Here is a 101,565-nt window from a genome sequence, read left to right as displayed (position 1 = left end):
GTGATAAGGAGCCGCTGCACGCCCACGAGCAGGCCGGCAGCTAACCCATCAGTACCTTTAGAAAGGCCAGCGCTGTCTAGCAGCGCTGGCCTTTTTTTGTTTCTCTTCTTTCCGTTTCCCATGACTTTACCGGAAGAAATTGCCCGTGCGGAAGCCGCGTACTACCAGCAGTTGGCGGAGGCGGACCTGACGGCGGCCGAATTTGACGCCTTCCTTTCCCACCTGCCCCCCAAAGCGCAGCTGGCCGTGGCCGCCAGGGGGGTTGAGGCCAACCGCGACCTGCTGCCGTTTCGGCGCTACGTGCTGGAGCAGCGCGGCCAGCCGCTGGCCGCGTACCTGCTGGCGGAGCTTTCGCCCGCCGCCTTTGCTTACTGGCACGCTAGCCGGTAAGCCTCACCCGACGTTGGTCGTTACGTGCACGAGGCGGTAGCCCCCCGCCGCCAGCGTGGCCCGAATAGCTTCCTGGTGGGGGCCGTTGGCCTGGGTGGTGGCTACTTCCGCCTCGCCCACTACTACCCGGTCCACTATCAGCCCCAGGCCGACCAGCTGCGTGCGTACCCAGGCGATGCAATCCGGGGCGCACATGTTGTCGATGGTCAGCACGTAGCGCACCAGGTGCGTCAGGTCGGCGGGTTCAGCAGATTCAGGGGAGGACATGGCGAAGTGATGGGGATGGCTAGCGCGCCCGAAACGTCGGTCGGTAGGCAACGAAAGTTAGCTGCCCCGTGTTGCCGCCGCATGTGTGACCACCATAAGCCCGCCCACAAGCTCCAGCGCTTTGCCTTCTATCTGCTAGCCGGCATGGCCGTTGCGCTGAGCCAGTATAATTGGTAGGCTAGCCTACGCGACCAGCTGCTCAATCAGGCGCAGCAAGACGTGAATCACCTTGACGTGCACCTCCTGAATGCGGTCGGCGTAGCCGGTGTGCGGTACCCGAATCTCGACGTCGCTGAGCCCGGCCAGCGCGCCCCCATCCTTGCCGGTGAGGCTTACGACCAGCATCCCGGCCGCTTTGGCTGCCTCGGCGGCGCGCAGCACGTTGGGGGAGTGGCCGCTGGTGCTGATGGCCAGCAGCACGTCGCCGGGGCGACCCAGCGCCTGCACGTACCGGCTGAAGACGAAGTCGAACCCGTAGTCATTGGCCACGCAGGTCAGGTGCGCGGCGTCGGTGAGGGCAATGGCCGCCAGGGCCGGGCGGTCCCGGCGGTAGCGGCCCGATAGCTCTTCGGCAAAGTGCTGGGCATCGCACAGGCTGCCGCCATTGCCGCAGCTCAGCACCTTGCCGCCCTGCTGCAAACAGGTCGCCAGCAGGCGGGCGGCCCGCTCCAGCACGGGCGCGGTCGAAGGGTCGGCGGTGAACCGGTCCAGCACGGTGCGCGCTTCCAGTAGGTCGGCTTGAATAAGGTCAGTGAGCGTAGTAGCCATCAGAAAGAAGCAGTAAGAGTGTACCCATCCTTGGGAAAGGCAGGCGCTTTTTAAGTTACAGATTGAAAGTAAAGCACCCCCGCTACGCTCATCAGCGCTAGCCTGGGATAGCCCTAAACCATTAGAGCGCCGGCCATTAGAGCGCCGGCCATTGGAATTGGTTTAGCGATATTCGGCAGGACGGCTGCCGAGCTTGTCTAAATCAGCGAATCAGGCTGCGCCGGGCAAGGCTGGCGGGACCCAGCTTCTGAAACTCGGTAGGGGTAAGGCCCATCACCTGCCGGAACTGCCGCGAGAGGTGCGCCGGGCTGCTGTAGCCCAACTGCTCGGCCATTTCGGCGATGCTCAGCTTCCCGTAGCCGATGCGCCCTTTGACCCGCTCCACCTTCTGGCGGATGATGAACTTCTCAATTGAGCTGGTCGCCAAACGAGGTCGGTAGCCGCCCGGCTATCGTAACCAAGAAATGCTCGTCAGGCGAATGCATGGTGAAAGACATGCCAAAAATTGCCAATTATTGGCATATCTTTCAGACGTGTTATCACAAAGATTTGCCTAGCCACCGGATAAGTTGAGCAACGACTTGACTGGCTCGCTGTGAGTGCAACGGCCAGCTAGTAGCTGAAGAACCAAGCTTACCGCACAGTAGCCGCCCGTAACGCTGCCACGTCCAATGTAGCCAGGGGCAGGGGTGTTGTCAGGCCCGCGCCATAAACCAGGTCGCTGGCCCAGGCCGCCAGGTCGTGGGCGTAAATCACATGCCGGCCATCCTCGTCCTGATACGCAGTTTTGCCGCGCAGGAAGGCTTCCAGCTCCGGCCGCAGGGCCGCCGGCACCTCGTCCAGCGCTTGGTCGGGGTGGGTGGGGCTGAGTAGTGAGTTCAGGTAATCCCGCAGGGCCCCATAGGCAGTTCGACTGGCTGAGGTCATAATCAAGGGGTAAATAGAGCGGTTGAAGCAGTACTCAAAAGTAGCAATCCAGTTTTGCTTCCCGTGCCGAAAGGTATTCTGCGAGTGCTTGGGCGATTCCCTGCGGGCCGGGCTGTACGGGGCTGCGGCTGCGCCTCCGGTCCTGCGGACTAAACCCCTTCCAGCCCCTGTATGATTGCAGGGCCTTTCGCAGAAGGGTAGCCAGAAAAGGAAGCGGGGCCACCATCCATCCCTAAAGGGGGGCTTCGGCGCTAACCTTGTGCGTTAGAGACTGGAAACTACTTGTAAAAGACGCCCTTGGGAGTGCGCAGGCATGGAGCACTCTAACTGACCCTGAGTTGTAGTTCGCATTAAAAGATTTTGGCGATAATGACTGCGCGTGCAGCTCTTGAAAGTGTCCGCTGGCGCCGTCTACCCGGCCTGAGTGAAGGGTCGAGGCTAGCCCAGCGTGGATGCGCTACCGACCGCCTCAGTAAGATTGCCCCCGCCCGGCGCGTCACGGTGACCACCTAGATGGTAGTATGGCAAAACATTTGGCGGGCCTTCGTCGTGAAAGCCGTGGAGCTAGCCTGGGCGCGGGCAGCGCGGCCACCATGTGAGAGGCAGTGTTTGCCAACGTGGGCGTGGCCCGGCTGGCTATCCTCAACGCCGTGCGTATCTAACGCGTGGATTTCACCAATAAGCTATAAAGCGCTACTCACTTTCAACAATACAGTTTATGGAACAGTCGAGGCAGCCCACTAACCGTGAGCGCGCCGAAAAAGGGCAGTCGTCCACCCTGCTGGGCATTGGGGCCAACGTGGCCCTGGTGCTAGGCAAAGGCACGGCCGGCGTCGTGGGCCACTCCTATGCCCTGATTGCCGAAGCCATTGAGTCGGGCACCGACATTCTCAGCTCCCTCATCGTGTGGCTGGGCTTGCGCACGGCCGCCCGCGAACCAGACGAAAATCACCCGTATGGTCATGGCAAAGCCGAGCCGCTGGCCGCTATCATGGTGGCCATTGCCTTGGTGGCCGCAGCGGCCTACATCGCCACCGAAGGCATTTTGCACATCCTCACGCCCCACCAGCTGCCGGCGCCGTTCACGCTGGCCGTGCTGGCCGTGGTCATTGCCATCAAGGAAACTCTTTACCGGCGCGTCAATAAGGTGGGCAAGGAAGTAGACAGCAGTGCGGTTAAGGCCGATGCCTGGCACCACCGGGCCGACGTCATCACGTCGTGCACCGCATTCATCGGCATTAGCATTGCCCTTATCGGCGGCAAAGGCTACGAGAGTGCCGATGACTGGGCCGCGCTGGTAGCCTGCTGCTTCATCGTGTTCAACGCCTACCACATTTTCCGGCCCGCCTTCGGCGAAATCATGGACGAAGCGCCGGCCGGCACCTGGGCCGAGGACGTGCGTGCCCTGGCCGAAGCCGTGCCGGGCGTGGTGGCGACCGAGAAATGCTACGTGCGCAAAATGGGCTTTGAGTTCTTCGCCGACCTGCACGTCATCGTGGATGGCACCATCAACGTGCGCGAAGGGCACGACATCGCCCACGCCGTAAAGGCCACCATCATGCAGGCCAAACCCGCTGTCTACAATGTCCTGGTGCACATCGAGCCCGCTTGATAACCCCTTATGACTTGCAGCCATGAAACGATGCCTTCGCTATTGGGCGCTGCTGCTGGCCGCTGGCCTAAGCGCCAGCAGCTGCAGCTCCCGGCACGACACCGATGAGCACGAGCAGGAAGTGCACGCCGGCGCGAGCAGCCGCAAGCCGGCGCCCGTGGCCGCGCCCCCGGCCCTGGGCGACACCCTGCGGCTGCTCGCGCAGCAGCTCGATACGGTGCGCCAGCGCGGGTGCTGGGACGAGGACTTTGCCCGCCTGATGAGCGTGCACCACGGCGGGGCTCAGCGACTGGCGGCGGTAGAACTATCGCACGGCCGGGACTCGACCCTGCGCGCCCAGGCCCAGCACGTGCTCAAGGGCCACGAGCGCGACAACCACATGCTCACGCTGGCCCTCACCCGGCAGCCGCCAGCGGGTCAGGAGTACCGGCCGGGCAACGCACAGGACCCATTTGTGCGGCGCATCACGGCCGCGCTGGCTCCCCTGCGCCAGCCACCGCCCCTACCGGGCACCCCCGATGCCGACTTTGCCACGATTATGAAGGTGCACCACCAAACCGGGGTGGCCCTGGCCCAAACGAAGCTGGCCTACGGCAAGGATGCGGAAGTACGAAATGCCGCGCGGCAGATTATGCGCGACGAGCAGGCCGAAATCAAGCAGTACCAGCGCTGGCTCAACGCCCACGCGGTAACCCCCACCCCCTAACGATTCCATCTTCATTCATGCTCCTAACTATTCCTACCGCCGTCACGCCGCCCTGGACCACCATGCTGGGCTTCTCGCTGCTCCCGGCCATCGTTATGATTGCCGGCGCGGCGTTGGCCGTCTGGCGGGCGCCCGGCCCGAAGCTGCGCAGCGCCATTCTGCACTTCGCGGCCGGCGTCATTTTCTCGGTGGTGGCCGTCGAGCTGCTGCCCGACATTGTAGAGCACCACGCTCCCTACGAAGTGGCCTTGGGGTTCGGCCTGGGCGTGGCCACCATGCTGGGGCTGCGCTACTTCACCCAGCGCCTGGAAAAAAAGGAAGAATCCGGGGAAGCGGGCAATGCCCCGGCGCCAAGTGCTGGCGCGGGGGCATTGCCCGCCACGTCGTCCCTGCCTTGGGGCCTGCTGGTAGCCATCGGCATTGACATTCTTATCGACGGGCTGCTGCTGGGCATCGGCTTTGCGGCGGGCGCGAAGGAGGGCACGCTGCTGGCCATTGCCCTCACCATTGAGCTGCTGTCACTGGGCTTGGCCACGGCCATTGAGCTGCGGCAGGACGGCCACGGCAAGGGCCGGGCCGTCGCGATTGTGGCCGGCACTTCCCTCATGCTGCTGGTCGGGGCGGGCATCGGCACCACGGTACTGCGCGGGGCCACCGGCAATTTGCTGGAAATCGTGCTTTCCTTTGGCCTGGCCGCGCTGCTGTTTTTGGTCACCGAGAAACTGCTGACCGAAGCGCACGAGGAAACCGAAACGCCGCTGCTCACGCTGGCTTTTTTTGTGGGCTTTCTCTTATTTCTGATGCTGGGCATGGTCGCCTAGCCATTAATTCTTTCGAAAACGCTACGCATGCCCACCGCCAAAATTGGCCTGACCCGGGAGCCCACCGGCCGCCATCTGGCTTTCTCGAAGGAGCTGCTGGAAGTCCCATGTCTTTCGTCGCGACGAGGGCGAGGTCTCCCCCTGGCAGCGGGTGGCCGTCAACGCCCGCTCGCCCTTTACTGACACCGACACGTTTGCGCCCGGCACGCTGCTGGAATACTACGTGCAGCATGAACCCAGCAGGGCGAGCCCGAGGCCCACAGCCACGTCGTCAGCACCACCCTGCCCTAATGCCAGTGGTTCAGCACTCCCTTAATTCCACTATGCCGTGCATGTCGGCCTCCCTGCGTCGGGCGTTAGGCCCGTTGCTGCTGGGTGGTAGCTTGCTGCTCAGCAGCTACCGCAGCGACCCCGAGGAAAAGGCTGACGTTTTCGAAGCCGGCACCCCGGCCACCATTTTAACCCGCCGCCGAACAATATCCCATAGTATCCGGCTTGACTGGACTATCTCACCCGAGCAGCGGTAAACTTGCTCATTCATAGGAATCATGTAACTTAAAAGTGGGAATATGATTAACCTTTTGCAGCGCTGGCAGCGTAACGCTTGGGATAACCAGCCGCCGCACCTGTAACCGAATTAAGACCTGCGTGCCCCCAACGTGTCAATAAAACGGGCGGGCGGCCGAAAAAATGCGTCGCACCTCTTACTTGCCTAGGATGACAAACAAGCAGCCGATTTTTGCTTCTGACCTGCCGGCTTCTGCGCATTGGTATACGGATGTGCTTGGGCATCCGGGCACGCCTACCCCAGACGGGCTGCGCTTTGACCTGGTGAACGGCTACTCGCTGCTGCTCTCCGCGCGCGGCCAGCCCGCTAAAGTCGTTTTGCCCGTGCCGGAGGCGGCGGCGTACCAGCAGCGGTTTGAACAGCGTGTCACCGTCAACGGCGAGAATCAGGGACGGATTCTGGAAACCCAGTCGGACAGCGTAACCCTGGTTGACCCCGCCGGCAACCACTTACAATTTATCACAAGCCTATCCGCGGGTCCGCCAGATTGCTAAGGACGCTGCCCGCCACCTCTTTATTCAGCCTTCAAACCCAACCGAATGGCAACAATTTGTCCTATCGTGAGTCGTGGCCTATGAAAAGCATCCCGCACTACCTGCTGCTGCTGGGTATGCTGGTAGTTACCGTGGCGTTTGCGCTCGTGCTGTATCTGCTCAAAGCCTCGCTGGGCAAGCCACTGGCCGAGCCCGGCAAGGACGTGCCTGCTGAGAGCGGCCAGCTTGCGCTGAAACCCGCCTGGGTCCGCTACCACGTGCACTACTATGGCTTTGCCCTGCTTTTTCTGTGCTTCGACATGGAGATGGCGTTCATGTATCCCTGGGCAGTGGTTTACAAAGAATTGGGTATCACGGCCCTGCTGGACATGGGCGTTTTTCTAATGATTCTCTTTCTGGGCCTGGTATACACCTGGAATCAGGGCGGGCTAAAACGCCAATAAGATGCTGTCAGCCTTCGTGTTCGAGGCCCGCGCGGGCCGGCTGAGCTCCTGGAAGCAGTGGCTCATGAAAACCAGGTTTCAGAACTTCAAGGTGTTCGTAGTGCCGGGCAAGGACGTGCTGCGGGCCCTCGGATTAGAGCTGGCCTCAGCCGGACTGACCATTGCCCGAAACCCGCGCGAAGCCGATATACTGCTCCTAACAGGGCCTTTGCTCTCCGGCCTGGCTGAAAACGCGGCCGTGATTTTTGCGCAAATGCCCCGGCCGCGCCTGCTGGCCGTGATGGGGGAGCTAGATATCGCACCCCTGCCGGCTCCCGCCATTCGCCTGCCACTCACTCAAGCGGGCCTGCTGGCGCTGCGCCCCGAAGCCTGCCGCCTGCTAACCGCCCAGGGCTGGGCCCCGGAGGCGCAGCCCTTTGCCCCGGCCTTTATCGAGCAGGTTATCGCGGGGCAGCAGGAAAAAGGCGACCACAAAGGCTCTGGCAGCATGAACCACAGTGCTATGGAGCCCGGCGGCATGGATATGGAGGGCATGATGAAAGACTTGGACCGCTCCGGCATGAAGCCCCCGCCGGATGCGGCCGCATTGCCTGTGCACGGGCCGCATGAGCACCACTCGATGCCGAAGGCGGCCGACAAACCATCGGGGGAGGAGACTACTAATGAGCCCGCGGCGGATGGCCAACACGCGCATCACACGATGCCGCCGACAGACACAAAGGAGCCGCCCGCAGCTGATTCGCCCGACCCCGGGCACCACCAGCCGCACGCGGCCCAGGCTGGCCACGAGCACTCGGCCATACCGGCCGGCCCCATGCCGCACACCGAAGGCATGGACATGCCGGACATGATGGGCGACCAGATGAAACCGGAAGCGGGCGCGGAAATGCCAGGCATGGACATGAGCGGCATGGATATGGGTTTTATGTCGATGGTGGAGATGACCAAAGACCTGCCCCGCAGCGCCGACGGCCTGCCGATGGAAGCCTCGGAAGCCGCCTTCGGTCCCTTCTTCCCCGGCCTGCCCGGCGGCCTGAACCTGCGCCTGCACCTCGACGGTGATAACGTGACCAAGGCCGTGATTACGCCGGGCCAGCCCGACCAAAGCCGGGCGGACCGCCTGCCCCTGCCGGCGCGGGAGTTCGCGCCCTGGCTGGCTGGCCTCGACCCGCTGACGCCGGCGGCCTACCACCTGCTGGCGCACCGGGCCCTGGCGCAGGCCATGCGGCTGCCCGCAACGGCGGCCCTGCCGCAGCTCATCGCGCTGGAACAGGAACGAATAGCCAGTCACCTCAACTGGCTGATTGACTTTGGCGTGACCATCGGCCACGCCTGGTTGCAGCAGGCGGCGGAGCACTTGTACTGGCAGCTACGCCAGGTGCCGGACCAGCCGGCGGCCGTGACGGCATTCGTGCGGCAGGTGCGGCGGCTACCGCTACTCCGCCAGTCGCTGACTGGGGTAGGCCAGATTCCGGCCCCGCTGCTGCACCACGCCCGCGGGCCGGTAGCCAGGGCCGCGGGCATTTCTCACGACGCCCGTCAGCTCGACCCGCTCTACCAGCAAGTTGGCTTTGTGCCCGTTGTGCGGGCGGAAAACAACGTCTGGGGCCGCCTGCAAGTGCGCTTGCAGGAGATGCTGCAAAGCCAGGAATTAGTGCATCGGCTCGCCCGGCTCGGCCCGGCGGCGCCTACCCCTGCCTTCCCCAGCACTGACCAGGCCGCCGCGGGCACGGGCCGGGCCACCGTGGAAACGCCGCGGGGCACGGCCACGCTGGAAGTGGCGCTGCAAAGCGGGCAGGTAACGGCCTACACCCTGCACGCCCCCTCGGCCCGGCACGTGGCCCTGGTCAATGAGTTCGTCCGGGAGCAGGAGTTGGGCGACGCGCTGAAAACAATTGCCTCGCTCGACATCTCACCCTGGACTATCACCGCTTAGCTCCCCCTTATGGAAAATCCGCTTACCCTGCTGGTTGTGCTGCTGCTATTTGGCGGCGGCGTGTACGCGCTGGCGGTGCTCGAATACTGGTCGGTGGCTGGGCAGCTGGCCTGGGGCCGGCCGGCGCGCCTGGTCTTGCACCTGCTGCTGAAGGAAGAAATCCGCCCCCGCCAGTCGGATACCGTCCTCTACGAAACCGCGCCGGTGCTTTTCCTGGCCGCGGCCGCGCTGGCCGCCGCGGTGCTGCCCTGGTCGGCCGATGCGCCCTTGCTGGGCCTGGCCACGGGGGCACTGTTTGTGAATGCCGCCTTCGCCTACGTGATGGTGGCGATGCTGATGGGCGGCTGGGCCGTGAACGGGGTGTACGCCATGCTGGGCGGCTGGCGCTTCCTGGGGCAGCTCATTGCCTACTCCATGCCGCTGGTCATGGCCCTGACCGCCACCGTGATGCGGGCCGAGTCCATGCTGCCGGCCCGCATCGTTACCTCCCAACTGGAACTGTGGAATATCGTCTACCAGCCCATCGGCTTCGGGCTGTTCTACCTGGCGGCGCTGGCGCTGGCCTTTCTGCCACCCTTCGACTTTCCGGTGGCGGCGGGTGAGCTGGCCGGGGGCGTGTGGGCCGAGTTCACCGGGGCCCGGCTGCTGCTGTTCCGCCTGGGCCGGCTGCTGCTGATTATGACGCTGGCGCTGACCGTAACCGTGTTTTTCCTGGGCGGCTGGCAGGGGCCTTGGCTGCCCGGCTTCGCCTGGACGTTCCTCAAAACGCTGCTGGTGGCAGCCTCCTTCTTCGGGGTGGGCCGCTACCTGCCGCGCCTGCGCTACGACCAGATGCTGGAGTGGAGCTGGAAGTACGCCACGCCGGCGGCGCTGGTCAATATTCTGTGGGTTGGTATTCTGCTCCTGCTATGACGCCGCTGCAACTGCTTTTCCTGGGGGTATTCGGCCTGGCCGCCATCTGGTTCGGCTGGCGGGTGTTCCGCACCAAGTCGATGGTGCGCTCGGCCCTGTCGCTGCTGGCCGCGATGGTGGCGCTGGGCGGCATGTTCCTGGCCCTGGACGCCGAGTTTCTGGGCGTGCTGCAAATCATGATGATGGCCGGCGAGATGAGCATCATGGCCTTTTTCATGATGATGTACATGATGGACCCCGGCGGTATGAGCAGCATGAATATGACCCACCAGCAGCGGCCGGCCGCCGCCGTGGGCATCGGCGCCGGGGTGCTGGTGCTGGCCCTGGCCCTGCTCACGCCCTGGCCGCCCGCGCAGGCGCTGGCTCCCTCGGCTACGCAGCAGAACCACGACCTGGGCATCGAGCTGATGACCCGCTCGATGATGATTTTTGAGACGGCCGGCACCAGCATTCTGGTCGCCATGATTGCCGCCGTCGCCACGGCGCTGGCCTACCCCCAACAACCCGATTAATTCACCCTATGGCCCTTACGATTTGCCTGAGTATCGCCGCCGTGCTGTTCGGCATTGGCCTCTACGGCGTCATCAGCCAGACCAATCTGGTGATGATTATGATGGGCGTGGAGCTGATGCTGGCCGCGGCCATGCTCAACCTGGTGGCGTTCTGGCGGCTGCTGCACCCCCACACCTACGCCCTGCAGCTATTCGTGCTGGTAGTAATGACCGTGATGGCCCTGGAGGCGGCCGTAGGCTTTGCCCTGGCCACCCAACGCTTCCGCAGCCGGGGCTCGGTAGAAGTCGAAGAGGCCGCTGATTTAAAGGAAAACGCATGATTGCCCTACTGCTCCTTGCGCCCCTGCTGGCCGCCCTGCTCATTATCGTCCTGCGCCGCTGGCCGGCCGCGCTCGGTCTGGCCGGCAGCCTGGGTGCCCTGGTGGGGGCCGCGGGGCTGCTCTGGCAAGTGCGCCACCACCCGGTGGTGCGCTTCACCTGGCCTGGGCTGCCGGGCTTGCCTTACGGCTTGGGAGCCACGCCTTTCACAGCCCTGCTAGCCGTAATCGTCGCCGTGGTGGCGCTGCTGATTTTCGTTTACGCCCGCGGCTACATGGCGCACGAGCGGGGCAAGGTCTGGTTCTGGGCCAGCATGTCGCTGTTCGTGGCGGCCATGCAGCTGCTGGTGCTCTCGGCCGATTGGCTGCTGTTCGTGACGGGCTGGGAGCTGATGGGCCTGGCCTCCTTCCTGCTGATTGCCACCTGGCACTGGGAGGAAAAGGCCCGGCAGGGGGCCGTCAACGCCTTTCTGCTCACCCGCTTCACCGATTTAGGTCTTTACCTGGGCATTGTCATCATCCTGCTGCAGTCCGGCACCTCACTCATGCAAGCCGAACCGGGCCCGGCCATTCCGCTGGTGGGGGCGCTGGCGCTGCTGCTGGCCGTGATGGGCAAGTCGGCGCAGGTGCCCTTTCAGAGCTGGCTGGCGGGGGCGATGGCCGGGCCCACGCCGGTGTCGGCCCTGCTGCACTCGGCCACGATGGTGGCAGCCGGGGTCGTGCTGCTGCTACGCGCCTACCCGCTGCTGCCCCCGGCCAGCCTGCCTTACATCGGCGCGGTTGGCGGCGCGACTATCGTGCTGACCGGCTTTACCGCCTTGTGCAGCAACGACATCAAGCAGCTGCTGGCGGCCTCCACGTCCAGCCAGCTGGGCTTCATGCTGGTGGCCCTGGCGGCGGGCTTTCCAGGCGCGGCCGTGAGTCATCTGGTCGCGCACGCCTTTATGAAAAGCGGCCTGTTTCTGAGCGCGGGCCTGTTTCAGCATCAGAATGAGAGCACGCTCTTCGCCCGCATCAGCGGCAGCGGGCGCACGGCTCCGGTGGCGCTGGCCGGCTGGGCGCTGGCGGGCCTGGCGCTGGCGGGGGTGCCGCCCCTGGTGGGCTACTGGTCGAAGGATGCCATCCTGGCCGCCGGTCTGGGCGCCGGCAATCCGGCGTGGTACTTCGGCGTGGCCGCAGGGGGGGCGCTGCTCACGGCCCTCTACATCGGCCGGTCGCTAGGGCTGCTGTGGCGCGGCCCGGCCCGCCCGGCGGCCGACGCGGTGGGTCTGGGCCTCATGCGAGCCGGGCTGCTGGGGCTGGTGGGGTTCGTGGTCGGGGGCGGCTTTTTCCTGGCTGACGTGCTGCGCTTCGTCGGCTACGCGCTGCCCGAAGCCCCTGCGGCCCAACTCACCGGCCTGACGGCCGCGGCGCTGGGCCTGGGCCTGGGCTGGTTCCTGCGGGCGGCCGACGTCGGGACGCCGGTGCTCCGCTTCGTGCAGGATAACTACCCCATCGGCGGCGGCTTCCCGGCGCTGGTGGGGCGGCCCACGCTGGCGCTGGCCGCCGCGTGTGGCCGCTTCGACGAGTACCTGCACCGGCAAGTGCTGGGCCTGGGCGGGGCCGTGCTGGCGCTGGCTGGGCGCGGGCGCCGGGCCGATACGCGCCTCCGGCAAGCCGCCGCGGGGGTAGGGCCCGCCACCCTGGCCCTGGCCGCCCGTACCCGCCGCGCCGACGCCGGCCTGGCCGCCGCGGTGCAGGGCTTGGCCGGGGCGTTTCGGCGAGCCGGGCAGCTCAGCCGGCCGGTGCAGTCGGGGCTGGTGCACCGCGAGCTGCTGTGGACGGTGCTGGGCGTGCTGGCGCTGGTAGCCGCCCTGTTTGTTTCGCTTTTTCGCTGGTTTTAACAGCTTTTATTTGACCGCATGAATACTTTTCCACTCCTGTCCCTGACTGTGTTTCTGCCGCTGCTGGGAGCCGCCCTGCTGCTGCTGCTCCGGCCGCGGGGCCGGCGTGCGGCCTTCGCCATCGGCATCGGTACGGCCGCCCTGACACTGCTCGCGGCCGGGCTGGTGTGGGCGCGGGGCGTGCCCGGCGGTTTTGCCCAGTTGGAGGAGCTGCCCTGGATTCCGGCCATCGGCGCGGCCTACCGGCTGGGGGTGGACGGGGTGAGCCTGCCGCTGGTGCTGCTCACGGCCGTGCTGTTTCTGGCGACCCTCATTTACTCGGCCAACACCAGCGAGCAGCCGGCCAGCTTCGTGGCGCTCATGCTGCTGCTGGAAACCGCCTGCCTGGGGGCCTTCCTGGCCCTGGACCTGCTGCTGTTCTACGTCTTTTTTGAGGTAACGCTGGTCGGGATGTACTTCATCATCGCCGGCTGGGGCCACGACAACCCTAAGCAGGCCGCTCTCACGTTCTTTATCTACACGCTGGTGGGGAGCCTGTTTCTGCTGCTGGCCATCCTGGCGCTCTACCTCGGGGCCGCCCCGCACACCTTCGACATGCGGGCGCTGCTGGCCCACCCGCCCCTGGGCGGCACGGCGGCACTTCTTACGTTCGGGGCGCTGGCGCTGGCCTTCGCCATCAAGACGCCGCTGTTCCCGTTTCATACCTGGCTGCCCACGGCCCACACCGCCGCCCCGGCCGCCGGCAGCGCCATTCTGGCCGGGGTGCTGCTGAAGCTGGGCGGCTACGGCTTCATCCGCTTCGGCCTGCAAATGACGCCCGACGCCTTCCGGCAGCTGGCCCCCTACGTGCTGGGGCTGGCCGTATTTTCGGCCATTTATGGGGCCTTCGCGGCCCTGGGCCAGACCGACATCAAGCGCATGGTGGCCTACACCAGCGTCAACCACATGGGCTACGTGGTGTTCGGGGTAGCGGCGGCGGCCCTGCGCCCGGCCGGCGGCCCCTTCGGCCTCGACGGGGCCGTCTTGCAGATGGTCAGCCACGGCATCGTGACCGGCGGCTTGTTCCTGCTGATTGGGGCGCTGCAGGACCGCACCCACACCCGCGACATGGGCCAGCTCGGCGGCCTGGCCCCGGCCTACCCCGTGCTGAGCGGACTGTTCATCCTGGCCAGCTTCGCCTCGCTGGGCCTGCCCGCCCTGGCCCACTTCCCGGCCGAGTTTCAGATTTTCCTGGGCGGCTACCAGGTGGCGCCGGTGGCCACGGCCTTGCTGCTCGTGGGCCTCATCATCACCACGGCGCTCTACCTGCGGGCCATCCAGCGGGTGTTTCTGGGCGAGCAGCCCGCGGTGCTGAGTCCGCTGGGTGATTTGGGCGCGCGCGAACTGTGGGCCATCGGGCCGCTGGTGGCCCTCATCGTGCTCATCGGCCTCTACCCCGAGTTCCTGCTGGGCCTGATTCACGCCACCCAGCGCCTCATCATGGCGGGCCATGAGTAGCGGCGGCATGGACATGAAGCGCGACCTGCTGCTGGTGTTGCCGCAGATTGTGCTGCTGCTGACGGCCGTCGGGGCGCTGGTGGCGGAGATGCTGCGCCGCCGCCGGTTGGGCTTGGCTTGGACGCTGGGCGGGCTGGGCGCGGCCGGGGCCGCCGCGCTCCGGCAGCTGGGCGCGGATACCACGGCTTTCTCCGGCACCTTCCGGGTGGATGCGCTCAGCCACTGGAGCGTGCTTATTCTGGCGCCGGCGGCGGGGCTGTGCTGCCTGCTGGCCCGCCAGGAGCTGCGCGGCACCCCCCGCGAGGGCACTGTCTACAGCCTGCTGTGCTTCGGCACGCTGGGCGCGGCGCTGCTGGCCGGCACCGGCGACCTGATGTTTCTGGTGCTGGGCCTGCTCATCAACAGCCTCAGTGGCTTTGCCCTGGCGGCCTACTCCAAGACCAAGGCCGGCACCGAGGGGGCGCTCAAGTACTTCATCTACGGCACCGTGACGACGGCCATTCTCATCTTCGGCCTCACTTACTGGGTGGGCATCACCGGCGACACGCTGCTGACGTCCCTGGCCCGGCCCGACCTACCCCCGCTGGCGCTGGCCTTCGGCTTCGTGGCCCTGATTACCGGGCTGGGCTACGCGGCCTCCATCTTTCCCTTTCACTTCTGGACGCCCGACACTTTTGAGGGCGCGCCGGTTTCGGTAGCCGCCTACCTGTCGGTAGTACCCAAAATCGGGGTATTCTTTGCCCTGGCGCAGGTGGGCCGCTCGCTGCCGGCCAACGGGCCGGTCGCCTGGCCGCTGGTGCTGGCGGGGCTGGCCGTGGCTTCCATGACCTTCGGCAACCTGCTGGCCCTGCTTCAGCAGAATGTGGTGCGCCTGCTGGCCTATTCCACCATCGCGCAAGCGGGCTACTTCCTGCTAGGCGTGGTGGGCCTGCCGGCCGGCGCCGGGGCGCGGCGGGCCCTCATCGTCTTCGCCGCCGCCTACGCCGCCATGAACCTCGGCGCCTTTGCCGTGGTGCTGAGCACCGGCAAAACTCTGGCCGATTTCCGTGGGCTCGGTACCCGCCGGGTATTTGCCGGCGCGGCGCTGACCGTGTTCTTGTTTTCGCTGGTGGGCATTCCACCCCTGGCTGGCTTCGCGGGCAAGCTGCTGCTGTTCGAGGCAACGATGGCCGCTGGCTATACGTGGCTGGCCGTGGCCGCCGTGCTCAACAGCGTGCTTTCGCTGGCCGTGTACCTGCGCGTTGTCGCCGCCATGTATTTCGGCGGGACGGGGGAGACATCGGATATGGGGCCGGTTTCCTGGGCCGGGCAAGCGGTAGTGGTTACTTGTTTTCTGGTTACCGTCCTGCTGATGTTCGTATTCTAGTTTTTCAGGTCGGCAGCCTTGCCTTAATGGGAGCTAAATGGCCTTGTGAAGCAGCAAGAGGGGAGCTGACGTATGCTGCCTGATTCAGCGGGCCTCGTCCCCACGGGCGTTGGTCTCAACAGTGTTTTACAAACGATTTTTGAAAAGCAATTGGAGAGGCATCTGCTTGATGAGAAATATCCCTGGCGGAGTTTCGATGCCCGAAGCGAGCCGGCAAATCTTATAACTTCCAAGCGGAATTATAACAAACCTACCTGTCAAGGAATGGCTATAAGAGTGGGTGTTGCGAGGCAACCCTACTCTTCACCGACCAGCCCAACTACCCTGAAAAATGCGCGGCCATGCTGGTTTTAACGCCATACCAAGGCATGTGGTATAACAGAACCGGGTCAGCGGCCTTTGCGCAGCTTTCCTCCCAATCCCAATGCGATGATGCGTGGAATGAACATGGACGGCTGTTGCGGCCGCATGGGCATCGGCATGATGCGGGGGATGGTACTGGGCTTTATGCTGCTGCTAGCAGGGATTTTTTGGCTATTTAAACGGCTTCGCAACTAAGAATCAATGCCCCAGGCCGTTTATGTTGCCCGTTCTGTCCCGCCACCTGGGACCATATGAACCACTTTTTCAAACCTCTAATTTTTTGTTATGGAAACTGTCCGCCTCAAGAATCCCGACTCAGTTGTGCGGGAAACCTTTGCTGTTGAAGGTATGACCTGTGGGTCCTGCGCTGGAACGGTCCAGCGCGCCCTGAGCGCCGTGGACGGCGTGAGCAGTGCCACGGTTGAGGCGGGGTCCGCGTCGGCTACCGTTACGTATGACCCGACCGTGGCTCGTCCGGCGGACCTTAAAGAAGCCGTGGCCCAGGCGGGCTACACGCTGCACGACCAGGGTGAGGCCCCGGCCAAAGCACCCCGGAGTAAAGGCGGCGGGTGCTGCTGCTAATCCGGCGGCACCCTCCGGATTTTGAACAGCGCTACGGCCGACAAAACCGGTGGTAGCGCTATTTTTGTTTTGTAACCCGCCAGCCCACTGACTCTTTCAACAGGCGAATTTTTGGCCTTTCCAATAGCGGCCTTGTTACAGTGTCTGGTGCTTGCGCAAGAAAAAGAAATAGGAAAGAAGTTCGGCCGAGGCTGATTTCTTCCGTGACAACCGGCTTTTGCTGCTGGCCACCGGCTTTAAAGGCTACCTGTTTACATAATCCGTTTTTCAACTACTGGCCTATCTACGCTTGTCTTGAGCAGCACCGCTATAAGTACAGTACAAGGTTAGCGCCGTCAATGCTGCGACTTTAAGCTACAGGAGCTACGACAATGAGGGAGGCGGCACAACGACAGATAATCAACGAGTTATTATCCATTCGCTACTCATTTAGAGCAATTCTCAGGCCGGGCAGTAGGCCGAACTACAACGTTCGGCCTACTGCCCGGCCTGTACACTGACACGGGAACCGCTCTAAGTGCATCATAAAGCAAGACGACTACCTCTCTTGACTAAAGTAGATGGGGAACACCAGCCTCCGAGGTAATAATAGCCATGTTACTCGATGGCGAAATGAAGAAGAAAACGGGCCAAGGAGTATATGGCTAAAGCAGTAACAATTTTCGTCGGCACTTGCACCACCGCACTTCCGATGTGGTGGGCACAGGCCTCGCAGGTCATGCCCCCAATGCGGTAAGTATTGGTGTGCCATACTGGGGCGGCACCGTTGGTGGCAATGGCTGGGGCCTGAGTTTAGCTGTGAGTAGGGTAGAGCTTCATTCTCTGGGAGGGACAAGCCAGCAGCAGGGCAGCGATAAAGGTGACAGCAGTCAGCAAGCCAGTGGACATATTAACCAAAGGCAAAGACAAATCTTACAGCCGCGGCGCAGGAATTATACCAACCTCGGCGACTTCCAACGGGTATACGTAAGGGTAATTGTTTCATCCTACCCAAAATCCCATGCACGCACAAAACCAAAGCCTCCTCGACGCCCTCAACGCCTGCATCGCCTCGTGCGAGCACTGCGCCACCGCCTGCCTCAGCGAGCAGGACGTGCAGATGATGGCCCGCTGTATTAAACTCGACCGCGACTGCGCCGACGTCTGCGCCCTAACCGCCCGTCTCGTGGCCCGGGGCTCCGAGCACGCCCAGCACCTGCTGCGCGAATGCGCTGAAATCTGCAAGGCCTGCGGCGACGAATGCGCCAAGCACACCCAGATGCAGGACTGCCAGGAGTGCGCCGAAGCCTGTCGCCGCTGCGAGCAGGCCTGCCGGGCCGGCCTGCAAGGCTAATTTATGCGGAGCCATAACGGAATGCCGTCCGCAGGCGCCGCCCTCGGGTAGGGTGCCTGCGGACGGCATTCCGTTATGGCTCCAACCGGATACCCGGCTAGCAGCCGGCTCTGGACTCGCGGCGGCGCTTAAGCAGCCCGTTCAGCGGGGTCACCTGATTTTTTCACTGGGCTTACCCGATTCTGGAACTTAAATCAAGTCATCGAGGCTGCGGCGGCCGGCGCTGCCGGGTCCGAGGCGCTGAAACTCCGAGGGCGAGAGGCCCGTCACCTGCCGGAACTGGTTGGTCAGGTAAGCGGCGCTGCTGTAACCCAACTGCTGAGCCACGTCGGCCACCGTGGCTTCCTGGTAGCTGAGCAGCTCCTTGGCCCGCTCTACCTTCTGGCGGATGATGTACTTCTCCAGCGTCAAGCCCTCGTGGGAGGAAAAAATCTGGGACAGGTAGTGGTAGTCCCGTTGCAGGCGCTGGCTGAGGTAATACGAAAAGTTGTGCACCCGGTCGGCGGGCGCCGTATAATGCACCAGTTCCAGAACCAGCGTTTTGGTTTGCTCCACCAACTGGCGGGCCAGGTCCTCCACCACTTCAAAGCCTACTTCCTCCAGGCTGGCACGCACGGCGGCAAACGGCAACTCGCTATTGGGAGGGGGAAGCACATCGGCCGCGCCTAAGGCCACGAACTGCACGCTCAGGCCCACTTCCTCCAGCTTGCGGCGCACCACGCGCACGCACTGTGGGCACACCATGTTGCGGATAAATAAGCGGGAAGTACCCGGAGCGGATGGCGGCAAGCCAGCGGGAAGGTTCATAATTACTTGACAACGAGGCTGCCCCGCAGCATGTGCATGCCGCAGGTGAATTCATATTGGCCCGCTTCCTGAGGCAGCAACTCCACGGCCGTCGTCTGGAAGGCGGGCAGGTCGCGGCGGATGCTAAAGTCGGGGAACAATATCTCTTCCGAACAACTATTTTCCTCGTCGCGGTAAAAGTTAAGCTGCACGGGCTTGCCGCGCTCTACTTCAATCACGTCCGGCGAGTAACCGCCTTTTACGGTGATGTCGACCTGCTGTACCCCCGCACTGGTAGACACGGCGGTGGCCACCCGGTGCGGCGCAAAAAAGAAAAACCAGACGACGAAGCCAATCATACCCGTCACGGCAAAAGTAACCACTAGTTGGGTAGTATCCATAAGGCTAGGAGATAAACCCGGGCGCTTAGCGCGCACCGGACGTGAAGCCGCGCAGGCGCAGCGAATTGGTCAGCACCGACACCGAGCTCAGGGCCATGGCCCCAGCGGCGAGCATGGGCGAGAGCAGCCAGCCGGTGAACGGGTACAGCAGCCCGGCCGCGATGGGAATGCCGAGCAGGTTGTAAAAGAAGGCCCAAAATAGGTTCTGCTTAATCGTGCGCATGGTCTGGCGGGACAGGTCAATGGCCGTGACCACACCCTGCAGGTCGGAGCGCATGAGCGTGATGCCAGCCGCTTCCATGGCCACATCGGTGCCGCCGCCCATGGCCAGACCGATGTCGGCCTGGGCCAGGGCGGGTGCGTCGTTAATGCCGTCGCCCACCATCGCCACGGTGCGGCCTTCGGCCTGCAGCTCCTTCACCTTGCTGGCCTTGTCGGCCGGCAGCACTTCGGCAAAGAAGCGCTTGATGCCCATTTGCCCAGCCACCGCCGCCGCGGTCTGCTGGTTGTCGCCGCTCATCATCACTACTTCCAGCCCCTGGGCCTGCAAGGCCTGAATGGCCGCCAGGCTGGACTCGCGCACCGTATCGGCCACCCCAATCAGGGCGGCCACGTGCCCGCCAATAGTGGCATAGAGCACTGTTTTGGCCTCGCTTAGCAGCTGCAATGCCTGCTGCTCGGTGTCGGTGGAAAGCAGAACGTTGTGCTCGCTGAGCAGCCGCCGGTTGCCGAGCATAATCACCTGCCCGTCGACGGTGGCACCGGCCCCCGGCCCTCATAGGCCTGGAAGGCAGTGGCCGTTAGCGTAGTGCTGCCGGAAGCGACTCCTTGGGCGTCGGCGTAGCGCACCACGGCTTCGGCCAGGGGGTGCTCGCTCTGCCGCTCCACGGCGGCCAGCAGAAGCAGCAGGTGGGCGGGCGCGTCGCCATTGGTAGGCACAAAATCGGTAACGGACGGCTCGCCGCGGGTGATGGTACCGGTTTTGTCGAGCAGCACGGTGTTCACCTGGTAAGCCTTTTCCAGGGCCTCGGCGTTGCGAATCAGGACGCCGTATTCCGCGCCCTTGCCGGTGCCGACCATGATGGCCGTGGGCGTGGCCAGCCCCAGCGCGCAGGGGCAGGCAATGATGAGCACGGCCACGAAGTTGACTAGCGCCAGCGGCAGGCGCAGATTGGTCGGCGCTAGGTCGAACCACAGCCCGAAGGTGAGTAGGGCAATGATGATGACCACGGGCACGAAGACGGCGCTGATTTTATCGGCCAGTCGCTGGATGGGGGCGCGGCTGCCCTGGGCGTCAGAAACCAGCTTCACAATTTGGGCTAGCATGGTGTCGGCGCCCAGCTTGCTCACGCGGAAGCGGAAGGAGCCGGTTTTGTTGAGCGTGGCGCCGAATACGTTGTCACCCGCTTTCTTTTCCACCGGCAGGCTCTCACCGGTGAGCATGGCCTCGTCCACGGCCGACTGCCCTTCGAGCACCACGCCGTCGGTGGCCACCTTTTCCCTAGGACGCACCACCACCACGTCGTCGAGCTGCACCTGCTCGATGGGCACATCCACCTCTTGCCCGGCACGCACCACCCGGGCTGTTTTGGCCTGCAGGCCCATCAGGGCCTTGATGGCCGCCGAGGTCTGCGTTTTGGCGCGGGCCTCCATCACCTTGCCCAGCAGAATCAAGGCAATGATGATGGCCGTGGTGTCGTAATACACTTCCGGCATCAGCCCGTGCTGCCGGAACCAGTGCGGCAGCATGGTGGCCGCTAGGCTGTAGAGAAAGGCCGTGCCCGTTCCCACCGCAATCAGGGTGTCCATGGTCGCGGTACGGTGGCGAAAGCTGTTCCAGGCCGACTCAAAAAACTCCCGCCCGCTGTACAGCACTACCGGCAGGGTCAGTAGCAGTAGGCCGTAGTTGAGCAGCGGCGTTGACACCCGCGCCGTCATCGCGGGCCAGAGCATGAGCATGGACAGGGGCATGATGAAGGCGGCGAGCCATGCAGCTACGGCAAAGCGGCGCTTGAGCTGCGCGTAGCCCTGAGCCTTGCGGGCTTCCAACTCGTCATCGCCAGCCAGTGGGCTGGTTGAGGCAGCGGTGTCGAGCACCTCGTAACCAGCTTGCTGCACGGCCGCCTTTAGCCCCGCCCGGTCAATTTGAGCCGGCCGGTACTCGACGGTAGCTTTCTCGCTGGCCAGGTTGACCATTGCGCGCTCCACGCCGGGCGTGCGGACCAGGGCCTTTTCTACGAAGTTGGCGCAGGAGGCGCAGGTCATGCCCTCAATGTTAAGGGTAGCGGATTCGGTGACGACGGAAGTAGGGCTACCCGTCGGGACTGCGGTATCAGGCAAGTGCTTGGGCTGCATAAAACAAGGCGATTGTAGCACCGCCGGCAGCGGCAGGTGCACCCGTTTAAACAGTTCGTAAGGCCAGAAAGATTAGTGGAATTTGCATCGGACCCTGTAAGATTCGGTGATGCTGGCCCCAGTAGACAAAATTTCCACGGCCGGCTTGTAAGATTGGTAGATTTTGAGCAGGCACTGTTGGCCAGCAGTTGGCTATAGAAGCCTGATTTTTACGTTGCAAAAGGCTTTCTGACGGTGATAAAAGCGAAAATATCAAATGAGCAGACCATGAATAGCGCCTGTTTGTGAAATAACGTGTCACCAACTTTGCCGCGGCTGGCTGCGTTTGGGAGAGCGTCACGAAGCTTGCCGCTTCGACTCAATCCCTGCTTGCCTTGCCGGCCGCTCGGTGCTCAGGCATTAAATCTTACCACTAGTCCAGACCCATGAAAAGTATTCTGCTCCACGGCTTTGCCTTAGCCAGCTTGCTGCTAGCCACCGGCTGCTCAGACAAAGGCAGCGCTACGACCGACACAACCACCAGCACCAGCCCAGCCCAGCCCGCTCCGACGGATGCTGACAGTCAGGTCATCGAAGCGAAGGCCGCCCAGTACAGCTGCCCCATGCACCCCAATGAAGTTTCCGACCATCCCGGCAAGTGCCCTAAATGCGGCATGGCCCTGGTGAAAAAGAGTTAGTAATGAAGCCGTGCGTAGCAGGGTTGGGTTAAAGACAGCATTTACCAACCACTGAATTTGGGCCGGGAAATAAACCGTGGGTTTACACGCATTTGCGGCCCTTAACTTCCTAAACCGGCCTTTGTCACCACGCTACTCCGTGCCAGGGGCCGGTTTTGTTGGGAATTAGTGACAACTACCAGCCGCTCTTGTCGACGCGCGGCGGGGACCGGCCGCAGTTGGCTCAGCCTGTTAATCGCTACCTTATAGCTACTCCAGCCACCGCATGATGACCAACCTTACCCCGGCTATGTTCGCGGCGCCGACCATCGCCTTGGCCAGCACGGTGTGGCTGTATACTTATTTCTGGAAAAGAGCGGCGGATAAGCTATTGTTCCAGCGATACATGCGCTGGGTGACTGCACTGGCATTTCTGCTAAACTTTGCTTGGGAAATAATTCACTGCCCGTTGTATCAGGGCGGTGCCTACGCGCTGGCGCATATCCCCGTGCTGGCTCTGGCCTCGCTGGCAGATGCCATCATGGTTGATTTGCTGTATCTAGGCTTTGCACTAATCTATCAGAACGGTTTGTGGGCACATCCCCTAACCCTGTTACGCGCCTTCTGGTTGCTGGCAGTGGGCGGCACGGGGGCAATCTTGTTTGAGGTAGCCCATTTAGCAGCTGGCAACTGGGCGTATACGGACAAGATGCCCCTTGTTCCGGGCACAGGAGCCGGTTTGAGCCCCGTGCTGCAATTTACCCTCCTGCCAGTACTGCTTTATAGCCTGAGCTTCTATCTCGCTGCCCCCAAGGTAGCCTCTAAACTTGTTTAAGAATGCCCGGTGAGACCATCGTCAGCGGCATTTTTAAGCCTGAAATAAGCAGACTCCTACAGAGAAGTACCTAATCTTACAAGTTTGGGGTAGGAATTTTATACTAATTCCTGTGTTTCTGCCTCGTATTTTTGCGCCTACCTATGCTAAGGCCTCGCGGCCCTCTCTGTGAAACGTCTCACCAGCTTATTTCTGCTCTTTGCGTATCTGCTCTCCAGCCCTGGGTTGGTGTATAGTATGCATTTCTGCGGTCAAAGCCTGGAAGGGGTTTCCATTAAGCAGGAAATCCCCCGCAGCTGCTGCTGCCATACTAGGAGGGCCCCAGCCTGTGGCTGCTGTCACGACCAGGTCGTAACCAGCTCCGTCAAGGACGTAAAGCTCACGACCTGTGGCGTTACGATTACCGCCCCGGCCATAGCCCCTGCTCCTGCACTGCTGCCGCTGGTATGGCGCCTCAGCACGTTTACGCTCCCGCTCGATGAGCCGGCATCCGGGCTCGCGGCTCACGCCGCGCCACCACCCGAGTGCCCCGCCTACGTGCGCGGGCATGCCTTTCTTATCTAACTAATAGCTTCCCTGCCAACCCCGGCCTTTATGTAGGCACCGGGGCTTTTGGTCATGGGCTTCGCGCATTTATCCGCGCCCGGACGCCTTATTCGGCGTTCCTCTTTTCGGCTTCCTTGCCAATGTCTTCCGCCCGTGCTGCGCTGACCCTATCAGGGTGAGACAACGCACCTGCCAAGACGCCTTTGCTTGCTGGCAATGCCGTAGCCAATCCGTTGGTCGGCCTTGCTGCAGCCCATCAATTTTCAGGGACTTCCGGCCGCTCGTCATTCCGCATCACACGGTGCTGATTTCGGGGACTGCTCCCGCCTCCCCACACCCTAGGCTTTGTGCCGGCGGCCCTCCCGCCGCGGCAGCCGGGGCATCCCCATTCCTTTTCATGAAAAAGTCATTGTTTCTGCTGGCGCTCCTAGCGGGCCTCCAGCACCTATCCTCGGCGCAATCCACCCAACCTTCTGCTGCCGCGCCCACCTATCAGGCCAGCGGCGAAACCCACACTCATCCTTCCCCTCATGGGGGCGTCGTGCACACGGCGGACACTTATCACATCGAAGCGGTGCAGCAGGGGCAATTGCTGGCCGTGTACTTATTCGACGGAAAAATGCAGCCGCTTTCCAATCAACAGGTTACGGGAACGGCGCTGCTTGACCGGGGTGGCCAGCCCAATTTCCTCACGCTGGCCCCCGCGGGTAGTGACCGGTTGCAGGCCGTGCTGCCCAAGGGGGCGGCCCCGGTAGCCGTAACCGTGCAATTAAAACGCGACGGCCAGTCCCTCAGCGCCCGCTTCGAGTCGCTGCACGTGGCCCCCACGCAAGAGGCCCCCGCCGCTTACGTGTGCCCCATGCACCCCTCCGAGACTAGTGCTACGCCGGGTTCGTGCCCCAAGTGCCACATGGCCCTGAGAAAGCGCAGCTAAAGGCGGCGGAGTAGACTGCCCCCCATTAATCTAGTCTTTTTGAACCCATGGCCGACACCGGTTCCACCGTTTTCTACGTCAAACACATGGTATGCCGGCGCGGCGTACTGGTGATGCGCGAACTCCTGCTCTCGCTGGGCCTGACGCCGCGTCGGGTAGAGCTGGGCGAAGTTGAGGTCGCCGAGCCGGCGCAGGCCATCGACTGGGCACGACTGCGCGGACAGTTGGTGGACCAAGGGTTTGCGCTGCTGGAATTGCAAGCTCCGCACGAGCAGCTGGTGAACGACATCAAGCAGACGGTTGCGGACTTGCTGCGCACGGCTCCCGAAGAGCTGCGCTGCGGCCGCTGCCCCCAAATCCTAAGCCAGCGGCTGGGCCGCAAGTTTTCGTACCTGAGCAACGTTTTTTCGACCTCGCAGGGCCTGAGCCTGGAGCGCTACATCATCGGCCAGCGCATCGCCACGGTGGAACAGCTGCTGCGCAGCTCGGGGATAGAGGTTGGGCGCATTGCGCAGGCACTGGGCTACAGCAGTCTGGGGCATTTGTCGCGGCAGTTCCGGCTGGTCAACGGAGTTTCGCCCACGGACTACCGCCGGCAGCTCGAAGGTGACCCGGCGGCTAATCTTACAGGACTGCCCCGAGAATTATACCAATCCTAACTGCTGGGTAAGTAGTAACCGAACTGGGAATTTTCCCAACACATTTTTTACCATTTCGCTTATCAACCATGAAAAAGTTCGCATATCTCCTCTCCGTGCTGCTCGTTACCGGGCTCACTACCGTCGCTACTGCCCAAACGACCCCTAAAGCCAAGTCGGCGAAAGCGGGCATGGCCATGGGCAAAATGGCCATGGATGGTTGCACGATGAAAGACGGCAAGATGATGGTCATGAAGGGCGGCAAGATGATGCCCATGACCGAGAACATGACCATGAGCGACGGCTCGATGTGCATGACCGACGGCACCTGCATGAAGAAAGACGGCAGCAAGATGACCATGAAGGACGGTCAGTGCATGATGATGGATGGCAAGATGTCCTCCATGAGCGACATGAAGAAGGGCAGCAAAATGAAGTCCGGCAATATGGGCAACATGAAAATGTAAGGATAAAAACGCCAGTGCGTCGGCCCATTAGTCTCCACTTAACCATCCCGGCCGACGCCCTTGGCTTTTTATAGACATTGCTGTTCTGTCTTCTGGAAGCAACCAGGGGCCTGCACAGCCCGAAAACTTTTAAAATCTCAATTTTTTGGCTTCGCTATCATGAAAAAGCTCGCCTATCTTCTTCCCGTTTTGCTGCTGGCCGGCTTCACACTCGCTTCCTGCGAGCACTGCAAAACCGGTGACCCGACCCCGGCTCGTACGCTGACCACAAGCGAAGGGCAAACGGCTACGACGGCCTCCACGACCCCGTCGTCAAGCGCTTGCACGATGAATAATGGCCATATGGCAATGAACGGGTCGATGATGAACGGAAAGTAGCGTCAGCGCATCAGTGCTCCTTATTAGCTACTTGCCATGGTATTTTCTTCCGATTTAACCGACGACCAGGACTTTGACGCCTTTTTGCGCCGCGCGCTCGCGCGTTTCCCCCAGCAGGAAGGAGCCGCGCAGGGCTGGCAACGCTTAGCGCCGCGCTTTGCTACCCTGTCAAGGGTGGAGCCCCTATCCCCCTTGCAGGTAGCTGCCCTGCTGGTTGACCGTCCTGGTCCTCATGTGTTTGACCGCTTTGCCGACGGTATTTTATCCGCCTAATCTTACAGGCCCCTGGCTTAAATCTGTGAGAAAGCCGGGTTTCGGACCCGGTACCTTTGTAATCTAACGTTCTGAATCTGTTCGCCTTGGCGATGATTCAGAAAATACTTTTCATTTGAAACGCCCCCTTAGTTTTTTACTGCTATTCGTGTACCTGCTCTCCAGCCCCGGGCTGGGGTTCAGCATGCACTACTGTGGCCGGGTGCTGACGGGCGTTTCTATGCTGGCGGAAACGCCCAAGTCCTGCTGCCCGCCCAGCCAGGCGCCCTGCGGCAGCTGCCACGACAAGCACGTCAGCAGCCCGGCACACGAATCACCGCTGCTCGCCGCCGCCCCCTTAGCGGCCCTGGTGCCGGCGCTGCTGCCCGCACCCCTGGCGCTGCCCAAACCAGCGGCGCGGCCCTGGCTCATGGCCCGCGAGCGGCAGCGTTCACCGGTAGAGGTGCGGGCAGCCGCTCCGCCGCCTTGGCCGGCGTACGTGCGCGGCCACGCGTTCCGCCTATAGTCCCGAAGTGAAGTGCGCCCCGCTCCCGGCCCCCAAAGCCGAGCTGACGGCCATGGGCGCCTTTGAGGCCCGTCCCGCGTATGCCTACGCAGCGCCGACCGGCCGGGGACGACTGTTCCCTCCTCTCACTTCCACTTCTTACAACCTCAATTGCTAATCACCTATGATTGAGCAACTCATCTCCTTTTCGCTTCGCAACCGCTACCTGGTGCTGATGCTGGCCGCCGGCTTGTTTGCCTGGGGCGCGTTTTCGGTGCGGTCGAGCAAAGTCGACGCCATCCCCGACCTGTCCGAAAACCAGGTCATCGTTTTCACCGAATGGATGGGCCGCGGCCCCCAAATCATGGAAGACCAGGTCACGTATCCGCTCGTGACCAACATGCAGGGCCTGCCCAAAGTCAAGTCGGTGCGCGGGGCTTCCATGTTCGGCATGAGCTTCGTGTTCCTGATTTTCGAGGACGACGCCGACATCTACTGGGCTCGGGAGCGGGTGCTGGAGCGCCTCAACTACGCCCAGCGTCTGCTGCCCACCGGCGTCACCCCCACCCTGGGGCCCGACGGCACGGGCGTGGGCCACGTCCTGTGGTACACCCTCAAAGCGCCTGGCCTCGACCTGGGCGAGCAGCGCGCCCTGCAGGACTGGTACGTCAAGTTCGGCCTGCAGAACGTGCCCGGCGTGAGCGAGGTGGCCAGCTTCGGCGGCTTCCAGAAAGAGTACCAGGTGACGGTGGACCCCACCAAAATGACCTACTACAACGTGACCCTGCCGCAGGTGCTCGCGGCCGTACGCAGCAACAACAACGAGGCCGGCGGGCGCAAGTTTGAGCAGTCGGACATCGGCTACATCATCAAAACCAGCGGCTACATCAAGGATATGGCCACCCTGGAAAACGTGCCGGTGCTCACCCGCCCCGGCGGGGTGCCCCTGCGTCTCAAGGACCTGGGCACGGTGCAGATGACCGGCGAAAGCCGCCTGGGCATCATGGACCTGAACGGCGAGGGCGAGGCCGTGGGCGGCATCGTGGTGATGCGCTACGGCGAGAATGCCGACGCCATGATTAAGCGGGTGAAGGCCAAGATGGAGCAACTCCGCGCCGGCCTGCCCAAGGGCGTTTCCTTTCAGCTGGTGTACGACCGCAGCGGCCTGATTGAGGACGCCGTAGGCTCCATCAAGCACACGCTGCTGGAGGAGATGCTTACCGTGTCGCTGGTGGTGGTGCTATTCCTGTTTCACTGGCGCAGCGCCCTGAGCATCCTGCTGCAAATCCCCATCACCATCGCCACGAGCTTTATTCTGCTCAACGCCTTCGGCATCTCCTCCAACATCATGTCGCTTACCGGCATTGCCCTGGCCATCGGCGTCATCGTCGACAACGGCATCGTGATGACCGAAAACGCCTACCGCAACCTCGCCCTGCATCAGGCCGGGGAAGAAGCGGGCGGCCCTCCGGGCGCGGGCCCGCCCCCACCCGCTGCCAACGCGGCCACGACGCCCGCGGCCAGTGCCCCATCCTCTTTAAAGCCCGCCTACCATGGATAACACGAAACGGCTCGAAATCATCGAGTCCTCCAGCAAGCAGGTGTCGCGGGGCATTTTCTTCTCGACCATCATCATCGTCACTTCCTTCTTTCCGGTGTTTCTGCTCACCGGGCAAGAAGGCAAGCTCTTCCACCCGCTGGCTTATACCAAGAGCTTCATTCTCATCATCGACGCCATCCTGGCCGTCACGCTGGCGCCGGTGCTGATTTCCTTTTTCATGAAGGGAAAGTTCAAAACTGAAGAGCAAAACCCGCTGAACCGCTTTTTGGAACGGGTGTATTCCCCGATGCTGCATTGGGTGATGCGCTGGCGCAAAACCACCATCGCCATCAACCTGGGCTTGCTGCTCATTAGCATCCCGCTGGTCATGAGCCTAGGCACCGAGTTCATGCCGCCGCTCAACGAAGGCTCCATTCTGTTCATGCCCGTGGCCCGGCCCGACGTGTCGAACACCGAGATGAAGCGCATCCTGCAGGTGCAGGACAAAATCATCAAGCAGGTGCCCGAGGTGCTGAGCGTGCTCGGCAAGGCCGGCCGGGCCAGCACGGCCACCGACAACTCGCCCATCAATATGATTGAGACCATCATCCTGCTCAAGCCCCGCGACCAGTGGCGCGACGGCATGACCAAGGCCAAGCTGATTGAGGAGATGAACGGCAAGCTGCAGATTCCGGGCGTGGTGAACGGCTGGACCCAGCCCATCATCAACCGCATCAACATGCTGAGCACCGGCATCCGCACCGACGTGGGCGTGAAGGTGTACGGCCAGAACCTGAACGTCATCAACGACATCGGCAACCAGGTGAACGCGGCCCTGAAGGGCGTGCCCGGCGTGGCCGACCTCTACGTGGAGCCTGTGACCGGCGGCAAGTACCTGGAGATTGACGTGAACCGCCCCGAGCTGGCCCGCTACGGCCTGACGGTCGACCAAATCAACCAGGTCGTGGAGTCGGCCATTGGCGGCGCACCCGTGGCCAACACGGTGGAAGGGCGCCGCCGCTTCGCCATCAACGTGCGCCTGGCGCAGGACTACCGCAATAGCCTGGCCGATATCAAGCGCATTCCCATTCAAACGGCCAGCTACGGCCCGGTGCCGCTGTCGGCCGTGACGAACATTCGCTACACGGAAGGGCCGCCGATGATTAACTCGGAAAACGCGCAGCTGCGGGGCGCCGTGCTGTTCAATGTGCGGGGCCGCGACTTGGGCAGCACCGTGGACGCGGCCATGCAGAAGCTGCAGAGCCTGGAAAAGAAGCTCCCGCAGGGCTATTACCTGGAGTGGAGCGGCCAGTACGAGAACCTGATTAGCTCGCAGCGCACGCTCAAGCTAATTTTGCCCCTGGTGCTGCTCGTCATTTTCGGGGCCCTGTACTTCGCTTTTCATTCCATCCGGGAGGCGTTTATGAGCCTCATCACCATTCCCTTCGCCCTGATTGGCGGGGCCTACATGATTTACTTCTACGGCGTGAACCTGTCGGTGGCGGTGGCCGTGGGCTTCATCGCCCTGTTCGGGCTGGCCGTGGAAACGGGCGTCATCATGGTTATCTACCTCAACGACGCCATGCAGAAGCTGGTGGCCGAAAAGGGCAACTCCCGGGAGGCCATCACCCGGGAGGACCTGCAGGAGGCCGTGTTTCACGGCGCGGCCAAGCGCCTGCGCCCCAAGCTGATGACCGTCTCGGTGTCGCTCTTCGGCCTGGTACCGGTGCTCTGGGCCACGGGCACGGGCTCCGACGTGATGCTGCCCATCGTGCTGCCCATGATTGGCGGGGTGTTCACCTCGGCCACCCACATTCTGCTCGTCACGCCGCTCATCTTCTTGTACACCAAGGAGTACGAGCTGCGCAAATTTGGAAAAATCGATGTTCTCGCCGTCAAACACTAATCGCCGCCCCATGAAATACTGGCTGAACTTCTGCGTGCTTTTGCTGCTGGCCGGCCGGCCGGCGGCCTACGGGCAGGCCATGGACAAAAACATGCGCATGGCGGCCCCTAGTGACCCCGTGCTGCCGCTCGACTCGGTGCTACAACTCGTGGAACGCCGCAATCCGGCCGTGCAGCGATATAATTACCAGGCCCAAGCCAAGCAAGCCGCGGTGGCGGGCGCCGACAGCTGGGAAGCCCCCAAAGTCAGCGCCGGCTACTGGATGACGCCCTATAACCAGCGGCCCATTCGGGAAGCGAACGGCGGCCAGGGCGAAGGTATGCAGATGGTATCGGTGGAGCAGATGCTGCCCAACCCGGCCAAGCAGCGGGCGAAGCGGGAGTACCTAAGCAGCCAGGCGGCCGTGGTACAGGCCGACCAGCAAAACACCGTGGTGCAGCTGCGGGCGCAAGCCAAAACCCTGTATTTCGAACAGGCCGTGCTCACCAAAAAGCTGGCCGTGCTGGATGAGGACGAGGAACTGCTGCGCTTTCTCATCAAGCTGGCCGAGGCGCGCTATCCTTACAACCAGGCCACGCTGCCCAGCATCTACGACGCCAAGGCCCGGCTGGAAATGCACCTCAACGACCACCGGCAGGCCCTGGCGCTGACTGACCAGAACCTCATTGCGCTCAATACGCTCATGAACCGGCCGCGTCGCGCCGCCTTTGCCGTGGACACGGCCGTGCTCACGGCCCCCATCCCCCTCTCGGCGCCATCGGATACGGCCGCGCTGGCCAGCCGGCGCAGCGACGTGCGCCGGCTGGACCGGACCCTGACCACCGTGCGCCTGAGCCAGAACCTGGAAGCGAGCCGCCGCCGGCCCGACTTCGGGGTGCGCTACGACCACATGCGCGGGCTGGGAAGAACCCCCAACCAGTTTACCGTGATGGGCATGGTCACCATTCCGCTAGCCCCCTGGGCCGCCCGCGAATACAAGGCCAACACGGCGGCGCTGGGCTTTGAGGCCCAGGCTCTGCGCAAGCAGCGCGAAGACGTGTTGAACGAAGCTGCCGGCCGCCTCGCGGGATTGCGCCGGGACCTGGACCTGCGTCAGGAACAATTGCAGGCCTACACCCGCAGCCTGCTGCCGGCCTTGCGCCGCAGCTACCAGGCTACGCTGCTGGCCTACGAGCAGAATACCGGGCAGCTGTTTCAGGTGCTCGAAGCCTGGACCACCCTCAAAAAGACCCGTCTGGAATACCTGGACACCTTGCAACAGCAACTCACCCAGCAAATCGCATATGAAAAAGAGCTGGAACAATAGCCGCTGGTCCCTGCTGCTGGTCCTGCCCCTGGCCCTGCTGCTGGGCGCCTGCCAAAAGGGGGGCAAGAACCCCGAGGCTACCGCTACGACTACCCCTGCCACGGAAGCCACCGCGGGGGACCTGTACACCTGCCCCATGCACCCGCAGATTATCCGCGATGCCCCCGGCTCATGCCCCATCTGCGGCATGGACCTGGTGAAAAAGCCCAAAGCCGATGGAGCAGCGCAGGCCTCGGCGGGCGAGCCGCTGCAGAACCTGCTGCAGTCGCCCGATGCCACGGTGGTGTCTTCCCAGGCCACGGTACAGCCGGAGACCACCGCTCCACAAGTAACCCTGACCCTGCCGGGCCGGGTTGAGTACGACGTGCGCCGCAACGAATCCATCGCCGCCCGCTTCGGCGGCCGGGTGGAAAAGCTCTACATCCGCTACAACTACCAGCCCGTGACCAAGGGCCAGAAGCTGCTGGAAGTCTACAGCCCCGAGCTGGTCACGGCGCAGCAAGAGCTGCTCTTCATCCTGACCAACGACGCCGAAAACCGCACCCTGCTGCAGGGGGCCCGCCAGAAGCTGCGCCTGCTGGGGTTGACCGACGGCCAAATCAGCCAGGTTATCCGCACCCATAAGCCGCAGTACCAGGTGGCCATTTACAGCCCCTACACGGGCTACGTGGTGGAGCAGCCGGCCCAGGCCGCGCCCGGCATGGGGGCCCTGGCACCACCCCCGGCGCCCGCCGCTGGCAGCGGCATGGGTGGAGGCAGCGGCATGGGTGGAGGCAGTGAGATGGGGCAAGGGGCCGCGGACGCTGGTTCCGTCCCGGGTTCGACGATGCCCCAATCCGCGTTGGAGCTAAAAGAAGGCAGCTACGTGGCGGCGGGCCAAACCCTGTTCCGGGTGGTGAACACTGAGCAGGTGTGGGGCGTGTTCGAGCCCCGGCCCGACGAGCTGGCCGGGCTGCGCGTGGGCCAGGCCATCCGCGTACTGCCCGAAGGCAGCGCGAGCAAGCCCATTCCCGCCCGCATCGATTTGGTGGAGCCTTTCTTTCGCGAAGGGCAAACCACCGGGGCCGTGCGGGTGCACCTGCCCAACCCCGGCGGCCGGCTGCGCAGCGGCATTTTGTTGACCGGCTCCGTGCAGGTAGCGCCGGCCGGGGGCCTGTGGCTGCCCCGCGCCGCCGTGGTGGACCTGGGCAACCGGCAGGTGGCTTTCGTGCGTGCGGAAGGCGCTTTTCGCGCCGTATCCGTGCAAACCGGCCTGCGCAGCGCCGACCGGGTCCAGGTGCTGCGGGGCGTAACCGCCCAGGACCAGGTGGCGGCTAACGCCCAATTCTTAGTGGACAGCGAAGGCTTCGTCCAAACGTCAAAAACCGACTATCATGATTAACTTCCTTTCTCTGCGCGGGGCGCCGGGGCGCCGGTACCGGCTGCTGTTGCTGCTCGTGGCCCTGCTCGGCTTCGCGGCGACGGCTTGCCAGAAAGCCAAGCCGGTTGCAAAAGCCGAAACCGACGCCGCCGACAGTAGCTACTACACCTGCCCCATGCACCCGCAGGTGCACGAAGAGGGACCCGGCAAGTGCCCCATCTGCAGCATGGACCTGGTTAAAGCTACCAAGCACGCCGCCCCCGTGGTCCCGGCCAGCCAGCGCACCGGCGGAGGGGCTCCCCCCGCGCCCGAAGTCATGCTCACCAACCAGCAGATTCAGCTGGCCAACATTCGGGTAGAAGCCTTAGGAACGGGGACGGAACGGGCGCGCACCTTACTCACGGGCACTCTGGCCGCCGACGCCACCCAGACCAGTACGGTCAGCAGCCGCGTGAGCGGGCGCGTCGAGCACCTGTTCGTGCGGCAAACGGGCGAGCCTATTCGCCGGGGCGCGCCCCTCGTGTCTATTTACAGCGAGCAGCTGCAGGCCCTGCAGCAGGAGTATCTGCTCAGCCTGGCTCAGCAGCGGGCGGTGGGCGAAAACGTAAACCAGTACGAGCGCTTGGTGGAAGCGGCCCGCCAGAAGCTGCGCCTGCTGGGAATGTCGTCTGGGCAACTGCGCACGCTGGCGGCTACCGGCCGGCCCACTCCGGCGCTCACCTTTTACAGTCCGCAGGCCGGACTGGTGCAGGAAGTGGGTGTCACGGAGGGGCAGTACGTGGGCGAGGGCACGCTACTCGTCTCGCTCACCAACCTCTCTTCGCTGTGGGTGGAAGCCCAGCTCTACCCCGGGGAGGTGGCCGGCATCCGGCTGGGGCAGTCTGTGCAGGTGCAGGTGGCGGGTTTCGCTGACGCCTACACCGGCAAGGTGGTCTTCCTGAGCCCCGAGCTGCAAGGCAACAGCAAGGTGACGCTGCTGCGGGTGCAGCTGGCCAACCCTGATGGGCAGCTACAGCCCGGCATGCAGGCCAACGTGAACCTGGCCAGCCCCAGCAGCACGGCCCTGGCTCTGCCCCAGGACGCGGTCCTACGCGACAGCCAGGGCAGCTACGTGTGGCAGCAGTTGAATGCCAACAATTTTCGCCGCCTCAAAGTCACCACTGGCTCTGAAACTGACCAGACCGTGGCCATCACCGGGGGCCTGGACGCCGGGACCAAAGTGGTCGTGAGCGGCGCCTACCTGCTTGAAAGCGAATACGCCCTTTACCAGGGCGCCGACCCCATGGGCGGCATGGACCCCAATATGCCCGGCATGGACATGAAAAAACCAGGTGCGGAGGGAAAGAAAGCACCCGCCATGGACCCTAACATGAAGATGTAGCAGGCCCGCTCCGTATTCTCTCACGCTCTTTTCTATCGCTTCAACTACAGTCCCGACTGCCCCACACTTTTGATACTCTCCTGATGGCGCTGACCCTGCCGAAAGGAAAAATTCGGGAATCGTACGGCACGTTCGACCCCTACATCTTTTAAGGCCGCGGGCTGATACCATTCCCAGCATGAAACACCAACCTTTCGAAACCCGCGCGCACGACCTGACCGGCTACGCGGCCCTGAATTTTCTCGATGGCCGGTTTGCCTCCTTTGCTCAGGTGTTTGCCCGCTTTGACCCGGCGCGCCATGAGCCGGTAACCCTGAAAATCTCGCTCGAAGCCGGCCGGTTTACGCTCACGCTCTACGCCCGGGACCGGTTGCAAGCGCCGCCTCCCAACCCATCCGGGAAAAAGCTCCTCGTGCAAAAGTTTAAGCTGGTGTTAACGGCCGATGCTTTTTCGCGGCACATCAGCCGGTTTGCCGTCGCTCTGTCCAACGAGAAGTTCAACATTGAAGAAATGGAAGTCATCCCGTCTTAAAAAATGATTGCTGCTCCAACTGATTGGCGCCATTTCGCCGGCCTTACTTTTTCCACGGGGGTGTTCAACCTGATGCCCTTCGCTCCCACCCTCGCGGGCCAATACACCATTAAAGACATTGTCCTCGTCAGCGCGGGCCTGGTGCTGGGCGGCGCCGTGCGCGGCGAAAAGCAGATTGCCGACCCCGTCGTGGCCGAAAAAGCCCAGGACGTAGAAGAGCATACACTAGCCCGCGAAGACGGGCAGCCCCTGCGCTGGTAGGTAGCATAAGCTGCTTCCCTGGACCACCCCTTACGCCACTACTAGCTTCACCGAATATGAAACCCTCAAAATCAACCGCTTGGTCCGCCCTCTTACTAACGGTCACCCTTGTGGTTCAAGGCTGTAATCAGGAGAAAGGCAAAGTGCCGACGTCTGACACCTACAAGAACCCTGATAACGTAGCGGGCCGGGTGCCCGGTACGGACCCCAAAACCACGGAGATGGGGGTAGATGACATGCTGCAGGGCACGAATATGGTTTTCCGGGACAACCTACCTTCTGCGTTTAAGACCCGGTTTGTTCCGGTGGTAACAACTTACCTAGCCATGAAGGATGCCTTTGTCGCCGACAATGCCCAAGAAGTGGACAAACAGGCCAACCAGATGACGCAGCTGCTGCAACAAACGCCCGATACCCTACTCGGGGGCGAGGCAGCCGCCTTCTGGAAAGAGAAGAAAGGGTTTTTGATGACCCACCTGAAGTTGTATAAAGCCGCTGAAAAAGACCAGGCCAAGCGACTGAGTTTTGTTTTTCTCTCGACGGTCATGGTGAAAACTGTCAAAGCATTTGGCTACGGGCCGCAGAAACTCTACGTGGACTATTGCCCCATGGCTAACGAAAAGAAAGGCGCTTATTGGCTTAGCCAGACCATGGAAATCCGCAATCCCTACCTGGGCCGCAAAATGCCGACATGTGGGGAAGTAAAACAGGAAATTTAGTTTACTGAACTACTAAATGCGGCTGCCGGGCGGCTGGCTCCTCCCGCTTTGAGTCCCCGCGACCCTTTAAATGCCCGCCCGTTACGCCCCGGCCGCATCAACTGTTGCGCTCTTTCGACAATCCCACTTAAAATAGATAGCCCTCATGAGATTTGGAGAGCCTCAAAAAGCGTAGGGTAACCCTGCTACTTGGTTGGCCTAAGTAAAGGGAGAGGAAACATCGCTTCAACTACAGTCCCGACTGCCCCACCCTTTTCGAGGCTCTCCTTTTTGGCGGCCCTGGCTCCCGAGTGTATTTTTAGGGCTAGCTGGTGACAACGAGGCATAAAAAAACGCCCGGCCTAGCCGGGCGTTTACTAGTAGACGCAACCACTACCTGCACTTCCCCACCAATAAGCCGGGGCCAGCGTCGCGGGAGCTTCCGCTTTAGGTGTTAGAAACGCACCGTTAGGCCGCCGCCGCCGCCAAAGCGGTTGTCGTAGCTACCCATGAGGGAGAAGTTGCGGGAAAGCATGTACTCCAGGCCGGTGTTCCAGACTACTTCCTTGGAGAAGCTGCGGTTGTTTTCCAGCTTGTTTACCCAGCCAAAATCAGCCTGGTACTCGTAGTAGCCGAATGCCAGCAGCCGGGAAAAAATCATGATTTCGCGGCCCAAACTCAGGCGCGGGCGCAGCTGGTTGTCGATGCGGGCGTCGAGGCTGAACAGGTAGGGCGTCAGGAAACGCAGGCCGACTACGGCCGTGGTGGTAGTTTTAATCACCACCTTGCCGTTCACCTGTTCTGTGGCGGGCGACATCATTCGTTTTCGGAAGTTCTCCACGTTCACGCCCCCGAACACGCGCAGGTAGTCGTAGAGGTAGCGCTCGTAGGTAACCTCCGTTTCCATGTTGCGATTCCAACCATATTCCACGCTCAGGTTGAACTGGTTGCGGACATTGGACGAGACTAAGTTCAGCGTGCTCTGGTGCGTGGCAGCATCAAGGCGGCCCCAGGTGTAGTACTGGTTGGTTTCACGCAGCAGCTTGCTCACCGGGAAGCCTTTCAGACGCGGGTCACGAGGCGTGTCGTAGCTCACAATGCGGGCCATGCCGCCCACCAGATGGTAGAGAATGTGGCAGTGGAGAAACCAGTCACCGTACTCGTTGCCCAGCACCTCAATGGTCACCTGTTTCATGGGAGGCACGTTCACCGTATGCTTGAGGGGCGAATACTCGCCGTTTTCGTTGATGACCCGAAAAAAGTGCCCGTGCAGGTGCATGGGATGGTGCATCATCGTCAGGTTGTTGTAGGTAATGCGGGTAATCTGGTTGCCCCGAATGGGAATTTTATCCGCCGACGACAGCGGCACGCCATTCATGCTCCAGATGTAGCGCTGCATGTTGCCGGTCAGGTTGAGTAGAATCTCACGCACGGGTATGGTGTCGGCATAAATTGTTTTCTGGGGCGCGCGCAGGTAATCATAGCCATACTCCGAGAACATATCCATGCCGGCCATCTTGCCATCACCGCCCGCACCGTTCATGTTCTTGCCAGCCATTTTCACGTCGTCCGGCTGCATATTGCCCGTCTGCGCGTCGTCCATCTTCATGCCGGCCATACCCGCGTCAGTGCCAGTTTTCACGCCGGCCTGCTGGGCGTCGGCGCCGGGCATTTTCATGCCGGCCATGTCAGTGCCGTCGGCCATTTTCATCGGTTTTGCGGCCGGGGCGGCCGGGCGCCGGTCGTGGCGCATCGGCATCCCGGCCATTGGCATCTGTTGGCCGGCGGGCATGGTGTCGGTGGGTGTAGCCATAGGGGCCGGGCCGGCAGCGGGCCCGAGCTTCGGGCCTTTCGACATGCCGCCCGGGCCGTCCATCTTCATGCCCTTCATTCCGCTCATCCCGCCGTCTTTCCCTTTCTTACCCATCTGCATCCCCCAGTTAGCCTTCATCTGCTGCGGGTCGACGTGGTTGGGCCGAAACTTGAGAGCGGGCGCGCCCATCCGCATGTCCATTTTGGCCATCTGCTGCATCAACCCGATTTTGTCCGGCTTGGGCAGCACGGGAGCGGCCACCACCGGTCCCGTACCCAGGTAGGCCGAGGTGGTGCCAGAGCCGTCCTGCGCCATAGCCCGGAATTCCAGCTGGCCGTTGGCCGGTACGGTCACCAGGAAATCGTAGGTTTCGGCTACCGCAATAAAGGTTTTGTTGTGCTTCACCGGTACCACGTCCTGACCGTCAGCGGCCACCAGCAGCGGGTCTTCTCCCCCAAACGTCATCCAGAACTGGGTTGAGGACGAGCCGTTGATAATGCGCAGGCGTACTTTTTCGCCGGGCTTAAACTCGGGGTACTGCTGCACCGGCTGCCCATTCACCAGAAAGGCATTATAGTACACGTCGGCAATGTCGAAGCCTTCCATGCGCTGCTTCCAGAAGTTGAGCTGGGCCCCGAAGGCTCCGCGGGCAATGACGCGGTTGAGGGGGGTAGCCGTACCCTTGCGAATGTTGTACCACTCGGAGCCCCGCTTGAGGAAACGCAACACGTTTTTGGGCTGCTGGTTGGTCCAGTCCGAGAGTACCAGCACCAGGTCCTTGTCGTAGGTCAGGCGCTCGTGCTTAGGTGCAATCACGATGGAGCCGTACACGCCGCTTTGTTCCTGCAGCATGGTGTGGGAGTGGTACCAATAGGTGCCGGCCTGCTTGAGCGGAAATTCGTACTTCAACTCCTGCCCCGGCTTAATGGGTGGGGTAGTCAGGTAGGGCACGCCGTCGTAGAAATTGGGCACCAGCAGCCCGTGCCAGTGCACCGACGTTTCCACGGCCATCTCGTTTTTGACGTAGATAACGGCGTAGCCCCCCTCCTTAAAGCGAATGGTCGGACCGGGAATACCGCCGTTGATGGTCATGGCCGGCACGGGTTTACCGGCTTTGCTTACCTGCTCCTGGCGGATGGTGAGGTGGTAGACAGCCGTATCAGACTGTGCCCGTGCCGGCAGTCCGGCCAGCCCGAGCAGCACCAGCAGCCAGCAACGGACAGCCAGAGGAGTAGCGAAGAACGTATTCATACAAGTTGGAATAGCGGAGAATGGTGATAAAACAGTCGTCGGGGCTTTAGCAACCCCTTACAACCGACCGAAATGGCCCGGAGTACGAGCCCTGATAAAGTGGAAAGCCGCCAGTTGGTATACCCCGGCTTTAGTAGTCCGTTTTGCCGGGTTGAGTCAATAAATCGCATGTTTTGGACAAGTGGCCGGAGCTAGCCGGGTAGCTTGCCCAAAACATGCAAACACAAGGATAAGTCAGGAGTTACGGGATGATAGCCGGGCAAAAGCACCTGGCGCCCGGCTTACTTCTGGACTAGGTTCATACCACACTTGGGGCACTCACCCGGCTGGCTGCTTACTACTTCTGGGTGCATGGGGCAGGTGTGGGTAACGACCGTGCCATCGGTGGTGCTGTCGGCGGGCATGGTGGCTTAGGTAGCGGCGGCTTCCAATTGCGCCTGGCTGGGGTGGTCGTGCTCGGTGCAGCCGGTAATCAGGAGGCGGTTACCCGTAGCTAGGCAGGAGGTTAGAAGCTTGTATAGGGGATGAGTAAAAAGGCTGAGTCGTAGCCCGAAGCGGTAGTGCATCCGATAGGGGGCTGCTACATGGCTATGCCGCTCATGTGGTCGTCGGTAGCTCCTTGGCGCAGGCTATGCTCACTTTTCAGTAACTACGCGCCGGCCACTACCACCTAGTCGCCGGGCTGCAGGCAGGCCAGCACGGGCACGGTGGCCGCCGTGCCTTCCCCGGTACGCACCCGCACCCGGCGAAACTGCCGCTCGCCGGTTTGCTTCCATAGGTAGCTGGCAGCCCCGGCGGGCTTAGGCACCTGAATACGGGCCAGCGTAACCTGAATATTCCCGCTTAGCTCAAGGCTGAAAAATACTGCCCGGCCGCGCAGCGGCTAGGGTGGGTAGACCAATCCGGGACTGACCAGCAAATAACTGAGGAGTAGAAACAAGCTAACCAAGCGCTTCAAGAGGAAACCCAACTAAGAAAAGCAGCAACAGTACAAAGTACGCCAGTAAAAAACGCCGGGTTAGTACAGAATCCGCTTGATTTCTTGCAGAATTTGTGGCTTGCCAGGCAAAACCAATCCTTAGCCGTCGAACGATAGCCGACGCGGTATGGTACCCTAGCCCCTACCCGCCGAAAGGATTAACGAGGTGCTTGCTCCAGCCGCTTCAGCATGCGCTTCATCTGGCCAATCTCGCGCTGCTGGGCGCTGATGATGCTGTCGGCCAGTGCCCGCACTTCGGGGTCTTTGATGGTGGCGCGCTTACTGACCAGAATGGCAATGGAGTGGTGCGGAATCATGGCCTTCATCCATAGCGTGTCATCAACAAACACCTGGGTGCGGACCATAAACGTCACTACTCCGAACATCACTAAGCTGCCGGCCATAATCAGGGCGTTGCGGCGCTTGTCGGGGTACATGCTCCACATAAAGCCCATCATAATCAGGGTCATGGGCACCAACATCAACAAGGCCATGTACACGCGAGTGAGGCTGAAGTACACGTGGTCCCACTCGTAGACGTTCAGGTACATCACGGGATACATGGCCATCAGCGAGACGGCCAGCATCAGGAAAAAGCGGGGATAGGGATTTTTATGTTCCATAAAGGCAAGGTAAATTGGTTGAAGGAGCCTAATCATGCTCAGCTTACTGGTAAGGAAAGGCAGCCAGGAAGCTCACTGCCGGCAGGTTCGAAGAGCGTGAATTGATTGTTGGCCGGGTCAGCCAGGATGAGACGACCCGGTCCGGCCGCTACCATGCGCCCCCGGTTTTCGCCCGGCACCAGTGGGCGGTGCTCAAACCGACGCCGGGCGGCGTCCACGGAATCCACCGGGAACACGTGCGCGCCGGGCGGAGCCTGGGTGAAAAGCACCAGGGTAGCGGCGCTGGGCAGGCGAAACGTTGAAGCCTTCGTCTACGCGGCATCTACTGGCAGATTGAGTATGGCGGTATACCAGCGCCGGGAGGCGGGTAGGTCCGGAGCAACTGGTAATCGGATGGCCCTAAGTGAAAATAAGTACATCTACCGGGAATACTGGCCCCGCCGGCTAATGGTTTACCGGAACCTCGTGCTGCCGGCGCAACGGCAGGTCCAGCAGCATGGGCACGCCCTGAATCAGGGCCAGCACGAGGTACTGGTAGCCCTTCAGAAAGTTCGGGTTGAGCCCTGCCATGATGGCCCCTAGTAGGTTGAGAAGGGCCGCGCCGGCGTAGAGTTGTTTTCGGGCAGTGCCCTTTACCGCCATGGCCGTATAGGCGAAGCCCGCCGCCCCAAAAAGGAACCACAGTGCGTGAAAGCTAAACTGCATCAGCAGTTTGACTTCGGCGGCGTGGGCCCCGAAGTTTTCGAGCAGAACCAGCGCCGTGGCCCCGGCCCATACCCACCCCAACGCATTGGCTTGGCGGCCGAGCGCCAGCGTGAGCCCCACCGGAAGCAGCATGGCCCCAGCCCAGGTCCAGAGAATGGCGCTGTGGGGCTCCTCCAGTGCGTGACCGAGATATTCGGTGAGCAGGTAGGCCCCGGTGACGGTAAGCCCCCACCCCAGCAGGAGGGTTTGGCGGGTGACGTTCATGGGCGAAAACGGGAGCAGCCAGCAGCGTGGCCCGTGGTTAAAAGGCGTGCTGCAGGCCCAGAGTGGCCGTGAACTTGTCGGCATCGGTGCCCAGACCAGCGGAGGCCCCTAGGCTCATCACCAGCCGGGGATTCATCTGGCGGCGAAGGCCGGCTTCGAGGGAGGAGCCCAGCTCGCCTACCAAGCGGCGCTGCTCGCGCACGAAATCAAGCACCAGTACCGACTGCGGCGCGATGCGCGTGGAGTAGCCCACCAGCAGGGCGAAGCGGTCCAGGCGCTCGGCCTTCAGCTCGCGGCCCTCGGCCACTACGCCGGGCTGGCTGTTGTGGAAATACACGACGTTGAGGTGCAAGCGGTTGAGTGAGCTGAAAAGGCTTTTGGTGAGGATGAAGCGGCCGTTGTAGTCGGTGCCCGCGCTGCCCCGGCCGGTGGGCACGGTCAGGCTGCCGGCCAGGGCCACGGCGGGCAAGTACCGGCCCTCGGTGTTGAAGTTGTAGAGGGCCGACAGCTGCACGTCGCCGCTGCCCGAGCGGTCGCCGTTGCCCGAGTAGATGGGCACGGCCACGGCCACCTGGGTATTGCGGAAGGGCCCAAATTCCAGGGTAGGCGTGTACTGCACCAGGTTGGCGTCCGTCCGGCTGCGCTGGTAGCGCACCGGCAGTTGGAATTCGCGGTTGCGCCAAGCCGTGGGGTAGGCGTCTTCGAGGCGGGTGGGCAGGTTGGCATCGAGGTTAAGCTGGTCGGTCTGGGCGTGGGCCAGCGGGGCCAGGCCCAGCAGGCAAAGCGCGGCCAGCAGCAAACGGCGCAGGAAAAGAAGTTTTTTCATGAAGCGGTAAATCAAGCAGTTGAAAAGAGGGGAGCACTGCCGACGTTAGTGGGCCAGCGGGGGCAGGGTGGGCTCCTGGGTCATGGACCAGGCGGGGGCATCGGGCATGGTGCCGTGCTTGTCCTGCCAGCCCTTGAGCATTACGTCCACCATCATCTGCGGCGTTTGACCAGGCTGCATACTTTCGGGCATCATCTTCATGTCGGGCATGAGCTTCATCAGCGCTTCGCTCAGCGAGCCGGGCAATTCGCCGGCCTCCATGCCGGGGCGCATCTTCATCTTGAACTGGGCCATCATCTGCTCCTTCATCTCGGGGCTCATGCCTTGGGGCATCATCAGCGGCATCATTTCCTCCTGCATCTCCATCATGATGCGCGACATTTCCCCCTCCGAGCTTTTTATCCAGTCGTAGTACACGCGCGGGTCCAGGTCGGGGTGCGGCAGGGGAAACTTGCGGACGTACTTTTCGTCACCCGGCTGGTAGCTCATGGCCTTGATGACGCGGTACAGCTCGTCACGCTTCTGCGTTTCGGTCCACTTCTCGTAGCTGAGAATGTCGTAGGCAATGCCGTGCAGCATGTGCAGGTTGTCGAAGATGTTGGCCGACTCCGGTGACATCTGCGAGTAGCGCGGCATCACCTCGCGGCTCAGCACCATGCGCTGGGGCCGGTCCTTAAACGCCTGGTCGAACATAACCCGGTTCATCTCCTTGAGGGCGGCTTCCTGGCCGCCGGGGGCGTTGCCGCTTATCATCAGGCACTCGTAGGCGGCCGGGTGCCACCAGTGGGCCACGTAAGCCTCGTTGTTCGACTTGGGGTAGTAGTTGCGGTAGTAGGTGAAGTAGGGCTTCATCATCACGGCGGCCCGGCGCATGGTGATGTCGAGCGGGGCGATACTGCGGGCCACGTCCGGGTTTTTCTCCAGGTAATACTTCACGGCCCGGTCGGTGTACGCCTTCTTCTTGTCCTAGGCTACGCGCGGGCTAGCCATAATGTCGTAGGTCTGCTCGTGGTGCATGTGGGTCCAGTCGATGACGCGGTAAAGCTTCCAGGCCACGCGGGCCACGTAGGGGCCGTACAGCTCCATTGTGGGGCCCACTTTCGACTTTTTGTTCTTGACGAAGCTGTACACCTGTTGGTCAAACTCGTCGTCCATGCGGGCGCGGTCAGCCGGTGGGGTCAGCAGGGTCACGTCGTGCTCCTTGCCGTGGTGAAAGTGAAAGCCCGCCGAGTAGGCTTCCGATTCGCCGTGGCGGCGAAAAAACGCGGCATTATAAGGCCCCCGCAGGTAACTGATTTCCTTGCGCGGCTCGGTGGTAGTATTACTAGCCGAGCAGGCGCTCAACAGCAGCGCCAGGCTTGCCGCTATCGTAACAATACGTAACATGTATGTAGACAATTAATTAACGGATTATACTGCGCACTAGTAGGGCGGCTCGTGATGTACGGCCCACTTCTTCGCTGGTTTGTCACAATTGCGCAGTTGCATTACATAATTCTCGGCTCCCTACAATTGCTGTTGCGGATAGTGCAAAGTTTTTGGAAACGTAGAATTATACAGTCGATGCGCACTGATAGTGTAAAACACCCCTAGCCCCATGGAGTAAACCGCAACAGTATCGGCGGCCTGAATGGGCCACTGAGTTTTCATCAAGTTCTCTCTTAATTATGAAAAGGAAATTTTATATACCCAAGCTTAGCTTGTTTGCCCTGCTGTTGCTGCTGGTTAGTGCCTGCAAAAAGGACGATGCTGTGACGCCCAATTCCGGTCCGCCGGTACAGACGCGGGTGTATTATATCGCCGCCGAGGAAGTGGACTGGAACTACCTGCCGGAAGGCCGCAATGTGTTTTCCGGGATGCCTTTCAGTAAGTTGGATTCGGTGTTTGCCGTGCGCACCCCCACCGGCCCCCACCCCCGCATCGGCAGCACCTACCGCAAGGCCCGCTACGTGGAATACACCGACGCCACCTTCACCACCCCGAAGCCCATTGCTCCGGAGTGGGCACACCTGGGCCTGCTCGGACCCGTTATCCGGGCGGTCGTGGGCGACTCGGTAAAGGTGTATTTCAAGAATAAAACGACGATTCGAGCCAGTATTCACGTGCACGGCTTGCTTTACGGCAAAGAATCGGAGGGCTCAGGCAACGCGGCGGGCACGCAGGCCAGCCTAATTGCGCCCAATGCCTCCTACGTCTACCGATTTTTTGCACGCGAAGGCTCAGGACCCGCCCCGGAGGAGGGTAGCTCTACGATGTGGGTGTACCATTCGGCCGTCAATACCAATCAGAGTGATTTATACGCGGGCATGGTTGGGGCCATTGTTGTGACCAAGCGGTCTATGGCTAACGCCGATGCCACCCCTACGGACGTGGACCGCGAACTGGTGACGCTCTACAACATCTTCGACGAGAACATGAGTCCCTATTTGGCCCGCAACATCGCCACCTACCTGCCCGGCTTTATCAATCCCAATCCGGATGATTTTAAGATGAGTAACATGATGCACAGCATCAACGGCTACATTATGGCCAATAACAATGCTCCCCTTAACATGACCAAGGGCCAGCACGTGCGCTGGTACGTGATGGGCTTTGGCGACGTGACGGGAGTGCATACGGCCCACTGGCACGGCAACGCTACCGTCATCAATCACCGGGATACCGACGTGATTGAGATACTGCCGGCATCCTCCTTCGTGGCCGACATGACCCCCGACGACCCCGGCAAATGGGCCTACCATTGCCACGTAAGTAACCACGCAGCAGCCGGTATGGATACGTTCTACACCGTCAACCCCTAGGGGCTGGCCCTGTCCCATATATTTCGAAGTAAGCCGCTTCGGGGATTCAAGCGCTAGCGCTAATGCTGCTCCACCTACTGCACTTATACTCGTCACGAAGTGGGGTGCGAGTCGATAATTTCATGTTATCGACTCGCACCCCACTTCGTGATTAGTGTATAAAACCTTAGTTCCCCTTTACTCGACCTTAACACGGCCCAGTAGCTGCCGCACCCGGTTGCGTAAAGCATAAATCCGGGAGCTAAGGTAGCACTCGCGGCAGTGGCTGAAGTTCCACAAGCAATCTACCGTATCGGTGAGCAGGTGAAAAAGCAGGCCCACGGCGACCATTTGCGTCGCCGGCAGCAGGAGCAGCAACCCATACACCGGGATGGCATAAAAAGAATGCAACGGATGATAGCCCACACTGCAGCGCAGTGGGTCGAAGATGGGTTTGGCCAGCAGATGGTCCAGGTCCATGAGCATTGTGGCCAGCATAATCAGGTAGGCAGTTTGCCACAGCAGGGGGAAAAATACCAGCGCCAGCACTACCGGGAACACAAAGTGCAGGCCGTAGTGAACCAGCGTTTGGGCGCTGAATAATTTGGGCGAAACAGACTGGCGTGTCCCGCGCAGGGCTATAGGCTGGGTTGTGCTACGCGCAGTGTCAGCGGCCGTTGCTTTTGTATCCCGGCTACCCGCAGGCTCCTTTTCCCGCCTGGGTGCCCGGACCTGCGGGCCCATAACCCCGGGCCGCGCTTCCGCATTCACCCGCCTCCGCTGGGTGGGGCGGCGCCCCGGGGCAGTTAGCGCCGTTGCCGTATCGACGTGCTGTACCGGTCGCGGGGGCCCATACCCACCAGCAACTGAAAACCTAGGCACTACAGCGGACGACCGGCAACCGCCCAATACCAGAACCAAGCCGGCAGCTATATATAGAAGGAGGCGGAAAACAGGCATGGGAACATGGGCGAGGCTACGGGAAGCAGGATTTGAGGCTAAACGCGTAGGGTTGAGCCTAGTGCGATGAACTTGGATACCAGGGGTACCCCCACCCTGGCCGGCGCCTGCTCGCGGGCGACATTCATAACCCGTATAAAACTCAATTCCTCACCTGGATAGCCATTATCTGGCACTTATAGCCGGACGCGAACAACGACAGCTACTCCACCAACGCGACAGTTAAGCTGGGTGTCACGGCCCTGGTACAATTGATTTGTTCAGCATGGCCTAGACTGCGGGCGCACGGATAGCCTCCTTCGATAAAGCGCCGTGCGGGCCCGGCCGGTCGATGCAGTGTCGGGCCAAGTCGCTGCCACTCTGACCGGGCAATTGTAGCTGGTCGAAGCGGATGGTCAGCTGTTGCCAGCTGGCCTCAATATCGGCCGTTGCTGGCTTCGCCGCGCGCGTAGTCAGCCGGCGAAGCAAGTGCTGCAACTGCTTGATGGTCATAGAACAAGGTGGAGTTCACGTGGAAAAGTACCCTGAAATGAGAACCCGAGGAATTAGCAACTGGCAAGCCGGATAACTGGCTACTCGAATAGCAATAGCTAACTAGTTGCTTTGCAATAAACTATGTAATAATTGCCGGAAATTGTGTACCTAGTCAGGTCCGTATCGCTGCTGCTAGTGGGTGCCGCACGCGGTTCTGCCTACACGTCGTCTCCTCCTATCCCTAGCACGCGAAGGAGCTTGGCCTGAAAACCGGCTTCCCGAAACACGTTTTCTATCTGCTGCGGGTCCAGCTCATGCCCTGAGATGCTTAACACATGGGGCTCGGTTTCGGAAGCTATATCCCACTTCACCACTGCTGGCAGTCTGTTTAAAGCAGGGGCGACCTTGGCCACCGCTTCCGCTGTCGTGACAGTAGTTTTGAATTTTAGTAGTTCCATGGTTTTTGTGTAGGAATGGACGTGTGGAGTTTGTTATTAGGCTTGCTTTTGCGTCAGCGGCGGTCCGTCAGCCTGAGCGGAACCGAGGCGTGCTCGGTAATTTAGTAGCGAATAGTACGCATTTAGTTCTTACTTCTGGGCCTAGGCCCCAGTATGACTAGCATTTCGAGCTGCTAATACAACACGCCCTGCTCGGCTTGTAGTGGAGTGGGTACCTTGGTTTTGCCTGGCTTCTGGCGCAGGTCTATTTCCAGCGCGCAGTACCAGGCTGACATGGGCACGTCGTTCATGCGGTGTTTGAAGAGGGCTGCACGTCTTTTCAGGGCTTGTTTTTCCACTGCCACATCCTCTGCCACCTGGTGGCCGGAGTGGGCTGCTCCTGGCTGGGCCAAGCGGTTAGCAAACCCGATGTCGAAGCACGGAGCGAAGCGGGCGGCCCGACTAGTAGTGAAACGTCAGGCCCGCTCCCCACTTGTAGTCGCTGTCGTAGTTGGTGCTGGCGGAGAAATAGCGGCTGAACTGGTAGCGGAAGCCGATGGTGTATTCCAGGTCGGTGTTCACCACCAGGTCGGCAAAGAAATTATTGCTCAGCGCCAAATCGCGCCGCTCTAGTTGGAGCCGGAACCGGCCGTTGTCGTCAACCCGAAACTCGGAGCGCACCAGCATGGGCAGCAGGTAGTAAAAGCCCGCGTCGAACACCCGCCGGTCGTACTTGCCGTTGAGGTTGCGCACCCCTTCCTGGAGCAGCAGTTTGTCGTTGCGGTAGTCGAACCCCACGAACGCGGCCAAGTACTGCCGCTTGTCGAGGTAGCGCAGCAGGTGGTTTTCTACTTCCACGTCGCCCCGGCGCGACGCGCGGGCGTCGATTTCCAGGGCGTTTTTGTTGTTGGACAGGTTGAACTGCCCAAAGGCTCCCTGGCTATGCACGGCCACGTCGGCCCAGGGATACAGCACGTTGTCTTCCCGTGTCAGGCCCCGGTAGCCGGTTTTGGCAAACTCGTTTTTGGGGCCGTCCTCGTAACTCACGATGCGGGCCATGCCGCTCATCATGTGGTAGAGGTTGTGGCAGTGAAAAAACCAAGCCTTGTCCTCATCGGCCAGAAACTCGATGGTGACGGTTTCCATCGGCTTGATGTCGAAGGTGTGCAGCATGGGCGAGTACCGGCCCTGGGCGGTGACGAACCGGAAGAAGTGCCCGTGCAAGTGCATGGGGTGGCGCATCATGGTGGTATTGGTGAGCACGAAGCGTACGTTCTCGCCCCGCCTGATGGGAATCACGTCGGCCTCGGACAGCGTTTTGTTGTCGAACGACCAGACGTAGCGCAGCATATTGCCCGTCAGGGTCAGCTTCACCTCCCGTACTTTATTGGTCGAATCGAGCGTGGTGGGGTGAATGGCTTTCAGCATATCGTAGCTGAGTTGGGTGCCGCTGCCACCCATGCCGGGCATATTCATAGACATGAACATTCCCGGCATGGTGCCCTGGTCGTTGGCCATATCCATGCCCGGCATCGGGGCGCTTTTCGGTTTGGGAGCCGCCGCAGGCTTGCTATTCATATCCATGCCCTTCAAGGGGGCCCCGGCGGGCTTGCTATTCATGTCCATGCCGGGCATCGGGGGGGCGGTGGGCGGGCCGCCCGTGCTCATTCCCTTCATGTTTTGCATGGTGCCCATGTTCATACCGCCGCCGCTCATGTTCATGCTGCTCATCATGCCGTTCATGGCCCGCAGCATGGCGAAATAATCCAGCTTGGGCAGCGTAGGCGCCGGCATCTCGGGGCCGTTGCCCAGAAATACCGAGCCGTGGCCCACGATGTCCCAGGAGGTGGCCCGCAGCTCGTACGCCCCGTTGGCCGGCACCGTGACGATGACGTCGTAGGTTTCGGCGGTCGCCATTTCAATCTTGTCCACCGTCACCGGCACGATGTTGATGCCGTCAGCCGCCACTACTTGCATGGGGCCGCCAGCAAACTGCACGGTAAAGTAGGTAGACGAGCCGCCGTTGATGAGCCGCAGCTTTACGCGCTCGCCGGGCTTCACGCCTTGGAAGTAGCTCTTTTCCTGACCGTTGATGAGGAAACGGTCGTAGTACACGTCGGCCACGTCCATGGGCGTCATGCGCTTCCACTCCTGCTGCACCTTGTCTTTGAAGTAGCCGGCGGCAATGGCTTCGCCGTAGCTCTGCAACGCGCCCTTGCGGATGGAGTACCACTCCGCGCTTTTTTTCAGGTAGCGCAGCACTTGGTGCGGGTTTTCGTCCGTCCAGTCGGAGAGCAGCAGCACCTTTTCCGTCAGCGGGGCCTCGTCGGGTCGCTTCACCACGATGGAGCCATAGAGGCCGGCCTGCTCCTGCAAGGCCGTGTGGGAGTGGTACCAGTAGGTGCCGCTCTGCCGCAACGGGAAGGTGAACGTGTGCGTGGTGCCCGGCTTGATGGGAGTAGTGGTCAGGTAGGGCACTCCGTCCTGGGCGTTGGGCACCAGCAGGCCGTGCCAATGCACTATCGTCTCCATTTTCATCCGGTTATGCACCCGGATTACGGCCGTGTCGCTGTCGGTAAACGTGAGCGTAGGGGCCGGAATGTGGCCGTTGACGGCAATGGCCCAGCGCTTTTTGCCCGTGAAATTGGCCAGGGTGTCGTGCACGTACAGGTCGTACACCACGCGCTTGCCCCGGTACGTGGTGGGCGTGGGATGGGCTTTTTCCCAGGCCGGGTTGTTGTCGTAGAGAAAGGCCGGCGCGGGCGTTGCGGGCATACTCATACCGGGCATGGCCCCCATGCTCCTCCCCTGCCCGGCTTGGTTGTCGGCAGCGGACCGTTTTTCTGAGCCGTTCATATCCATGCCGGGCATGGCCTCCATTTCGGTGGCCGGTGTGCCGCCCATGCCCGGCATGGCCTTACTTTTCGCAGCCGGCCGGGCCGGGGCCTGTTTCCTGGTCATTCCCGGCATGGACTTCATGGGCGGTTGGGACGGGCTCTTTGCGCCGGTGCCTTTCCCAGTCATTCCTTTCATATCCATGCCTTTCATGCGAGCGGACACAGGCTTGGCTTTGGGCCTGACTCCCTGATTGGGGGCACTTTTTGCTTTAGAACCACTCCCCATATCCATGCCCTTCCTACCAGGCATGGGCTGGGTGGCGGGCATACTCATGCCCTTCATGCCGGGCTGCTGCATTCCGCCCCCGCTCCAGTGGGCAGAGCTGCTCATATAGTAAGTAGTGCCGGGAACGCGGGGTTGGCGAGCGGCTGGCTTAGGAGCTTTGCTTGGAGCCACCTGCATACTATCGCCCGCTTTCATGTTCATGCCAGGCATGGCTTGCTGCTGCCCTTCGTGCTTTTCGTCATGCTCACCCTTCATCACCAGGTGGCCTTGCGGCCCTACACCTTCGATGTACACCAGTCGCGCTCCGTGGTGGCCGGTCACGGTTACGGCCCCGGCGGCAGCCAGCGCCACGACTAGCACCAGTAGTTCGTAGGCACGGTGTTGGGTCTTGAAAAATAAGGCCCCAACACCCAGCAGCAGGGTTATGCCGGCTAGCCATAGCGTATAGCTGGCGTATTGCTCGTGCGTGTTGAATACGGCCGCGGCTTTGGGGGGCAGGCCCATTGGCATGGCGTGGAAGTAGGTACTGGCCGCGATGGCCCCGGCAAAACCGCCGCTCATGGTAGCCAGTGCAACCCAGCGCACCTGTGGCCAGTCCCTAATCACGAGCAGCGCCTGCAGGCCAGCTGAGAGCAGGATGAGGACGATGGGCAAATGCACCACCAAGGGATGCAGGTTGGGAAAATCTTCAAACATAGAAAACTGGGTAAAAAATTGACCGCGACGCCGTTGGGCAACCTTGTCCGGCCCTGGCCCGACGAGCGGGTGCGAGGCCTCCGGCCGGCTACGCATATTGCATGAGCCAGCATGCGGCCGGATGCCCCCGGATGGAATTCAACGAGCTTGCGACCGCAAGAGGCTTTGTCAGAAGCCTTACGCTTACCCTTCCCCCTTGTTTGCTGCTATTCTGGGCAGAGATTACATAATTCCCAGCATCGACGCTCACCTCCGCACTTCTTGAGACTTAGACGCCCCAGTAGTCCAGCCTTAATGCCATTACCGGGCGCTATCTGAGACCATGCCCTACGACGCTGCCCGCACAAACGCGTTGCGTACCGGAGTGTCCTAATGCTCGCTGCCGCCGGCCGACTGCTTTCATCCCGGGTGGTAGCTACGTTTCACGGTTACCATTTATAACAGAAGCCCCGGCTATGTGAATAGCCGGGGCTTCTGTTATAGAGGTTCTGCTTCGCCCGCACGGGCAGCGACGGCACCGCCGAACGCAGGAACTACGCCGCCTGGATTTTAAAGCCGGCCTGCTCTACCGCGGCCACAACTTGTTCCGCGCTGAGCTTATCGGACGTCACCGTTAGAATTTTGTCGGGGTTGGCCGTGTCTACCTGCCAGTTGCCGGCGCCGGCTTCCTGGTTAAGGGTGGGGGTCACGGCTTTGATGCAGCCGCCGCAGTTGATGTTGGTTTTAAATTGAAGCGTTTTCATGGGAAATTAAATTAAAAAGCGCTGAATGAAGGCTCGGTAGTAAGAACATGCAAAGCTGGCGCCAAGTGCGGGCCGGAGGGGTATAAAATTGTGCCGCTGAATTGCAAGATTTGCTTCTTCCCCTCCATCTTCCGGAAGTTTCGAGCATGCAAAAGCCGGCCCAGACATTTCCGGGCCGGCTTTTCAGCCTATCACTTGGATTAAGCGGCCACCCCCAGCCCGGCCCGGCAGGCCTCTTCGCAGCGGCGGCAGGCCTCGGCGCACTCGCGGCAGTGCTCCATGTGGGCACCGTGCTTCTCGCATTCGTCGCCGCAGGCCTTGCAGATTTCGGCGCACTCGCGCAGCAGGTGCTGAGCGTGCTCGGAGCCGCGGGCCACGAAGCGGGCGGTCAGGGCGCAGATGTCGGCGCAATCGCGGTCGAGCTGAATACAGCGGGCCATCATTTTAACGTCCTGCTCGCTCAAGCAGGCGCTGGCGCAGTGCTCGCAGGAGTTGACGCAGGCGTAGAGCGCGGCGAGGAGGCTTTGGTTTTGAGAATGCATGGGTTGAAAAGTTAGGTGGAGAATGGTATGGAAGGTTTTACTCGCCACAAGCCTGGTAGTTGTGCACAATTTGCCAGCATCTGCTGCATAATTAGTAGCTGGTTTTCTTTTTCTCTCTCCGCACCCTTTCCCTAAAGGACAGATACGAGTGTCTCCGACGGACACGGCAACCCATTGTACGGCTGCAGCTGCCGGGGCCCACGGGGGAGGTTAGCTGCTAGGACTCCGCCTTCACCAAACACTGGCGCCGGTAGTCGCTGGGCGAAACGCCCGTCCCCCGCTGAAACTGGCGTGAGAGGTGGCTCAGGTTGCTGAAACCCAAAAAGTTGGCAATCCGCCCCACGGGCAAGGCCGTCGTGCGCAGCAGTCTTTGGGCTTCTTGAACCCGCTCGCGGACCACGTATTGCTCTAAATTGACGCCCTCTGTGCTAGAGAAAACACTGCTTAAGTAAGCAAACCGCTGGCCCAGCCGCTGGCTGAGGTGATGCGAGAAGTGCCCGCTGCGCAGCGCTGCCGGCTCGCGCTGCAGCAGTTCCGCAACCGCGGCCTTGATGGCACCCACCAGCCGTTGTTGGGCGCCCTGCTGGTCCAGGATTTCAAACCCCTCTGCTGCCAGGCACTGCCGTAGCCGGGCCCAGTCGATGGTTTCGGCCGGGCCCAGCACTTCCACTTCTCCAAGCTCTACGCGCAGGGGCTGCAGCCCGAGCTCCACGAGGCATTCGCGGACCACGAGGATGCACTTTACGCACACCATGTGGCGGATATAGATGAGGGTGGAAATCATGGTCGGAGTACCAATCAATTACAAGGCAGGCGCCAGCGAGGCATCTTCGTCCCCGGCTGGCGTGAAGGGCGGGGCATCCACGGAATCGTCCAGCTTGCTCAGGCGCGGGCCGTGGTGGTTGGCGCGGTACTGCGCCAGTGCCCGGCGCCCCAGCAGGCGGAACACCACCGGTGTCACCACGATGTCGAGCAGCGTGCTGGAGAGCAGGCCGCCAAGGATGACCACGGCCACCGGGTAGAGAATCTCCTTGCCGGCCGCCGACTTGTCGAGCGTGAGCGGCACCAGGGCCAGGGCGGCCACCAGGGCCGTCATCAGCACCGGCACGAGGCGTTCGAGCGAGCCGCGCACTATCATGTGGTCGGAGAACTCCTCCCCTTCCTTCTCCACTAGGTGCAGGTAGTGGGAAATCATCATGATGCCGTTGCGCGAGGCAATGCCGGTGAGGGTAATAAAGCCCACCAGCGAGGCAATGCTGAGCGTGCCGCCGGTGAGCAGCACCGCCGCCACCGAGCCGATGAGGGCCAGCGGGATGTTGAGCATGATTTGCGCCACCATCAGCCCCGATTTGAAGTGCGAGTACAAGACCAGGAAAATGCCGATGAAGGAGAAAATGCTCAGCCAGAGAATCTTGCTGCTGGCCTCCTGCTGGCTCTGGAACTGCCCCCCGTAAGTCAGGTAGTAGCCGGTGGGCAGCTTCACCTGCTGCTGAATTTTCTGCTGTACTTCCTTCACCGTGGAGCCCAGGTCGCGGCCGGCCACGTTCATCGAGATGGTAATGCGGCGCTGCGTATTCTCATGGTTTACCGTGTTGGGGCCCGGCTCGTAGCTCACGTCGGCCACCGCCGACACGGGCACGAAGCCCCCGCCGGGCGTTTCGATGCGGGTATTGCCGATGCTGGCTAAGTCCTGGCGCTGGCTTTCGGGCAGCTTCACAATCAGGTCGAAGCTCTGCTGTCCCTGCAGAATACGCGACACCACCGAGCCCTGGAACAGGGTTTCCAGGTCCTGCACCACCTGGCCCCGCTCCAGGCCGTAGGCGCGCAAGGCCTCCTCGCGGGGCCTAATCAGGAGCTGGGGCACCTGCACCTGCTTTTCCACCTGCAAGTCCACGACGCCGGGCACCGCGCCGGCGGCGGCCCGCACCTCGCCTGCGTAGCGGCGCAGCTCCAGCAAGTCATTGCCAAAGAGCTTGATGGCCACCTGCGCGCGCACCCCACTCAGCAGGTGGTCGAGGCGGTGCGAGATGGGCTGGCCGATGTTCACGTTCACCCCGCGCAGGATGCTCAGCCGCTGGCGGATGTCGGCCAGCACCGCGTCCTTGCGCCGGATAGGCAGCCCGGCTTTTTCCAGCTCCTCTTTGGTTTTGAAAGCCACCTCGATTTCCGAGTTGTTCACCGACTCGGCGTGCTCGTCCAGCTCGGCCCGGCCGGTGCGGCGGGCCGTAAAGGCCACTTCGGGCACGGCCAGCATCTGCTGCTCGCCAATGGTGCCCAGGCGGTTCGACTCGGTGAGCGAGGTGCCGGCGGGCGTGGAGAAGTTCACCGTGAGCGAGCCCTCGTTGAAGGGCGGCAGAAACTCGGTGCCGAAAAATGGTACCGTGGCTGCCGCCAGTACGAACAGTAGGCCCGTAATGCCGAGAATCATTTTGGGGTGCCGAAAGCCGAAGGTGAGCAGGCGCGTGTCTTTGGCTTTAAGCCAGCGCACCAGGCCGCTGTCCTTTTCGGCGTGCATCTTCATTTTCGGCAGCAGGTAGTAGCACATCACCGGCGTCACCGTCAGCGATACCACCAGCGAGGCGATGATGCTGGTGATGTAGGCCACGCCCAAGGGGGCGAAGATGCGTCCTTCAATGCCGGAGAGGGCAAACAGCGGCAGAAACACCAGCACCACGATGATGGTGGCGTACACAATGGAGTTGCGCACCTCGGAGCTGGCCTCGTAAATTACCTGCAAGGCTGGGCGCGGCGCGGGAGAATCCTTGTTCTCCCGCAACCGGCGAAACACGTTTTCCACGTCCACGATGGCGTCGTCGACCAGCTCGCCGATGGCAATGGCCAAGCCGCCCAGCGTGAGCGTGTTGATGGTGATGCCGGCGGCCTTGAAGACCAGGGCCGTGACCAGCAGTGAGAGCGGAATGGCCGTGAGCGAGATGACCGTGGTGCGCACGTTCAGCAAAAAGGCGAACAGCACGATGACCACTAGAATGGCGCCGTCGCGCAGGGCGTCCTCGACGTTGGTCAGGGAGTTGCTGATGAACTCGGACTGCCGGAACAACCGGGTGTTAAACTGCACGTCTTTGGGCAGCGAGGGCTGCAAATCGGCCAGGGCTGCTTCCACCGCCGTGGTTAAGTCCAGTGTGCTGGCCCCCGGCTGCTTTTCCACGCTCAGAATCACGGCGGGCCGACCGTTCACGCTGCCGTCGCCGCGCTTGAAGCGCGCGCCGAACGTGACGTTGGCCACTTGCTTGACGCTGATGGGCGAGCCCTCGCGGTAGCCGATGATGATGTTCTCAATGTCGCGCACGGAGTTGAGGCGGCCGAGATTGCGGATGAGCACCTCCGAGCCGTTGCGGTCGAAGAAGTTGCCGGTGGTATTCAGGTTGGACCGGCGCAGGGCCTCTTCCAGCTGGTTGATGGTGAGGCCCGTGGCGTTGAGGCGGGGCAGGTCTACCAACACCTGGTACTGGCGGGAGTCCCCGCCGATGGGGATTACCTGAGCCACGCCGGGAATGCTGAGCAGGCGCTGACGCACCGTGTAATCGGCCAGCGTGCGCAGGTCGGCCGGGGTCGTCGGGCCTTGGCCGGTGTTGCTCATGCCGATGAGCATAATCTGGCCCATCACTGAGGAAATGGGCCCCAGCACGGGCGTTACGCCCACGGGCAACTGCCCACCCACGGTCTGCAGCTTTTCGGCCACAATCTGGCGGGCGGTGAAGATGTCGGTGCCATAGTTAAACTCCACGAACACCAGCCCTAGACCAATGGCCGAGTTGGAGCGCACGGCTTCCACGGCAGTGGCCCCGTTCAGGGCGGTTTCCACGGGGCGGGTCACCAGGGCTTCCACCTCTTCGGGGGCCATGCCCTGGGCTTCGAGGAACACGGTCACGCGGGGCCGGTCGAGGTCGGGTAGCACGTCCACGGGCAGGCCGCGCAACGTGGTGAAGCCGCCAATGAGCAGCGCCACGGCAAAGGCCAGGGTGAGGAGCCGATTTTCTAGCGCAAAGCGAATGATGCGGTCAAGCATGGGTTATTGGGGAAGTGCGGGTAAGAGAAGGCGCAGCCCGGAGCCGGGCCGCAGGCTGTCGACGTGCGCGACGAAGGGCTGCCGGCTGGGGCGCGCGTGCAGGTGCAGGCCGGGCGGCCGCCGCCGCTTGGTGGGCAGCAGGAATCCCACCAGGTCCAGGGACTGCTGCGCGAAGCGGCCATGAGCCCCCAGGCCGGCGCTCGGGGCATCGGTGGGCTGCCCGGTGGGAAAGGCCGCCACGGTCCACCACGTTACCGTGGGCTCGCCCTGCAGCCGAAAGGGCAGCCAATTCCTTTGACTGTGCCCGGCCTGTGCCGCGGCTTGCTGGACGAAGCGCGCCAGCTGCGCCGGACTGGTTACCGTGGCTGGCACCATTACGGGTTCCCGCCAGCGGGCCACGCGCCGTTGCAGCAGCCACACCGCCCGGCCCTGGAAGCCCACGGTCGTCTCCGTGGCGCCGTCGGGCCGGTGGCGGGTGGTCAGCGCATCCCCACCGGCCACCAAAATTTCGCCCCCCCCTTCGGCCACCCCTACCGCGTAGAGGCTAGGCCGGGCCGTGAGCGTGTCCAGGACCACGGCGTTCCGGGTACTACCCGGTCGAAGGGCAGGAAGGCGCACGCCGGCTCGCTGCTGCTGGGCGGCCAGTGGCTGGCCCAGCCCAAGCAGCAGGAGCCCCAGGCCGGTTCCGCCGCGTTGCAGCGCGGGGAGAAACCCAGGAAGGCGACGAAATAAGGGAGTGTGCATGCGCAGCCGGAGTTATTTGCGGGCCGAGTTGTGGCTGCTGATAATCTGCCAGGTGCCGGCCGGCGTCTTGCGCAGCACCGAAGTGGCGACGCCGCGCCGCTTGATAGGCGTCTTAGGGTCCTTTTTGAGGCCGATGGTGTAAGTGTAGGTTTCCAGGGCGAAGGCGTAGGGGCCGTCCACGGTTACTTCCACTTCGTAGTCGCCGTACTTGAAGGAGCTGAACTCCTTGAGCTCGGGGGCCAGGTGGTGCGCGGCGTAGTGGCGGTAGGTGCCTTCCTTGCTGCCGGTTTCGAGCACCACGGAGTTGGGCGCGAATAGCCGGTCGGTACCGGTGGTGTCGAGCTTTTCCACGGCCTGCTGGTAGTGGCCCAGCACCTGGCGCACCGCGATTTCATCGGCGGCAGCCGGTTTGGCCGGCGCGGAAGCAGTTTGGGCCGACGCGGCTAAGGCACCCGGCGTACAGGGCACCAGCAGCAAGGAGTGTTTCAGGGAAAATTTCATGAGGCAGCCGGGTACGCCCGTCGTAAGGTTATTGGTTGAGGTACACCGACTTGAGCTGGTAGGTGTTCTGCGTCACGATGCGCTCGCCGGCCGCCAAGCCGCCGAGGATGACGGTGCGCTGGTCGTCGGCCGGGCCGGGCTGCACGAAGCGCAGCTTGAAGACTTCGGGGCTGGTGTGCACGAACACGGCGGGCTTGCCGGCCACGTCGGTCACGGCAGTGGTCGGCACGGCCAGCTGGGGCTTGCCGGCGCGGTCCTGCACCCGCACGTTCACGCTTTGGCCTGGCCGCAGGCCCGAGGTGCCCGAGACGTCGAGCACCAGCTGCCGGGCCTGGTTTACCGGGTTGACCACGTTGCTGAAGGACACCAGCCGCGCCGGGGCGCGGGTTTCGCCCTGCAACCCTTCCACCAGAAAGCGGCTGCTGCTGGTTACCTGGTCGAGGTCGGCGGCAAAAACCTGGGCCGTGACCGAGAGCTTGCCGGGGTTGATGACGGTGAGCAGCGGCTGGCCGGCCGTGACTTGCTGACCCACGGCGAGCGTAAACACGTCCACCGTGCCGCTGATGGGTGCCGTGAGCGAGACCCGCCGCTGGCGGGCCTGTCCGTTGAGGATGCCGGCGTTCTGGCGGGCCTGCCGCAGGCGCAGCTCGGCGGCCACCACGTCCTTGCGGGCGGCGATGTCGGCGATGCTTTGCAGGCGCTGGTAGTCCTGCTCGGCGGCGCGCAATTCGGCCTGGGCGTTGGCCGTGCCGGTGCTCAGCCCAATTTGGGCGGGCGCGTCCAGCGTCTGGTCGAGCACGGCCAGCACCTGCCCGGCACGGACCGATTGGCCCACGCGCACCTTCAGGCTAACCAGGCGGCCCGGCTGCGGAGCCACGAGTTCGCCTTGGCCGCCCGGGGCCGCGGAAACGATGCCCAGCAGCGTGCGCCGGGTGTTGAGCGAGTCGAGGCGGGTGAGTTCGGTGCGGATGCCGAACAAAAACTGGCTTTCCTTGGGCAGGCTCACTTCATCGGTGGCGCCGGTAGTGGCCGTGGCGGGTTTGGTGTCGCCGTGGTCTTCGCCGCCATGCGCGGCGGCGGGACGAGGAGCAGGCAGCAACGTCGCCAGCACGAGGCTGGCCGTGGCCGTGCCAACGATAAGCTTATGGGAAGTTTTCATCTGGTTAGGACTTAAGGAAACGGGGAGCGGCGGCTGGCCGACAGTACTTGCTCCGACGTCAAGAGCACCTCGGGGCGACGCCGGCGCAGGAACACGGCCGTCAGGGCAATACCGAGCACGAAGGCGCCGACCAGCGCGAGAATGGTCTTCCAAGAGGAAAAAAGACCGGGGCCTGCGGCAGCCGGCGCGGCGGCCACGGGTAGCTCCTTGCCCACGGCAATGCCTTCGAGCAGCAGCAGGTCGGCCCGGTCGCCAACGGCTATCTGCACGGTCATGCTGTAGGCTTTTTTGGCGGGGAAGGTGGTTTCCACCAGGTATTCGCCGGGCCCCTTTTCCGTGGTGGTAAACTTCAGCTTCGGGTCCTCGGGCGAGGTGAAGATGAACTTGGCGCCCTTGATGGGCGCGTTGGTGGCGAAGTCGGACAGGAACACGCGCAGGTCGGCGTCGCCGCCTGGCTTGAGGGGGAAGTAGCGCAGCAGCACCTCGAATTGCTCGGAAGCCGCGGCGGCCGAGAAATAGGTGGCGCCGGCCGGGGTTGCGGCTTTGGCGTCGCCGTGGTCTTCGCCACCGTGGGCCCAGGCGGGCACCGCGGCCAGCCAGGTGAGCAGCAATAGCAGGAACAGGTTCTTTCTCATTGTCCGCGGAGGTAGTTAAGTTCGATAAGGGCCTGACTGTAGTCCCGGATGGTGGTCAGGTAGGCATTCTGAATAGTAAAAGCCTGGTTCAGGCTCTGGATGAGCACGAGGTAGCTGATTTCGCCGGCCCGAAACAGGCGCTGCGACTGGCTGATGATGGCCGTGGACTGGGGCAGACCGGTTTGTTCGTAGTAGGCCAAGGAGGCCGAGAACTTGCGCGTGTCGGACAGTCGCTGCTGGTACTGGGTGCCCAGCTCCAGCCGCTGCACTTGCACCTGGGCGCGCGCAGCTCCCGAGCGTGCCGTGGCCGCCTGCAGCTGCGAGCGGTACGTCCAGAAATACAGTGGCACGGATACGCCAAACTGCAGCCGGTACTTATAGGGAGATTCGGCAAACCCTTGATTCTGGTAGCCTACGGTGAGGGCCGGCGTGCGCCGCGCCCGAACCAGGCTGATGCCGGATTGGCTTAGTTCTACGTTTTGGGCAGAGTAGGCCAGCGTCGGGCTCAGGGCCACGGCGGCGCTGTCCTCCACGGGCAGGCCAGCCAGCAGGGCACCACCGGTGCGGGCCAGGTCCGGCCCGGTCTGGCGCAGGTCGGTACCCGCACTCAAGTCCGCCGTGGGCTGGCCCAGCAGCAAGCCCAGCCGCCGTTTGGCCGACTGCAGGTCCACGGCGGCCTGCTCCAATTGGTTGCGCACCTGCCGGGCCTCGGCCTCGGTGCTTACCTGTTGCAGTGCGGTTACTTCACCGGCCTTGAACAGGCGCTCGGTCGCCGTTTGCAGGGCCTGGAACAGGCTGTCCTGGTAAGTGAGCTGCCGGATTTGGGCTTCGGCGAATTGTAGATTCAGGTAGGCCGCGCGCACCTCGCGCCGCACGGTGGCCCGGTTTACATCGCGGCCCCGTTCGGCCAGGGAGATACCGGCTTCGGCCGCCTGGGCCTGTCGCCGGTACACGGAGGGAAAGTCAATGGTTTGCACCACGCCCGGCGCCCACCGTTCGCCGGTGGGCGCGGAGAAGAGAAAGTCGGGGTTGCGCAGCGAAAAGCTGCCGCGCCGCAGGGCCCGCTGCTCCTCAATTTCCTGGGCCGACTGGCGCAGGCGCGGGTGCAGGCGCAGGGCCTGCTGCTCGGCACTGTCCAGGCGCACCACCACGCGCTGGGCCCAGGCCGGCCCGCCGGCAGCGCCCAGCAGCAGGAGCAGCAGCCAGCTTAGCAGGCGGGGGTTTATTCGGTTAGTATACATTGCAAGTAAATTGATTCGTAGTGCAGCGGAGCGTAAACCCTCGCCGCTGCGTTCACCCGCGACCGGAAGTGCCCGGCCCGTCCTGGTAGCGCCCGGGATGGGCCGGGCGGGTCATCAGGACTTTTTCACCAGGGCCATGCCGCACTTGGGGCACTTGCCGGGCTTATCGCTGGCCACTTCCGGGTGCATGGGGCAGGTGTAGGCCGCGCCCACGGCCTTGCCCGCTGCCGCTTCGTCGAGCTTGTCGAAGCGGATATTGATGGTTTTTCCGTCGGCGTTGAGCGTGACGATGGCCGTGCGCACCTTGGCCCCGGCGGGCAGCTTGGCGAGGAAGTGGTCGTCGCCGGCGGGTGCCAGCGCTACCGTCGAGGTCTTGTTATCGGTGGTCTGCACCATGACGGTGCCCGTGGTGCCCGTATTGGGCACGGCGCTCATTTTGGCCCCGAGCAGGTAGATGTGCAGCTCAGTAGGATGCTGCACCAGCTCCATATGGTAGGGACTGGCCGAGCGAACCACGCCCCCGTGGGGGGCAACGTGGGCGTGGGTTTCACCGGGCGCCATTTCGGCGTGCTGCTCGCCAGCGGCGTGGGTGTGCTGGGCGTAGGAAGCCAACGGCGACAGGGCCAAAAGCGTGGCCGCAGCCAGGGAAATGCGAAGAATGTTCATGAACTGGAGTTGTGGAAATACGAGTTGTGGGAATAAGAAAAATGGACAAGAGAAAGGCGGGCCGGGTTACATCTTCATGCCGTTCTTGGCCATCCAGTCATTGAACTGCTGGATTTCCTTGGTCTGCTTGTCGATGCCCATCTGGGCCATTTTCTTGACCTCGGGGTCCTGGCCGCTAGCGACTTCGGTCTTGCTCATGGCCACGGCCGCCTTGTGGTGGGTCACCATCATCATGGCGTAATCCATGTCCGTGTTGCCGGAAGGCGTCATGGGCTGCATCTGCACCTTCATGCCTTCGTCCATGCCGGCCTGGAACTTGTCGTTGGAGTCTTTGGGCGTGTAGTTCTTGGCGGCGCCGTCGAGGCGGTCGGCGGCCTTGTCAAAATCTTTCTGCTCTTTTTTCTGGTCGTCGATGGTTTTCTGCGCCATGGCTTTGAGCGTGGCGTCTTTGCCGTCGCGCAGTTCCACTTCCGACATGTCAATGGCGCCTTGGTGGTGGGCAATCATCATGTGGGAGAAGTCGTGGTCGGTGTTGCCAATGGGCTTGCCGGCATTCATTTGCTGCATCATCTTGGCCATGGCGCCGGTCAGCGAGCCCGTCGCGGCCGAGCTTGTTGCCTCAGAGCTGCTCATGCCGTCCATCTGGCCACTCATTTTTGCCGAATCGGTCGCGGCCGGGGACGAAGATTCGGTGGTAGCCGTCGTGGACTCCGTGGCCGTTTTGTTGTCGCCGCAGGCGCTGAGCAACGCGGCCGTCAGGGTAGCCGAAAGAAACAGGGTGCTTTTCATGGAACTGGGATTGGGTGAAGTGAAAAAATGGGTTGGGAAAGGCTGGGAAAATCTTGAAATGAGCAGGTTATTGAGCAGGATGACGCTTTCTGAGCACGCTTTGCAGCAGCTGGGTCTCGGCGGGGCGCGGGGCGAGCACCTGCCGGGCCAGCGCCTGGCCCGCTGCGGGCAGCCGGCCCGTAGCTAGGGCCGCACGGGCGATGGCGGCGACGCTTTGCCGCTGGCCCGCCAGCAGGGCCGCAAAGTCGTGGTCGGGCAGTGCCGCCGCCGCGTGCGCCCGCATCGACACCTTCAGCGATTCGCGCACGCCGCGCGTGAACGGGTCGCTGAAGTCATCAGGCGCATAGTTGCGGGCCCGGCCGTGCAGGTCCTGCGCCAAGCGCTCGGCGGCGGCACCCAGTGCCAGCGCCCGGCCACGCACGGCGGCAGCCAGCTGGAGCAGGCCCGGATGCTGGCCAGTGCGCAACTCCCGCTCGGCGCCAGCCTGGATGCTGCGCTCGTAAATCGCGACTAGGTGAGCAAAGTCATGGCCCACGTTGCCCACCAGCGGGTCCCGGTTGAGCTGGCTAAGCACTTGCCGCTGCACGTCTTCCAGCGAGGCCGAGTCGCTCTCGTGCGCGGCCAGATTGGGGGCGGCGGGGGGCGGCAGGGCGGCCAGGCGACGGGCCGGTACCCGTTGCGCGGGGGGCGTGTCTGCCCCGCAGCCTGGTAGAAGCAGGGTGCCGCCAGCGGCAAGCAGCAGGACAAGCGTGTTCATTATCGCAAAGACCTTTAAAAACTAGGCGGCAGGGCCCGCCACGTTGATGGTGAAGTCGCCGGTGTGAATCTGCCCGTCGTGGTTGAACTGCAGGAAGACGCGGTACAGGCCGGGCTTCTCGAAGTTGGTGTTGAAGCCGATGGCCGGGCCCTTGTCGGCCTGCTCGTTGGGGTGCACGTGCAGGTAGCGCTCAGTGTCCTCGCTGATGACCACCACGTGGCCCAGGGCGCCGAGGTAGTTGTCGAGGTCGGTCACGGGCTTCCCATCCTTGTTGATGGTGATTTTCATGCCCAGCAGCTGGCCGGTGTTCAGGGGCTTGTCAAACGCCAGGGTGGCCGAGTAACCATCCTGCGTCCACTGCATGTCGTCGTTCTTGAACTTCACCGGCGAGTAGGTCGGGCCCTTTACTGAGATGGGCTGACGGCCCAGCTGGTGGCCCGAGCCGGTGGGCGTGTAGTCCTGAAACAGCACGTAGTCGCCGCCCTTGGGAAAAGTGTAGTTTACTTTGTAATTGCCTTGGGCGGTAAATTCGGGGTGCTCGTGGTAGAACTGGCCCAGGTCCTTGCTCACGATGATGAGGTGAATCTTCTTCTCGTGCACCACCGCCAGCGGCACGGGGGCGGCCTCGTTGCCCACCTCCTGCGGCGTAAAGACCAGCTGCGCGGGCTGGCCGGCGGTCAGCTGCATGGGCGTGGGCTCAAACTTCATGGCGTAAAACTTGCCGTTGGCCACGTGGTCGTTGTGCACCAGCGTCATGCCGCACTTAGGGCACTTTTCTCCTTCCTTGGTACTCGTGACCTCGGGGTGCATGGGGCAGGCGTAGGTATGGCCACTGGCGTGGTCCGCCGTGCCGGCCGCAGGCCCATCGGTGGGCGTGGTCACGGTATTGGTGGCGCTGCTCGACGTGGAGTCGGACGAGCAGCTAGCCATGGTTAATAAGCTGGCGATAGCCAGCAGGGAAACAGGTAAGCGAAACATAAAATGGGGTAAGGGTGAGAAAATGGGCCGCCAGCATCGGCGACCCCGGCGGCGGCTCAGGCCTGGATTTGTTGCCAGAGCACGAAGCTTAGGGCGACGGCCAGTACGGCGTAGAGCAGGCCCGTGAGTAGGCGGCGCAACGGTCCACGGGGTGGCGGGCCGGCGGCCGGTTCGCAACAATCTTTCACTGCGGAGCAGGGGTAAACCCGGAAGATGGAGGGGGAGGAATAGCCGACTTAGGCGGCGCGACGGGCAAACGAAAAGGCTCGCCCCGGACACAGCATAGCTGTGCCGGCGCGAGCCTTAGCGCGTCGGAGCAATCAGACAGTCAGTGACTGAATGAAGATGCGGATGTCGGGTATTTTTGGTTTTAGCTGCCGGCGAGCCACCAGCAGCACGGGCCGCGTACGGTCCCATTGTTGAAAGCGGACCACCAGGGCCAGCGGGGCCGGGGGCAAAGCCACCGGCATAAACGTCATTTTTTCGATGCCGGCTTTTGGCGGGTGGGCCAGCGAAGCCCACACGGCGGCGGCATCGTCCTGGCAGCAGGCCCCTTTGGAACCGTGTTGGTGCGAACCCGGGGTTTTGCTATCATGGTGCTGGTGCTCAGCAAGAGCACCGAGGTTTTTCCCGTGGGAATGAGGTGTCCCGTGGTCGTGCGGGGCCTTGTGCTCGTGCGCCGGCGTACCGGCCGGGTGCTCGTGCTGATGTCCGACGGCTGGCGTCGCTGGCATGGCCAGCGCGCAGACGACCTGCCCAAAGAACACGTTGAGAAAGACCACCAGCAAGGAGGCCGCCATCACGCGTCGGGAATGGGTTTTGAGTCGGAACATTGGTACGAGGCAACGACAAAAGTATTCGAAAGGTTTAAAAGGTAAGCACCGGGTTGGTCTGGGTAGGGAAAGTCAGCTTTCTACCTTACAGACATTATTCCTTGGTAAAAAGCCAGGTTTTAAGCGAAATGAGGCCCTTAGCTTTTCATCACCCTCCCCCTGCAATTCGAGACTTTGCGTTTAAAGACTGGAAATATTACAAGTCCTGAAAGGTAATCGTGTACACTTGATGAGCGACGCTGGCCGGATGCTCAAATGTTGCAAGCGCTAAGCTCAATTCTACACATCTATTGCCTGCCATTAGGAGTTTATAAGATGTTGTTTTGCCAGCCGCCCGCTTTTGCGCGGCTTTCTCTGAATCATTCTTCCAATGGAAACCACCCATCATCACCAGTCGGCGCCACTAGTGCCCATGGGGCCGCCCCCGGCGCCCACTGCCGGCACCGAAACGGCCACTCTCAACATCGAGGGCATGACCTGTGCCTCCTGTTCCAACTTCGTGGAAAAGGCCCTGAGCCGCACGCCCGGCGTCAAAAGCGCCACCGTGAACCTGGCTAGCGAAAAGGCGACCATTGAATACCTGCCGGGCCAGGTGGACCGGGCCGGCCTCAAAGCTGCCGTGGAGCAGGCCGGCTACGGCGTGCACGAGTCCAGCCCGGCCGTGGCCGCCAACGTGCTGGCTTCCGACGAGGAGCTGGATGCCCGCAAGGCCGCCGCTTATCAGACCCTGAAGCGCCGCTTTCAGGTGGCCGTGGCGCTAGCCGTAGTCATTATGCCCCTGAGCATGCTTATGCTCTGGCCCGCCATGATGAGCCGCATCTCCACGCCGGTTTTAAACTATGTGCTATTGGCCCTTACCCTGCCCGTGCTGCTCTACAGCGGCCGCGAGTTCTACGTGTCGGCCTGGAACGGCCTGACGCACCGCACCGCCAGCATGGACACCCTGATTGCGGTGGGCACCGGCGCCGCCTTCCTCTACAGCCTGGCCGCGACGCTGATTCCGCATTGGTTCATGCAGCACGGCCTGATGCCAGAGGTCTACTACGACACCACGGCCACTATCATCGCCCTGATTCTGCTGGGCAAGGTGCTCGAAAGCCGGGCCAAGTCGAAAACCTCGGCCGCCATCAAAGCCCTGATGGGCCTGCAGGCCCGAATGGCCCGCGTGGTACGCAACGGTCAGGAAGTAGACCTGCCCATCGAGCAGGTAGTGGTGGGAGATGAAGTGGTGGTGCGCCCCGGCGAAAAAGTGGCCACTGACGGCACGATTCTTACCGGCAATTCCGCCGTGGACGAAAGCATGCTGACCGGCGAAAGTCTGCCGGTGGAAAAGAAAGCGGGCGACAACGTATTCGGGGCCACGCTCAACAAAACGGGTTCTTTCCGCTTTCGCGTGAGCAAGGTGGGCGCCGAAACTATGCTGTCCCAGATTGTGAAGCTGGTGGAGGAAGCCCAGGGCAGCCGTGCCCCCATTCAGCAGCTGGCCGACAAGGTCAGCGCCGTCTTCGTGCCCGTAGTCATCATGATTGCCATTGCTACGTTTGTGGTGTGGTTTGACTTGGCTCCCGAGGCCAGCCGCGTGCCGTTGGCGCTGGTGGGCTTCGTGGCCGTGCTCATTATTGCTTGTCCCTGCGCGCTCGGGCTGGCCACGCCCACGGCTATCATGGTGGGCACCGGCAAAGGGGCCGAACATGGCGTACTGATTCGCAACGCCGAGGCGCTGGAAAAAGCCGAAAAGGTAACTACCGTTTTGCTGGACAAAACCGGGACCATTACCCGCGGGGAGCCCAGCGTGACCGACTTCCTGACCACTAACGGCGACACCCCGGCGCACCTGCTGCCCCTGCTGGCAGCCGTGGAGCGGCAGAGCGAGCACCCGCTGGCCGAGGCCGTGGTTCGCTACGCCGATACCCAGGGTGGTTCGCGGCTGACCGCTACCGCTTTTCAGGCCTACGAAGGCCGCGGAGCCGGCGCTACGGTGGACGGGCAGGTGATTCTGCTCGGCAACCGGCGCCTGCTCAGCGAGCACAACGTGGTGCTTTCCACCGACACGGAGCAGCAGGCCATGCAGCTGCTGAGCCAGGCCAAAACGGTGCTCTACGCCGCCATCGGGGGGCACGTGGCCGCCCTGATTGGGGTAGCCGATACGGTGCGTGAGTCCAGCCGGGCAGCCATTCAGGCGATGCAGGCGGACGGCATTGAAGTGGTGATGATGACCGGCGACAACCAGCAGACGGCTGCCAAGGTCGCCGAGCAGGTGGGCATTAAGCGCTACTTTGCCGAGGTGCTACCGGCCGACAAAGCCGTCAAGGTGAAGGAACTGCAGGCCGAGGGCCGCGTGGTGGCCATGGTCGGTGACGGCATCAACGACGCGCCGGCCTTGGCCCAAGCCGACATCGGCTTGGCCATGGGCGGCGGCACCGACGTGGCCATGGAAGCAGCCGGCATCACGCTCATGCGCTCCGACCTGCAGGGCGTGGTGACGGCCATTGACCTCTCGCGCCAAACCATGCGCACCATCAAGCAGAACCTGTTCTTCGCTTTCGTTTACAACACGCTGGGCATTCCCATCGCGGCCGGGCTGCTCTACCCGTTTACGGGCTGGCTGCTCTCGCCCATGCTCGCAGCGGCGGCCATGGCCCTGAGCTCGGTGTCGGTGCTCACCAACTCGCTGCGCCTGCGCGGCTACAAGCATTCGGCGTAACTCCGGAGCACCAATTTTCCCTCTTATACTCATTCTAATGGATACTACTCAAATAATCGTAACGGTAGTGGGCGTGGGTCTGCTGGCGTTTGTCGGCTGGTTTTTCTTTTTGGCGCCCCACCGGGTGGCCGCGGCCGTGTCTTCGTCGGCGGGCGTGCAACAGGTCGACATCGTGGTGAAAGGTGGCTACTCGCCCAACGTCATTGAGGTGGAGCACGGCAAGCCCGTGCAGCTGAATTTCTACCGCGACGAGGAAAACAGCTGCTCCGAGGAGCTGCTGCTACCCGACTTCAACATCCGGCGGGACCTGGCCCCGTTTAAAACCACGGCCATTGAGTTTTTGCCCCAGCAAGCCGGTACCTTTGAGTTCACCTGCGGCATGCATATGCTGCGGGGAAGCCTGGTCGTAAAATGATGACGATGCCGCAGTCCGCCTCTTCCATCCTGCCGGCCCCCGCAGCCGGGAGCGTGCGCCTTTCCATCCGCAACATGGTGTGCCCCCGCTGCCTGCGCGTGGTGCAGCGCGAGCTGGAGAGGGCCGGCCTGGTAGTGGACAACGTCGCCTTAGGAGCCGCCAACGTACGCATGCCCGACGGCGGACCCGTGGACGAAGAAGAGGTGCAAAGTGCCCTGCAAGCCTATGGCTTTGCGCTGGTCGAGGACCCGCGCGACCAGCTGGTGGAAGAGGTAAAGGCCGTGGTGGTGGAGCTCATTCACTACACGCCGGCCGAGCTGCAGCCGTTTCACACGTACTCCCATTTCATCAGCGAGCGGGTGGGCCGGTCCTACGCGTACCTGTCCCATCAGTTTTCGGTGCGCGAGGGGCTGACGCTGGAAAAGTACATCATTCGCCAGAAGGTGGAGCGGGCCAAGGAGCTACTCAGCTACCAGGACGCGAAAGTAACCGAGGTGGCCCGGCAGCTGGGCTACAGCAGCGCGGCCCACCTGACCAACCAGTTCCGGCAGATAACGGGCCTGACACCGTCCGAATTTCAAGCCATGGGGCCCGGCAGCGCGGGGCGCCGTAGCCTGCACGACCTGACGTAAAGCTGGAAACTTTACAACAAATGGGAGGAATGGTGTGCAAACCTGGCCGAAGCATTCATCGTTTGTACAGGTGACCGCGAAGGGTCATTGGTCAAAATTAACTACTGCTAACTACATGCTACGTTCCATTCGTTTTCCGCTATTTGCTGCCCTGCTGGCCTTTGGCGCACTTACTTCCTGTAAAAAGGATAACACCTCCCCCACCGGCCTGCAAGTGCAGGCCCACGACCAAAGCGCGCTGATGACCATCATGCACAACATGATGAAAGACATGAGCATGATGACGGCCACTAACGACCCCGACAACGATTTTGCCATGATGATGGTGATGCACCACCAGGGAGCTATTAACATGGCCAACGAAGAGTTGAAAAACGGCAAGGACACCGAGATGCGGGCCTTGGCCACGAGCATCATTGCCAAGCAGCAATCCGAAATCACGCAGTTCAACGCCTTTAAAGCGTCACACGCGCCCCACGCGCCGTTCATCCCGGAGTTTTTCATGAAGCAGGACGAGAACATGATGCGTATGGACGAGTCCAATGACCTGCGCCCGCTAACCGGCAACACGGACTACGACTACGCTCAACTCATGGTGGACCACCACATGAGCGCCATTGAAAATTCAGACCTCGAACTTAAATACGGGCGGGAGAATACAACCAAGACGCTAGCGCAAAATATCATTGATGACCAAAAAATGGAAATCAAGCAATTCCAGGCCTGGCTGCTGAAAAACAAGAAGTTCTAAGTAGGCATTTGTCCCATAAGAAAGAAGAGCGGCTCTATTGGGCCGCTCTTCTGCTTTCAACTCCTTTCATTTCATTGTTCCAGCGGATGGTGCACGCTTTTCTGCACTTGCTGGTGCCCGGTGTGGTGGCCCTGCTTTTTTACCGTCCCCGCTGGCAGCGGACCTGGCTGATTTTGGCCGCCGCCTTGCTGCTCGACGTGGACGACGTACTGGCCACGCCGATGTTTGACCCCAACCGGTGCAGCATCAATTTTCATCCGCTGTACACCTACTGGGCCATGGACAACTACGCCTTCATGCTGCTGCCGCCCGTGACGCGGGTATGGGCCGTGGGCTTTCTGCTCCTCATGGCGCTGGATAATGCCGAATGCCTGCAGTTGGGCGTAGTGCTGCCGCGCTAAGCAAGCCGGACCAGCGCTCACACTACCTTAAAAACACTTGCAATGCACCCGATAAATACCCCGCTGTTTCCCGAGTACCTGTTGTGGATTTAGTTTGCCTTCACGGCCCTATCCGTGGCCTACGTGGCCTGGGACCTATTTGCCCGCACCCCGGAAATGAAGGTGATGAAGTGGGGCTGAGTGCTGGTGGCACTCTACACCGGGCCGGTAGGGCTGCTGATTTATTGGATTTCCTGCCGGGAGCCCGCGCCGGGTACCCATGAGCAGTTCGTGGCGCCCCTCTGGAAGCAGACCGTCGGCTCCACGATTCACTGTTTGGCCGGCGACGCCACGGGCATCATCGCGGCAGCCATCGTGACGAGCTTTTTTCGGTTGCCCATGGGCCTGGATATCTGGGTGGAGTACCTTGCTGGCTTCCTGTCTGGCCTCCTGGTGTTTCAGGCCCTGTTTATGAAAGGCATGCTGGGCGTAAGCTACCTGCAAGCGGTTAAGCAGTCCTTCTTGCCGGAATGGCTGAGCATGAATGCCGTTATGGCCGACATGATTCCGACCATGGTGCTGCTTATGACCCACGACATGGGGGCGATGGAGCCCGATACCCCTCTCTTTTGGGGCGTTATGTTCCTGGCTACTATAGTGTGGGCCATTGTGGCCTACCTGGTGAATTACTGGCTCGTCAAAAACAAGCACAAGCACGGCATGGACACCGAGCGGGCGCTGGGTAAAAGTGGAGCGCCGACCGAAGAAACTCCGGGGTCAGCGCTATCAGCCTCTCCCCCGCTGGCCATGGCTGGCATGAGCCATGGCCTGGCCGCCGAACCTAGTCCAATCCCGGCGCAAGATACCATGTCAGGAATGTCAATGGCTGGCATGGAGCACGCGGGCATGGACCATCAGGCCATGAGCAAGAAAGCAGCGCCAGCCGCGGGCGGCGCCATGGCCGGCATGGATATGAGCCACGGCCCCAATTCGGGGGCACGCAAGGCGGCTGTTACCGTGCTCACGCTGCTCCTGCTGGCCGCTGGCTATTACGTGGCCAACCGCTACGGCGACCTGTCTATGCGTCCGGGGGCACCGATGGCACCCATGCCCGGGATGAACATGGCCAACGGCCAGATGTAACCGCTGGCGGGCGATGCCTCCAGGTAGCGCGACCTTAGCGGAAATTTATTCTTATTTGCGCCGGGGGAATACTAATCCAAGGGTTCCTTTTTTCACGTAGTTGGGTTAGCCACGTATTTCTTTGCCGCACCTTTGCCCTCATGGCCCGTTCCTATCTCGTTCTGCTGTTGCTGCTCAACTACCTGCTGGTAGTTGGGGCGGGGCTGGTGGAACGGTCGGCTCGGGTGATTGACCGGCCCTATAACTACGTGCACAGCCCGGACTGCCAGTTAAAGCACCAGTTGCGGCTGGCGTGCTTCGATGACTGCAACGGGGTGCAGTACACGGTGAAAAAGTACGGGCAGCGCCTGCCGCTCACGCAGCTGCTGACTACTTTCAAGGGGCTGGATTCGCACTGCCTGCCCCAAAGCGTGGCCGTTGTGGCGACGGCGGCCTTTCCCCGGGTGTTGACCCATTCCACTGCCTTCACGGCCGGTGCGCCGGTGGGCTACGGAGGCCAAATTGAGTTGCCGCCCCGTCGGGGATAAGTCGAGTCGGGCCCAAGCGGCCCGGGTGGTGCCGAACCCATAGTGGTCGGGCCTTTTCGTTTTATCCGCTACCTGACGTTGCCCGCTGAGCCGATGCGCCCGGGCCCGCGTCGCTATTCCGACGGTTTATGCATTTTCTGGCTTACCCTTTTATTCCCGCAGCGGGTGCTGCGGGCGGTGCTTCCCGCGTACAGCTGCCGGCCGTGGGCCGCTCGGCTTTTGGCTCCATCGCCCTGGGCGATGTCAAAGGACTTCCCGTGACTGCAGTCGCCACCAGCCCCCGCTGGCCGCACGCCGGCCCGGCCCGAGACCGGGCGCACCACCGCGCTCAATGCTGGGCGGCTTGCCGGAGCAAGGCCAATTTTTAACCGGGCTGCGCTTCCCTACTACTCCCCTCATTTCGTGCCCTTAATACCGCGGCTGGTCGAGCTATGGCCCGCTGGGTAGGCACTCACCTTCTCTTGCCTTACCCGATGAATCTTTTTTTCTCTTCGTTTCCACATTTGCGCTTCGTTGGTGCCGCGCTTTTCCTGTTGCTTTTTAACCTGGGCGGCGCGCGGGCGCAGGGCACGGCCACGCTGCGCGGCACCGTGACCGACTCGCTTTCCAACCAGCCGATGGAAGGCGCGAGCGTGGGCCTGCAAGGCCAGCCCGGGGGCACCACCACGGATGCCCAAGGCAACTTCAAGCTCGGCGGCATCGAAACGGGCACCTACACGCTGCGTGTCGGCGCGCTGGGCTACCGCGCCCAGGCCCTGCCCGTGACCCTGGCCGCCGGTGAAACCAAGCGCCTCACGGTGGCGATGCCGACGGCTGTGCTTAGCCTTTCGGAGGTAACCGTGAGCCAGCCTTGTGACCCCAACCAGAGCCTGGCCGCCATTTCGCACATCGACCAGGTGTTGCGGCCCCTGAACTCGGCCCAGGACCTGCTGCGCCTGGTGCCGGGCCTCTTCATCGCCCAGCACGCGGGCGGCGGCAAGGCCGAGCAGATTTTTCTGCGGGGCTTCGACTCAGACCACGGCACCGACTTCGCCGTGAGCATCGACGGGCTGCCGGTGAACATGGTGAGCCACGCCCACGGCCAGGGCTACGCCGACTTCCACTTCGTCATTCCCGAAACGGTGGAGCAATTGAAAGTGTACAAAGGGCCCTATACGGCGCGCTTCGGCGACTTTGCGACTTCCGGGGCCGGCGAGTTTCTCACCAAAACGCGCCTCGACCACAGCCAGGTGAAGGTGGAAGTGGGCCAGTTCGACACCCGCCGGGCCCTGGTGATGCTGGACTTGATTCCGCAGGGCAAGCACCTGCTGAGCAAAAAAGCCGAGAGTGCTTACGCGGCGGCCGAGTACTATTTCACTAATTCCTACTTCGATGCCCCGCAGCGCTTCAAGCGATTCAATGGCATGCTCAAGTACACCGGGCAGCTGTCGGACAACACGTCGCTGACCCTGCTTGGCTCGCACTTCAACTCGAATTGGGACGCCAGTGGCCAGGTGCCCGAGCGCGGCGTGGAGCGCGGCCTGATTTCCCGCTTCGGCAGCATCGACAACAGCGAAGGCGGCCGTACCGACCGTACCAACGCCTACGCCATCCTGACCACGGCCCTCAAGCACGACGCTGTGCTGCGCCAGCAGGTGTACTACACCAACTACCACTTCAGCCTGTTCTCCAACTTTACCTTCTTCCTCAAACACCCGGACCCGCTGGTGGGCGACGAAATCAACCACACTGACTCCGGGCGCAACATCTACGGCTACACCGGCACCTACGACCGCGACGCCCAACTCGGGGCCAAGACCCTGCATACCACCTTTGGGGCGGGCACCCGCATTGATGATGCGGGCTTGAGCTTGCGCAACGCCGTGAAGCGCCGGATTACGGACACCACCACCGTGGGCCGACTCTACGAGCAGAATCTGAACGCTTACCTGGACGAAACCTTGACCCTTACCGAACGCCTGACCGTGAACGCAGCCGTGCGGGCCGATGTGTTCGTGTTCGACTTTCGCGGCGAGCGCAAGGATTCGGCGAGCGGCCCCTTTATTCCCCTCAACGGCCGGCGGACCCGGGCGCGCATCTCGCCGAAGCTGAACCTGTACTACCAGCTCACGCCCACCGTGCAGCTGTTCGCCCGCTCGGGCTTCGGGTTCCACTCCAACGACGCCCGGGCCGTGATTCGCGGCGCTGCCGATGCCAACGTGCTGCCCCGCGCCCTGGGCTACGAGGTAGGAAGCACGTTCAAGCCTGTGCCCAGCCTGGTGGTGAACGCCGCGCTGTGGGGGCTAACCCTGCAGGACGAGCTGGTGTACGCCGGTGACGAAGGCGTAACCGAAAGCGCCGGCCCCACCCAGCGCTACGGCCTGGACCTGGCCGTGCGCTACCAGCTCAGCCCGCGTCTGTTTCTGGACACCGACGTGAACTACAGCCACGGCCGCCAGACCGACGCGCCCGAAGGCCAGAACTACATCCCCCTGGCCCCCACCTTCACCACCATCGGCGGGCTCACATACAAGGAGCCGCGCGGGCTCAGCGGCAGCCTGCGCTACCGCCACATTGACTCCCGGCCCGCCAACGACGACGGCAGCATCACGGCCCGCGGCTACTTCCTGTTTGATGCCGTGCTGGCCTACACCCGGCCGCGCTACCAGTTGGGGGCGACCGTGGAAAATCTGCTTAACGTGGAATGGAACCAGGCCCAGTTCGCCACCCTGACCCGGCTGCCGGGCGAGCCGGCCGAGGGCAAGGACGAGTTGCACTTCACCCCCGGCACCCCCTTCTACCTGAAGCTCAACGCCAGCATCTTCTTCTAGGGGATGGTCCACTCAATGCATACCAGCGGCCTTCAGTGGAGAGTAGCTAGGGAATTTATTTCAGAGTGAGAAGGGTCTTGGGGAAAGTACAGTGAGACTTTTGGCCATTTCATGCAAACCAACCTGTAGGGAGATAACTCATAAGTCTCTGAGTATTCAAGCGTGGCCATAAGTAAGTAAGTAATAAGGTTTGGTTTCGCTTCTGAATAGCTCTGGCTGCTCAGAAGCGCTACGAAATGGCAAGCCGCCAGGGACTAGCCTACTACTTCAGAAGCAGAATACCAGGGTAGGAAGGGGCAGTTAGAAGTGCTTTTCTAACTGCCCCTTCCTACCCTGGTATTCTGCCTGGAAGCGGTTCGATTAGGAACAGTTAATGAACCCAGCGCGCTTACAATGTACTAGCGCGGATACCCATGCTTGTTGATGAACTGGGATAACTCAATTACTTCCTGGCCCTGGTCGCGAATTATCATTTTGCCCTCGTCAGTTACCGGGTCATCGTCACCGAATTCTACTTCAATGCTCGACATTTTCACGATACCCTGGTGGTGACGCTTGAACACCTCGGCGAAGTCGTAATCCACGTCGAGAGTATTGGGAGATGAGCGCATATGCTCAATCATGTCGGCAATGGCGGCATCCATCTCTTTCCGGAAGGCGGCAAACTCCTCCGTAAACGCGGGCTCGGGCGTTCCGTGGCTAGCTAAAAAGTCCGTCAGGCGCTGCTTGCTGGATTTCTGCGACCTGATGGAGCTTTCCGCCAGCTTTTTAGCTTCGTCGTGATGGCCATACGTCAATTCCGTCTGCGCCATGGCAATTCCCGCATCGTGATGCACGATAGTTAAATGGGCAAAGTCCACATCTGGGTCCTTCGTGTAGCTATTCTGGACCTTTTTCATATCCTGTTCCATTTGGGAGATGATGCGACTAATCTCCTTATCGAAGGCAGCGTTCTTTTGCTTGTCTTCAGCCGAGAGATTACTGGTAGAGGTCCCGTTAGTAGTGACTTGGGGAGTAGGGTCTTCCGTTTTGGTCTTGTCACAACTGGTGAGAAGTAGTGGACTGGCAATTAGCGCCACCGCTAGGGCTTTGGGAATGAGCAAAAGGTTTTTCATGGGTAAAAGAGTTAAATAGTTTTGCCTGTTGGCGAAGGGTACACTAGCTCATAACCCTAACTAATCAACTCGTTTTACACCATAATTATATTAATATTACAAGATTTATTGTTGATTTTTAAAGAACTATTTAGAAAAATCTATTGACAGATGCTATATCAGCTCACTTACCTATAGCCAATTGGCAGACACTGGTTAGGCAGGTACTTTTGCTTATCAACTAACCTCTTAAGACTGATTCGTGGAGGACATCCGAGCGCAGGTAATTTTGCCATACTGATTGCGTGCTCTTCGCTACTGGCAAACTTCTGACAGTCTTGGCGCTTATAGCTTTTTTCCCCACTGTATGTCCGAACATTTGCTGCCCCTCATCCAGTCCTACAAAGCTGATTCCGAGTCCGTTTACAACACCTGGTTCATCAACAACGAGGAGCGCCTGAAGGCGTTTCGCTCCATCCGGCGCGGGGTGCAGCAGGTGGTGAAAGACATCAAGGCGGGCAGCTTCGGCAATGATTTCAAGGGCACTTCGCTCGAATTCGTGCTCAGCGTCATCAGCGAGCAGAAGCAGGTGTTTCAGGGCGCGGCGCATCCCTTCTACTGGAAGCCCAAGCTGCGCATCCCCGACATCTACGAGCACGAGGATAACAAGCGGGCCTTCGGCCAATTCCTGGAAAGCTGCCTGGCCGCCACCACGGAGCAGCAGCTGCTGCGCGAAATTGATATTCTGGACCGCCGCAAAATCAAGGGGCTCGGCCCGGCCGTGGCCAGCATCCTCTACTTCCTGCATCCGACCCTGATGCCGCCCTGCAATACGGCCATCGTTAACGGCTTCAACGCCTTGTTCGGCGAGAAAATCAAGCTGGGTTCCTGGTCCGAGTACCTGCGGATGCGCGACCGGCTGCGTGACCTCAACCAGGAGCACCGCCAGCACCTGAGCCTGGACTACGGCGCGCTGAGCGGCTTGCTGTTCGACGTAGGCGTGAAAAAGATGATTGCCGGGGACCAGCAGTTTGCCACCGACGAGGACCGCGATAAGTATCAGCAGCAGGCCCAGAAGCGGCATAAAGAGGTGCAGACTGAGGCCCAGGAGGAAAATCAGCACACCGAGATGCAGCACCACCTGTTGCGGATTGGCAAGGCGCTGGGCTGCGACGTCACGACGGCCATTAACGACCGCAACCGGCTCTGCGGGGGGCAGAAGCTCTCGTTTCTCTGCCTCGACCAACACCCCGAGCTACCGGTGCCCGCCGAGGTAGCCAGCACCATCCGCCTGATTGATATCGTGTGGTTCGCGCCCGGTACTAACCGGGTGGTGGCCGCCTTCGAGGTCGAGAAAAGTACCAGCATCTACAGCGGTATTCTGCGGCTGACGGACCTAGCGTTCTCCATGCCTGAGCACGAGACGGCGCTGTACCTAGTGGTGCCCGACGCCCGTGAGAAGGAAGTGCAGGCCCAGCTTTCGCGGCCAGCCATCCGAGCGGCCGGCGCGACTATTCACTACATCCTGTTCTCGGAGCTGCGCCAGCACTGCGAGGCGCTGTGCAAGTTTGGCGACTCGCCGGCTGCCATGCTGAAGATTGCGCGCAGCGTAGCGTAATGGGAGCAATTCCAGTTGTAATGTTGTTGTTGAAGTCTCGGTAATACCATTCAATGCAAGACCTTCAAAATTACCTTAGCTACATCGATACCGCCAGCGAGGATGTGCGCGACAACCACGCCATTACGTCGCGATTGGGGGAGTTAGCGGTGCAGTTGGATACCGGCGGCGACCCGGTAAATGCCCGGTTGGCGCGCATTGAGCAGGAAGTGCTGGCGGCCAGCAAGCAACTTGACAAAGGAGTCGGCTTTCATATTAGTGGTACCCAGAAAGATGAGCAAGGAGTAGAGCACGAGTTTGGCTGGCCGGATACTTCTGGGTATGGTGATGCCGAATACGACTATGTGCGCTTCCGCTATCAGGCTACTCCCAATGGCTATCTCAAGAGCGAATACGGCCTGTTTTTGTATTTGCGGAAGCGCTTGCGGACCAATGAGGAGGTCCGGGAATTAGCGGCTACCCTATTCAGACTAGGGGCTTCCTACATGGAAAAGCACAGGGTAGGTAGTGAGAGGGCTCATTATGCCCTGCACGGCATTGAAGCGTTGCGCAAAGCCTTTCAACTAGCCAATACGCGTAAAAATGACAGCAGCGTCGCCCAGTTGTTAGGCGAAATTGTCACTTACCTGGTCGGTGTTCACACTACTTGGTCACTGGCCGACCGTTCCACCCTTTTGGTGCTTTCGTCCATCACACAGCTATTCACGGAGCATTTTAGGGTGCTAACCGGTCCGGAGCAGGCCGATGCGGTGCTGGAGCAGGATTGGCGGGGTGTTCACCAGTTGGCGCAGACCTATCGGCACGGCGCAATTGAGTTGGCAGCGGAGGCATCCGAGCTGGCGGGCAAGGCGCAGCGCGACCGGGGGCGGTGGTCGTTGTTCCAGGCCCAGCAACTGGAAGCACTGGCCCGGGAGGCCGAGGCCCAGCACAACATGACGGCCGTCACGTTTACCGAGCGGGCGCTGCGCATTTACCGTCAATTGAAAGACCAAGCAAACAGCCATCGCATGGAGCAGGAGTACCAGCGCCTGCGTACGCGCTTTGCCCTGACCCAGACGCGCACGCAAATGCCCGACGAGGCCACGCGGGCCTTGATGGAGTACATCGATGAAATTGTGCGCAACCGGAATGCCCAAGGCATTATCGCCGAACTGTGTCTGACTCCCATGTTCCAGACCCTGGATGCCGTGACGGAAGCCGCCCAGAGCCAGCGCAGCGCCTTTATGGACATGTTGCCGAAAAGTTTAGAGGATAAGCACGGCAACACGGTGCAGACCTTTTACTCGGAAGAGGAGAAAGAGCAGTTTCAGTTTTTAAATACGTACAGCCTGCTCGCGCAGCTTTCTACCCAAACCCTGGTAAAGCTGATGCTCGAAGCCTTCAAGGCACAGAAGCTGACCGCCGCGGCCATTGAAGAATTCCTGCAGCGCAGCTGGCTGGGAGCTCCCCGGATGGTCGAATCGAGTGGGCAGCAATCCCAAACGCAGCCGTTGCGCTTGGTCATGTCGGGCGTGCGCCTACTTTTCCAGGAGCTGGACCGCTGGTGGGCCGACCACGACTATGAGCCCGATTTTATTGCCAGTACGGATTCGCTGACCTTGAAAGTGGAGTACATCCTGCGCTACATCTGCGTGCAGCTAAAATTGCCGACCTTTAAGTTGCGCGAGGGCACGGAGGTCATCATGGAAAAGCTTCTGGATGAGCTGCTCGCTGACTTGAAGGGCAAACTAGAAGAGGAAGACCGGTTCTTTATTAAGTTTTTTCTTAGCGAGAAAGCGGGCTATAATTTGCGTAACCGCGTGGCCCACGGCTTGATGGACGACGACGAATACGGCGTGGAAAATGCCTTTCTCGTATTGACAATGATTCTAAAATTAGGCTCGTACGAGTTTCGGGCAGCTTAAGCAGCGATACGATATGGAACCACACGTGATGACGATGCGCAAGGCCATTCCCCGGGGTGAGAAGGGGGCGGTACAAGGGATTAAGATGTGGCTGATGGACGCAGATGAATTCGTGCGCAACGAACGAACCAGCCGAAAAAATGCCCGGGGTATCAACAACAAGTTCGCGCTCTTCGAAAGTCTGGAAACATTGGCCACTAAAAGCGTTCGGAAGCCCGCTATGGGTTTGGGACTAGTCGTTCCGAAGCTGCTGACACAGGTGAATTCCTTTAAAGACTTGGCTTACGATTGGGATACGTATGGGGCCCTACCGATTGCGGAGGGCGCTATTGCACAGGCCCGTCAGCTGCTCAATGCTCTTTCGCTGCAACTGGTTTACGCGCCAGCGGTGAGCGTACACGTTTTTCCTATGCGGGATGGCGGCGTGCAGGTGGAACTGGACCGCGACAGTGCCTCGATGGAAATTGAAGTCCATCCCAATGGGTCGCAGGATTATTTGCTGTTCAATCCCGATGGGTCAATAATCGGCACTTACCCCTCCCTATTCGTTGCTTTACGGCATTTCATAGACCCTCCGCAACAAGTTGCTCTTTAATGCCTTTGCATCAAATTACCCCAGAAGATGAATTGCTGCGAAGAATCATCTTACAACCTCAGTTTTTTAAGATAACCCCCGACGGGGTTCGTCGCCCTACCAGCGCGGCGTTCAAGATGCGCAGTGGGGAAGACGGGCTTTCGGTTGATATTCTGGGCTTGACTACTTTGGAGCAAGCCATCGCCAACCGCAGCACACACACGGGGGCCATTCTCTCGGCGAAAGTGCCGTTGGATAACAGGTGCCCGTGCGTTCACGACCCCGTTGCAGGCAATCCGGCGCATGCCCTGATTAAAAACGTAACGCCTGCGCTGGCTAAGCTATTCGCTATAAATGCCCGACTGCTTTAACTAGTTCAGGGCAGGTGAGAAAGGTAGCGGCGTTTGGTCTGCCCGTGGATGCGTAGCAGGATTATCTACCAGTGGCCGCTCTGATTGAGCAAGTGAAGGCCTTTTCGTAGCAGCGGGGAGATAAAATGAACTGTGTTTAAAAGCAAGTTCTCAGGCAGAAATTCTTGTAAAATCGGGTTGATAGGGGATGCCGGATTTGACGATGGCACAGGCCTGCTTGAGGAGTTTGTTACACACAGTAATCAAGGCCAGCTTCCCGTTCTTGCCTTTCGCTACGAGACGGTCATATAGGGCTTTGCAGGACGCATTCGCCTTTTTAGCGGAAAAGCTGCACATAAATAGCTTGCTGCGAATCAAGCCGCCACCCATGCGCGTGATGGGGTTGCGTTAGTAAATGGACAAAGAATTACAATAAGGCGGTAAACAGGCGAAATCAGCCTTCGACTTTAAGCGTGGGAAGCACCACTTGAAGAAGTACTCTGCCCAACGTGGCTGGTCGCTTTACCGGTTGCTCGGGTCGGTATACGTGGTTCAGGGTACCAGAAAGCCGTAAAAGAGGCCTAACGGGTACTTTGATTGCCGCTATGGGTTTCGGATACCTCATTTTGCCGGGCTAAAAGCCCAGAAGAGGGAGGAAGTAGCTAGTACCCGAAAAAGCTCGTTTTCGTGCTCCCTGTCCGGTGTGCAACGCGAGGCTGGGCAAACCTATTAACCAAGGCAAACCGCAGAATCAGCAAGCCGAGAAGTGCTAAAAAGTACTGTTAATCAAAATTATAGCTGCTTGCCGTAATTCTTTGTCCAATTACTAACGCAACCCCAATTTGACCGCCCTCAAGGACTCGCTCCGCTTCGATGTAGAGGCCCTGTTGGCTTTCAACTGGGAGCACACAGCTACCCATCCCGATTAACTCGTATGATTGTCATGCCTTTCAGCGAAAGGTAGCCGGAGCAGGAAGCAGGGGCACCACGTTTAACTAAACGCGAAGCTGCGGCCTCGACGTTGCTCAAAAGAAAGCGTGCCCTGCTTCCGTTTTGCCCGAAGACTGCACAGTATGGAGGGAGCTAGGCCGTGGGCAAGCATCCCGTATTTGTACGAGAATAGTTGTGGCAAAACCCTGTCTGGCTGATGGTTTCACCTACTATACGCTTGCCCCATGCCTTTCGTAAAGCCCGTGAGCCCGCCGCTAAAGTATGTGGTGGGGATTGACATTGCTAAAAGCTCGTTTGTCGCCTGTTTGGGTCGGCTAGACCTCCAGCAGCAGCTGAGCTTCGGCAAAGAAACCACCTTTGAAAATACGGCTGCGGGCTTTGCTGCCCTGCTCAGCTGGGTTGCTCGCCAGCAGCAGGCCGCGGTTCCGCTCTGGTTTGTGGTGGAAGCCACGGGCGTCTACTACGAGGAATTGGCTTACTTTCTAGCTGACAAGCAGCAGTTGCTCAGTGTATTGCTGCCTAACAAAGTAAAGCATTTTGCGCGTAGCACCGAGTTGAAGAATAAAACGGACCAGTTGGACGCTCGCCTACTCGCTCGGCTGGGCTTGGAACGCAGCCTGCCGGCCTGGCAGCCACCGACCGCCGCATTGCGCCAGTTGCGGGCGCTGGCCCGGGAGCGGCAGGTGCTGACCAAGCAAGGAGCCCAGCTCAAAGCCCGTGCCCACGCCTACCAGCATAGCTATCAGCCGGATAAGCGGACGCTAGCCCGCCTGGCGGCGCAGCACCAACTCCTTGTCCAGCACTTAACTGCGCTCGACCAGGACCTGGCTGAGCTCCTGGCCGCCGAACCGGAGCTAGCCCGCAAGCTGGCCCAGCTAACCAGTATTTCGGGTATCGGCCTGACGACCGCCATTATCGTGGTCGCCGAAACCAGCGGCTTCGTGCTAGTGGAAAACGAGCGCCAACTCGCTTCCTATGCCGGCCTGGACGTAGTGCAACGGCAAAGTGGCCTTGCGGCCCATGCCACCCGCATTTCCAAGCGTGGTAATGTGCGTCTACGCACGGCCCTCTACCTACCGGCCCTAAGCAGCTTGCGGTATAATCCCCAGCAGATAGCTTTTTACACCCGCTTACGGGCGCGGCACCCCAGTGGAAAGCCGGGTGTCATTGCCGTCATGCGTAAATTACTGGTGCTCTGCTACTCCCTCTGGAAAAATGACCGGCCCTACGACCCTTGCTATCAGCTCGCTCACCAAGTCAGTCAAAAAATAGCCCCGGCCACCTAAATGGACCGAGGCTATGCAGGATGAACCCGAAGGCTCTCCTTAGGAGACGCAAAAGTAAAAAAAGTGGCCCGATAGGCAACCCTTTTATCACAGTATCTTTTGTACTAAACTTTTAACCAATGCCAACCACGTGCACAGTTCCGCCAGCGTGGCATCCGGCTCTTGGCCCAAGCAGGCCACTACCTGTGCCTGGGCGGCCGAGTTTAGGCACGTGCCGGCCCGCTACGGTGCGGCAATGAGGCTAGCGAACCGCTGGTGCGCTGGCGCCGCAATTTGCGCACAAACGAATCTGATACGCTTAATTGCGCCGCGACCTCGCTAATGGTGCGCCTGCCCTACTGCTGCGGCCACGCGTTCGCGCAGGTCTGTCGAATAGGCTTTCATTGACCTAAGGTAGGATAGCCTGTACACTAACTTGAAATTCGTTCTAGTGCTTTATTTGGATGTGCTCAGAATAAATGTTTTTACCCGTGCCTATCCTTAAGTTATATAGACCTTCGGGTAAGTCTTGTATCTCAAGGACTGCTTTCCCATGGTCACTATGCCGTGTTTTTACTTTCTTACCGTAGGTATCGTATAGGTCAGCGTCGTAGGGCTCAGTATTTGAGCCATCAGTGACGGTGGGGCTATCCGGGTCTACTGCTATGACAGTGAGTTCGGAATTAGCTGGATTAGGGGTAGCGGTGTAACTATAGGTAGTTCTCCTGATTGCAAAAGTAAAGTTGCTAGCTAACCCGCAATCTGGCTGCGATGAGGTAGCCCGAATAGTTACTCCCCCCTGAGCCGTTGTCAAAGAAAAAGAGGCGCTGCTACCTACGTTATTACGCAGGGGTACTGATGAAGAACTAGAAGTAAGCGTGAAACTATATGGCCCATTAAGAAATATACTGAATTCACCTGGTGAGACGAATTGCACGGTTTGCAGGATTGTATTTCCCTGGCCACCACCATAAAAATAGCCAGAGACTTCGCCGGGCCCAACTCGTATTGATTTGACAGTTGTTCCTCCGCAGTAGGTTAGCGTAATAGTGGCCGCACCTTGCGCGCCCGACACGGCCGACGTAGAGAACTGGCTACCTGAACCCGAAGGATTGGTAAAAAAGCTAGCCGGTTCAGCCCGCCAGGTTACGTTAGCGTTTCCACTGGCCGTGAACGTAGCAGTAGTGCCAGTGCAGACCTGATTAGGACCCGACAGGATATACTGCTTCGGAAATTCGGAGCCAATGCCCACCGCATACCAAGCATCAGTTACCGCAGTTACTTCGGGCGAGCAACTGCCAAATAAATCCTGGGCTGCCCTTATGGTAAATGTGCGAGCATCAGCATAAGGGCTACCTGGAACTAGATACGCAGATTCTGCTAGATACGCAATGCGCGCTGCTGAAGCAATGCCAATGCCTGATACTGAGTAGCGATTACCTCCTTCATTAGTAGCAGTTTCTCCTTGGCTCACAATGTAAAACCAATGGTTTAGGACTCCACTGTTGGCGTGTACGCCACCATAGTCATTATTTGCGTCGTAAGAGCCAGGGTCACTTACCCAATTTTGACCCCCATAATAAGCTGGCTGACCTTTTGATTTTGGGTCGCTCATGGAGCGCAGTGCTGAGCCATTTGTAAAATCTTCTCCAATCAGCCAGGTTGATTTTGTCAAGCCTAAAGCAGCAGTAGTGTATTGCTCGACGCAAGCACCCCAGATGTCGGAAAATCCTTCATTCAAAGCTCCTGACTCGCTATTATATACTAAGCCGGCCGTAGCCTGACATACTGCGTGGCCTATTTCGTGGGCGGTTATATCGAGTGAGGTCCAAGGCCCAGTATTTGCGTTACCGTCACCATAAAGCAATTGATTACCGTCCCAAAATGAATTACTTACTCCGCTGCCATAATGAACGTAGCTGCGGAGTTGGCCACCATTATTGTCCCAACTGTTACGGTTGTGAACATTTCGCCAATAGTCAAAAGAGGATTCCGCGCCTAAATGCGCGTCACCAGCGGCGTTATCCAAGTTTGCATTATTATACTCTGCGGCTGTCCAACTATTATCATTATCAACAAAATCAACTGCCCCCGATAGAAAGGCTACGCGTTGAGTATTCAGCGTAACAATCCCAGCGCCTCGCGTCATGTCCCGTAACCGATAGCCTCCGCTAGGGTTCACATCGGTTTCTACGGTACGGGCACCACTATATCTGGTAGCAAAAGGTGCTGCGATAGCCTTCATAATGGCATCTAGCAGCACTACAGCACCGGTCTGAGCATCAACGTACAGATAAGCGTGGCTAAGTGGCTCGTGCGCATAGATATCAAACTTCCAAGCAAGAACTATTTTTGGTTTTTTTGATTCTCGGCTGCCCGCGTCTGCCACAAATACCAACTCGCCCTGAGGTTTATACGTGGCAGTGGGATTATTTTGTAGTTGCTTCAACGCCGCTTCCTCCCCTGGAAGCTGCCACATATATTCTTTCGCGCCGACAAAAGTTAGGGCTCGTTCCAGAGCAACAGCAGCCGAGATTTTTGGTGCAGTAGCTACTTGGCCAAGATGGCGAACTTTGCCCGACAAACTTTCAATCTCACCGGCTTTAGTATGTACTGAATAAACGGCGTGCTCTACCTTGATTCCACGATAGTACTGCTGGTACTTTTCGTGCATGAAACCCAGCGCATCGGTTTCAACTTTTGTGCGCACCATTTGCTCGTCCTGGGAAAGCGCAAGCTGTTCCCGTAGTGCTTTGGGTGCCTCTGTAGCCTCATAATGTTTTCCTAGTCCACTAAAAGTGATGAGTGCCGGTGAGCCATCAGCGGACATTACTTTTTCTGCTTGAATTTCTGAAGTCGGGCTTTGGGCAAAGCTGTCTAGAGTTATCCCCAACAGCAAACCAATTAGTAAGTAATGCTTGTTCATGGCAAAGCTGCTGTTTAGGTGGAAGGAAAAACAAAAAACTCAAAAACAAACCCGTGCTTATTTTATAAATTATTTACATCAAGCTATTTTCGAGTATATACTTCCTCGAATCCATCAGCAACTTCCTGATTAATACGCAATTTATTAGATATTTCATTTATACTATATCTACTTCGTATAGTAACGGAACCGGTATCGGGGCGAGCCAAGTAGATTCGGCGGTGGAGCGTTAAAATCAAGGTAGGCTTGCCCGTAAAAAAGCTACGTTCTGTTCGGGAAGTGAATCTGGCAGGCGCGCTACACTGCCCGTTATCACACTGCACGAACATACTGTCACGGGTGAAAGTCAAGGTCCGCGACAGGTTAGAATTTGCGGGAGTGTAGACCTCTTTGCCCGTAAACCCCCCTGTATTGGATACCCATTGCCAGTCGCCGAAAAGCTCGGAAGGACCGCTTTCCTTCTTGCAACTACTACTTGCTGCTAACAGCAGCAGGCCTAGCGTCAGATGAAGTAAGCCTTTCATGTGGTAGTAAATAGTAAAGTGTGAATGCAAAATCTTGGTAGAAATACCCTAAGCACTGCCGCGTTGCATTCCTAGTTCAGCAAGCAGACTGGGCTTTCCTGCTACTAGGAGCTGCGCTGCCTCTCAAAAACTAAGTAAGTATACCCGGTGAAAAGCTGAATATAAAGGACGAAGTGGGTTAAAATGTGACTTTAATGAATTTAATATGAAATGAGATTAAAAACGTAGCAAGTCGCTCCAAATGCTTGAATACAAGTTTAACAATACTATAATGCTCAAATTTCTACTTACAAATAGACGATTTGTGATATTTAACCGTACTGAAACATAGGGTGTTGTTAAACAAATAGGGGAAAACCTCCTACTCAGCCCTGCCCGGGTTTAGCCGGCGGCTGCCAGGCGGTAATCAGGCCCATGTCAAACGGGGCTTCGGCCGGCAGAGGCTGGTCGGAGAAGTCGTACTCGCCGTGCAGATTCACGTGGCGGTAGGAGAGCACGGCGAAGGGCGAGAGCGTGGCCAGCGTGGCGGCCTGCTATTCGGGCGGCAGCCGGGCCAGGTGCTGGGAGAGGTGCAGGTAGTTCCAGCAGACGATGGCGTTCATCAGCAGGCGCTTGCAGGTCTCGGCCACCAACTGCTCGGAGCGGGTGGCGGCGTGAAATTCGGCCTCGGTTAAAAGTTTGGTCCAAAGGTTAAACGGGTTGATTCCAAGCGCAGCATTCCCACTTCAAAATAGTGCTTCCAGAGGCTAATAGGGCAAGTTGTACAGTCAAACCTCCGTTTTACTGAACAACTAAGCCGACCACCTGCCTACCGGGTAACTGGCTCAAAAAGCAGCCAATTTGGTACAGAAAACTTGTTCAGCAATCAAAGTACATAAAAGGGTGCCTTCGTAACGAGTTAACTGTACTTTGACTCCTCAAATAGCCATCTGAATGCGTTGAATGCAGGTTTTCTGCTTTGAGAATACACTGCCACTACCCATTCTCATAATACAGGGCTTACGCATCAAAGTCTAGGCTGACCGATACGCCCTTCTGGCGACTGCGCATCAGTACCTGCGCCATATAGTCGTTATTCCAACCAGCCTGTTGGCGACGTGCCCGTAGACTGCCGGCGCACGGTCGTCCTTGCTGCAATAGGTTGAAGGCCAGCTTGCGCAGAACGGCGAAGCTGCGCGTGGCTACCCGGTCGCGACTGCGGGCCTCATCTTCGCGAAAGACCACGTCCAATACCCAGTGCAGGCTGTTTTCAATGGCCCAGTGGCGGCGGATGGCCTGGATGAGCACCGCGGGGGCATCGGGGCAACTGGTTAGGTAGTAGCGCCACTCCACGTGCGTGCCCGGCAGGTGCTGCACCTGCCGGATTGTCTCGACCGCGATAATGGCCCGCAAGCCCGGCCAGGTTTGCAACGCCGCTAACTCGTCGCCCAGCGGCAGCACCCAGGCCCGGCGGCGCACCCAGCGGCCATGGCGGCGGTCAAAGGCATCATAATCGGCTGGATACTCGGCCCAGCGCTCGACGCAGCTTGTTTGGCAGTAGGCCTTGACGGCCCGGTAATAGCGGCCTTGGTTGCCTTTGAGGGTAAAAATATAATCGGCCTGCTGGGCTAATAACTGCCGGGCAATGGCTTGCTGGCAGCCGAGCGCATCCAACGTGACAATGGTGTCAGCGAGGTGTAGGCCGCTGATTAATACAGGAATAGCCGCCAATTCCTGCCCTTTGCCTATCACCGCCACTTGCCCCAGGCTCAGCCTTTGCTCGGTCGCAAACGCGCTGACGACATGCAGCGGGCCCTGGGCCCGCCCCCGGTCAAAGGAGCGGCGCACGGTTTTGCCATCGATGGCCACGACCTCGCGGGGCAAAGGGGGGGCGGTGGTGGCCATCCACTGGCGGAAGCACTGTTCCAACCCCTGCGGGTTGAGCAGGGAGAACACGCGCCGAAACGTATCGTGCGAGGGAATGCCGCTGGGCAAGTCCAGAAACGTGGCCAGCCACTCCTGCTTCAACTGGCCGTAGCGGGCGATGTCCACCCACGTTTCGGCGCCAGCTACCACCGCACAGACGGCAATAACGAGCATATCGAGCAGGCGGTGCCGGGTGCGGCCAGTGCAGCGCGGGTCCGGAAGAGTGGCGAAAGAGACCAGGAGTTGGCTAAGCATAAAGAACTTGACAATGTCTAAAAAGACAAAGGTCTGCCCTTAAGGCATGGCCGTAGTTTTGATGCGTAAGCCCTGTTCTCATATAAAGAGTGGCGGTTGCCAAGTTCACCGATTAACATTTGGACCAAACTTTTAACCAAGGCCAGTATCCTTTAGGAACAAGAACCCCTCCGGCCGATAGGTCCAGAACCAGGTCGGTACGTCGCCCTCTCGAATATCCTCGCCGGCCAGCAAGCGGTCAAGTGATTCATAGCGCCAACTGAACTGGTCGAGCGTGCGCTGGTCGTAGCCACCAGGGCCGCCGACTTCCTCGGGTGGGCAGGCGCGGCGACCACTCACGCAAACCGGAATGGCCGACACCACCGCTAAGGGGAACACTTTCTCGACCCGTACCTAGTGCTGCCAGTAGTCGCCAAAATCGTAGGTGTAGGTGAACTTGTCGTTTGCCTGCCACGCAAAATCGCCCAGGTGGACCCGCCGGGCATCATCGGCATACCACGTGCCGCTGGCGTAGCTCAGGCCGTAGTCCTTGCCCCAGAGTTTGAAGCTGTGTAGATGCCAGTTCTCCCAGCCCATCACCACTTGGAAGATGTGGTGCAACTCGGCCAGGGTGGTGTCGCCCCGTACCAGCACGCGCCGGCTGATTTGTGGACTGATACCCAGCAGATGAATCTTGAGTTGGTAGCCCACCGCCAGGCGGTCAGGAGTTGAAGCAGCAGGTGGTTGGGTCATGGCCTTTACCGATAAGTACGGCTTCCCAAGGTAGCCGAAGAAGCAGCTGACTCCGACTGCCCCACACTTTTTGATGCTCTCGTCGTATTCCTTGCGGGTGAGCGTCAGGAATTCGCCGCGCACGAGCACCTCGTTCTGCTCAGGCCAGAAGCAGGTCGCGAAACGCGATGTGGTGCTGCCCCTGAAACTGCCGCCGGATGATGGCGCGCAACCGGGCATTTAGCTCCGAGAGGTGAAAGGGCTTCACCAAGTAGTCGTCGGCCCCCAGGTCGAGTCCCTTGATGCGGTCGTCCAGCCCGTCGCGGGCGGTGAGCACCAGCACCCCGGCCGGGGAGTTATCCAGCTTCAGTTCGCGCAGCAAATTCAGGCCATCCCCGTCGGGCAGCGTCAAATCCAGCAGCACGCAGTCGTAGCGGTAAAGGGCGATTTTCTCCTAGGCCTGCCCAAAGTTGGCCGCTACTTCTACTACGTACCCCGTTTGGCGCAAAGACTCGGTCACGGCCTAGCGTAGTGCCGCCTCATCTTCAACTAAAAGCACTTTCATAATAGCAATCGCAAATTGGCTGGCAGCAAAGAAGCTGTGCGATTCTGGAGAAGGTTAGCGTTTGTTCGGAATTGTGCGCTGCTACTATTGTAATGGGTAGCTCTGTAGCATCAGGTATACTAAATGGAAGTCTTTGTAGTGGTAGCGGTTAAAGACCTAATACCCCTGAAAATCAAGTATTAAAAAGCACAAAAACCATTATCGCGCTTGTGCTTTTTAATACTTACAACTCATCCGGATTTGTACTCTAATACTACGCCCATCTCCTATACTAGGCTTCTTTTAATGCCTTAGCAGCTCGTACAAATACTGCATTGCAGTATTTTTCGCGGTCAGTAATATGAAGCATAGATTTTTCCTTCAACTCCCATTCTGATAGGAGTTTGGCAATCCGTACCCGTCCCAGTACTGGTGCATAGCGCGCGATGCTTGCTTCCTTGACTTTCCACTTACCACGCAGCTTTTCAACTAAGTCTTTAGTTTCTGGGTGCGACAGCCAAGCCTCAGGTATGCGCTTCGCAGGCTGTGGCTGCAGCAACTCAAACCGCAGGGTCACGATGCGGCGGCGCCCCTGCGTCCCGCAGTCAGCTTTTAGGCCAATTACCCGAAAAGCCATCTCGGTAGAGGCCAAATCAAGCAGCGGCACCGCTGTCGTGCGCTTAATCAAATCTGCCACGTTGGCGTATTTCAGCTTGGGCTGACCGTCCTTATCTTTCAAAACCCGGTCCCGCTTATCGGTTTGGTGATGGCAGTCCATTAGCTTGCGATATTCTTCAACCGACACCTCCCAGACCCCAGTATCGCGAAAAGCCGCCAACAGCTCATACAGCCGCATCGAGTACCAATTGCTGAGCTTGAGATACTCCTCAAGCCGAAACGTTGAATAGTGCGGGGGATTCACCAGATAAGTTGTCAGCTGGGGATTTAGCACAACTGTAATAACGCCGTTGTCATAGCCTACGGCCTCCTCTTTTGTCGTATCGAGCAGGTGCCGTGCCTGGCGCTGGCCGCTGGGTAGGCACTCTAGCTTCCACACTACCTGGGCCAGTTGGCGCACAGCAGCTTTCACTTCAGCATAGGCATTCTCACGCGTCAGCTGACCGGGCGAAATAATACTTTCGAGGGAAAGCTGGAAAAACGGACGCAGTTCCGTACCGTCGTGGTCTATCTGGTCGAGCACGCGGGCCAGGATACGCTTGGCCACTACCCCGGTCCGGGGTTGGTGGGCAAACGTAATATTCCAGTGCTGCCTGATAAAGTTACGGTGAACCGGGGTATAAGTACGAGCGGACGGAAAACCAGACACGACAAGGAACTGAATAGATATAGCAATTAATTTTCCAGTGACGGTAGGCGAACGAACAACTGACCAAAGCAGTGATAAAAACCCTACATCGGTCGTAATATAAGGGCAGGAGAAGCTGCGCTACAAACTTTAGAAAAAAGATTTGTGAATAAGTCACCCGCTTTTTCTATGGGTATTTGTCGTAAATTGATTCCCGAATCCGGGGGTATTTGTCGTAGAACAGTGGGGGTATCTGTCGTAGAAGGTTTGCCGGCAGTAGGGGCATTTGTCGTAATTCTGCCTCCACTCCTTATTATAACTACTTTGTTAGAAAAAACTATACTGTTAAAAAAACACTAGCTTAGTGCGCCCGAGTAAAGGGCTTTTAGAGGCCGAATAATTTTTCTCAAATCTTCCCACCGGCAAACAAAACCAACGGGGTACTGACGAAACCAGACGACTTTGATGAATTGCATATTTTAAAGAATAAGTAGGCACCAGGGCAGCTACGACACGTGTCGTAAGCTTGCCCCCCTTGCGTTAGCGGTCGAACCAACACCTACTGCCCGGCAGCTAGCGACCCAGCGCGTATTACCACCCCTGCTCACCACTACAGCCAGCGTCTGATACATTCCCTTCTATCCAATCTCCAACCACTGGGCACCGTCTAGGCCAGGCCGCTGAACGTAGCCGCCGCTACCTACGCCATCCGACCTATGGTCCCGAATCAAATCCAGGTCGACACTTTACCCACCTGACACTGGTTACCTAGCTGGCACCAGTCATGGCCCATCACACCCACACTGAAACTACTACCGCGCGGTATCCACCTTACCAACTTGCGAGAGACGCACCATGCCCTGGCCAACCACCTCTTTACTGCTTATCACCGCTGAATAAACCTAGCTGCAGGTCCTGCTTAACTTGCAGCGCTTCGGCCTTCTGTTCCTCCAGGATAGCTTTGGCAGCGCGCACAAAGGCCGCGTTGCAATATTTCTCGCGGCTATCGATGCGCCGGGCCGAGTTCTCTTTCAACTCCCACTCGCGAATAAGCTTGGCAATCCCGGCGCGCTGCAGCGTGGTCGCGTAAAGCGCGATATTCTTATCCGATACTCTCCACCCCCGCAGCTTCTCGATAATCGGCCCGGTCACCGAGTTCTTCAGCCACGCAGTGGGAATAGTCGTGGCCTGCGGGTGCAGCAGCTCAAAGCGCAGCCCCTCAATTTTTCGCCGCCCGCGGCCGGTGCGGGCCGTCTCGTAGCGCGGGAGTACCCGAAAAGCAAGCTCGGTATCGGCCAGCTCCGCGAGCGGCTCAGTAGTGGTGTAGCTGATGAGGTCGTTGACACTGGGGTATTTCAGTCGGGGCTGCCCGTCCTTGTCCTTCAGCACCCGCCCGCGCTTGTCCGTCTGGTGCCAGCAGTCCAAAAGCTGCCGGTACTCATCGAGTCCCACTTCCCAGACCCCGGTATCGCGAAACGCCGCCAGAATCTCATACAGCCGCATCGAGTACCAGCTACGCAGCTTCAGGTAGCTGTCGAGCCGGTAAGTAGTGTAGTGCGCAATCTGAATGAAATACGGGGCCAGCTGCGGATTCAGCAGTACGGTGATAACGCCATTCTGGTAGCCCACCGGCTGTTCCTTCGTGGTATCGAGCAGGTGCCGAATCTGCCACTTCTCGTTTTCCACATCTTTAAACTCCCAGCTAGTCGCAACCAACTCCCGCAGGGCTACTTCCACCTCCCGGTACGCATTTTCCCGGCTTATGCCCACGCTATCGGTAATGTCCCCCAAGGCCAGCTGATAGTATTCCCGCAGCTGAAAATCATCGTCCCGAATCTGGTCCAGCACCCGCGCCATAATGCGCTTGGCCGCCACACTCATCTTGATTTGACGTGCAAACGTGACGTTCCAGTGCTGCTTGACTAATTCTTTATGCTGCGGCTCATACACGAGCGTCAGGGGCAGCGCCGAAGTGGCGGTGGGGCGGCGTTTGTAGGCCATGGCAGGGAGTAGACAAAGATTGCCCCTAATGTATCACAAAAAAAGCGGGTTGTTGATAACCTACTCGCTTTTTGCCGGGGCATAACTCGCTTTATTCATTCGGTAACCAGGGGTAAAACTCGCTTTATTCAAGTCGAATTCGGGGGTAAAACTCGCTTTATTCAAGTCGAATTCGGGGGTAAAACTCGCTTTATTCCGTTTACTCCTTATAGAGTAACTAGGTAGTGTAGAGTAAGTACTAGCTGGTAATTATTCCTACTATTTAGTGGGCCGCCAAATTTAGCTTTCAAAAGCTGTGGAAAACCTATGACGTCTGCAAGGAACAAACACCCATTCCGCTGACCTTAACGCAAAAAAAAGGGATTGTACTTTACGAAGATTCAGTATAATATTAACGATTAAATGGTAGTTGTCACCCGATAACGGGCCTTTTGGGGACAATAACCAGTTAGGTATCTTGCTGCCCCAACCTTTAAAAAAACGAGTTTTACCCCCGAATCTAGATTCCCTCCTGGACCTACCTTAATCATTTGGTTATGAAGTCACAACCAGTACAATAAAGCAGGGAGCGCAGAAACTACCCAAACATTGAAAGCACTCTCGCTGACCCAAGCTATCCAAACAGAAAAGCGTGGCTTATCTGTCCTATTCCCTGACCAACGGAGATGAGAAGCGGCTACGCCAATTCATTAATGGCCCTATTGTCCCAATTTGAAGCCTAGCCGGTGGACCAACGATACTACAAGGCACGCGGCAATAGCCACGCAGCACCTGAGCACACTAATAATCGACGCTAAAGGCCAGAATAGCGGGCAAGGTGACCACGAAACGCTATGAGCTAGGTGTGGGGACCTTAGACATCAATCTACGCCGTTATACGCAAGAAAAAGACTACACACTTAGAAAGCATTCCAGCACAATGGATGGAAAGCAGCCTAACGCGTTGTCAACGGCATTGAAGCGCAGGTCATCGAAGCACAGCTTCCACCACCGGCCACGCCGGTAGCGACGGACTAGCCCGCTACTGCCGGGTGAGTTGCCGGATGCGCCGATTGTTGGAGTCGGCTACGTATAGCAGCGCGCCCGACGGCAGCACCGCGATACCTGCACTGCGACTGAAGACCGAAGTGGCGGCTGGCCCGTCGAGGTAGCCCAGCGTACGGGGGTTACCCGCCAGCAGACTTACCTGGCCGGTGGTTTCGATGCGACGCAGGCAGCCGTTGCCCCAGTCGGCCACGTAGAGCACGCCACCAGCGTCTACGGCCAAGCTGGTGGGCAGATAAAGCTTGGCCTGACTGCCAAGGCCGTCGGCGTAACCACCAGTACTGCCGGCCACAGTGCTTACCGTACCTGCCGCGATTTTACGAATTCGGTGGTTGTTGTAATCAGCCACGTACACGGTGCCCTGCCCGTCCACGGCTACACCACTGGGGTAGTAGAAAAGAGCGGTCGCGGCGGGGCCGTCAGCAAAGTTGTCGGGCACGAACTTCACGTCGGTAGAGCCGCTGCCAGCCAGCGTACTCACCACACCCTGGGCGCTAATCTGGCGGATACGCTCGTTGCGCGCGTCGGCCACATACAGCCGGCCCTGCTGGTCGCAGGCCAGACCCATGGGCTCCCAGAAGCGGGCCGTGGCGGCCGGACCATCCTGAAGGCCGGGGGCCGTAGTACCAGCCCAGGTGCTTACCACCCCGGCCGGACTAATAGCGCGGATGCAGTTGTTGTTGTTGTCGGCCACGTACACGGTACCTTGCCCGTCCACGGCCACGCCGATGGGATAATTGAAAGCGGCGGTAGCGGCGGGGCCATCAAGATAGCCGGCAGTGCCGCGACCGGCCAGCGTACTCACTACCCCGGCCGGCGTCACCTTACGAATACAATGGTTGTCGCTATCAGTTACGTAGAGGTTGCCCTGCGCATCGAGAGCAGTCTGATTTGGCCCGGCAAAAGTGGCCGTACCGCCCGTCCCGTCGGCGCGGCCGCTGGTGCCAGTGCCAGTGCCAGCCAGTGTACTGACGACATAGGTTGACACGGAGGCCCCGTTGGTGGTGGGGTCGTCGTTCTTCTTGCAGCCCAGTAGGGTAGCAGTCAGTAGCAGAGCAATGGCGACGTGACGCATGGAAAGGGAGATAAGGATGAAAAGATACGTGCTAGCGACAGCCAAAGCGAGCGCGCAGGTCTACGCCGGGCTCGTAGAGCGAGTGGTGCACAGCTGCATAAAGCCGCGTAGTCGAGGCCACGGCGTTCGTGCACGTGACGGCGAAAGGCACAGTTGCCCACCCACCAGTGCTGAAAAGCGGCTTCCGAGAGGCAGCCATCCGCCGATTAGTGGTAGCAGATAGCCGCATTTCCCATGCATAGCCGCATTTCCCATGCACTGTAGCAATGCCTGCATAGCACATAACAGCGCTGCCAGCGTGGCGCTACTTTACTAACTACTATTGGGTACCATCCACTGAAGCACTTGTCATAACGGCCATGGGAAACCTGCCCCCTACCCTACTGGCTAACCCTTTTACAGCGTGCGCCTCGGGTGCTCGTCAGTTTCCTTGTTTCCACTTCTACTACGCGGTGCCGCCTACTACCTTACATACCGTGGCGCTCCCTACCTCTAAGCTGGCTGACTACTCGCGTATATTGACTTAGCGGGGTCGCTTAGCCGAACAGTGCCATAGGCAGTGGGGAAAGAACTAAATAGGCTAAGACTTTGCCCTAAATGCGAAGTAGCCGTGCGCTGAGTAGTCGCTGGCAGATGTTATCCCTTTACCGCCTTTATGTAAGTATGGCTAAGTGGCGACCGTGTGGCCAGACCATTGTTAAGCCGTCGTCTGGTACTATATTTTGGGGCATGGTGTACATATTAACCCCCAGTATGCAGGCCCATAACCTGGCGTTAGTGCAGCTTAGGTAAAAGAGGGTATTGGGTAAAATGTTTTACACAGTTAATATGTTTTAATTGTCTAAAACATATTAAAACAGTTGGTGCATTCTGTTCGCATAGTTAATCTAAAAACATAATCTAGTTGTAAGCCAAAGCTGACAATACTCGTCTCCACGAGTGGGGTAGCTAAGTGCGAATAGCGCAACGGGCAGTCATAAGGCCATCTTACATATCGGACCCAGGTGCTACCCTTGGCTTCCACTTATCACCTTTTCATGCGTGCTGCATAGCAATTTTACTACGTAACTACTGGCCCACAAAGCGACCAGACTGGCGGATTATTCAACTAAGCATGGGACTGGGTGCCCAGGCCACTTCAGCCCTCTTTAATAGCTTTTGGCAAATTCAACGCCTCGGTACTCACGGCGTAAGCTTACATCTAGGAGTCCGTCAGGAATGGCACGCGGTTTAGTTGCTAGTTGGGTAGGAAGACAGAATAGAAATACAGATTTACTTGTATGGCATTGCCAACAGCTTAGCGACCCTAGTAGGCTGGCTGTTCCTGTTTTAACTGGTTTATATGGCTAATACAGCCTAAAAAGCTAATCAGCAGTTAATCTTTAGATTGTTTATCCATTTTATCCATTTAAAATGTTTTACTCGTTTTTACTGCAAATAACTGATTATCAAAAATATAATACCTCAACAAAAAGAAGGCAAATGGTTAAACCATACAAAATGTTTTAACCATTTTGTATGGTTTGTATTGTAGAAACATTTTAGCCAGTTACATTTGCTCGCCTCCCTAACAGGCCAAAGAATCGCCTTTCTGCATCTCATGAAAAAGAAGAACCCACCCGTGAAAGAAAAACAGCCCCCCGTCATTATTGCGGTAGTTGGCCGCAAGGGGGGAGTTGGCAAGACAACCACTAGCTTGAATCTTAGCGGCGAGCTGGCTAACCGTGGCTACCAAGTGCTTCTCGTCGACCTGGATGTGCAGGGGGATGCCACCTCTGCGCTGACCCGTGAAGAGTACACCGCTAGCACAGGCCAGGTACTGCTGGCGGGAGGCGGGCTGCTGGATGCGCTGGTACAAACGAAGCTGCCAACACTCTGGCTGCTGCCGACGGACGATGACTTGAAACCGCGCTCGAAGGAGCTAATCGCGCACCGGCCCGATGACTTTCGCTTCGCCCTCCGGGACGTGCTGGCAGCCGAGGCCGGCGGCTTTGATTTCGTCGTCATTGACTGCCCCCCGTCTTTGGAAGACATTACGCTCATTGGGCTGTGCGCCGCTACGCATTACTTAGCCCCAGCCCTGCCCAGCTACTTTTCACTTAAATCGCTCAACAAGCTGGCCGAGCTAACGACCTTGATTCAGCAGGAGCCAGGCATGAATCCGAACCTGCGTTTTATCGGTCTCTTCTTTACCGATTTCAATCCCAGGGTACGTAATACCCTGCACGCCGATATTGTGGCGGCGGCTAATCATTTGTTTCCGGGTAAGGTGATGGCCAATGTGCGCACTGACAAGCGCCTGGGGGATGCCCAGCGCGACGCCATTCCGGCGCAGCTCCGCACGCCGGAGTCCAACGCGGTCGCTGATTTCCAAAGTTTGACCGACGAGGTGCTCACGCGCCTATAGTTGTTTTCCTCACGCTTCTCCTTTTACTTTACCTATGGCTACTTCCTCCGGCCCCCGCGATATTAATGACCTGCTAACCGGGGCCAGCCGCGCGCAGCCCCCCCGGCCTCCGCAGGCATCCCCGATAGCTACCCCGCCACCCGCCGCCCCACCGCTGGCCGCGCAGCCAGCAGTCGCCGCCCCCGCCACCCGAAAGGGTACTTTCATCCTGACTGAGGCCAATGATGATGCCCTGCACCGCCTTAGCTTTTATACCCCGGGCCCGAAAGGAGAAAAGTCATACCTGATTAATAAGGCACTCGAAGCCTACCTGGCCCAGTTTCCCGACAGCCAGCGGCCTATTCCCGAGGGCGAAGACGTGCGGCGTCGTGGGCGCCGCCACCACTAGGCAATCGTATCGCAATACGTGCTGTAAGGACAGCCCGAGCGGAGTCGATGCTACGGCGCTGCTACTACCAAATAGCAAGTCTATGTTGGACTATAGGATTGTTATTGAGTAGCGTAGCGGGTAACAAGCTAGCTGGTTTTCAAGATTTACCAGGTGAGTTATCCGCTTGTTTTCGGGAAAGGATTCTTAGCATACTTAGCTGGCCAAACTGAGCAGTTCAGAATTAATCAGCTTAACCAGTTTGGCCGGTTTAACCAGACTAAATGAATTGGCTGGCTAAAAAAATTGAGACTTTAGGCATAAGACTTACGCGAAGCTGCGCGAGACAAGCAGTTGTAGGCAGTGCGTAAGTCCTATCTGCGTATCACCAAGGTGAGCGCCAGCCTTTTGCCTAAAGGCAGATGCTCATAGGAGCATTACGCCATTTTGGCGTCGTAGTCAGAATACTTGTAACTGATAGGGTAGGATAAGGTGGGGTAACTCCCCCGACTATTGGGCATCACTGATAAGCGGCGTAGCTGAGGCTGGCAAGTCATAGCCAGTAGCATCCACGTAGCTGATTTTGGCGGGGTCAAACGCGGCCAGGGCCTGGGCTACCCAGTGCTCATCAATCGTATCCTGGTACATGAGCAGGTGCACCGTGGCCGTCTGGTCGGGATTGAGGCGCAGCAACCGACCAATGCGCTGGGCGGCCTTGCGCTCATTGCCGAAGGCGTGCCAGATGATGCCTATTCGTAGGTTCGGAATATTGACGCCTTCCGAGAGTTGGGCGACGCAGGCCAGGCGCTGGATGTCACCGGTGTTGAACTTGGCTAGGTTCGCCTGACTCTCTTTGTTCTTGGAATGGTAGGTATGGTCGGCCTGCTCTTCGGCCTGCTGCTGGTTGCAGGTGAAGAGCAGCACCTTCTCCGAGAACTCGCTGGCAAGGTGGGCCATGTAGCGCCCCTTGCTGGGATAGTTCATCAGCGCCTGCATCCGCAGGATGCGCAGCGTCTCGACGGGAAGCTGGTCCTGGGCTGCATTGGCCAGCCGGGTCGTCCAGTAGAGATAGTTTTCGCGCTCGCTGGTCGTGAACTGGCTGCCCGATTTGAAGGTAATCTGGTAGTCGCGCACCGCGCTCAGGGGCAGGCGGTGCACCACCAGCCGGTAATCGTTAAGCAGGCCCGCGAGCACGGCCTCGTCGGTGGTATAGTCAATCAGGATGGGGCAGTACGTGGCCACCAGCCGGCCCTTCTCCGAATTCGCTTGCGCCGGCGGGGTGCCCGTCAAACCCAGGATGCTTTTCTTGCGGGCGGCGTGGGCCTTCAGTCCCGGCTCGTGCGAATCTTTGAGCGCGTGGCACTCATCGAGGTAGAGCTTGTGATAGTGGCCACTAGCCAGCAGTTTGCTCAGGGAGCGATACGTCGTGAAGGCGATGTGGTCGAGCAAATGGGTTAGGCCGAACTTCTGCGCTTCTTGGGGCCAGGAGTCCAGAATGGCCTGAGTCGGGGCCGCTACCAGAAAGGGCTTGGTGACGGGTCCGCTGAGTTGGCTACTTGCCAGCAGGCGGTCCATGTCGCGCAGCCCGATGAGGGTCTTGCCAACTCCCATGGCAACGGCCGCCCCGGCTAGCCGGGGTTTGCTTATTACTGCCAGCACCTGGTCTTGGAGCACTTGTTTTCGCGCCAATGCCGAGCTAGTGGCCGTGGGTACCGGAGAGGAAGTCATAGGGGAGCAGAAAGAAAGAAGCCGGGCCGCCGGGTAGTAGCCCGGTCGGGAAAGGGCTTGATAGGGAAGTGAAGTTAGCGAGCCGTCAGGGATGCCGCAACCAAGCAAACAAGCCGACTTCGCGCAGCCAGTGCGGGTCCTGGAAAGTGGGCTACCCCGGCGAGCGACTACTTCATGCAGCGCTACCCTGCTTATTTGCGGGCGGCAGCGGCCCTTTTACTTCTCTCATCCCAATGCAGCATGGTTTAAGGCAGTGGGGTAAAAATAGGTGCAGGGCGCTATCCAAGCGCTCGCGCTCCTGGGTGCCCAGCAGCTACCTGCGCACGTCAGTCGTCGCGTCTAATTCTATCAGCGTTTGTCAGCCGTAGCCACTGGCAAGCCAGGCAATGGCTTTGCCAACGCTAGGCAGCAGAAACCCGTTTTGGTTTAACCTAGCCAAAGCGGGTACTGGACAAGGGGTAGCCTGCTTGCGCGGCTGGGGTGCCCGTACCATCTTTGCTAGTCGTCCGCGCTGCTGGTCTCCGTGCTACGGCTAGTTTTTCCAGCCCGGCTATAGGCGCTAGGCTTTTGGGTATTACCCTCCAGCACCACCAGTACCTGCCGGCAAGGATAGGCGGGTTCCGTTCCCTCAAAGCCGTGGAGGGTAGGCGTACAGAGCTGGACGCTGTTTTGCGGCGGCGCAGGGGGGCGGGTCTTCTTCGTCAGGTCCAGCACGCAGAGAATGGATAGCTGCTTGGTATTGGTCGAAGCATAGGTATTCGCCTGCGGGCCGTACTTGGCCAGCAATTTGCCCCGGTCGGAAATGGTTTTTTCTACTTTTAGCTCCGCCACCATTCCCCGAAAGCTGATTTCTACCCGTCCGCCGGCTACCTCAGCTTCCTTGACGATGTGTTCGCCCAGGTAGTCCAACCCACTCAGGTGCTGGATGAGCTGGTCGCGAAAAGCATTCTCGCTGACGTTGTCCTGGGCCTTGTAGATACCCTGCTGCAAGCACACCCCTTGGTAGTTCAGAACCCCCCGCAGCAGCTTGGTGAAATCAGCTAATTCCTGCTTGGCCAGCCGGGGCAGAGAATGCAGGGCGGTTACTATGTCCAAGGCTACCCGGTTGAGGGCGCTGAATCCAGTTGGAATATAGGCCGCGTCCGGACTGAGCACCCGGGCCAGGAGCTGGTGGTAGCCGATAAGGGGCACGGGCAGACGCTCCCCCGCCGGGCTCTCGTAGTACGCCAGTAGCTTGATGGCATAGGCATCCTCGGGGCGGTGCTGCGGAAATGGGAAGACCACCCGCCCGCTGACCGCGTAGGTTGTGGTGGCTGGTAAGGGGCGCACTTCGGCCAGTTCCAGGCTGTATAAGCTGCTGTCCGTCGTTGACACCGGCCCCAGCAGTAGGCGGTCGTAGCCCGCCGGCCAGTAGTTGGGCGTCAGCAGCCCCCGCACGGCGTACATAGCGGCGGGCTCCAGCACCTGCGGATTGGCCCAGGGCTCGTCGTCAATAAAAAACTCGGCCGACAGCAGCAGCGGTGGGGCAGTCTCCGCCGCGGGAGTAGTAGAAGCAGCCGCCTGACGCAATTCTGCCAGGGGGTCTTCCTCGAAGGCATACCTGGTCGGGAAAGGCAGTGCCAGCAGACTTTGCACCACGGCGCCGACAGCTGGTACCTGTGGGGCCGTGCCAACCAGCGCCAGGCACTGCGCCAGCTGGGCTTTAAACGGGTCGGGATAACCCGCCTCTTCCAGGCGAAGGAGCCGGATATTGGCCCGGGCCGCCCGCAGATGAGCCTCGGCCCCGGTGCCTGCTTGCAGCTCCTCGTGTGACCAGCGAAGTAGCTGATAAACAGCACTCCCCAGCAAGCGGTAATTCGTAAAAAAAACGGCCTCCGCCGTAGCGCGGGTGACCGTTTCCAACTGCCGCAAGGGCTCCATGACCAACGCCTCGCCTGCCAGCAAAGGTGCCAGATTGGCTTCGTCAAAGAGTAAAAGCTGCCGCAGCAGCTCCCGGCGCACCAGGAACTGGGTGGCAACTAGGTCGGCGTGGTAGTGATGGCGCTTGAACATAGCTTAGAGGGAGGCAAGCCGGGTAGCATCAAGCTGGCCCGTGGCCACCAGATGCTCCAAGCGGGAAAATTGCGCAAATGCCTGGTTGGTGCGGGTGGCGTACTCGATGGACTTCGTCGCGGGCACAGTGCGGGCGAAGTGCTGGGTCAATTCATGAAGCTCGGCGTGCAAGCCCTGTGCCCCCAGTATCGCGTACACCGTAAAGACGTCGGGGTAGGAGCCGGCCGCAAGCTGCGTGCGGACAAAGCTCGTCAGCAGCGCCAGCTGGCTGAGCAGCTCCGCGTAGGGCAGCTGGTGCAGCTGTTCGAGCAGCTCAGTTCGCAAGTCCCCGAAGGAGGCGTAGTCGGGGGCCGTCCGCTCCAGGTAGCGGAGCGCCTGCGTCAGCCAGTACCCGCGCAGCTCCGGATAGGCCGGCAGCAGGTGCGTTAGGCGCTGAACGAATTCCTGCTCCAGATACTCTTCGCCGCAGGTGCCGTACTTGGTGAAGTAGTAAGGTACCAGCCGCAGGTATAACTCGCGGGTATCGCGAGTGAGCGTGAGGATAGCCTGGACCAGCTCTTTCCCGTATTCCAGCTCCTGCGTCTCATAATACGCCTTTTCCAGCGCCTGCATGTTTACTAGCGCTACCAGCCGCTGCGCGCCCGTCAGGAAGGGAAGCAAGCCGGGGAGCACTGCCACCGCCGCCTGGTGCAACACCTTGCGGGGGTCGGTGAGCGCCGTGACTATGCCGGGTAGGTCGACGGGCGCTACTTCCTCTGCAAAATTCTCCGGCAGGGTGCCGTAGGCCCGGATGGCCTGCCTCCGAATAGCTGCCTCCGGGTCATCGAGCAGGGTTTTCACTGCCTCCAGCAGGGTAGTGGTGGCACAGGCCGGCTGTTCCGTAAGCAGGTATTGGCCTTGGTTAAAAGTTTGGTACCGATGTTACATCACCATTAGGTCAGCCGAGAGTTCGACTCGAGGCTCAGTCGGCATGCATAAACATAAAGTGGTGAATTTTTTGTTTTAGCTTTTGCTTAATTAAGCGAATGCTACCTTTGCAAAAATCGTTTTCATGAAAGCTACCGCGTGTATCCGGGTGTTTGCCGACACCGACCACATTCAGCAATGCCAAACGCGCTTGGCCCACGTCGAGCCGGTCCTTCAGTCGCTGGCTTCCGTCCTGGCCCTGGCCGGCAACGAGGTGCGCCTGAAAATCCTGTTCCTGCTGGCCGATGAGCAGCAGCTGTGCGTGTGCGACATCGCCGACGTGCTGCAAATGACCGTTTCCGCCGTTTCGCAGCACCTGCGCAAGCTCAAAGACGGCGGCGTGCTGCACGCCCACAAGGTCGGCCAGACGGTGTTCTACGCCCTCAGCCAGCCCCATTTGCCCCTCCTGCAACCGCTGCTGGCCGGTTTATCGGCCGCGCCCACTTCCCAACCCGCCTAATGAACCAGCCCCCTTCCTCCGCCGACAAGCCCCTGGTGAGCGCGGGCCTACTGGCCGCGCTGGCCGCTTCGCTGTGCTGCATCACCCCCTTGCTGGCCGTCGTGGGCGGGCTGGGCGGCGTGGCCTCGTCCTTCTCCTGGCTCGAACCCTTCCGGCCCTACTTCATTGCGCTCACCGTGGGCGTACTGGGCTTCGC

At 60.1% G+C, this 101,565-nt stretch carries 97 protein-coding genes and 1 pseudogene (1 of these 98 cut by a window edge); 50 read left to right on the top strand and 48 right to left on the bottom strand.

All coding sequences use genetic code 11. The annotated features are described in order from the left end of the window. Nucleotides 1–120 precede the first annotated feature (120 nt). On the top strand, nucleotides 121–390 hold the full coding sequence (locus E4631_RS20350) for a hypothetical protein (protein ID WP_133656671.1): 270 nt from the start codon (nucleotides 121–123) through the stop codon (nucleotides 388–390). Between the two features lie 3 nt (nucleotides 391–393). Here E4631_RS20350 and E4631_RS20345 read toward each other — a convergent pair whose 3' ends face one another. The 4 genes from E4631_RS20345 to E4631_RS20330 all read right to left on the bottom strand — a co-directional run bounded on the left by E4631_RS20345 (nucleotide 394) and on the right by E4631_RS20330 (nucleotide 2,352). Further along, nucleotides 394–657, bottom strand: a complete 264-nt coding sequence (locus tag E4631_RS20345) for a hypothetical protein (RefSeq protein ID WP_133656670.1) — start codon at nucleotides 655–657, stop codon at nucleotides 394–396. Between the two features lie 183 nt (nucleotides 658–840). Then, complete coding sequence (lpcA, locus tag E4631_RS20340) at nucleotides 841–1,425, bottom strand: D-sedoheptulose 7-phosphate isomerase (protein ID WP_135318631.1); 585 nt, start codon at nucleotides 1,423–1,425, stop codon at nucleotides 841–843. Nucleotides 1,426–1,627: 202 nt separating this feature from the next. Next, nucleotides 1,628–1,852: an AraC family transcriptional regulator gene (locus E4631_RS20335; RefSeq protein ID WP_133658809.1), complete on the bottom strand. Its 225-nt coding sequence runs from the start codon at nucleotides 1,850–1,852 to the stop codon at nucleotides 1,628–1,630. 206 nt (nucleotides 1,853–2,058) lie between these two features. Next, nucleotides 2,059–2,352 (bottom strand): hypothetical protein, encoded by a 294-nt coding sequence (locus E4631_RS20330; RefSeq protein WP_133658810.1) that lies wholly within the window; start codon nucleotides 2,350–2,352, stop codon nucleotides 2,059–2,061. A gap of 718 nt (nucleotides 2,353–3,070) precedes the next feature. Between E4631_RS20330 and E4631_RS20325 the strand changes: the two genes are divergently transcribed. From E4631_RS20325 to E4631_RS20255, 15 genes are all read left to right on the top strand, one after another. After that, a complete protein-coding gene (locus E4631_RS20325) occupies nucleotides 3,071–3,964 on the top strand; it encodes a cation diffusion facilitator family transporter (RefSeq protein ID WP_133658811.1) in 894 nt (297 codons plus the stop codon). 22 nt (nucleotides 3,965–3,986) lie between these two features. After that, the gene (locus E4631_RS20320) at nucleotides 3,987–4,670 is read left to right on the top strand and encodes a DUF305 domain-containing protein (protein WP_133658812.1); all 684 of its coding nucleotides are present in this window, start codon (nucleotides 3,987–3,989) and stop codon (nucleotides 4,668–4,670) included. 17 nt (nucleotides 4,671–4,687) lie between these two features. Then, nucleotides 4,688–5,491 (top strand): transporter, encoded by an 804-nt coding sequence (locus tag E4631_RS20315; RefSeq protein WP_240735100.1) that lies wholly within the window; start codon nucleotides 4,688–4,690, stop codon nucleotides 5,489–5,491. A 332-nt stretch (nucleotides 5,492–5,823) separates the two neighbouring features. Next, nucleotides 5,824–6,018: a hypothetical protein gene (locus E4631_RS26295; protein ID WP_133658813.1), complete on the top strand. Its 195-nt coding sequence runs from the start codon at nucleotides 5,824–5,826 to the stop codon at nucleotides 6,016–6,018. A 190-nt stretch (nucleotides 6,019–6,208) separates the two neighbouring features. Further along, entirely contained in the window at nucleotides 6,209–6,553 is a 345-nt protein-coding gene (locus E4631_RS20305; protein ID WP_133658814.1) for a VOC family protein, read from the top strand. An 80-nt stretch (nucleotides 6,554–6,633) separates the two neighbouring features. Beyond that, the gene (locus E4631_RS20300; RefSeq protein ID WP_166648181.1) at nucleotides 6,634–6,996 is read left to right on the top strand and encodes an NADH-quinone oxidoreductase subunit A; all 363 of its coding nucleotides are present in this window, start codon (nucleotides 6,634–6,636) and stop codon (nucleotides 6,994–6,996) included. A gap of 1 nt (nucleotide 6,997) precedes the next feature. Further along, nucleotides 6,998–8,932, top strand: coding sequence for a hypothetical protein (locus E4631_RS20295; RefSeq protein WP_133658815.1), 1,935 nt, complete (start codon nucleotides 6,998–7,000; stop codon nucleotides 8,930–8,932). A 9-nt stretch (nucleotides 8,933–8,941) separates the two neighbouring features. Beyond that, nucleotides 8,942–9,844, top strand: a complete 903-nt coding sequence (locus E4631_RS20290; protein ID WP_133658816.1) for a complex I subunit 1 family protein — start codon at nucleotides 8,942–8,944, stop codon at nucleotides 9,842–9,844. Next, a complete protein-coding gene (locus E4631_RS20285) occupies nucleotides 9,841–10,356 on the top strand; it encodes an NADH-quinone oxidoreductase subunit J (protein WP_133658817.1) in 516 nt (171 codons plus the stop codon). Before E4631_RS20290 ends, E4631_RS20285 begins: the two co-directional genes overlap by 4 nt. Before the next feature lie 8 nt (nucleotides 10,357–10,364). After that, entirely contained in the window at nucleotides 10,365–10,676 is a 312-nt protein-coding gene (nuoK, locus tag E4631_RS20280) for an NADH-quinone oxidoreductase subunit NuoK (RefSeq protein WP_133658818.1), read from the top strand. Then, nucleotides 10,673–12,556 (top strand): NADH-quinone oxidoreductase subunit L, encoded by a 1,884-nt coding sequence (locus E4631_RS20275; RefSeq protein WP_133658819.1) that lies wholly within the window; start codon nucleotides 10,673–10,675, stop codon nucleotides 12,554–12,556. Before nuoK ends, E4631_RS20275 begins: the two co-directional genes overlap by 4 nt. An 18-nt stretch (nucleotides 12,557–12,574) precedes the next feature. Then, entirely contained in the window at nucleotides 12,575–14,053 is a 1,479-nt protein-coding gene (locus E4631_RS20270) for a NuoM family protein (RefSeq protein WP_133658820.1), read from the top strand. Continuing rightward, on the top strand, nucleotides 14,046–15,419 hold the full coding sequence (locus tag E4631_RS20265; protein ID WP_240735098.1) for an NADH-quinone oxidoreductase subunit N: 1,374 nt from the start codon (nucleotides 14,046–14,048) through the stop codon (nucleotides 15,417–15,419). Before E4631_RS20270 ends, E4631_RS20265 begins: the two co-directional genes overlap by 8 nt. Before the next feature lie 648 nt (nucleotides 15,420–16,067). Beyond that, nucleotides 16,068–16,364 (top strand): heavy-metal-associated domain-containing protein, encoded by a 297-nt coding sequence (locus E4631_RS20260; protein WP_133658821.1) that lies wholly within the window; start codon nucleotides 16,068–16,070, stop codon nucleotides 16,362–16,364. A 1,000-nt stretch (nucleotides 16,365–17,364) separates the two neighbouring features. Further along, the gene (locus E4631_RS20255; RefSeq protein WP_133658822.1) at nucleotides 17,365–17,697 is read left to right on the top strand and encodes a four-helix bundle copper-binding protein; all 333 of its coding nucleotides are present in this window, start codon (nucleotides 17,365–17,367) and stop codon (nucleotides 17,695–17,697) included. Between the two features lie 189 nt (nucleotides 17,698–17,886). Here E4631_RS20255 and E4631_RS20250 read toward each other — a convergent pair whose 3' ends face one another. From E4631_RS20250 to E4631_RS20240, 4 genes are read right to left on the bottom strand one after another with little or no spacing between them, the layout of a single operon-like run. Further along, nucleotides 17,887–18,504, bottom strand: a complete 618-nt coding sequence (locus tag E4631_RS20250; protein WP_133658823.1) for a helix-turn-helix transcriptional regulator — start codon at nucleotides 18,502–18,504, stop codon at nucleotides 17,887–17,889. Nucleotides 18,505–18,506: 2 nt separating this feature from the next. Beyond that, nucleotides 18,507–18,884 carry a cupredoxin domain-containing protein gene (locus E4631_RS20245; RefSeq protein ID WP_133658824.1) on the bottom strand — a complete coding sequence of 126 codons (378 nt, stop codon included), beginning with the start codon at nucleotides 18,882–18,884 and terminating at the stop codon, nucleotides 18,507–18,509. 25 nt (nucleotides 18,885–18,909) lie between these two features. Then, complete coding sequence (locus E4631_RS26975) at nucleotides 18,910–19,620, bottom strand: HAD-IC family P-type ATPase (protein WP_317129138.1); 711 nt, start codon at nucleotides 19,618–19,620, stop codon at nucleotides 18,910–18,912. 2 nt (nucleotides 19,621–19,622) lie between these two features. Further along, nucleotides 19,623–21,239, bottom strand: a complete 1,617-nt coding sequence (locus tag E4631_RS20240) for a heavy metal translocating P-type ATPase (RefSeq protein ID WP_317129137.1) — start codon at nucleotides 21,237–21,239, stop codon at nucleotides 19,623–19,625. Nucleotides 21,240–21,664: 425 nt separating this feature from the next. Between E4631_RS20240 and E4631_RS20235 the strand changes: the two genes are divergently transcribed. From E4631_RS20235 to E4631_RS20160, 16 genes are all read left to right on the top strand, one after another. After that, nucleotides 21,665–21,916 (top strand): heavy metal-binding domain-containing protein, encoded by a 252-nt coding sequence (locus tag E4631_RS20235; RefSeq protein WP_133658825.1) that lies wholly within the window; start codon nucleotides 21,665–21,667, stop codon nucleotides 21,914–21,916. 265 nt (nucleotides 21,917–22,181) lie between these two features. Continuing rightward, nucleotides 22,182–22,730, top strand: a complete 549-nt coding sequence (locus E4631_RS20230; RefSeq protein ID WP_240735096.1) for a hypothetical protein — start codon at nucleotides 22,182–22,184, stop codon at nucleotides 22,728–22,730. A gap of 943 nt (nucleotides 22,731–23,673) precedes the next feature. Beyond that, complete coding sequence (locus E4631_RS20225) at nucleotides 23,674–24,210, top strand: heavy metal-binding domain-containing protein (protein ID WP_133658826.1); 537 nt, start codon at nucleotides 23,674–23,676, stop codon at nucleotides 24,208–24,210. Between the two features lie 47 nt (nucleotides 24,211–24,257). Next, a complete protein-coding gene (locus E4631_RS20220; protein ID WP_133658827.1) occupies nucleotides 24,258–24,869 on the top strand; it encodes an AraC family transcriptional regulator in 612 nt (203 codons plus the stop codon). Between the two features lie 68 nt (nucleotides 24,870–24,937). Beyond that, nucleotides 24,938–25,315: a DUF6799 domain-containing protein gene (locus tag E4631_RS20215; protein ID WP_133658828.1), complete on the top strand. Its 378-nt coding sequence runs from the start codon at nucleotides 24,938–24,940 to the stop codon at nucleotides 25,313–25,315. 159 nt (nucleotides 25,316–25,474) lie between these two features. After that, complete coding sequence (locus tag E4631_RS20210; RefSeq protein WP_133658829.1) at nucleotides 25,475–25,693, top strand: hypothetical protein; 219 nt, start codon at nucleotides 25,475–25,477, stop codon at nucleotides 25,691–25,693. 36 nt (nucleotides 25,694–25,729) lie between these two features. After that, nucleotides 25,730–25,966, top strand: coding sequence for a hypothetical protein (locus tag E4631_RS20205; protein ID WP_133658830.1), 237 nt, complete (start codon nucleotides 25,730–25,732; stop codon nucleotides 25,964–25,966). Nucleotides 25,967–26,081: 115 nt separating this feature from the next. Continuing rightward, complete coding sequence (locus E4631_RS20200; protein ID WP_133658831.1) at nucleotides 26,082–26,471, top strand: hypothetical protein; 390 nt, start codon at nucleotides 26,082–26,084, stop codon at nucleotides 26,469–26,471. A gap of 163 nt (nucleotides 26,472–26,634) precedes the next feature. Continuing rightward, nucleotides 26,635–28,011 carry an efflux RND transporter permease subunit gene (locus E4631_RS20195; RefSeq protein WP_133658832.1) on the top strand — a complete coding sequence of 459 codons (1,377 nt, stop codon included), beginning with the start codon at nucleotides 26,635–26,637 and terminating at the stop codon, nucleotides 28,009–28,011. Continuing rightward, the gene (locus tag E4631_RS20190) at nucleotides 28,004–29,896 is read left to right on the top strand and encodes an efflux RND transporter permease subunit (RefSeq protein ID WP_133658833.1); all 1,893 of its coding nucleotides are present in this window, start codon (nucleotides 28,004–28,006) and stop codon (nucleotides 29,894–29,896) included. The genes E4631_RS20195 and E4631_RS20190 overlap by 8 nt, the downstream gene beginning before the upstream one ends. A 10-nt stretch (nucleotides 29,897–29,906) precedes the next feature. Next, nucleotides 29,907–31,202: a TolC family protein gene (locus E4631_RS20185; RefSeq protein WP_166648182.1), complete on the top strand. Its 1,296-nt coding sequence runs from the start codon at nucleotides 29,907–29,909 to the stop codon at nucleotides 31,200–31,202. Beyond that, a complete protein-coding gene (locus tag E4631_RS20180; protein ID WP_133658835.1) occupies nucleotides 31,180–32,583 on the top strand; it encodes an efflux RND transporter periplasmic adaptor subunit in 1,404 nt (467 codons plus the stop codon). The genes E4631_RS20185 and E4631_RS20180 overlap by 23 nt, the downstream gene beginning before the upstream one ends. After that, a complete protein-coding gene (locus E4631_RS20175; RefSeq protein WP_133658836.1) occupies nucleotides 32,576–33,943 on the top strand; it encodes an efflux RND transporter periplasmic adaptor subunit in 1,368 nt (455 codons plus the stop codon). The genes E4631_RS20180 and E4631_RS20175 overlap by 8 nt, the downstream gene beginning before the upstream one ends. A 178-nt stretch (nucleotides 33,944–34,121) precedes the next feature. Further along, nucleotides 34,122–34,475, top strand: a complete 354-nt coding sequence (locus tag E4631_RS20170) for a hypothetical protein (RefSeq protein ID WP_133658837.1) — start codon at nucleotides 34,122–34,124, stop codon at nucleotides 34,473–34,475. Between the two features lie 3 nt (nucleotides 34,476–34,478). After that, on the top strand, nucleotides 34,479–34,736 hold the full coding sequence (locus tag E4631_RS20165; RefSeq protein WP_133658838.1) for a hypothetical protein: 258 nt from the start codon (nucleotides 34,479–34,481) through the stop codon (nucleotides 34,734–34,736). A gap of 56 nt (nucleotides 34,737–34,792) precedes the next feature. After that, nucleotides 34,793–35,455, top strand: coding sequence for a DUF3347 domain-containing protein (locus E4631_RS20160; protein WP_133658839.1), 663 nt, complete (start codon nucleotides 34,793–34,795; stop codon nucleotides 35,453–35,455). 433 nt (nucleotides 35,456–35,888) lie between these two features. Here E4631_RS20160 and E4631_RS20155 read toward each other — a convergent pair whose 3' ends face one another. The 9 genes from E4631_RS20155 to E4631_RS20125 form a co-directional block, all read right to left on the bottom strand. Continuing rightward, entirely contained in the window at nucleotides 35,889–38,498 is a 2,610-nt protein-coding gene (locus E4631_RS20155) for a multicopper oxidase domain-containing protein (RefSeq protein WP_133658840.1), read from the bottom strand. Nucleotides 38,499–38,779: 281 nt separating this feature from the next. Then, nucleotides 38,780–38,902, bottom strand: coding sequence for a heavy metal-binding domain-containing protein (locus E4631_RS26625; RefSeq protein WP_240735094.1), 123 nt, complete (start codon nucleotides 38,900–38,902; stop codon nucleotides 38,780–38,782). 266 nt (nucleotides 38,903–39,168) lie between these two features. Continuing rightward, the gene (locus E4631_RS26025; RefSeq protein ID WP_166648183.1) at nucleotides 39,169–39,306 is read right to left on the bottom strand and encodes a hypothetical protein; all 138 of its coding nucleotides are present in this window, start codon (nucleotides 39,304–39,306) and stop codon (nucleotides 39,169–39,171) included. Nucleotides 39,307–39,635: 329 nt separating this feature from the next. Beyond that, nucleotides 39,636–40,100, bottom strand: coding sequence for a DUF305 domain-containing protein (locus E4631_RS20150; RefSeq protein WP_133658841.1), 465 nt, complete (start codon nucleotides 40,098–40,100; stop codon nucleotides 39,636–39,638). Between the two features lie 38 nt (nucleotides 40,101–40,138). After that, a complete protein-coding gene (locus E4631_RS20145) occupies nucleotides 40,139–40,369 on the bottom strand; it encodes a hypothetical protein (protein WP_133658842.1) in 231 nt (76 codons plus the stop codon). A 175-nt stretch (nucleotides 40,370–40,544) separates the two neighbouring features. Next, nucleotides 40,545–41,069 (bottom strand): hypothetical protein, encoded by a 525-nt coding sequence (locus E4631_RS20140; RefSeq protein ID WP_133658843.1) that lies wholly within the window; start codon nucleotides 41,067–41,069, stop codon nucleotides 40,545–40,547. Nucleotides 41,070–41,106: 37 nt separating this feature from the next. Next, nucleotides 41,107–41,895 (bottom strand): transporter, encoded by a 789-nt coding sequence (locus E4631_RS20135; protein WP_133658844.1) that lies wholly within the window; start codon nucleotides 41,893–41,895, stop codon nucleotides 41,107–41,109. A gap of 45 nt (nucleotides 41,896–41,940) precedes the next feature. After that, nucleotides 41,941–42,831 carry a hypothetical protein gene (locus E4631_RS20130; protein WP_133658845.1) on the bottom strand — a complete coding sequence of 297 codons (891 nt, stop codon included), beginning with the start codon at nucleotides 42,829–42,831 and terminating at the stop codon, nucleotides 41,941–41,943. Nucleotides 42,832–42,861: 30 nt separating this feature from the next. Then, nucleotides 42,862–43,281 carry a hypothetical protein gene (locus tag E4631_RS20125; protein WP_133658846.1) on the bottom strand — a complete coding sequence of 140 codons (420 nt, stop codon included), beginning with the start codon at nucleotides 43,279–43,281 and terminating at the stop codon, nucleotides 42,862–42,864. 281 nt (nucleotides 43,282–43,562) lie between these two features. On the opposite strand from E4631_RS20125, the gene E4631_RS20120 reads away from it, so the two are divergent. Then, nucleotides 43,563–44,696: a multicopper oxidase domain-containing protein gene (locus tag E4631_RS20120; protein WP_133658847.1), complete on the top strand. Its 1,134-nt coding sequence runs from the start codon at nucleotides 43,563–43,565 to the stop codon at nucleotides 44,694–44,696. A gap of 177 nt (nucleotides 44,697–44,873) precedes the next feature. On the opposite strand, the gene E4631_RS20115 is transcribed toward E4631_RS20120, so the two are convergent. The 18 genes from E4631_RS20115 to E4631_RS20030 all read right to left on the bottom strand — a co-directional run bounded on the left by E4631_RS20115 (nucleotide 44,874) and on the right by E4631_RS20030 (nucleotide 63,980). Continuing rightward, nucleotides 44,874–45,419 carry a DUF6122 family protein gene (locus E4631_RS20115; protein WP_262709805.1) on the bottom strand — a complete coding sequence of 182 codons (546 nt, stop codon included), beginning with the start codon at nucleotides 45,417–45,419 and terminating at the stop codon, nucleotides 44,874–44,876. Nucleotides 45,420–45,905: 486 nt separating this feature from the next. Then, on the bottom strand, nucleotides 45,906–46,127 hold the full coding sequence (locus E4631_RS20110) for a hypothetical protein (RefSeq protein WP_133658848.1): 222 nt from the start codon (nucleotides 46,125–46,127) through the stop codon (nucleotides 45,906–45,908). 200 nt (nucleotides 46,128–46,327) lie between these two features. Next, the gene (locus E4631_RS20105) at nucleotides 46,328–46,567 is read right to left on the bottom strand and encodes a copper chaperone (RefSeq protein WP_133658849.1); all 240 of its coding nucleotides are present in this window, start codon (nucleotides 46,565–46,567) and stop codon (nucleotides 46,328–46,330) included. Between the two features lie 441 nt (nucleotides 46,568–47,008). Continuing rightward, a complete protein-coding gene (locus tag E4631_RS20100) occupies nucleotides 47,009–50,365 on the bottom strand; it encodes a multicopper oxidase domain-containing protein (RefSeq protein WP_166648184.1) in 3,357 nt (1,118 codons plus the stop codon). Nucleotides 50,366–50,898: 533 nt separating this feature from the next. Then, entirely contained in the window at nucleotides 50,899–51,108 is a 210-nt protein-coding gene (locus E4631_RS20095; protein WP_133658851.1) for a heavy-metal-associated domain-containing protein, read from the bottom strand. A gap of 200 nt (nucleotides 51,109–51,308) precedes the next feature. After that, nucleotides 51,309–51,650: a four-helix bundle copper-binding protein gene (locus E4631_RS20090; RefSeq protein WP_133658852.1), complete on the bottom strand. Its 342-nt coding sequence runs from the start codon at nucleotides 51,648–51,650 to the stop codon at nucleotides 51,309–51,311. A 217-nt stretch (nucleotides 51,651–51,867) separates the two neighbouring features. Further along, nucleotides 51,868–52,434 (bottom strand): helix-turn-helix transcriptional regulator, encoded by a 567-nt coding sequence (locus E4631_RS20085; protein WP_133658853.1) that lies wholly within the window; start codon nucleotides 52,432–52,434, stop codon nucleotides 51,868–51,870. An 18-nt stretch (nucleotides 52,435–52,452) separates the two neighbouring features. Further along, the gene (locus E4631_RS20080) at nucleotides 52,453–55,677 is read right to left on the bottom strand and encodes an efflux RND transporter permease subunit (protein ID WP_133658854.1); all 3,225 of its coding nucleotides are present in this window, start codon (nucleotides 55,675–55,677) and stop codon (nucleotides 52,453–52,455) included. Between the two features lie 3 nt (nucleotides 55,678–55,680). Next, entirely contained in the window at nucleotides 55,681–56,421 is a 741-nt protein-coding gene (locus tag E4631_RS20075; protein ID WP_133658855.1) for a hypothetical protein, read from the bottom strand. A gap of 12 nt (nucleotides 56,422–56,433) precedes the next feature. Then, nucleotides 56,434–56,922 (bottom strand): nuclear transport factor 2 family protein, encoded by a 489-nt coding sequence (locus E4631_RS20070; protein ID WP_133658856.1) that lies wholly within the window; start codon nucleotides 56,920–56,922, stop codon nucleotides 56,434–56,436. Nucleotides 56,923–56,950: 28 nt separating this feature from the next. Then, a complete protein-coding gene (locus tag E4631_RS20065; RefSeq protein WP_133658857.1) occupies nucleotides 56,951–58,081 on the bottom strand; it encodes an efflux RND transporter periplasmic adaptor subunit in 1,131 nt (376 codons plus the stop codon). An 11-nt stretch (nucleotides 58,082–58,092) separates the two neighbouring features. Beyond that, nucleotides 58,093–58,716 carry a hypothetical protein gene (locus tag E4631_RS20060; protein ID WP_133658858.1) on the bottom strand — a complete coding sequence of 208 codons (624 nt, stop codon included), beginning with the start codon at nucleotides 58,714–58,716 and terminating at the stop codon, nucleotides 58,093–58,095. Continuing rightward, on the bottom strand, nucleotides 58,713–59,957 hold the full coding sequence (locus E4631_RS20055; protein WP_133658859.1) for a TolC family protein: 1,245 nt from the start codon (nucleotides 59,955–59,957) through the stop codon (nucleotides 58,713–58,715). The genes E4631_RS20060 and E4631_RS20055 overlap by 4 nt, the downstream gene beginning before the upstream one ends. Before the next feature lie 114 nt (nucleotides 59,958–60,071). After that, nucleotides 60,072–60,623 (bottom strand): heavy metal-binding domain-containing protein, encoded by a 552-nt coding sequence (locus E4631_RS20050; protein WP_133658860.1) that lies wholly within the window; start codon nucleotides 60,621–60,623, stop codon nucleotides 60,072–60,074. Nucleotides 60,624–60,689: 66 nt separating this feature from the next. Then, complete coding sequence (locus E4631_RS20045; RefSeq protein ID WP_133658861.1) at nucleotides 60,690–61,412, bottom strand: DUF305 domain-containing protein; 723 nt, start codon at nucleotides 61,410–61,412, stop codon at nucleotides 60,690–60,692. 67 nt (nucleotides 61,413–61,479) lie between these two features. After that, nucleotides 61,480–62,169 (bottom strand): hypothetical protein, encoded by a 690-nt coding sequence (locus E4631_RS20040; RefSeq protein WP_133658862.1) that lies wholly within the window; start codon nucleotides 62,167–62,169, stop codon nucleotides 61,480–61,482. 21 nt (nucleotides 62,170–62,190) lie between these two features. Continuing rightward, the gene (locus E4631_RS20035; protein WP_133658863.1) at nucleotides 62,191–63,147 is read right to left on the bottom strand and encodes a heavy metal-binding domain-containing protein; all 957 of its coding nucleotides are present in this window, start codon (nucleotides 63,145–63,147) and stop codon (nucleotides 62,191–62,193) included. A gap of 320 nt (nucleotides 63,148–63,467) precedes the next feature. Continuing rightward, nucleotides 63,468–63,980, bottom strand: a complete 513-nt coding sequence (locus E4631_RS20030) for a hypothetical protein (protein ID WP_133658864.1) — start codon at nucleotides 63,978–63,980, stop codon at nucleotides 63,468–63,470. 370 nt (nucleotides 63,981–64,350) lie between these two features. Between E4631_RS20030 and E4631_RS20025 the strand changes: the two genes are divergently transcribed. From E4631_RS20025 to E4631_RS19990, 8 genes are all read left to right on the top strand, one after another. Continuing rightward, the gene (locus E4631_RS20025; RefSeq protein ID WP_166648185.1) at nucleotides 64,351–66,684 is read left to right on the top strand and encodes a cation-translocating P-type ATPase; all 2,334 of its coding nucleotides are present in this window, start codon (nucleotides 64,351–64,353) and stop codon (nucleotides 66,682–66,684) included. A gap of 37 nt (nucleotides 66,685–66,721) precedes the next feature. Continuing rightward, nucleotides 66,722–67,099: a cupredoxin domain-containing protein gene (locus E4631_RS20020; RefSeq protein WP_133658865.1), complete on the top strand. Its 378-nt coding sequence runs from the start codon at nucleotides 66,722–66,724 to the stop codon at nucleotides 67,097–67,099. 5 nt (nucleotides 67,100–67,104) lie between these two features. After that, the gene (locus tag E4631_RS20015; protein WP_133658866.1) at nucleotides 67,105–67,731 is read left to right on the top strand and encodes an AraC family transcriptional regulator; all 627 of its coding nucleotides are present in this window, start codon (nucleotides 67,105–67,107) and stop codon (nucleotides 67,729–67,731) included. Between the two features lie 115 nt (nucleotides 67,732–67,846). Beyond that, the gene (locus E4631_RS20010; protein ID WP_133658867.1) at nucleotides 67,847–68,482 is read left to right on the top strand and encodes a DUF305 domain-containing protein; all 636 of its coding nucleotides are present in this window, start codon (nucleotides 67,847–67,849) and stop codon (nucleotides 68,480–68,482) included. 86 nt (nucleotides 68,483–68,568) lie between these two features. Then, nucleotides 68,569–68,883, top strand: a complete 315-nt coding sequence (locus E4631_RS20005; protein WP_133658868.1) for a DUF6122 family protein — start codon at nucleotides 68,569–68,571, stop codon at nucleotides 68,881–68,883. 186 nt (nucleotides 68,884–69,069) lie between these two features. Beyond that, nucleotides 69,070–70,005: a DUF4396 domain-containing protein gene (locus tag E4631_RS20000; protein ID WP_205704278.1), complete on the top strand. Its 936-nt coding sequence runs from the start codon at nucleotides 69,070–69,072 to the stop codon at nucleotides 70,003–70,005. Between the two features lie 140 nt (nucleotides 70,006–70,145). Further along, on the top strand, nucleotides 70,146–70,532 hold the full coding sequence (locus tag E4631_RS19995) for a hypothetical protein (RefSeq protein ID WP_133658869.1): 387 nt from the start codon (nucleotides 70,146–70,148) through the stop codon (nucleotides 70,530–70,532). Between the two features lie 473 nt (nucleotides 70,533–71,005). Then, nucleotides 71,006–73,342 (top strand): TonB-dependent receptor, encoded by a 2,337-nt coding sequence (locus tag E4631_RS19990; protein WP_166648186.1) that lies wholly within the window; start codon nucleotides 71,006–71,008, stop codon nucleotides 73,340–73,342. A 398-nt stretch (nucleotides 73,343–73,740) separates the two neighbouring features. Here E4631_RS19990 and E4631_RS19985 read toward each other — a convergent pair whose 3' ends face one another. Next, the gene (locus E4631_RS19985; RefSeq protein ID WP_133658871.1) at nucleotides 73,741–74,457 is read right to left on the bottom strand and encodes a DUF305 domain-containing protein; all 717 of its coding nucleotides are present in this window, start codon (nucleotides 74,455–74,457) and stop codon (nucleotides 73,741–73,743) included. Between the two features lie 346 nt (nucleotides 74,458–74,803). Here E4631_RS19985 and E4631_RS19980 point away from each other — a divergent pair, with 346 nt between their 5' ends. The 5 genes from E4631_RS19980 (at nucleotide 74,804) to E4631_RS19960 (ending at nucleotide 81,119) form a co-directional block, all read left to right on the top strand. Next, entirely contained in the window at nucleotides 74,804–76,054 is a 1,251-nt protein-coding gene (locus tag E4631_RS19980; protein WP_133658872.1) for a hypothetical protein, read from the top strand. 53 nt (nucleotides 76,055–76,107) lie between these two features. Beyond that, a complete protein-coding gene (locus E4631_RS19975) occupies nucleotides 76,108–77,958 on the top strand; it encodes a DUF4209 domain-containing protein (RefSeq protein ID WP_133658873.1) in 1,851 nt (616 codons plus the stop codon). A gap of 13 nt (nucleotides 77,959–77,971) precedes the next feature. Then, nucleotides 77,972–78,553, top strand: coding sequence for a hypothetical protein (locus E4631_RS19970; RefSeq protein WP_133658874.1), 582 nt, complete (start codon nucleotides 77,972–77,974; stop codon nucleotides 78,551–78,553). Nucleotides 78,554–78,558: 5 nt separating this feature from the next. Further along, entirely contained in the window at nucleotides 78,559–78,903 is a 345-nt protein-coding gene (locus E4631_RS19965; RefSeq protein ID WP_133658875.1) for a hypothetical protein, read from the top strand. A 1,154-nt stretch (nucleotides 78,904–80,057) separates the two neighbouring features. Next, on the top strand, nucleotides 80,058–81,119 hold the full coding sequence (locus tag E4631_RS19960; RefSeq protein WP_133658876.1) for an IS110 family transposase: 1,062 nt from the start codon (nucleotides 80,058–80,060) through the stop codon (nucleotides 81,117–81,119). 427 nt (nucleotides 81,120–81,546) lie between these two features. Here the strand turns inward: E4631_RS19960 and E4631_RS19955 are convergent, their stop codons facing one another. The 9 genes and pseudogenes from E4631_RS19955 to E4631_RS19915 all read right to left on the bottom strand — a co-directional run bounded on the left by E4631_RS19955 (nucleotide 81,547) and on the right by E4631_RS19915 (nucleotide 93,389). Beyond that, nucleotides 81,547–84,024 carry a M4 family metallopeptidase gene (locus tag E4631_RS19955; protein ID WP_133658877.1) on the bottom strand — a complete coding sequence of 826 codons (2,478 nt, stop codon included), beginning with the start codon at nucleotides 84,022–84,024 and terminating at the stop codon, nucleotides 81,547–81,549. A gap of 889 nt (nucleotides 84,025–84,913) precedes the next feature. Next, nucleotides 84,914–85,045, bottom strand: coding sequence for a hypothetical protein (locus E4631_RS26825; protein ID WP_262709804.1), 132 nt, complete (start codon nucleotides 85,043–85,045; stop codon nucleotides 84,914–84,916). A 36-nt stretch (nucleotides 85,046–85,081) separates the two neighbouring features. Next, nucleotides 85,082–85,252, bottom strand: a complete 171-nt coding sequence (locus E4631_RS19950; RefSeq protein WP_133658878.1) for a Tn3 family transposase — start codon at nucleotides 85,250–85,252, stop codon at nucleotides 85,082–85,084. A 295-nt stretch (nucleotides 85,253–85,547) separates the two neighbouring features. Continuing rightward, nucleotides 85,548–86,708 (bottom strand): ISAs1 family transposase, encoded by a 1,161-nt coding sequence (locus E4631_RS19945; RefSeq protein ID WP_133658879.1) that lies wholly within the window; start codon nucleotides 86,706–86,708, stop codon nucleotides 85,548–85,550. 132 nt (nucleotides 86,709–86,840) lie between these two features. Beyond that, nucleotides 86,841–87,440, bottom strand: a pseudogene (locus E4631_RS26620) (plasmid pRiA4b ORF-3 family protein). Between the two features lie 139 nt (nucleotides 87,441–87,579). Next, on the bottom strand, nucleotides 87,580–87,843 hold the full coding sequence (locus E4631_RS19930) for a response regulator (RefSeq protein ID WP_205704277.1): 264 nt from the start codon (nucleotides 87,841–87,843) through the stop codon (nucleotides 87,580–87,582). Nucleotides 87,844–88,255: 412 nt separating this feature from the next. Then, nucleotides 88,256–89,290 carry a replication initiation protein gene (locus E4631_RS19925; RefSeq protein WP_166648187.1) on the bottom strand — a complete coding sequence of 345 codons (1,035 nt, stop codon included), beginning with the start codon at nucleotides 89,288–89,290 and terminating at the stop codon, nucleotides 88,256–88,258. An 855-nt stretch (nucleotides 89,291–90,145) separates the two neighbouring features. Continuing rightward, nucleotides 90,146–91,270, bottom strand: a complete 1,125-nt coding sequence (locus E4631_RS19920) for a replication initiation protein (protein WP_133658883.1) — start codon at nucleotides 91,268–91,270, stop codon at nucleotides 90,146–90,148. 1,021 nt (nucleotides 91,271–92,291) lie between these two features. Then, a complete protein-coding gene (locus E4631_RS19915; protein WP_133658884.1) occupies nucleotides 92,292–93,389 on the bottom strand; it encodes an NHL repeat-containing protein in 1,098 nt (365 codons plus the stop codon). Nucleotides 93,390–94,989: 1,600 nt separating this feature from the next. Here E4631_RS19915 and E4631_RS19910 point away from each other — a divergent pair. Then, nucleotides 94,990–95,796, top strand: coding sequence for a ParA family protein (locus tag E4631_RS19910; RefSeq protein WP_133658885.1), 807 nt, complete (start codon nucleotides 94,990–94,992; stop codon nucleotides 95,794–95,796). A gap of 34 nt (nucleotides 95,797–95,830) precedes the next feature. Continuing rightward, nucleotides 95,831–96,184, top strand: coding sequence for a hypothetical protein (locus tag E4631_RS19905; protein ID WP_133658886.1), 354 nt, complete (start codon nucleotides 95,831–95,833; stop codon nucleotides 96,182–96,184). Nucleotides 96,185–96,673: 489 nt separating this feature from the next. On the opposite strand, the gene E4631_RS19900 is transcribed toward E4631_RS19905, so the two are convergent. The 3 genes from E4631_RS19900 to E4631_RS19890 form a co-directional block, all read right to left on the bottom strand. Beyond that, nucleotides 96,674–97,891: a DEAD/DEAH box helicase gene (locus tag E4631_RS19900; protein WP_133658887.1), complete on the bottom strand. Its 1,218-nt coding sequence runs from the start codon at nucleotides 97,889–97,891 to the stop codon at nucleotides 96,674–96,676. 498 nt (nucleotides 97,892–98,389) lie between these two features. Further along, nucleotides 98,390–99,943 (bottom strand): hypothetical protein, encoded by a 1,554-nt coding sequence (locus tag E4631_RS19895; RefSeq protein ID WP_133658888.1) that lies wholly within the window; start codon nucleotides 99,941–99,943, stop codon nucleotides 98,390–98,392. Nucleotides 99,944–99,946: 3 nt separating this feature from the next. Then, complete coding sequence (locus E4631_RS19890; RefSeq protein WP_133658889.1) at nucleotides 99,947–100,783, bottom strand: hypothetical protein; 837 nt, start codon at nucleotides 100,781–100,783, stop codon at nucleotides 99,947–99,949. 211 nt (nucleotides 100,784–100,994) lie between these two features. Between E4631_RS19890 and E4631_RS19885 the strand changes: the two genes are divergently transcribed. Next, nucleotides 100,995–101,369 (top strand): metalloregulator ArsR/SmtB family transcription factor, encoded by a 375-nt coding sequence (locus E4631_RS19885; RefSeq protein WP_133658890.1) that lies wholly within the window; start codon nucleotides 100,995–100,997, stop codon nucleotides 101,367–101,369. After that, nucleotides 101,369–101,565, top strand: partial view of a mercuric transport protein MerTP gene (gene merTP, locus E4631_RS19880; protein WP_133658891.1) — the start only. It continues 439 nt past the right edge of the window; the window shows 197 of its 636 coding nt (coding positions 1–197); the start codon lies at nucleotides 101,369–101,371; its stop codon lies off the right edge, out of view. The genes E4631_RS19885 and merTP overlap by 1 nt, the downstream gene beginning before the upstream one ends.

Origin of the sequence: Hymenobacter sp. UV11 (assembly GCF_004684095.1) — a bacterium.
Classification (GTDB): Bacteria; Bacteroidota; Bacteroidia; order Cytophagales; family Hymenobacteraceae; genus Hymenobacter.
The sequence above is the reverse complement of the archived record's forward strand: the minus strand, read 5'-3'. Positions and strand labels throughout refer to the sequence as shown.

Bases quoted from the DNA above. Each gene is read 5' to 3' on its own strand.
- E4631_RS20345 (WP_133656670.1), bottom strand. From the start codon at position 657: ATGTCCTCCCCTGAATCTGCTGAACCCGCCGACCTGACGCACCTGGTG.
- E4631_RS20185 (WP_166648182.1), top strand. From the start codon at position 29,907: ATGAAATACTGGCTGAACTTCTGCGTGCTTTTGCTGCTGGCCGGCCGG.
- E4631_RS20075 (WP_133658855.1), bottom strand. From the start codon at position 56,421: ATGCACACTCCCTTATTTCGTCGCCTTCCTGGGTTTCTCCCCGCGCTG.
- E4631_RS20125 (WP_133658846.1), bottom strand. From the start codon at position 43,281: ATGTTACGTATTGTTACGATAGCGGCAAGCCTGGCGCTGCTGTTGAGC.
- E4631_RS20235 (WP_133658825.1), top strand. From the start codon at position 21,665: ATGAAAAGTATTCTGCTCCACGGCTTTGCCTTAGCCAGCTTGCTGCTA.
- E4631_RS20045 (WP_133658861.1), bottom strand. From the start codon at position 61,412: ATGAAAAGCACCCTGTTTCTTTCGGCTACCCTGACGGCCGCGTTGCTC.
- E4631_RS20265 (WP_240735098.1), top strand. From the start codon at position 14,046: ATGAGTAGCGGCGGCATGGACATGAAGCGCGACCTGCTGCTGGTGTTG.
- E4631_RS20270 (WP_133658820.1), top strand. From the start codon at position 12,575: ATGAATACTTTTCCACTCCTGTCCCTGACTGTGTTTCTGCCGCTGCTG.
- E4631_RS20090 (WP_133658852.1), bottom strand. From the start codon at position 51,650: ATGCATTCTCAAAACCAAAGCCTCCTCGCCGCGCTCTACGCCTGCGTC.
- E4631_RS20190 (WP_133658833.1), top strand. From the start codon at position 28,004: ATGGATAACACGAAACGGCTCGAAATCATCGAGTCCTCCAGCAAGCAG.
- E4631_RS19980 (WP_133658872.1), top strand. From the start codon at position 74,804: ATGTCCGAACATTTGCTGCCCCTCATCCAGTCCTACAAAGCTGATTCC.
- E4631_RS20105 (WP_133658849.1), bottom strand. From the start codon at position 46,567: ATGGAACTACTAAAATTCAAAACTACTGTCACGACAGCGGAAGCGGTG.
- E4631_RS20165 (WP_133658838.1), top strand. From the start codon at position 34,479: ATGATTGCTGCTCCAACTGATTGGCGCCATTTCGCCGGCCTTACTTTT.
- E4631_RS20065 (WP_133658857.1), bottom strand. From the start codon at position 58,081: ATGAAAACTTCCCATAAGCTTATCGTTGGCACGGCCACGGCCAGCCTC.
- E4631_RS19915 (WP_133658884.1), bottom strand. From the start codon at position 93,389: ATGCGTCACGTCGCCATTGCTCTGCTACTGACTGCTACCCTACTGGGC.
- E4631_RS19905 (WP_133658886.1), top strand. From the start codon at position 95,831: ATGGCTACTTCCTCCGGCCCCCGCGATATTAATGACCTGCTAACCGGG.
- E4631_RS19970 (WP_133658874.1), top strand. From the start codon at position 77,972: ATGGAACCACACGTGATGACGATGCGCAAGGCCATTCCCCGGGGTGAG.
- E4631_RS20080 (WP_133658854.1), bottom strand. From the start codon at position 55,677: ATGCTTGACCGCATCATTCGCTTTGCGCTAGAAAATCGGCTCCTCACC.
- E4631_RS20220 (WP_133658827.1), top strand. From the start codon at position 24,258: ATGGCCGACACCGGTTCCACCGTTTTCTACGTCAAACACATGGTATGC.
- E4631_RS20050 (WP_133658860.1), bottom strand. From the start codon at position 60,623: ATGAACATTCTTCGCATTTCCCTGGCTGCGGCCACGCTTTTGGCCCTG.
- E4631_RS19975 (WP_133658873.1), top strand. From the start codon at position 76,108: ATGCAAGACCTTCAAAATTACCTTAGCTACATCGATACCGCCAGCGAG.
- E4631_RS20180 (WP_133658835.1), top strand. From the start codon at position 31,180: ATGAAAAAGAGCTGGAACAATAGCCGCTGGTCCCTGCTGCTGGTCCTG.
- E4631_RS20010 (WP_133658867.1), top strand. From the start codon at position 67,847: ATGCTACGTTCCATTCGTTTTCCGCTATTTGCTGCCCTGCTGGCCTTT.
- E4631_RS20015 (WP_133658866.1), top strand. From the start codon at position 67,105: ATGCCGCAGTCCGCCTCTTCCATCCTGCCGGCCCCCGCAGCCGGGAGC.
- E4631_RS20285 (WP_133658817.1), top strand. From the start codon at position 9,841: ATGACGCCGCTGCAACTGCTTTTCCTGGGGGTATTCGGCCTGGCCGCC.
- E4631_RS19895 (WP_133658888.1), bottom strand. From the start codon at position 99,943: ATGTTCAAGCGCCATCACTACCACGCCGACCTAGTTGCCACCCAGTTC.
- E4631_RS19960 (WP_133658876.1), top strand. From the start codon at position 80,058: ATGCCTTTCGTAAAGCCCGTGAGCCCGCCGCTAAAGTATGTGGTGGGG.
- E4631_RS20115 (WP_262709805.1), bottom strand. From the start codon at position 45,419: ATGGGCCCGCAGGTCCGGGCACCCAGGCGGGAAAAGGAGCCTGCGGGT.
- E4631_RS20155 (WP_133658840.1), bottom strand. From the start codon at position 38,498: ATGAATACGTTCTTCGCTACTCCTCTGGCTGTCCGTTGCTGGCTGCTG.
- E4631_RS20110 (WP_133658848.1), bottom strand. From the start codon at position 46,127: ATGACCATCAAGCAGTTGCAGCACTTGCTTCGCCGGCTGACTACGCGC.
- E4631_RS20350 (WP_133656671.1), top strand. From the start codon at position 121: ATGACTTTACCGGAAGAAATTGCCCGTGCGGAAGCCGCGTACTACCAG.
- E4631_RS20060 (WP_133658858.1), bottom strand. From the start codon at position 58,716: ATGAGAAAGAACCTGTTCCTGCTATTGCTGCTCACCTGGCTGGCCGCG.
- E4631_RS20260 (WP_133658821.1), top strand. From the start codon at position 16,068: ATGGAAACTGTCCGCCTCAAGAATCCCGACTCAGTTGTGCGGGAAACC.
- E4631_RS20300 (WP_166648181.1), top strand. From the start codon at position 6,634: ATGAAAAGCATCCCGCACTACCTGCTGCTGCTGGGTATGCTGGTAGTT.
- E4631_RS20085 (WP_133658853.1), bottom strand. From the start codon at position 52,434: ATGATTTCCACCCTCATCTATATCCGCCACATGGTGTGCGTAAAGTGC.
- E4631_RS20230 (WP_240735096.1), top strand. From the start codon at position 22,182: ATGATGACCAACCTTACCCCGGCTATGTTCGCGGCGCCGACCATCGCC.
- E4631_RS20160 (WP_133658839.1), top strand. From the start codon at position 34,793: ATGAAACCCTCAAAATCAACCGCTTGGTCCGCCCTCTTACTAACGGTC.
- E4631_RS20005 (WP_133658868.1), top strand. From the start codon at position 68,569: ATGGTGCACGCTTTTCTGCACTTGCTGGTGCCCGGTGTGGTGGCCCTG.
- E4631_RS19885 (WP_133658890.1), top strand. From the start codon at position 100,995: ATGAAAGCTACCGCGTGTATCCGGGTGTTTGCCGACACCGACCACATT.
- E4631_RS20140 (WP_133658843.1), bottom strand. From the start codon at position 41,069: ATGAACGTCACCCGCCAAACCCTCCTGCTGGGGTGGGGGCTTACCGTC.
- E4631_RS26625 (WP_240735094.1), bottom strand. From the start codon at position 38,902: ATGCCCGCCGACAGCACCACCGATGGCACGGTCGTTACCCACACCTGC.
- E4631_RS20305 (WP_133658814.1), top strand. From the start codon at position 6,209: ATGACAAACAAGCAGCCGATTTTTGCTTCTGACCTGCCGGCTTCTGCG.
- E4631_RS19990 (WP_166648186.1), top strand. From the start codon at position 71,006: ATGAATCTTTTTTTCTCTTCGTTTCCACATTTGCGCTTCGTTGGTGCC.
- E4631_RS20315 (WP_240735100.1), top strand. From the start codon at position 4,688: ATGCTCCTAACTATTCCTACCGCCGTCACGCCGCCCTGGACCACCATG.
- E4631_RS20055 (WP_133658859.1), bottom strand. From the start codon at position 59,957: ATGTATACTAACCGAATAAACCCCCGCCTGCTAAGCTGGCTGCTGCTC.
- E4631_RS19955 (WP_133658877.1), bottom strand. From the start codon at position 84,024: ATGAACAAGCATTACTTACTAATTGGTTTGCTGTTGGGGATAACTCTA.
- E4631_RS20195 (WP_133658832.1), top strand. From the start codon at position 26,635: ATGATTGAGCAACTCATCTCCTTTTCGCTTCGCAACCGCTACCTGGTG.
- E4631_RS20330 (WP_133658810.1), bottom strand. From the start codon at position 2,352: ATGACCTCAGCCAGTCGAACTGCCTATGGGGCCCTGCGGGATTACCTG.
- E4631_RS20035 (WP_133658863.1), bottom strand. From the start codon at position 63,147: ATGTTTCGCTTACCTGTTTCCCTGCTGGCTATCGCCAGCTTATTAACC.
- E4631_RS20245 (WP_133658824.1), bottom strand. From the start codon at position 18,884: ATGGATACTACCCAACTAGTGGTTACTTTTGCCGTGACGGGTATGATT.
- E4631_RS20120 (WP_133658847.1), top strand. From the start codon at position 43,563: ATGAAAAGGAAATTTTATATACCCAAGCTTAGCTTGTTTGCCCTGCTG.
- E4631_RS20205 (WP_133658830.1), top strand. From the start codon at position 25,730: ATGGTATTTTCTTCCGATTTAACCGACGACCAGGACTTTGACGCCTTT.
- E4631_RS20215 (WP_133658828.1), top strand. From the start codon at position 24,938: ATGAAAAAGTTCGCATATCTCCTCTCCGTGCTGCTCGTTACCGGGCTC.
- E4631_RS20175 (WP_133658836.1), top strand. From the start codon at position 32,576: ATGATTAACTTCCTTTCTCTGCGCGGGGCGCCGGGGCGCCGGTACCGG.
- E4631_RS20320 (WP_133658812.1), top strand. From the start codon at position 3,987: ATGAAACGATGCCTTCGCTATTGGGCGCTGCTGCTGGCCGCTGGCCTA.
- E4631_RS26295 (WP_133658813.1), top strand. From the start codon at position 5,824: ATGTCGGCCTCCCTGCGTCGGGCGTTAGGCCCGTTGCTGCTGGGTGGT.
- E4631_RS20210 (WP_133658829.1), top strand. From the start codon at position 25,475: ATGAAAAAGCTCGCCTATCTTCTTCCCGTTTTGCTGCTGGCCGGCTTC.
- E4631_RS20070 (WP_133658856.1), bottom strand. From the start codon at position 56,922: ATGAAATTTTCCCTGAAACACTCCTTGCTGCTGGTGCCCTGTACGCCG.
- E4631_RS20325 (WP_133658811.1), top strand. From the start codon at position 3,071: ATGGAACAGTCGAGGCAGCCCACTAACCGTGAGCGCGCCGAAAAAGGG.
- E4631_RS20095 (WP_133658851.1), bottom strand. From the start codon at position 51,108: ATGAAAACGCTTCAATTTAAAACCAACATCAACTGCGGCGGCTGCATC.
- E4631_RS20255 (WP_133658822.1), top strand. From the start codon at position 17,365: ATGCACGCACAAAACCAAAGCCTCCTCGACGCCCTCAACGCCTGCATC.
- E4631_RS20290 (WP_133658816.1), top strand. From the start codon at position 8,942: ATGGAAAATCCGCTTACCCTGCTGGTTGTGCTGCTGCTATTTGGCGGC.
- E4631_RS19985 (WP_133658871.1), bottom strand. From the start codon at position 74,457: ATGAAAAACCTTTTGCTCATTCCCAAAGCCCTAGCGGTGGCGCTAATT.
- E4631_RS20020 (WP_133658865.1), top strand. From the start codon at position 66,722: ATGGATACTACTCAAATAATCGTAACGGTAGTGGGCGTGGGTCTGCTG.
- E4631_RS20170 (WP_133658837.1), top strand. From the start codon at position 34,122: ATGAAACACCAACCTTTCGAAACCCGCGCGCACGACCTGACCGGCTAC.
- nuoK (WP_133658818.1), top strand. From the start codon at position 10,365: ATGGCCCTTACGATTTGCCTGAGTATCGCCGCCGTGCTGTTCGGCATT.
- E4631_RS20030 (WP_133658864.1), bottom strand. From the start codon at position 63,980: ATGTTCCGACTCAAAACCCATTCCCGACGCGTGATGGCGGCCTCCTTG.
- E4631_RS19910 (WP_133658885.1), top strand. From the start codon at position 94,990: ATGAAAAAGAAGAACCCACCCGTGAAAGAAAAACAGCCCCCCGTCATT.
- E4631_RS20040 (WP_133658862.1), bottom strand. From the start codon at position 62,169: ATGAACACGCTTGTCCTGCTGCTTGCCGCTGGCGGCACCCTGCTTCTA.
- E4631_RS19900 (WP_133658887.1), bottom strand. From the start codon at position 97,891: ATGACTTCCTCTCCGGTACCCACGGCCACTAGCTCGGCATTGGCGCGA.
- E4631_RS20240 (WP_317129137.1), bottom strand. From the start codon at position 21,239: ATGCAGCCCAAGCACTTGCCTGATACCGCAGTCCCGACGGGTAGCCCT.
- E4631_RS20250 (WP_133658823.1), bottom strand. From the start codon at position 18,504: ATGAACCTTCCCGCTGGCTTGCCGCCATCCGCTCCGGGTACTTCCCGC.
- E4631_RS20295 (WP_133658815.1), top strand. From the start codon at position 6,998: ATGCTGTCAGCCTTCGTGTTCGAGGCCCGCGCGGGCCGGCTGAGCTCC.
- E4631_RS19995 (WP_133658869.1), top strand. From the start codon at position 70,146: ATGGCCCGTTCCTATCTCGTTCTGCTGTTGCTGCTCAACTACCTGCTG.
- E4631_RS19920 (WP_133658883.1), bottom strand. From the start codon at position 91,270: ATGGCCTACAAACGCCGCCCCACCGCCACTTCGGCGCTGCCCCTGACG.
- E4631_RS20100 (WP_166648184.1), bottom strand. From the start codon at position 50,365: ATGTTTGAAGATTTTCCCAACCTGCATCCCTTGGTGGTGCATTTGCCC.
- lpcA (WP_135318631.1), bottom strand. From the start codon at position 1,425: ATGGCTACTACGCTCACTGACCTTATTCAAGCCGACCTACTGGAAGCG.
- E4631_RS20135 (WP_133658844.1), bottom strand. From the start codon at position 41,895: ATGAAAAAACTTCTTTTCCTGCGCCGTTTGCTGCTGGCCGCGCTTTGC.
- E4631_RS19945 (WP_133658879.1), bottom strand. From the start codon at position 86,708: ATGCTTAGCCAACTCCTGGTCTCTTTCGCCACTCTTCCGGACCCGCGC.
- E4631_RS20025 (WP_166648185.1), top strand. From the start codon at position 64,351: ATGGAAACCACCCATCATCACCAGTCGGCGCCACTAGTGCCCATGGGG.
- E4631_RS20225 (WP_133658826.1), top strand. From the start codon at position 23,674: ATGAAAAAGTCATTGTTTCTGCTGGCGCTCCTAGCGGGCCTCCAGCAC.
- E4631_RS20275 (WP_133658819.1), top strand. From the start codon at position 10,673: ATGATTGCCCTACTGCTCCTTGCGCCCCTGCTGGCCGCCCTGCTCATT.
- E4631_RS26975 (WP_317129138.1), bottom strand. From the start codon at position 19,620: ATGCTCGGCAACCGGCGGCTGCTCAGCGAGCACAACGTTCTGCTTTCC.
- E4631_RS20150 (WP_133658841.1), bottom strand. From the start codon at position 40,100: ATGGAACATAAAAATCCCTATCCCCGCTTTTTCCTGATGCTGGCCGTC.